Here is a 115,343-nt window from a genome sequence, read left to right on the forward strand (position 1 = left end):
CGAACCATGCAACCACTGCGCGATCGCCCGAAAACCTCTCCCGCCGAGAACCTCCCGGGAAAACATCTCCACGATCAACAACACCATCCGCGACTGCAACTCGTGCCGGACACGCACCAGATCCAGAACCTCACCCTTGAGGCCCTCACCATCCAGCTGCCACGCTCCCCGACTGTCCATACCGAAAGTTTAATCGAACACACTTTCGATAACCAGAGACAAACCGGACAACTTCGAGAACAGGAAGGCTCGAGACACGTTGATATGAAACTACTTTCAGCAACTCTCAAAACCGGATCATCGGCCGCCGAGCGGCAGAACTCCCCCGCCGACGGGATAGGGCGGCAGCGTTCCCACAAGCGTCGGTGTCAATGTGGTCGCAGACGGATCGGCACGACCGAGAGTGAATTTCCGAACTTCGGCACCCGTTCCGTCGCTGCCGCTGACGAGGAGATCCGCGCCGGTGGTCGTGCTCGTCGTGGCTACTCCGACACCCGTCCCTGGACCGGCGAACGGATCGAAGGATGCAACTTCCCGAAACACCACGTCCGTCGAATGATGATCTGGGCTCTCCAGGTACATCTCGGGCGCACCGTCGAGCCTCGATCCACTCGAGAAGACGCGGACGGATCCTTCGCCTCCGAGCATGCCTGCCACTATCGACTTTGCTCCGCCCTCGGCGCCGGCCACCCAACCCGTCGACAGAGACACCCCGTCGCGGTAGTCCTGATCGAATGCAAAGAACTGTGATGTCGTTGCCGGACCAGCCGTATGACCTGCGTGTTCATCGGAGCCGCCCTGCGCAGCCGCCGTCGGTTCGTACAGGTCGTAGCGGAACGTCTTGATCAACGGCTCCTCGCCCGCACCGGGTGCGGTCACGATGCTCGCTCGACCGGAGTGGCTGTCAACCATTCCGGTTGCGAACGTGACTCCGCTACTCGATCCCGGGTACGGCGAGAACGAACCGAATTCTGTGGGTGCGGACCTCTTGTCCGCCGGAAGGTCGGTGGAGTAGATCTTGACCTGCGACTCCATCCCTGGGCCTGATGCAACGATGATGTTGTCTGCCAGTGCATTTCCGTCGATGTCGACACCGCCGACGTTCACTCCACCGCGGAAACCCACATCGAAGGGGGCGAATCTTGCCAACTCGTCGGTGAACGGCACGCCGCCGACTGCGTTGTACGCCACCACTTCCGGAGCCGAGCCTGCACCTGTTCCAGCGACCAGATCAAGCACCATGTCTCCGTTCACGTCCGCCATCGCAACACTCGGGGTGCCTTCGAACGACGGGAAGGGCGTCACAGCAGTGATCAGTTTGTCGCCGTTGGCATCGAATATCTGCACCTTGGCGGGCACGCCGGCCGAACCAGGTATCGCGACGGCATATGTCGATACCTCGGGAATCACGTTGACAGTCGCCATCAAACCGTTGTCCTCGTGATTGAGTCGGTGGCAGTGAATCACAAAGGTTCCGGCGTACTCGGTGAACTTCGTTCGCAACGTCACTGACGCAGGCTCGAGAGCATTCTCATTCTCGTCAGTCACCGGAGCGGGCACGTTCACGTTGTCGATTCCCCAGGGCTGAACGCCCGTCGTGGTACCTGCGACGGGATCCACAACTTCCGTTACCTGGAAGTCGTTGACGTGAATATGCATCGGGTGTTCGTCGTTGTTGAGGTTCGTGATCTTCCATTCCTCAACGGAATTCAGTCGCGGTTGAATCAGCGGAATGTTGGGGAACGTGTTGTCGGCGAATTCGTAGGTGAAGGCCTTCGGATCGCTGTTGCTGGCCTTCTCGTTTCCGAACCCACCGGACACTGTGAGATTGCGGGTCACGTCGGGCGTCATCGCTGCGGTATCCACGAACGAGGTGTAGGTATCGAGCTTCTGTCCGAACTCGAAGGGAGTCGTCTTTCCTTCACCCTCGTCTGGCGTCGCACGGATCAACTGCTGAGTCGGGAACGTGAAGAATCCGTCCGCGTAACTGATCACCGACGGGTCGACGGTGACGGTTCCGAGTTCGGCGGGCGGATTGTCGGTACCGTTGTTGGTGTAGAGAATGCCTGGATTGCTCACCGGCTTCGCACCTTCGAGCGGTGGCATCTCCAGCACCAGATCGCCGGACTCCGGCATCGTCACTGCGATTGCGTATCGCGAGGCCGGCGGAATCACCAGCCTGGTTCCGTCCCCGTCCACGGATGGCCTGACCTCGTCGAACGGGTTTCCGTCCTGCCCTACGATGGCGAACTTCGGATGGGCGCCGGTTGCGGTTTCCGTCAACGTGACCGGCATGTAGGCAAAGTCGCTGATGTTGGCAAGCACCCAGATCTCGGTCTGCCCCGGCTTCAGTTTCAGCGACGGCTGGAACTGACCGTTCACGGTGTACTGCACATCGCGTTGGTTGTCCGGCAGTGAAGGATCGGCCGGTACAGTCGTCGATTCACCCGCGAAGCTCTGCAGATTGCCTGGAACGAATTGATTCTGTCCACGATGATTGGCCGGGGACAACGGTCCGGTGTACCAGTTGGTGAAATACTGCGCGCCCTCGGTGGTGTCCGAGAAATTCACCGGAGCAAGGCTCGGACGGTACGTCCCGTCGGCTAGTTCCGTACCGGCGGGTGGCGTCAACGTACTGACGAATTGGGGCCAGTTCGCGTCGTTGAGCTGTCGGCCCTTTCCTTTGCGGTCGAATACGAAGTTGTACTGCAGTGCCATATCGCGAATCGGAACGTCGTTTGCCGTCACGACAGGCAGATTGCCGTCCGGCCGGCCGATTTCCAGTAGCCCGGCCAGGCCCATGTACGTCTGCTGCGCAGTGAGGGTGTGCCGGTGACTGTGATACCAGTACAGACCGTTCGGCATCGTCGCCGGAATCGCGTAGTCGTACACGTTTCCCTGGCCGGCTGGAATGTTGAGCAACACGTTGTCCGCATTGCCGTCCGGACTCACGTGCACTCCGTGCGTGTGCAGATTCAGCGGAGCCGACGTCAGCGCCGGCGGATAGATCGGCACGCCCCCGCCCGCCGGTGTGAATGCCGGATCGTAGAAGTCCTGGATCGTGAGATCCTGCAAATCGTTGTCGTAATGAATGATCAATCGCTCTCCGGGATTGACGCGGAGAGTCGGCGCCGGATAGACGTCACTCGCCGAGGTCGATCCGTCCGACGCCGTACCGCGGATGACCTCGTACCCGAAGAGCAGAAAATTCGACACGGGCGCCGAAGCGGTATCGAGCGGAATCACTCCCTGATGAGCGGACAAGCGCACCTCGAGAACACCATCTCGGCTACTCAGTTTCACCGGCTCCCGATAGTCGACGGCGGTTCCGCCAGAGCCGTAATTGCCGCCCACCTCGGGCGCCGATTCACCGGAGGTACACGCGGCCAACGCCATCGTCATGGACACCACAACTGCTGCGGCTAACGACTTTCGTCGCAGTGCGATCACTGGTTTCCCCGTTCCATGGTGGCGTGAGGTACGTCCGATCAGCGCTCACCAGCCTATCGAGAAAACATCGGCTGAACAGGATATTCACGACAAATCGCCCACCTAAGGCCTGCGTGAGTGCTGCACCTTGCAAGCAGTCTCAGCAAACCGATCAGAAATCGAGAAGCACAGCCACGGGACCCGCAATTACGTTGAAACACATGAACACACCACAGAAGTCCACTTCCGACCACACGTCGCCAATCCACACATCAGCAGGGAGCGCCCAGATGACCACCGCGAAATCCGTGATACTCGACGTTCCCGACCTCGCGGCAGCCGAAGCCTTCTACAACGCTCTCGGCGTCGGAGATCGAATCCAGCTACGCGAATCGAACGAACCGACAACAGGGTTTCGTGGGTACACCCTTTCGCTCGTCGTCTCCCAACCGAACATCGTCGACGCCTTCGTCGGCGCAGCACTCGCAGCCGGTGCCACCGCCTTGAAGCCTGTGAAGAAATCCCTCTGGGGATACGGCGGAGTCGTCCAGGCTCCAGACGGTTCGATCTGGAAGATCGCCACGTCGTCGAAGAAGAACGACGGGCCGGCCACCCGCACGATCGACAGCCTCGTGCTGCTGCTCGGCGCCGAAGACGTCAAGGCCAGCAAGCAGTTCTACCTCGACCGCGGACTCGAGGTGTCCAAGAGCTTCGGTCGCAAGTACGTCGAATTCACCAGTGCAGCAAACAATGTGACACTCGCACTGTATGGTCGCCGCGCTTTGGCAAAGGATGCCGGGGTTGCTCCGGAAGGCACCGGATCACACCGTCTGACCGTTGCCGGCACGTCTGAAACCTTCACAGACCCAGACGGTTTCGCCTGGGAAGCCGCCTGCGCTTGACATCAAGCACAGATCACCGGGAAGGCGGCCGGTATCAGACTTCGGAGTTGGCCGCGTCATGCGCCGGGTACGCATGCACCAAGGCAGTAGCGAGTTTGGGCACCGCGTGAGTGAGCGAATGCTCGGCGCTGTGTGCAATCGCATGAGCTTCGGCAAGTGTTGCCCGGGGATCGATGTCGAGTTCTGCATCGGCATGCAGTCGGTGTCCGATCCACCGCATCTTCAGATCACGAACACCGAGGACTCCAGGTTCGTGCATCAATGCATGCTCTGCGTCGTCCACCAACTCAGGTTCGACGCCGTCCATCAACCTCCGGAAGACGTCTCGCGCTGCAGTCCTGAGCACCGCCACGATGGCAACGGTGATGACAAGGCCGATGATCGGATCTGCCAACGGGAAACCCAGCGCAACTCCCCCCGCCCCCAGAAGGACTGCGAGCGAAGTGAATCCGTCGGTCCGAGCATGCAATCCATCGGCCACCAGGGCCGCTGAACCGATTTGCCTGCCGACCCTGATCCGATACAACGCCACCAATTCGTTTCCGATGAAACCGATCAAACCTGCCGCCGCTACCCAACCGAGGTGCTCGATCTCGACCGGGTTGATCAATCGCCTCACCGCCTCGACACCGGCGATCACTGCCGACAGTGCGATCATGGCGAGCACGAACAGTCCGGCCAAATCCTCCGCACGCCCGAAACCATAGGTATAGCGCCTGGTCGCAGCGCGCCGACCGAGCGCGAAGGCAATCCAGAGTGGGACTGCCGTGAGCGCGTCGGAGAAGTTGTGAATGGTGTCCGCCAGCAGCGCCACCGAACCCGAGATCGCCACGATCGCAACCTGAGCAACTGCGGTGACTCCGAGCGCGACAAGACTGATCTTGACCGCCCGGATGCCGATTGCGCTCGATTCCAATGCGTCGTCGACACTGTCGGCAGCGTCGTGACTGTGCGGCGAGAACACTTCGCGGACTGCCGATCGAAATCCCTTCGGCCCGTGGCCATGGCGGTGGCCGTGGCCGTGGGACGTCTTGGGTTCGTGCGTCATGACGCACCTTCTTCTTGATCGGTCCGATCGACGTTCGCCGAGCGCTCCGGGTGTATCTCCCGAAGCTCACCTTCACTACGGTGATGCCCCGGCAATCCGGGTCCGGCATGCTCCGCATTGAAGACCGCGTCCGTAACCAGTTGGCGCACATGGTCGTTCTCCAGGCGATAGAACACCGTCGTACCATCGCGGCGGGTTCGTACCAACCTTGCCATGCGCAATTTCGCCAGGTGCTGCGACACCGAGGGCGCCGGCTTGCCGACGCGTTCCGCCAGTTCGTTCACCGAGCACTCGCGGTCTACCAATGCCCACAAAACCTGCACACGGGTTGCGTCGGCCAGCATGCGGAACACCTCGACGACGAGGTCGACTTGATCATCGGGAAGCTTACGGCGACAAACACCACTATCTGCGTTCATACGTAGATAGTAGATCATGCTGGACGCCGAAGATGACCTCTCGTCGATTCACCAGTTGTGCAAAGCTTGGCGGCAGAGCCCTTCGCCACTCGCAGACCGGGAGACAACGATGAGTACCGACGATTGGAACGCAGGAATCATTGCGGAATTTCGGGAGAACGAGGGCAAGGTAGGTGGCCCCTTCGAAGGTGCGCCCATGGTGTTGGTCCACCACACAGGACGCAAATCCGGACGCGATTTCGTGAGTCCCATGATGTATCTGGCAGACGAGCAGGATCCGAAGACCATCTACGTTTTTGCATCCAAGGCCGGTGCCCCGACCAATCCCGACTGGTACTACAACCTCGTTGCCACCGACCAGGCAGAGGTCGAGATCGGCACCGAAACATACCCGGTCTCCGTCAGCGAAGTAACCGGCGAGAAGCGTGACCGCATCTACGACGAGCAGGCCAGTCGATACCCGGGATTTGCCGAATACGCGGAGAAGACCGCTGGGATCCGCACAATCCCGGTGGTAGCCCTGACTCGCGCGTAAATCCTGGTAGCACCTCCCAGTCGTTTCCATTCGGAAACGGCTGGGATCGTTTGTACGGAATCAGGTCGCTGAAGGGGCTTTGACCTCACCCTTCGCATGCCGTCCGAGCAGCACGTATCCTACCCAGGATCCGACAACCACTGTCGCCGCGAGCGCCTGTACAAGGCCTTCGATACTCGCCGGATAGAACACGCCGGTGATGTAGTGCGAGATAAATCCGGTGGACGGCAACTCCGCGATCCCGGCCATCCGGCGGGCCCAGTTCTCGAGATTGGTCAGCGGGCAGTCATATCCGACCGCTATCGAACCGGCTCCCCAGACGACTGCAAGTAGGTGGAAACCGATGGTACGACGCCACTTCCACGCCACGAACCCACCCAGCACCACATAGAGGACAAACCCGAAGTGAACGAACACCGTTACTACTTCGATGAGCCGATACACCATCGTCGTCTCCGCTCGTGGCGCGGAAGTCCCGCAACAACCAGACTAATCCGATGTTAGTCCTCGTAGAGGTGATCTACCCGGTGTATGCAGCGGTCGTGCGAGCAGCGGCGGCTGCAGCCGCATCCGGGTCGTCGCCCGATGCGATCGCAGCTTCGGCCCACAGTTCACTGCTTCCCGCGATGAATGCCTTGGCCTCGTCGCTCGCCGACCACTCGGGTGTCTCGAGTGGCGTCGCAATCCCCAGTTCCACGTGTCGAGCCAGCCCGAGCAGTCCCATGTCCCACCCGACGCCGACGGCACCTGGACCGTACTCGGCCCACCGATCCGGCTCCACGTCCGCGGCATGTTCGAAATCGAACAGAATTGCACGACGGCGCTCCTTGGTTCGGGAAAACTTCAGCTCAGTCGCTGCTGTAGATGTACCGCTACCTCTTCTCCAGCGGCGCTCTTGCCGATCGCCTTGCACAGCGCCACGCGCAGCGGAAGCCAGTGCGGTCCGTCGCCGGAGGGCATCAGCGTCGCCTCGAAGGGATGCTCACCATCGAGGGTCCCGACCACCTTCACAGCGCGTCTGGTTCCCAGAATTTCCGCCGAGCCGGGCACGGTCAAGAACGTTGCGAACGCACCGTCTTTCTCGATGGGAGCGGTGAACGAGTAATCGAGCGGTTGTGGAGTCTTGTCAGTGGCCATCTCGCGTCACTGCTCAGCAGCGAGCAGGACGTCGGTGTCGAAACACGTGTGAGTGCCGGTGTGGCACGCGGCGCCCTCCTGATCGACGATCAGCAAGACGGAATCGCCGTCACAGTCGAGTCGCACCTCGTGGACGTACTGGGTGTGCCCCGACGTCTCACCCTTGACCCAGTACTGCTGCCGCGAGCGCGAATAGTACGTCCCCTTACGGGTTTCCAGTGTTCGCGCGAGCGCTTCGTCGTCCATCCACGCGACCATCAGCACATCACCGGTCGACTTCTCCTGCGCAACCGCGCTGAACAGTCCGGCGTCGTTTCGCTTCAGCTTCGCCGCGATTGCGGGATCAAGACTCATATGACGTTTATACCTTCCACCTGTGACTTCCGTGGAATTCCCCTGCACGGCCGCCCTAGAATGGAAGTTCCTTCGCTTCTCGCTCTGGAAGAAGATCCGACATGAACCATCAGCATCATGACGGTCCGCACCCGGAGTACATCTGCCATCTCGCGAACCCGAGTACCGATCGCGTCCGAACCCGCCACGTCGTTCTCGGCATCGGCCCAGGTGCTACCAGCAAGAATGTACTCAGCTACGCACTGACGCTTGCCGCCAAGGAGGATTCAGCCCTCCACGTCGTTCACTGCATCACGTCAGAGGACCTACCTGTCGAAACCGACTCACCAGAATTCGAAACGCGTCTGCACGACGAGATGGTGTCGCAACGCGAGCAGACAACCTCGGCACTTGCCTCGCACGCCGACACCTGGACGTACGACTGCACCTATGGAGACCCGGCCGGTGTCATTCTCGCAACCGCGGACAAATACGACGCATTTACCATCGTGATCGGATCTCCGCGAAAAGGCGCTGCCTCCGCGGTGAGCCGACTGATGCACATCTCGGTCACTTCCCGACTGAACCGGCAGAACCGTTATCCCGTGATATCGGTTCCGACCGGAGTCAGCTCGGCAAGATAGCCGAACGCGGGACAAGCCCGCCTAGATGATCGAATAGTCCTCGAGCGGAAAGCGTTTCGCTTCGACGAACGCATTCCGTGTAGACGTGGGCCGCAGAATCGCAGCCTCGCCGTGCTGATTGAAGTAATAGCTTCGTGCAGTCTGGCAACTACCGCCGTAGAAGACGGAGTCCGCCAGGTTCTCGGTCATCCGGTCGAGGAACTCGGCGTTGGCAGTTTCGGTGACCTCGAATGTTTCCGCGCCGCGCCGTTTCACCTCGCCGAACAGTCGATCCATGTGCTGCATCTGGGATTCGATCGTCGTGAAGTAGGACAACCCGCTGTACGAGTACGGACTGGCGAGCGTGAGGAAGTTGGGGAAATACGGAACCGCGACCCCTTCGTAGGCCTGGAAACGGTTGTCGCGCCACCACTTACCGAGGTTTCGTCCCTCGCGACCGATAACCTCGATGGCTGGAAAGTTCACATCCCAGAGGTTGAATCCCGTTGCCAGCACCAAGGTGTCGATCTCGGTCTTGCGACCGTCGGCGGTGACGATTCCGTCGGCAGCGATGTGGTCGATCGGCGTCGTTTCGAGATGCACGTTGTCCTTGGTGAACGTACGGAAGTAGTTGTTGGAAAATGTGGGACGCTTGCACCCGAAGTCGTAGTCCGGTGTGAGTTGTTTGCGAAGGCTGGCGTCGCTGACCTGGGACCGCAGAAACGCACGTGATGCGGCCGCCGCACCCTTGTTCAACAGTTTGACCTGCTTGTAGTGAAGGACCGCGCTGACCATGATCATTTCTAGGATCGACGAACTGACAGCGCGGGCGATTCGCTGGGTGAGCGGAATACGCGAGAACAGCTTCTGCACTGCATTCGGAATGGAGACGTCGATCTTGGGAACCACCCAGATCGGGGTGCGTTGGTAGACGGTCAACTCTGCGGCCTGCCGCGCCACCTCGGGGATCAACTGCACAGCGGTGGCGCCGGTTCCGATGATTGCGGTCTTGGTGCCGGACAGATCGTAGGAATCGTCCCAGGCCGTGGTGTGGATGATCTTGCCGGCGAAGTCGTCGATACCGGAGATGTCGGGCCGATGCGGTTGCGAGAGGAAACCCGTCGCAGTCAGGAGGTACTTGGCAGTGATGTCCGGCGCGCCTTCGACGGATACGACCCAGTGCGAGGAATCCTCGTCCCAGCGGGCTCCGTTGACCACGGCACCGAACGTCATGTGCTTCCGCAGATCGTACTTGTCCGCGACGTGATCGGCGTACTTCTTCAGTTCCGCGCCCGGTGCGAAAAGCCTGGACCAGTTCGGATTGGGCTCGAACGAATACGAGTAGGTGACCGACGCGATGTCGACAGCCAGACCGGGATAGCGGTTGACGTGCCAGGTTCCACCCAGATCGTCCTCGCGCTCGAGGATCGCCAGGTTGTTCAGGCCCAGCCGCTTGAGTTGAATGGCCGCACCCATTCCGCCGAAGCCCGCCCCCACCACAACTGCGTCGTACTGCACTGCCATCGGAGAATCCCTCTCGTGAACTGCACATCAGAAAAACTGCACATCAGAAACTGACACGTCATTCCGTTATTGAGAACGGTATCATTCCTGATGTGACGAAGGCCATGACCAGAGCGGAACGAAAAAAGGCGGAATTGCGCCGCGAGATCATCGACGCATCATTCGAGTGCTTCGCGGAACGCGGCTACCACGCGACCGGAATTGCCGATATCGCAACAACTCTCGGAATCGGTCACGGGACCTTCTACCGGTACTTCGAGAACAAGCGCGACATCATCGACCACGTCATCGACGATCTGATCGCAAAGATCATCAGCGCACTCGCCGTCGAAAATGCCCCTGACGCAGCAAATACATTGGACGAGTACCGCGCCCAGGTCGGTCGCATCGCCGAAGCGCTCCCCCGCATCTTCTTCGACGACCCGCGCATTCCGCGGGTTCTGCTCTTCGAGACGACAGGCGTCGACGCCGATCTCACTGGCCGGATGCTCGATCTACTCGACCAGTCGGCATCGTTGACCGCGGCGTACCTGCACCACGGAGTCGAATGCGGCTATCTACGCGCCGACCTCGATGTCGACAACACTGCCCACGCCGTCAACGGCATGATGCTGGCAAGTGCGATTCAAGGATTGCGAGCCGGTTCGTCCGTCGACTGCACGGCGTTGAACCAAGCCATCAGCCGCCTCATGTTCGACGGAATCCGCGCCGAGAACGCCTAGCGAACGACGATTCCCTCGGCACGCATCGCATCCTTGACCTCCGGGATGCTCAGATCGCCGAAGTGGAAGACACTTGCTGCGAGAACTGCGTCTGCGCCCGCTTCGACTGCAGGGGCAAAGTGCTCGACCAGGCCGGCACCGCCACTGGCGATCACCGGTACGTGGACTGCCGCCCGGACAGCGCGGATCATCAGAAGGTCGAAGCCCGCTTTGGTGCCGTCGGCATCCATCGAGTTGAGCAGGATCTCCCCCACTCCCAACTCTGCACCACGCTCGGCCCACTCGACAGCGTCGATCCCGGTGCCGCGCTTGCCCCCGTGCGTCGTGACCTCCCACCCCGACGGTGTGTCCGGCTGCCCCTGGGGAACGGTGCGGGCATCGACCGAGAGGACGATGCACTGCGAGCCGAAACGCTCACTCAGTTCCTTCAGCAGTTCCGGGCGCGCAATCGCCGCGGTGTTGACGCTGACCTTGTCGGCACCGGCACGCAGCAGACGATCGACATCCGCGACCGTGCGCACTCCACCGCCGACGGTCAGAGGAATGAAAACCTGCTCGGCAGTGCGACTTACGACGTCGAGCATCGTGCCGCGATCCGACGTGGAGGCGGTCACGTCCAGGAAGGTCAGTTCGTCGGCGCCCTGAGCGTCGTACGCTGCCGCGAGTTCCACCGGATCTCCGGCGTCGCGAAGATTCTCGAAATTGACACCCTTGACCACTCGCCCGGCGTCGACGTCGAGGCACGGAATCACACGAACTGCGAGGGTCATGACTGTGGTCCTCCTGAGGACGAAGCGCGCGGATCACCGAGCGCGTTGAGGATATCGAGAATCTCACCGTGGATGCCCGGAGCGGCAGCGAGCACCGACTCCGATTCTACGGTCCACGGGCGGCCGGCCAGGTCGGTGACCACCCCGCCCGCACCGCGAACGAGCGCGACCCCGGCCGCGTTGTCCCACGCGTTGCGGCCGTAGACGATCGCACCGCCCAGGATGCCGGCCGCGGTGAAGGCCAGATCGACTCCGGTTGAACCGTGTATCCGGATCCGCGAGGACACCTTGCTGATCTCGGCGAGGAGGTCGAGACGGAAACTGCCGGGGATCCGCCCTCGACTGTTGACGTTGAGCGCACCCAAGCCGACGATCGACGACGCCAGATCGGTTGGCTCCAGCGGCGGTACGGCGATTCCATTGACCAACAACGGACCGCCGGCGCGAGTCGCGTACGTGTGACCGATCAATGGAAGCCAGGTCAATCCGAGCACCGGGACACCGTCGTCGAGAAGCGCCAACAACGTTCCGGCAGTGGGCAATCCGGCCGAGTAGTTGAAAGTACCGTCAACGGGGTCGAGAACCCAGACGAGCCCGGAACCGACGTCGGGACCGCCGAATTCCTCGCCGTGCACCTCGATGCCGGTCTGCTCGAACAACTCCGCGGTCAACCGCTTCTCGAGCGCAAGATCGACCTCGGTGGCAAAATCACCCCAGCCCTTGCGGACCGCACTCGGGGCGCCGACACCGGAGACGAACTGATCGTGGACGCCGTCGAGAAGCCGACCCGCAATCGCGAGAAGTTCGTCGAGGTCACGCGTCGGAGTCATCTGGAAAATCTATCCGGAAACTGCTGCCAGTGCTTCGGGGAGAGTGAAGCGACCGGCATACAATGCCTTGCCCACGATCGCGCCCTCGACACCCTGATCAACCAGGCTGGAAATGGCGAGTAGATCCTCGATGGTCGACACACCACCGGAGGCGACGACGTGCGCGTCGGTGACCGCGCAGACCTGGCTGAGAAGTTCGAGATTGGGACCGGTGAGTGTGCCGTCCTTGGAGACGTCGGTGACGACGTAACGAGTGCAGCCGTCACGGTCCAGACGCGCGAGGGTCTCCCACAGATCGCCGCCGTCGGTGACCCAGCCGCGACCACGTGTGCGGTACTGACCGTCGACGAGACGAACATCGAGGCCGACAGCGATCTTGTCGCCGTACTTGGCCAATGCACGCGCACACCACTCGGGATCTTCGATAGCGGCAGTACCGAGATTCACGCGAGCACAGCCGGTGGCCAGTGCGGCTTCCAGGGAAGCGTCGTCGCGGATTCCACCGGACAGTTCCACCTTGACCGTCAGGTCGCCGATGACGCCGGCCAACAGTTCACTGTTGGACCCACGCCCGAAAGCAGCGTCGAGGTCGACAAGATGCACCCATTCGGCACCGTCGTTCTGCCACGCAAGAGCAGCGTCGCGGGGCGACCCGTAACCGGTCTCACTTCCCGCCTCTCCTTGCACGAGGCGAACAGCTTCACCGTTGACGACATCTACAGCAGGCAAAAGGACCAGGCTCACGTGCGGTAACCCTAGTAGGTCAGGACCTCGAACCGTCTTCCGGGTCACCGAACGCTTTTCGGGTCATCCGCTTGGATACGACGCCCATTGCCGCAATCGCAGCGGCGACCCCCACGAGACCGATCACGAGGCCGACGCCCGGCGATGGTTTGAGAACAACGATGACGACGGTTGCGACCGCCAGCGCAGCCACAGCGGCGCCGAGCGAGAACAACGCCAGACGGGCGAGGGAGAAATCGTCACCGCGGTTCGGTCCGGATCCCCCGGTCACAAACTCTGCACCCAGTTGCTCAGCAACTCGGCGCCTGCGTCACCGGATTTCTCGGGGTGGAACTGCGTTGCCGACAACGCACCGTTCTCGACGGCAGCGAGAAACTTTCCGCCGTGATCGGCCCATGTCAGCTTCGGGGGTGCAATGTGCTCGGACGGCGCGAGCTCCCAACTCTGCACACCGTAGGAGTGGACGAAGTAGAAGCGGGTATCGGCGTCTATGCCCTTGAACAGGGTGCTGGACTCCGGCGCCTCCACGGTGTTCCAGCCCATGTGCGGCAAAACCTCTGCTTGCAGCCTCTCGACGGTGCCGGGCCATTCGCCACAGCCCTCCGCCTCGACACCGAATTCGACTCCCCGGTCGAACAGAATCTGCATGCCGACGCAGATGCCCAGCACCGGTCGGCCACCGGCCAGGCGTCTGCCGATGATTCGGTCACCCTGCACTGCACGCAGACCTTCCATGCAGGCCGCGAACGCGCCGACGCCGGGCACCACGAGACCGTCGGCCGCCAGTGCAACCTTCATGTCGTTGGTCACCTCCACCTGCGCCCCGGTGCGCGCCAGTGCGCGAGTAGCCGAATGCAGGTTGCCGGAGCCGTAATCGAGTACAGCAATCGTGGAAGCGCTCATGCCCCAACTCTATCGGGCAACCCTGCTGCCGATCACTTTGCCGCCTGCGGCCAGTGCCGGGAGCAGAGCGACAACGACCGCAGAGACCGCGAAGACCCACGCATAGCCGGCAGTCGTGGCCACGAATCCCAACGCCAGTGCACCGATTCCGGTGCCGGCGTCGTAGCCGATGTTCCAGATCGCGCTGGCGGATCCGAGTTGCCTCGGGCCGGCAGCCTGAAACGCCATGACCAAGGACTCGTTCTGCACCGCCCCGAACCCCAGCCCGAAAAGGACCGCCGCGCAGAACAAGACCGGCGTCGACCCGCCGTCGACGTTGATCGCGAACAGCACCAATCCGATGGTCGACGACGCCAATGCCGGCGCGAGTGTCCGACCACTGCCGAGACGATCGGCGATCAGTCCCGCCGAGTACCGGCCGACCAACATCGACCCACTGGCGGTCGCCAACACCACTCCAGCAACGGCCGCACGCTCCGAGATTGCGATCGGCAGTAGAGACGACAATCCGCCGAACGAGGCGGACACACACGCCAGAGCGAGCACCGGAACCAAGACGGCGAACACACTCAGTCGAACGGATTCCCCGGTCGGCTGGGCGAAGATCTTCGGCAACCCGGCAATGGCCACCAGCGCGAGCGCCGGGATCAGCGCACCGAGGACGAACACCGGTGTCGCCGACCACCGTTCCATGATCGCAAGCCCCAGCGGAAGCCCCGCCATTTGTGACGCTGCGATCGCGATTCCCTGAGCACCGGTGGCACGGCCCAGAATTCGTTTGGGCGCCAACTCCGCCACCAGTGCACTGCCGGCCACCGTCAGCATGCCGAAACCGATACCACGCACCGCGGAAACCGCCAGGACAGGGCCGGCGTCGGCCGAGATCAACAGCACCAACGACGGTGGACCGAGGAGCAGACACCCGACCGCCAGCACGCGCCGGTAGCCCTGCGCCCGCAACAACCGAGGCACGAGCAGTTGCGTCAAGACCGTGGCCGCCATGAAGACACCGGTCACCGATCCGGCAAGCGCATCCGATCCGCCGGACTGCGCAACCAGCAACGGCACCACCGGCAACAGCAACGACCAGCCACCGAAAGCTGCTGCCGCCATGATCAGGACACCGATCATGCCCGGAGTGCGAAGCAACCCCGGCGATGGAGCAGGATCTCGCGTCACAGACGCAGTCACTTTTCGCGTCACAGACGCAGTGCGCCCGCTACTGCCGCCAGAACCGCCAACGCCAGAAGGATTCCCGACGCAAGCTTGTTGACCTTGAACATCGAGTAGGCGCCACCCACGGCAATTCCCGCACCGATGAACAGCAGATAGGTGAAGAGGACGCTCACAGTGTGCCCTTCGTCGACGGCACGCCGCTCACGCGCGGATCCGGCTCGACAGCCTCACGCAGAGCTCGCGCAACGGCCTTGTACTCCGCCTCGGTGATGTGGTGCTGATCGCGGCCGTACAGAACCCGAACGTGCAGTGCGATACGTGCATTCAATGCGATCGACTCGAACACGTGGCGGTTGATCACCGCGTGATACGGAACGCCCGGGTACCCGCCGATGACGGAATGCACCATGTAGTCGGGCTCACCGGTGTGCACGCAGTACGGGCGACCGGAGACGTCGACCGACGCGTGCGCCAGCGTTTCGTCCATCGGGATGAAAGCGTCGCCGAAACGACGGATGCCCTTCTTGTCGCCGAGAGCCTGGCCGAGCGCCTGGCCGAAAACGATCGCGGTGTCCTCGACGGTGTGGTGAGCGTCGATCTCGACGTCACCCTTCGCCTTGACGTCGAGATCGAAGCTGGCGTGCGTACCCAGGGCGTTGAGCATGTGGTCGAAGAACGGAACGCCGGTGGAGACGTCGACGATGCCGGTCCCGTCCAGATTCAGTTCGACGACGATGCTTGATTCCCGAGTTGTTCGTTCGATCCGCGCGATGCGATCGCTCATGCCGTCTCTCCTGAATTCGTGTCGACCAGCTGGGTGCCTGCGATTTCGTCACTGGCCTTGATGAACGCGTCGTTCTCGGCTTCGAGTCCCACGGTGGCCCGCAGATATCCGGGGATGCCGATGTCGCGGATGAGAACCCCGCGGTCGAGGTATTCCTTCCACGCCTGTGCACTGTCGGTGAACTGTCCGAACAAGATGAAGTTCGCGTCACTGGGAATCACTCGGAAACCGGTGTCCGCCAGCGCCTTCGACACGCGATCGCGCTCGGCGGACAAGGCGTGCACACTGCCGAGGGTCTCGTCGGCGTGACGCAGGGCGGCACGTGCCGCCGCCTGCGTGACCACCGAGAGGTGATACGGCAAGCGCACCAATAACAGTGCGTCGATGAACGCGGGAGCGGCGGCGAGGTAGCCGAGTCGGCCACCGGCAAACGCGAAAGCCTTGCTCATGGTGCGGGTCACAACCAGCTTGGCCGGGAACTCGTCGATCAGCGTCATCGCGCTCGGGGCAGCGGAGAACTCCGCGTACGCCTCGTCCACGATCACGATGCCCGGCGCCACGTCGAGGATGCGTCGCAGTTCTGCAATGCCGACGCTGTGTCCGGTCGGGTTGTTGGGGCTGGTCACGAACACGACGTCGGGTCGACGTTCCGCGATCACGGTGACGGCAGCATCCACGTCGAGTGCGAAGTCGTCCCGACGGAAGACCTCGACCCACTCGGTATCGGTACCGTCGGCGATGATCGGGTGCATCGAGTACGAAGGCACAAAACCCATCGCGCTACGTCCCGGACCTGCGAACGCCTGAAGAAGTTGCTGCAGAATCTCGTTCGATCCGTTTGCCGCCCACAGATTGTCGACGGTGACCGGTACACCTGTCTGCTTCGCCAGGTACGCCGCCAGATCCGTCCGCAACGCCACAGCGTCACGGTCGGGGTAGCGGTGCAGTTCCTTCGCGGCTTCGCGCACGGATTCGGCCACATCGTCGATGAGCGCCTGGGTCGGCGGATGCGGGTTCTCGTTCGTGTTGAGCTGAACCGGAACCGTCAACTGCGGTGCGCCGTACGCCGACTTTCCACGCAGGTTCTCGCGAATCGGCAGGGCGTCGACCGAAATCGACTCTCCAGGAGCACTACTCATCGCAGAGCCTCGAATCGCAGACGCACAGCCTCGCCGTGAGCCGGCAGATCCTCCGCATTGGCCAGCGTGATGACATGTCCGGCAACGTCTTTCAGTGCAGACTCGGAGTAGTCGATCACGTGGATTCCACGAAGGAACGTCTGCACACTCAGACCGGAGGAGTGGCGTGCACACCCGGCCGTCGGCAGAACGTGGTTGGAGCCGGCGCAGTAGTCGCCGAGACTGACCGGCGCCCACGGGCCGACGAACACGGCACCAGCGCTGGTGACCTGAGCTGCCACCCCGGTTGCATCCTCGGTCTGGATCTCGAGGTGCTCTGCCGCATACGCATTGACGACGCGCAGACCAGCGGAAACATCAGAAACGAGCACCGTGCCCGACTGGCTACCGGTCAGTGCCGTGGTGACGCGCTCGCGATGCTTGGTGATCTCGAGCTGCGCAGCCAGAGCCTTGTCGACCGCGTCGGCCAAGTCGACGCTGGTCGTGACAAGAACGCTGGCGGCCATCACGTCGTGCTCGGCCTGGCTGATGAGATCGGCGGCAACGTGGACCGGGTCAGCGGTGTGGTCGGCGAGGATCGCGATCTCGGTGGGACCGGCTTCCGCGTCGATGCCGACCAGTCCGCGGCACAGACGCTTGGCGGCAGTGACGTAGATGTTGCCGGGACCGGTGATGAGGTCGACCGGGACAAGCTCGGTTCCATCGGTGTCGGTTCCGCCGTAGGTAAGGAGGGCGACGCCCTGCCCGCCGCCGACGGCCCACACCTCGTCGACGCCGAGCATGGCTGCTGCGGCAAGGATGGTCGGGTGCGGCAATCCGCCGAAGTCGACTTGGGGCGGCGAGGCGACAACAAGCGATCCGACGCCGGCCGTCTGAGCCGGCACGACGTTCATGACAACGCTGGACGGGTACACGGCATTGCCGCCGGGCACGTACAGCCCGACGCGCTCGACCGGAACCCAACGCTCGGTGACCGTGCCACCCGGAACGACCTCGGTGACGGTGTCCTTGCGACGCTGATCGGCGTGCACCTTGCGGGTGCGCTCGATCGCAACCTCGAGGGCTTCCTTGACTGCGGGGTCGAGTTCACGAAGTGCGCGCTCGAGCTCGGCTGCTGGTACACGAACCGAAGCCGGACGAACGCCGTCGAACTTCTCGCCGAACTCGAGGGCGGCTTCTGCCCCGCGATCACGGACGGCTTCGACCATCGGGCGAACCTGATGCAGTACCGCGTCCACATCCACTCCACCTCGGGGAAGCGCGGCGCGAAGTTCGGCCGTGGATGGGGTACGACCACGCAGGTCGGTGCGGGCAAGCATGAGAGTTCCTCTCGTACGCAAACGGGGTGCCTGTGCAAGCGGCAGCAAACCGGTCCGGCATCACAGGCCCTGAACAGCGCGCCTGAAACACAGAACTGATGTCAATTATCCAGGATAGGCGCACCCCGTTTTTCACCGGTCCACCTGCAACGCTCACTGCAGGTCCGGCGCCCGCCGCCGGGCGAGTTCGATCAGCTCGTCCCTTCGAGGTGTTGCCACCGAGATTTCACGGCCGTCATGCAGACGAAAGCGGACCCCGTCGCCGGGTGACGCGAGAATTACCCGCATACCTGGGCCGGTCATTCGATAACCGATTCCGGAGCCCATCCCGATATGTACTGCAGTGGCAGACACAACTTCGTCCCACCTAAATACCTGACGCAGCCCCGGAGACAGCGCGATCGACACTCGTTCGACGTCTGTGGTGATGATCACGCGCACCTTCCACATGTACGCGGCCAACCCGAAGGACAGGACCGCGGACAACACGGCGCCGACGTAGCCCGCCGAGTCGCGATCCACGATTGCCGCGAACCCGCAGACAATTACCAGGACAATTCCGAGGACGACGCACAATGCGACCGCCGAACGCCGCAGTAGTGGGCTCAGGGGAATGGACTCGTGAAATTCGCGCACAGCACCCCCCGCCTCGATCGCCGACAACCCCACCCCGAGGAATGACACCGGGAACACGACCATCCCATTACTCGCGCTTTTATAACAAACACGTCACGCACAGCTAGGGTCCAAAGTCGTGACAGACAGTGACGTGGCCACGACCGCACCTCCGGCCTTGCCGACCCCTCAGCGATCCAGCGGACCGAACCGAGCACGGATCGTTGCGATTGTCGCATCGATCCTCGGCATAGTTTTGTGCGGATCAGTGCCGTTCCTGCCGATCGAGCAGGACACCGCCGTCGTCAACTGGCCGCAGGCCGGGTCGACGACAAGCGTCGAGGCGCCATTGGTCTCGTACACACCGTCGCGCATGGAGGCATCGATTCCGTGCGCGTCGATCAGCGAGTTGGCCGCCACCGGCGGAACACTCGTCTCGACTGCACCTCCGGGTGCCCCCGATGCGCGCCGCTACGGATTTGTTGCCACCGTCTCCCCCGAATCCGCCGACGCTCCCGCTCGGGTCGACGTTGTCCTGCGTGATCAAGTGTTGCTCTCGACACCCGTTGCTGATCTGCAGACTGGATGCGCGCTCACGCTCGCCGCCGAGCCGACCCGAACCACCTTCAGCGCCACCGGTTCCGAACCGCGCGTCATCGAGGGCGACAGCCGACCACAGGTAGTCGGCGTCTTCAGCGACCTCGATTCGGCGGCAGCCGGTTTGAACGTCTCGATCGAGGCGGACTCTCGCTTCACGTCGAGCCCGTCGGTGATCAAGACTCTCGCCATGATTCTCGGGGCACTCACGGCTCTCGTGTCCCTCTTCGCGCTGCACCGCCTCGACAACCGCGACGGCCGGGGCACACGCAAATTTCTGCCCGCCCGATGGTGGAAGTTCACCGTCCTCGACGGGGTCGTCGTCGGAACTCTGGTGCTGTGGCACTTCATCGGCGCTACCACCACCGACGACGGCTACCAGTTCACGATGGCAAGAGCCTCCGAGCAATCGGGCTACATGTCCAACTACTTCCGGTGGTTCGCGGTCCCCGAAACCCCGTTCGGAACGCCGTATTACAACATCCTCGGACTCCTGGCCCACGTCAGCACCGCAAGCCCCTGGGTCCGTCTGCCTGCTCTGTTGGCAGGCATCATCACCTGGCTCGTCGTCAGCCGGGAGGTTGCGCCTCGGCTGGGCGCCGCCATTCGCGGAAATCGACTCGCCCTCTGGACCGGCGCGCTTGTCTTCCTCGCTTTCTGGCTTCCGTTCAACAACGGACTGCGCCCCGAACCGATCGTTGCCCTCGGCGTGCTGCTGACCTGGTGCTCGATCGAACGCGCCGTCGCGACGAGACGACTTCTGCCGGTCGCAGTCGCGATCCTGATCGCCGGATTCACCTTGACTGCCGGCCCTTCCGGCCTCATCTGCTTTGCCGCACTCATCGCCGGAATACGCCCGATCATGCGCATCATCATCGAACGTGCGCGCACCACCGGTTACGTCGCGGCTGTCGGGCCACTGCTAGCTGCCGGACTCTCGATTCTCATCCCCGCGTTCGGCGATCAAAGTCTGGCCGCCGTCATCGAGATGCAACGCGTCCACTCGATCTCACCGAATCAGCCCTGGTTCGACGAGTACCTCCGCTATCAGTACCTCTTCAACATCTCCGTCGACGGTTCTCTGACTCGCAGATTCGGTGTGTTCGTCATGGTTCTGTGCCTTGGCGTCTGCACCGCGATGATGCTGCGCAGGGGGGGCCGGATTCCCGGTTTGGCCGCCGGCCCGTCACGCCGCGTCGTGGGGCTGACGATCGGCGCACTGCCACTGCTGATGTTCTCGCCGACCAAGTGGACGCACCACTTCGGAATCTTTGCCGGACTCACCGCCGTTCTGGCGATGATGACGGCCGTCGCCGTGGGAACAAAACTCCTGCGCTCGCCGCGCAATCGGGCCCTCTTCGCGGCGGCCGTCCTGTTCCTCCTCGCGGTGGCATTCACCGGCAGCAACAGCTACTACTACGTGTCCAGCTACAGCGTTCCGTGGTGGGACAAGCCTGTGTCCATCAGCGGACTCGGCGCGAGCACCGTCCTCCTCGGGCTGACGGTGCTGATGCTCGGCGTCGCCGCGTGGTACTTCTTCCGTGAGCCGTACACCGCGGGGAAGGAACCGTCCGCGAAGCACGCTCGACTGCTTGCCATCTCGCCACTGACGGTTGCCGCAGGTGCCATGGTCCTCTTTGAGGTGCTGTCCATGGCCAAGGGCGCGGTCACCCAGTACCCGGCCTATTCGGTGGGCCGTGCAAACGTCGACGCCGTTCTCGGCCAACACTGCGGACTCGCCAACGACGTTCTGCTCGAGACCGATCCGAACGCCTCGATGCTGACGCCCCTCTCGGGCAGCGTCGCCACAGGACTGTCCGCCGGTGGGGCTACGGGATTCGATCCGAATGGCGTCGCCTCCGACCTTCGAGCAGACAAGGAAGCCACGGCTACCGGCGGCGCGAACACCGTCGACACCTCCGAGGACACCGCCGGCAACTCGGCCGGAACCGGCGGTGGCGCCGGACAGACCGGAGTCAACGGCAGTTCGGTCGCGTTGCCGTTCGGTCTCGACCCGGCGACAACACCCGTCATGGGTAGTTACGGTCAGCCCTCCCCCGGCACTCTGACCAGTGACTGGTACCAACTCCCCGACGTGGGCGAGAACGCCACACGTGGCGACATCATCTCGATTGCCGCGGCTGGTCGTGTTCGGTCCGTCGACAAGGACGGAATCGTCACCTACGGCCAGAACGTCGAGGTCGAGTACGGCACAGCGCGTGGCGTCGACGATGCCGAAACAGACGCTGTCGAAACACTCGGAAAGATCGCGCCCCTCGACATCGGCCCGGCGCCGTCATGGCGGAACCTGCGTGTGCCGTTGGATCAGATTCCCGTCGAAGCCAACAGCATTCGACTGGTCGTCAGCGACTACGACAGCAAGCCCGACCAATGGGTGGCCGTCACCCCGCCGCGGGTTCCGAAGACCCAGAAGCTCAACGACGTCGTCGGTTCACAGGCGCCCGTCATGCTGGATTGGGCTGTCGGACTGGCATTCCCATGCCAACGCCCCTTCGATCATCGGGTCGGTGTCGCCGAGGTCCCCGAGTATCGGATCCTTCCCGACCATTCCGGCGCGCTCGTGACCAGTGCCTGGCAGGACCACTACGGTGGTGGACCGTTGGGGTGGATCGATCTGCTCCTGACCGCTCAGACCATTCCGTCGTATCTCGACAACGACTGGGCTCGCGACTGGGGTTCGATCGAGAAGTACACACCGATCGATCCGAGTGCAGTACCTGCCCAGGTCGACGAAACGACCGTTCAGCGCTCCGGGACGTGGAACCCGGGATCGATGACCATGGTTTTCTGAGCGGAATTTCTGAGCGGCTGGGTCACTGAGTGACACGGTCCTGCCGCGGGCGGATCGGACGAAACGCCTGCGACTGGACACTTGTATGACTTAGTCTCCCAGGCATGGGAGCCCTGTCACGGTCTATTGCGCCTGCGCTGATGGCACTGACGTGCCTGTTCGGGGTGCTGGCCCTTCCCGCTCACGCCTCGGCTGAGGTACCGGATGACTTCCTCTGGGGCGTTGCCACCTCCGGGTTCCAATCGGAAGGTTCGTCGCCGGACAGCAACTGGTCTCGATACTCCGATTCCGGACGAACCCACGACAAGATCGGTGACTCGGTCGACTTCCGTCATCGCTACGCCGAGGACATCGACCGGGCGGCCGATCTGGGATCGAAGGTTTTCCGATTCGGCGTCGAGTGGGCGCGAGTTCAGCCCGCCGCCGGGAGCTGGAACGAGACCGAATTCGCCTACTACGACGACGTGGTAGCTCACATCCGCGCGCGGGGCATGACTCCGATGATCACACTCGACCACTGGGTGTATCCGGGATGGGTTGTCGATCAAGGCGGCTGGACAAATCCGAAGACGGAAGCCGATTGGCTGGTCAACGCAGAGAAGGTAGTCGAGCGGTACTCCGGAATCGGGGCGCTCTGGATCACGATCAACGAGCCGACTGTGTACGTTCAGCGCGAATTGACCTACGGCGGAATCGCACTCACCCAGGCGCCGTCGATGTTCGACTCATTGGTCCGAGTCCACCGGGCGATCTACGACCGCATCCATGTTCTCGATCCCGGTGCCCGCGTAAGCAGTAATTTCTCCTTCATTCCCGGCGTGTCCGAGGCGATCGATTCGGTATTCACGGATCGAGTGCGCGACAAGCTCGACTTTCTCGGCATCGACTACTACTACGGTGTGGCCCTGAACAATCCGACTGCCGCGTACGCCGCACTCGACGAGTTCTACAACGTCACGCCGCAGCCCGAAGGCCTCTACGACGCATTGATGCGGTACTCGGGCAAGTATCCGGAACTCCCCCTCTACATCGTCGAGAACGGCATGCCCACCGACAACGGAGCGCCGCGCGCCGACGGTTACACACGCTCGAATCACCTACGCGATCACATCTATTGGATGGAACGCGCCCGAGAAGACGGTGCCGACGTGATCGGCTACAACTACTGGTCCATCACCGACAACTACGAATGGGGTTCGTACCGACCTCGATTCGGCCTCTACACGGTCGATGTTCTCGGCGATCCCACTGCAGCGCGAATCCCGACCGACGGCGTCGACACCTACCGCCGGATCATTCACGAGAACGGCGTCGGGGCCGACTACGTGCCCGTCATGGCCCCGGCTTTCTGCTCGCTCGTCGATCCTCCCCGCAGCTGTACGGCTACTCGATGACGGCCGTTTTCCGAAATTCCTCCACACCTCGTCGTTAGGATGTCCCATGCGAACACTGCGAAATATCGCCGGAACTGCCGCTGCCACGGCTGCCCTGATCCTGGTTGCCGGAGGCGCTGCGACAGCAGCCCCCAACCCGGCCGATTCACCCCGCGAGGCGCAAGCACGCGCCTACATCGACGCCCTGGTCTCCCATGACGTTTCCGATGTTCATTTCGCCCCGGATGCGACGCGCGTCGAAGCCGGACTCAAGACGGGTTTCTCCGGACCACAGATGTCCGCCGACCTCGAAAACGGTATCCAATACCGCGTTATCCAGGGCGTACGAGACCTAGAGATGTCGGAAGCCGGGGACATCGTCTCGACCACCTATCTGCTCGACGCGGGAATCGGTGGCACTCGCCTCATGACCGTGGAGATTCGTGAAACCTTCGAAGTCCGTGACGGTCTCATCCACGACGTCGTCGCCGACATCATCCCGGTGTCTGTGTCGTGACGCGCGCCCGATAGCTACTGGGCGGTGCACCCGAGACTCGGGTGCACATCGCTGCGAAGGCAGCCGGCGTCGAGTATCCGAGTTCAGACGCAACGGCCGTCACACTGGCCCCGGCAGAAAGTTTCGGAAGCGCGTGAAGAATGCAGGCACGCTGCATCCACGACGACGCGCTCATCCCCGTTTCCGAGATCAGCAAGCGGTGCAGTGTCCGTTCACTGACGTGGAGTCGGTCAGCCCACCGCGTGGGCGAGTCATGGATCGACGGGGCTGCGAGATACTGCGCGCACAACGCCCGCAATCCCGGGTGCCGAGGCAGCGGGAGTTCCACAGGTAGGGGCGCAAGATCGCGAAGTTCGTGCAGGATCAGCTGAAATACCGCGGCGCAGCGTCCGTGTGCGGGGAAGTCGTCCTCCACCTTCAGCTCGACATCCACGTCGACTGCAGCAACAAGTAACTCACGCAGGAGCGACGATACTGCGACGACTCGGCACCTGACCGGGAACCACGGCGCTGCGGACGGTTCGATGTAGAGGCTTCGCGTGCTGACGCCGTCCATTGTCACGGCATGAGCGACACCGGCGGGAATCATGACCGCATTGGACGGCAGAACAGTCCACTCACCGTCTTCGGTTTCGACGTTCATCGCGCCGTTCACAGCGAAGAGAAACTGGGCTCGTCGATGTTCGTGGGCGGCCAGCACGTGACCGGGTGGGTAGTCGGTTCCGATTGCGAGAACACCGCGGGGTGAGTGATCGACGTCGTTGATCGAGATGTTGCGCACCGGAGGAACCTACCGAGTCCGTGTCTGATTGACAATGGAACCTGGCGAACCTTCGAATGTGCGCCAGCGGAGAAATCTCTACCGTTCATCGAGTGCTTCACTACGCCCTCATCCTTCTCGCTTTCGGCGCCTTGACCGGAGTCACCACCGTTCTGTTCGGATTCGGTGGCGGGTTCGTCACTGTCCCAGTCGTTTACGCTGCATCGACGCTGCGGCCGGACGTCATCGATCCGATGCATGTCGCCGTAGCATCCTCGGCGGCCGTGATGGTGGTCAATTCACTCGGTGCCACAGTCGCATTCAGGAAGTCAGGACGGCTTCGGACGGAGTACATCAGACCTCTGATCGGCCCCGTCGCACTCGGAGCCGGGCTCGGAGCGGTTGCGGCGGGCCACGTAGACGACGGCGTCGTCCGGATTCTGTTTGTGCTCTACCTGCTGGTGACAATCTTGGACAGTCTTCTGCGACAAGGGTTTCTGACACCATCTGAACCTCGCGAACATCTTGACCGTCACGGCGTCCGCGCTGTCGGGATAGGCATCGGTGCCGTCGCAAGTTTCCTCGGAGTCGGCGGGAGCGTCATGACGGTTCCGATGATGCGACGCCGCGGAGTTCCGATGGCCGACGCCGCCGCGAGCGCCAACCCGTTGAGCTTGCCTGTCGCCGTCGTCGCGACTGCGGTGTATGCGGTCTCATCAGGGCACAGTTCAGCCTCGGATCTGTCGGCGGGCAGAGTCGGCGCTGTCGACCTTCTGGCCGTCTGTGCACTACTCGCCGGTTCCCTACCGGCGATCGCGCTGAGCCGACGAATCGTCGGTGCCATACCGGACCGAGTCCATGCCGCCGCCTACATCGCTCTACTCGGCGTCGTCACGGCAGTGATGGTGATTGCTTAGCGAACGGCGTATCGCAGATAGATGACGCCGCCGTCGAAGGTTTTCTCCTCGAGCAGTTGCAGATCAAGCCGGCTTTCCGGGAGAGCTCGCAATCCGCCACCGATATTGACCGGACACAGGAACAGTCTGACTTCATCGACCAAACCCGCCGCGAAAGCACTAACCGCAACCGTCGGTCCACCGATCGAGATATCTTGTACCGCTTCACTCTCGAGCAAACGGATGAAGTCTTCATCGAAGCTCGGGACAATCCTGGTACGTGCGGTCGACACCTCGTTCAGCGTCGTGGAGTACACGATCTTGTCGATTCCACGCCAGATCTGAGCGAACTCGGCGGTCGCCGCCTCGATACCGGCAAACTCGCCCGGAGCCGAAGGTCCTCCTGCCACCGAAGAACGCTCGAGATCCTCGGACGCCATTGTTTCCCAGGGAATCATCGTCTCGTACATCCGGCGCCCGAGCAGGTACGTGCCGACTCCCCTCTCTAGCTCGTTGACGAACGCGTGGACCTGCGCGTCGGGAACCGCCCAGTCGAAGTTCCCCTGCTCATCGGCCACATACCCGTCGATCGAGCAGATCGCCGAGTAGATCAGGCTCACCATCGGTCCACGTGCAGCACGTTGTCGACCGGTTCACGGGCGGCGGGTTTGAACGTCTCGCCGGTGAAGTACGCCGTCGGGATGAGCGCAGCCTGATGGAATCCGGCCGGAATGCCCAGCAGCTCGGCAACTTCCGCTTCACGCTGCAAATGCAATGTCGTCCACGCCGTACCGAGCCCACGTGCCCGCGCGGCCAGCGCGTAACTCCACGCAGCCGGGAGTAGCGAACCCCACAGGCCGGCTTGGTTCCCCTCCGGCAGCGTCTTGCCCGCCTTGATACACGGAATGAGAAGGACCGGCACCTCACCCATGTGCTCACCGAGCCACGCGACGCTGGTGCCCACGCGTTGTTGAATCGGCGCGCGATCGGGATCATCGGCGAAGAGTTTTGCCGCCGAACCGTGAGAGGCAAGGTACTCGTCGGTGACTTCCTTGTAGATCTGCCCGACTGCTGCACGCAGTGCCGGATCGGTCACCACCATCCACTGCCAGCCCTGGCGATTCGAACCGGAGGGCGCTTGCAGGGCGATCTGGAGGCATTCCTTCACCAGGTCCAACGGCACGGGACGGGTCAGATCCAGACGCTTTCGAACGGTCCGCGTTGTGGTCAGCAATTCGTCGGGTGTCAGGTCCAGTACGGGATACGACGTCATCTCCCGATCATTGCACTGTCGCGAGCAGTGAGCAGGACTGTCCGTCTACACTTTTCTGATCCCGTGCGTGCTCGTTGTCGGGAGTATTTCCCGATCAAAGGACTTTCGACATGAGTTGGCACGTCTGGTTGGCGTTCTTCGGAGCAAGTTGGGTGATCAGCCTGTCGCCGGGGGCCGGCGCCATTGCGTCGATGTCGTCGGGACTTGCCTACGGCTTGCGACGCGGATACTGGAACATCTTCGGGCTGCAGTTGGGATTGTTGCTGCAGATCGGAATTGTCGCGGCGGGGGTCGGTGCAATTCTCGCCAGTTCGACCGTGGCCTTTTCCTTGATCAAGTGGTTCGGTGTCGCATACCTCGTCTACCTGGGGATCAGGCAGTGGCGATCGGCGCCCACCGAGGTGGAGACCGACGAGGCAGCCGCGAGCAGCTCCGGTCCGATGATGATGCTTCGCGGATTTCTCGTGAACGCGAGCAATCCGAAGGCCGTCGTTTTCATGCTCGCAGTGCTCCCGCAGTTCCTGGACCCGTCGGCGCCGCTGCTGCCGCAGTATCTGATCATCGCCGCCACGATGTGCGCAGTCGACGTGATCGTGATGACCGGATACACCGGCCTGGCCGCCCGGGTACTCACCTTGATGCGCTCCCCCAAACAGCAGCGAACCACCAATCGAGTGTTCGCCGGTCTGTTCTTCGGAGCCGCCGGCTTCCTCTCGAGCATCGGGCGTGCAGCGGCTTGATCGGTAACACGGCTCGAGAGATCACAGGCCCGCAATCAAGTTGACGACGGACGCCACGATCACCGAACCGAACAGGTACGACAGCAATGCGTGGCCGAGTGCCATCGCGCGCATGTCCGACGACTTCAAGTTGGTGTCGGAAATCGCGAAGCTCATCCCGACCGTGTACGCCACGTAGGCGAAATCGCTGTACCTCGGCGGTTCTTCCTGATTGAAATCGATTCCGCCGTCGGGGCCGGAGTAGTACAGCCGTGCATATCCGAGGGCGAAGAGCGTGTGGACCGCCAGCCACGAGATCACGACGCTGCCGACTGCAACCGATGCCGCCACTACTTGGTAGTGATGTCCGTCGGGTGCCGCCAGGAGCAAGAACGCGATACCGACCAGGCTCGCGACGGCGGCACCGAGAATCAGCAGGTGCGCGACGTTTCGGGCCGGCTCTTCGCGCGTTGCGTGGCTTGCGGTGAGCGTCGCGTCGAAGGGCCAGACCAGAATCCACGTCCACACCGTGAACACCATCGCCGCCACATCCCAGCCGATCAGAAACGCGAATCGGGGATAGCCGACCAACGCCGTGACGACACCGGCGGCCACACCGAGCAGCAGACCCGTCGACACTCTCAGCGCCGGCCCGGCACCCAGGGCGCTCCGTGGAACCGGGTTGATCGGAAGGTCGTGCGGTCGATCGTTCACGGGCTCAGTCAACCACTGTTAGAAGTGAGACGGTGGTTACGTGACACGGCGACTCAGGCGTTGCACGCACCGACTATCGGCTTGCCGTTGAATCTGTCCAGCACGTACTGCAATCCGACGCCGAAATCCGCTACGGCCGGCGCGAGGTGGTTGTTGCCGCTCCCCGGATTCACCGCAGGCAAAGTGTCGGTGAACAACGTCGCCTCGGCCCCGCGCGCGCACCAGTCCTGAACCAGGCGCCGGGTTTGCTCGTACGGGATGAAATCGTCGTTGAGCGCTCCGTTGACCAGAATCGGCGAGGCCGGGGTTCGCCACCCGATGCGTTGTTCCTCGATCACCTGTTGGATCTCCGGTACCGATTCCACCACGTCGGCGAGTGGTCGTCCGTCTGTGGTCCACGACGCCGTCGACTGCTTCCCGTACTTGGTTCGGGAATCGATGAGGCATTGCCCGGCGACGTCGGCGAGCACGGACCGGCCGTAGTCGTTGAGTCGAGATTCGATCGGCTCTCGGGCGGCGGGATAGCGGTCGAGGACGCCGTTGATCGTGTAACCGATCGCGGCCATCAGGCCGGTACCGTCGATATGACGCAGAACGCTTGCCAAGTCTGCCGGGGGCGCGCTCGCGTAACTCCCGACCAGATTCAACTCAGGCGCGTATTCGGGTGCCAGTTCGGTTGCAGCGGCAGTGGCGCCGCCGCCCTGCGAATGGCCCCACAGCGCTATCGGATCGTCCTCTCCTGCCTGCGCGAGGGCTCGGGCAGCGCGTGCACCGTCCAACATCGCATGGGCTTCCTCGGCGCGATTGACGTAGGTATGGACGCCGGGTGTTCCGAGTCCGATGTAGTCGGTGACGAATACACGAACGCCCTGGGCGAGGAAAGCGAAAGCAAAAGCTGACTCGTAGTTGACACCGACACTGTCCACACCGGCACCGTAGTTCGACGGATTCCCAGGTTCCGCCAGGCGGAGCTGACCGGCAGTGGGAAACATCCTCGACGGCGCGCACTGATCACCTTGGCCCTGCGTACCCGGACCGATCACCACCGTCGGGCGGGGGCCCGCTCCTGACCACGGGGCAGCCGGCTCCAGGTACGAGCCCGACACAGCAACCTTGGATCCGTGGGCGTCGGTACTCGAATACAGGATCCGGGTCCCCACACCAGGCACTCCGCCGACGGCACCGGCCAGAGCCAGCGGTTCCGTCCGAATCACCGAACCCGGATCACCGACGTCGCCCGGAATCGCATCGTAGAAATCGTTCACAGGTTCGGCGTTCGACATCGGTGTGAACAGCAGCGAGGTCGGCAACAGCGCCGATACCGCAACGGCCGAAACCTTCAGTGCCGCGAGGACAACCTTCCGGGTGCTCATGGAAATCCAACGTATAGGCCTCAGTCGACGCGCGGACCGGTTTCGATCTGCGGGACTTCAATCGATCGATACCAACTGTCACGCGAGCGGGCCATGCCGCTGGCCCCCCGATCCCCTGGTTTCACGGCCAGAACCTGATGAATCGTAAGCCTGTGCGGCTCCTCGAAACCCAGGGCACTGGCAGCGAGATACAGCAACCAGGTACGCACCCGGGGAGCACCGACCTGTAAGACCGATGCGTCCCAGTTCTCGCGGAGGTTCTGCACCCATGCGCGCAGTGTCAGTGCGTAATGCTCGCGCAACGCTTCGCTGTCACGCGTCTCGAAACCCGAAAGTTCCAGCGCATCAATGGTTTTACTCAACGGAAGGATCTCACCGTCCGGGAAGATGTACCTGTCGATGAAGCTGGGACCGTCATCGACGTTGTCCGACAACGACTTCACCGCGGCGATGGCATGATTGAGCAGACGACCCCGCGGCACGAGCAGGTCGTAGAGTTTTGCCGTGTACACCGGCAAATTGACCAGGCCCACGTGCTCGGACATGCCGATGCTCGAAATCGCGTCGTAAGGGCCGTCGTCGACGTCGCGGTAGTCCTGCACCCGAATCTCGATGCGATCGGTCAAACCCGCGTCGGCAACTCGCCCCTTGGCGTATTCGACCTGCTCGTTGCTCAGCGAGACTCCGACGACGTCGACGCCGTAGTTCTGGGCGGCGTGCAATGCCATCGATCCCCAACCGCAGCCGACGTCGAGCAGTCGCATTCCCGGCTTCAGATCGAGCTTGCGGCAAATCAAGTCCAGCTTCGCGTACTGAGCAGCTTCGAGGGATTCGACACCTTCCGGCCAGTATCCGCACGAATAAACCATGCTCGGCCCGAGGAACAGTTCGTAGAAGCGATTCCCGACGTCGTAGTGATGGGAGACAGTCGCCGAATCGCGTGATCTACTGTGCCGCTTGCCTCGCTTACTACGCATCTCGATCGCCGGGGGTGACGGTGGTGGACCCACCGCTCCCAAGCCGGCGAAAGTACCGGCGGCGCGAACAATCGAGCGCAGCGGCAACGTCGACAAACGATTCTCACCGAGCCGCGTGACCAGTTCCGGGACGTCGAGGAGCGCGAAGATATCGCCGTCTACGTCCAGATCGCCGGAAACGTACGCCCTCGCCAGCCCTAATTCGTTGGGAGAGTAGAGGACCCGCCGTAGGGCACGCCGATTCCGGAAGTGAACCTGCGCAGCGGCGTCCGGTGGCCCTGCCTCCGAACCGTCCCAACATCGCACGCGAACCGGAAGCGGAACCCCGATCACTTCCTCGAACACCGTCAAAATCTTGGCCGCGGCACCAGTCACTGATCAACCCTCCGACAAAAGATGGTTAGCCGATGACAGAAAACTTACGCCCGATTCGCGAATCTTTCGCGCCATTTGTCCGAGTTTTGGACAGTGTTCATCGCGGTTTCGGTATTCATCGCCGAGTTCAGGGTTCCACCATTCCGGCGAGGAATTCCACCAGCAGTCTCTTCGTGACCTCACGTGGCAGCGATTCCACTGCCGCGAGGACGGCCGCCATGTCCAAGGGAGAATCGGAAGAGCCCCGAGGATCCAGCCCCGCCGACGTCAACGCTGCCGCGACGGCGTCACTGGGCAACGCAAGAACATCGGCGACGGTGACATCGCCACGTTCGAATGCTCCGGCCAACTCTGCCAGGGCCGGCGGCGCCTCGGCTGCCGCCGAGCCGCGAACGTCGTCGGCACCGAGGACGAGTGCGCTGGTCAACTCGCCGAGCACAGATTCCGTCACCGGGGTGACGGTGAGGTGGGTTGTTCGAGGCAACGTCGTCCCGTCAGGTTGCGTCGACGCCGGCTGCCCTTGAAGGACGAAGCCGCGAGCACCGACAGCGCTCACCCAGCGATGCGGATCCACTCGCCGTTCGAGCGGCACGGAATCGTCGGTAGCGACCGCGAACAGTGGTCCCACCGGCGAGCCCACGACGCGAAGACCCTCGATTGCCTCGACCGTGCCGATCAGTGCACGAGTGGCCCGCTGCGCCCGGGACACCAATTCGGCGTACCCGGATTGCCCGAGGACTTGCGAAATCGCCCAAGCACCGGCAAGAGCAGCAACGGATTTGGAACCGAGAAGCGTGGGATTGACCACCGGGTACCCCGGCCAGTCCGTGAGTCCGAAATACTGCTTGCGATGCAGATCTCGCCCTCGGTGCAGCAGGACCGAAACGCCTTTGGGCGAGTATCCGTACTTGTGGAAATCGACCGACATGCTGGTGACCCCGGGCACCCGGAAATCCCAGGGTGGCAGATCACCCCACCACGGCAACGCAAGCCCACCGATGCAGGCGTCGACATGCAGTGGAATCGAATGTGCACGAGCAACTTCCGCGACATCGGCGATTGGGTCGAGCGCCGCGAACGGGTAGCTGGGCGCGGAGACGACGATCAAGACCGTGTCTTTCCGAACTGCCGTCGCAATATCTTGTGCGCCGACGCGCCCCGACGTGGGATCTACTGGTACCAGGATCAGTTCCAGTCCGAGCAGGTGAGCTGCCTTGTGGAAAGCGGCATGCGCGGTGGTCGGAAGAACCAGCGAACCCTCACCCGGCGGGAGCCCACGGAAGTCGCGAGCTGCCTTGACGGCCAACACACAACTCTCCGTTCCGCCGCTGGTGACATTGCCGACGACTACGCCTCCGGCGTCTGTATCTGCGGCTGGGTCTGAAGCTCCATGGAGGAACTCGCGTGCGAACGCAACCAACTCACGCTCCATCACCGCGGTGGACGGGAACACCGTCGGGTCGAGACCGTTGACCGGCTGAACCAATCGAGCTGCGTCCGCTGCCAACTCGTCGAGCGCTGCGAGGCCGCTGTCGTACACGTACGACAGAACCCGGCCTCCGTGCGTCGGAGCGTCCTGCTCGCGAAGCGAACGCAACCGACTCAAGATGTCGGCCGCCCTCTTCTCGAGGTTTGCGCTCTCGACGATCTTGCCCTGAAGTTCCTCGGCCCGAGTGGAACTCATCGTTCACCTTTCGTTCTCGTGAGTGGATTCTTGTTCGGTGCGGTAATTCCGCAATACGACCAGGCTGATCGCAACCAGGATCGCCGGCACGACCGAGAAGCCGAGGGCAATTCCGGTCAGCGCCGATTCCGGTTGCACGACAGTCTCGCCCGCAGTTTTCGAGACGAAGCCGGTCACCGCGAGTACACCCAAGAACACCGCGGGTCCCAGGGCAAGGCCTGCGGTTTCCGCGGCGGTCCAGATGCCACTGAGCGAACCACCGCGTTGGCGCCCACCGATTCGCGCGTCGTCCTCGATGACGTCCGGAAGCATCGCCAGCGGGAACACCTGCATGCCGGCGTAGCCGACGCCGGCAAGCGCGACGGCACCGTAGATCCACGAACCCGCGTCGACAGCCGCAAGCGTCAACAACGCCGTGGCGACGACGAACAGAACCGAAGACACCACGTAACCGCGAAGCTTTCCGTACCGATGCGAGAACCGGTACCACAGCGGCATGACGACGAGAGCTGGTCCGACGAGTGCAACGAACAGACCGGTGAGCGCACCTTCGTTGCCCATCACATAGGTCGCCAGATATTGCGCACCCGCTAACATCACGGCGGTGGCAAGAGCTTGGAGCACGAAGACGCTGACCAGCATTCGGAACGCGCGGGTACGTTGTATCGCGTCGAACCCGTCCCGGTACTGCGAGAGCAACGAGCCGACCGGCGCGTCCGCGTGAGTCACCGTGTGGCGCGCGGCTCCGCGAACTGCCCAGATCATTGCCCCGCACATCAGCGCCGACACCCCGATCGCCATGACCAGATAACCGCGTGCTCCGCCTCCGGCAGCATCGCGGAGCTCGGGTCCGCCGGCGCCGATGACCAGAATTGTCAGGGCCAACACCGCAATTCGAACCGATACCAACCGAGTGCGCTCGTGGTAATCGCCGGTCAACTCGGTCGGCAACGCGATATATGGAACCTGAAAGAGGCTGTAGGCACTCGCCGCGAGCAGGAAGAAGACGAGCACCCACATCGCCCCGACTCCTGGGCCGGCCGACACCGGGGCCGAGAACGTGAGAATGAAGAGCAACGGCAGTCCCAGAGCGCCTGCGAGCATGAGTGGCACTCGCGTACCGGTTCGATGAGAGCTTCGGTCGCTGATCGACCCGATCAGCGGATCGATCAGGACGTCGGCGATTTTCGGGACAATGACCACAAGCGACGCGAGCGCCGCGGCAACGCCGAGCGTGTCGGTCAGGTAGTACGCCAGTACCAGACCTGGCAGAACACCGAATCCACCCGTACCGACACTTCCCGCTGCGTATCCGGCCACCACACCACGCGAAAGCCTGTCAGGCGATCTACCTTCACGAAGACGTACCGGTTTGTCTGTAGTCACCGTCCACACACTAATGTCACGACTCCGTACCGCGAGGGCAAAAGAATCCCGATGACCAGAAGTCGCTCACTCGGACGGGCCTGGCATGCCAGACTGTGACCCGATTCGCACACGAAACGAAGGTCTGAAGACGATGGTTGACCCACTGCGAGAGATCTGGCCTCCGTACGGAGTCACGATCACGTGTGGGCCCATCACCTTGCTCCCTGTGCGCGACGATCATTTCCCCGAACTCACTGCGCTGGTCCGAGCCGGCATTCACCCTGCCGAACAGATGCCGTTTCTCGTCCCCTGGACGGTGGGCACTCCCGACGAAGTGTCGCGAAGATTCATCCAATACCACTGGTCGGTCCGCGGAGCGATGACCATGACCGACTGGAAATTCGAAACAGCCATTGTCGTCGACGGAGAAATCGTCGGCTGCCAGGCGTTCGCCGCGACGGACTTTCCCAAAAGTCGTACCGGTGAAACCGGCTCGTGGATCGGACGCGGGTTCCAAGGCCGGGGTGTCGGCACTCTCGCCCGACAGGCAATCTGCGCATTCGCATTCGACTCTTTGGGTGCACGAAGCGTCGTGTCGTCGGCATTCACGGACAACCCCGCCTCGATCACGGTGTCCACCAAAGTCGGGTACCGCGCAGACGGCACAGTAGAGGAGTTGGCTGCCGACGGTCGCATGACCGTGCGTCGTCTCTTCACCCTCAGCCGCGAAGATTTTGTCGCACCGCCGTATCCCGTCGAAGTGACCGGCGTGCGCGCGTTCAAGACGATGCTCGGCATCGACTGAGCGAGCTCCCCGTGCACAGTGAGAACCGAGAGAGCAGCGACAACCGGAAGAACAGCGACAACCAGTAGAACAGTGACAACCGGTAGAACAGACACATGGAACCCTCCGACATGATGGCCGCAGTCACCTCGTCCATGCGCGACCGTACCGGGCGCACCCTCGAAGAATGGGTTGAGGCCGTACGGACGTCCGGGGTCGACCCGCTCGATCAGAACGAAGTGCGCAAGTGGCTGAAAGCAGAGCACGGTGTACCGCAGAATTCGCAGTGGGCAATTGCATTCGAGACTGCCGAACAGTCCGGATGGGTGGAGCCGACCGTCGAGCAATACATCGACCAGCAGTACAGCGGCCCGAAGGCAGCACTGCGGCCGATCTTCGATGAAGCCCGACGTCTGATCGAAGAACTCGGAACCGATGTTCGGGTCGAAGGCCGCGGAACCTACACGCCCTTCGTTCGCGCTCGCCAATTCGCCGCCATCGCAGCGGCCACCAAGGCCCGAGTCGACCTCGGACTACGTTTTGTCGAGGCCCCCGAATCCGAACTTCTTGTCCCGGCCAAAGCTCCCGGGCAGTCGACCCACAAGATCGGGCTCACCAGCACCGCAGACGTGAACGACGAAGTCGGATTGCTGACAGCGATCGCGTATCAACAGAACGGCCGGTAGGTCACTCACTCACCGCCACGCAAACGCTCACCGGCAGGCTGCACGAAAGTCCCTGTTCTCCTTGTCGGAGAACAGGGACTTTCTTCACCGCGGGGGAAGGTCGCTGCGACGTGTCAGCTCAGGCCGAAGAGCGCGCCGATGATGGTCCGAGCAGCCTCGAAGAGCGCGTCGACGGACGGAACACCGATTTCAGAGCTGATGGAAAAAAGGGAACCCAACATACGATCCTCCGGAGATAGTTTCTGAATGGCTTACTGCCACAAGGGAAATGCTACAGATTCTACTTGCGGAACTGAAGCAAGAGGACCACGGGAGTGACAATTCCGGACCAAAGTCCCGGCACGTTAGATCTACTGCACCCCAGTATGATTGCGATCCTTCGAATCCGAATCGACACCTTCGAGATAGCCGACGAGAACTTGGGCGACCTCCGCCAACACCTCAGTGCTCGACATTTCCGAGTGGGAGCAGTCGACCAGGTACGCCCGCAACGGCCCCACCAGTTCGGACCACCTTTCGACCAGGTGACGATGTTCAGGCAGATCATGCTGCGCCACAAACAGTTCCACTGACCCGAAATAGTGCCTCGGCGTGTGGTCCCGAACGATTCGCGACAGTTTTTCCACCCGACCCACTACGGATTCGAGTACCGTATCGGAAAGGAAATCCATACCGGTCTGCCTTCGGATCTCTGCCGCAACGTCTGTGAAAGTCAGTGCTGCAGTTTCAGTTTCAACCTCGGATAGCCCGATCTGCGCGAACAGTTCGGAAGGTTTCGGAGCCGCTTGTACCGATGGCATCATCTCCGGTAACAGCGCGTCGAGCATGAAAACCGAACCGACTAGATCGCCGGCCTCTTCGAGCTGGCTCGCCATCTCGAGCGCGATCGTTCCGCCGGCAGACCAACCCAGTAGATGGTATTCACCCGATGGCTGCACCGTCCGTACGGCATCGACGTACCCCGACGCCAACTCCGCCACCGTGCCTGGCAATTCACCTGCTCCCGTTGCCTGGATGCCGTACACCCGTCGACCCCGCAGCTGACCGACGAGTCCGGCGTAGCACCAGGCGATTCCGCTGACCGGATGCACACAGAACAACGGCGGCCGTTGGTCATCGGGGTCGCCGCCGAGCATGACGACCGTGTCCAGCGGATCCGAACGAAGCGAATCACCCTCGAAGACATCGGCATGAACGAGATCCATCCGAGAGGCAAGCTCCGCCACAGTTCGGTCGGTGAAGATCCATTGAACCGGGAATTCCCTGTTAAGGCTCTCACGCAAGCGCGTCGCCACTCGAACTGCACCCATCGATGTCCCGCCGAGCTCGAAGAAGTCGTCGTAGCGGCCGACCGATTTCGCGCCGGTCACGCCCTCGAATGCCTGTGCCACGTGACGTTCGGTATCCGAGATGGGTCGATCCACACTCGACCCTGGCTGCGGTGAAGGAGCAGGAAGTGCCGCTGCGTCTATCTTCCCCGAAGCGAGCAACGGTACCTCGCCCACTATCGTCACCGACGAAGGCAGCAGGTGCTTCGGCAGCAGGCCGGAGACGAACCCGCGAAGCTCCGATTCCGTCGCCGAACCGTTTTCCGCCAGCGTTACGTACGACCGGAGTTCAGCGGCTCCGTGCCCGTCGTCACAGACGACGGTTACCGAGAAGGCCACTGCTCCATGGCTTGACAGGGCCGCGTCGACCTCCGCCGGTTCCACGCGGACACCCCGCACCTTCACCTGCGCGTCGTTGCGACCCAGGTACTCGAGCGCTCGGTCGTGACGCCTACGACGCACGAGGTCACCCGTGCGATACATCCGAGTCCCCACCGCATGAGGATTGGCAACAAAGCGCTCGGACGTCAGAGCCGGGGAAGCGACGTACCCCCGTGCCACATTCTCACCGGCGAGGAACAGTTCTCCCGCAACGCCATCCGGAACCGGTCGGAGCCTCTGATCGAGAACAAATGCTGTCGTACCAGGGACTGGAGTGCCGACAGTGACGTCCGCGTCAGTGATCCGTGCGGAAATCGATGCCGCGATCGTTGATTCGGTCGGTCCGTATCCGTTGACGATGCGATGTCGGGGTGACCACGCCGACGCAAGGCGCGCAGAGAGCGGCTCCCCCATCGATTCGACGATCAACGGTTGCACTGCATCCGGATCGACTGTCGCCAGGACCGTCGGCGTCACGATCAGATGTGTTACGTCGGCGGCTATCAGCAGATTCGTGAGTTCTTCTCCCCCGTAGACGAAGTCGGGAGTCAGAATCAGCGTTCCACACCCTGCAGCCGCGAGAAGGATCTCGATCACCGACGCGTCGAAGGTCGACGACGCCAATTGCAGGACTCGGGGGCCACGCTCGAGCTCGGCGATCTCGGCGTGTGCGGTGCAGACGTTCATGATTCCGCGGTGTGAAACCTCCACGCCCTTGGGTCTTCCCGTGGAACCCGACGTGTAGATGACGTAGGCGAGGTTGTCGGGGTGAGCCGGCGTTGCCGATACCTCGGCAGCGCCACCAGCAGTGCAGGATTCGTCCATCGCCACCCACTCGACGCACTCGGGCAAACTCTCGGATGCACCTCCCGCTGTCAAACCGACAACCGAACCGCATTCCTCGACCATCGTCTGCCGGCGCGCTGTCGGCAGCGCCGGATCGAGCGACAGCCACGCTGCGCCTGCACGCGCTACTGCCCACAACGCAACGATCCACAGATGCCCGCGCCCGAGCGCAACGGCCACCACGTCGTCGGGTCCGATTCCTCGGACCACCAACTCGCGTGTCCAGTGCGACGACTCCTCGTGCAGGTCGCGGTAAGTCCAGCGTCTGCCGTTCTCTTCCAGCGCGACGCCGTCGGGCGCCTGACGCAGAGCGCGTTCGAAAATGTCGGCAATCGTCAGAGGTTCGACGTGGCGAGGATTCGCAGCAGTCAGCGCCGAGCGTTCGAGTCCGGACAGCAGTTCGATCTCCCCGATCACAATCTCGGGTTCCGCGGTCACTGATTCGGCGATACGTCTCACCCGCTGCATGAACAGTTCCGCGGTCGACTCGCGGAACTTGTCCGTCGCATACAGCAATCGAATAGTCAGACTGTCACCGGTGTCGACCAGGTCCCACGTCAAGTCGTAACCAGTCGACGCCCCTGAATTGTCGATGTCGAAGACGGTAATGCCGTCGATCTGCGGCAACTCCAGCGCTCGCCGGTACGCCAGCATGACCGTGAACAGCGGATGCTCGTTCATCCTGCGCGGCGGATCGACCTTCGCAACGACGTCGTCGAACGAGACGTCCGCGTTCGCCATTGCTTCCAGATCGACACGGCGAACCTCGTCCAGAACAGCAGCGAAGCGATCGGTGGAGTTGATCCTCGTGCGCAATGCAACAGTACCCACCATCATTCCGGCGACGCTCAGCAGCGCCGGATCGTTCCGCAGACTCACAGCTGCTCCCACCACGACGTCGTCCGTGACGCACTCGCGAGCGAGCAGCACGGCGATCACGCTGTGGACGACCATGAATACCGTGACGCCATGCGAACGAGCCAACGCCGACAACGCGTCGTAGCTGGCGCCATCGAGGACTTCCGTCACCATCTCCTCGGATCGTGAAGACACGGGACTCCGGGGGTTGTCGACGGGTAGAGCCAACACATCCTCGACGCCACAAAGTGCGTCCGACCAATAGTCGAGTTGCCGGTGAGCCATGCTGAGAGAATCCTCGGGGTCACCCAAGCTCTCTCTCGCCCAGTAACTGTAGTCGCCGTAGCTGATCTCCCCCGACGAGCGATCCCAGGGAAGACCTGCCGACCTGGCCTGGAAGGCTGCCACGAAATCGGTCAGGATCGGGCCCATCGACGCTCCGTCGATCGCGATGTGGTGAACAACGATGACCAGGACCGTCAGTCCTGCAGAGTCGACTCCTGCCTTTTCGGCGAACACACGCACACGGAACGGAACATCTCGTTCGAGATCGAACGGCACAGTCGCGAATGCCGAAGCGCTCGCACGGATATCGCCGACGTGTACCGCAGTGAGATCGAATGCAACAGAGTCCATTTCAAGTTGTTGCGGACCGAATTCACCCGGAACACAGACAGTTCGCAAAACGGCATGGTGATCGACGACGTCGCCGAGCGCGCTGCTCAAGACCGAACGATCGACGTCGTCTGCCAGGACCGCTGCAAACGTCAGGTTGTACGCAGTCGATTCCGGCTGAAGCTGATTGATCAGCCAGAGTCGTTGTTGCGAGGGCGCCAGCGGGGCCGGCTTGCCGGGATCACGTCGAGTCAGTTCGCGGCGTTTGCCATCGGACGCGCTCGCCGACAGCCACTGAGACATCGCTCGCGGCGACGGATTGTCGAAGACGGCGCGAACAGGCACATCTCGCGCGAAGATCGAGGCGAGTCGACCTGCCACCGCTGCCGCGGCCAACGAATCACCACCTGATTCGAACAGGTTGTGCAGAGCGCCGAAACTTCCGGACACGTGTTCCGACATGACAGCGGTGACGAGTTCCTCCGAAACCGTCACTGCTGCATCGGGCGCCTGGCTCTCGAACACATGGCGCCGCAACGCATCTGCGTCCAGTTTTCCGTTCGTCGTGAGCGGGATCAACTCCAATACGACCACGCGGCCGGGCATCAGATACGCAGGCAACATCGCGGCCAACTCGATTGTCAGCTGATCCGCCTCCACACCATCGCCGACCGCGCACGCAACGGCGATGTCGTCGACGAGGACAACCGCCGCAGCCTCGACGCCCGTGCACCGACGCAGAGCTGATTCGATTTCGGCGGGCTCGACGCGGATTCCTCGCACGCTCATCTGACGGTCGGAGCGTCCGACGAATCCGAGCCTGTCATCCGTGCGGCGATGAACCAGATCACCGGTCCGATAACGGCGGTGCCCACCGGGTGCTGCGATGAACGACGTGGCGGTGCCGGCAGGATCTCCGGCATAGCCCATCGCAAGCCCGGGCCCGCTGACGTACAACTCACCGATCCCGGCCCACGGCACCGGACGCAGTCGCGTATCGAGCACCTCTGCACCGATTCCGGCGAGCGGGACTCCGATGGTGACCCGATGATCCACCTCGGCGACAGTGGTGACCACCGTGCATTCCGTCGGTCCGTACGCATTGAGCATTCGCGCGCGGCGACTCCACGCACGCGCGGTGGAAGGTGAGAGCACATCGCCACCGACTGCCACCACCTCGAGCGAATCGAACCGCTCTGGAGCCATCGTGTCGAGTACGGCTGGAGTGGACAACATGTGAGTGACGCCGCGTTCTGCGACGAATTCTTCGAGTGCCCTTCCGCCGAAAGCCTCCCGAGGAGCGACCGCCAAGGTAGCCCCGGCGCCGATCGCCAACATCATCTCGAGGATTGCTGCATCGAACGTCGGTTTGTAACCGTGCAGCACAACCGAGTCCGAGGTCACGCCGTACTTGCGGACAGCATCGTCGGTCAGCAGGCCCAGTCCTCGGTGGGTGACTGCAACGCCTTTCGGTTCACCGGTCGACCCGGACGTGTGAACAACGTACGCGACTGAATCCGGATACTGCCGACCGGGAACAGGGCTGCGATCGGAGAGGACTGTGCGCAGCTGCTTCAGACGTGCCGGTGGCAGGTCGGGGTCGATCGGCACGAATGCCGCTCCCGTTTTCGAGATCGCCAACATTCGGACCAGGTACGCGATAGTCCGCACCGCCGGAATCTCGTACACGGCACCCGGTCCTGCTCCCCGAGCCACCAGTTCCCAGGCTTGGGCATCCGAGGCAGAGTCGAGTTCGGCATACGTCACCGTGCGGTGTCCGTCGTCGAGAGCAATGTTGTTCGGGAATCGCGCCGCGGTGGCGGCGAAGATCTCGGTCAGCGTGCGGGACGAATCGACCTCGGCAGCAGTCCAACTGGGCGCCGCGCCCACCGCGAGATCCGAAACGAGTACTGGCACATCCTCGGCAATCGAGGTGAGCACTCTCGACAGCTGTCGGGTAACGGCGTCGGCGCTCGAAGGATCGAATGCGCTCGCGGCATAGATGAGCGCTCCGGTCAATGAACCGTCGACAGCGGGTGCGAGCGAGACATGCATGGGGAACTTCGTTGTCGCGGTCTCGATTTCGCGAGCCTCGATCGTGAGACCGGAAACCTCCACGGCAGGGATCGCGAAGTTCTGCAGACCCAGCGCAATCTGGGGAGTTCGTCCACCGAGCAGCTCACCAACCAATTCGGCAGGAACAGAGCTGTTTTCGAACGCTGCCACATCAGCATCGAAAGCTGCACCCAACAGAAGATCGATCGGCACGTCCCCGTCGATCCGAAGGCGAAGAGGCACCGTATCCACGAACATGCCGACCACGCCGTCGAGCTGAGGCGCCCGCCGTCCGTCGACAGCTGTGGCGATCACGACGTCGGGATTTCCACTCAGCTTGGCAAGCACCACCGACAACGCCGCATGAACTACCGCGAACAGCGAGACCTTCAATCGGTCGGCTCGCGCCTGCAGTGCCGAGGTGATGACGGCTGGTATCACGAAGTTCACTCGCTGCGCTAGGGTATCCGGCCCGCCATCGGAGTGATCCACCGTCAGCGGAGACACAGATGTCACACCGTCGAGCGTTCGGCGCCAGAACTGCTCGACGCCAGGGGAAACGTCACGTGCTGCCTCCCACGCGGCAAAATCCCCGTACTGGATCGGCAACGGAGACCATTGCGAATCCAGTCCAGCTCGTCGCTTGCCGTACGCGGTCAGCAGGTCGCCGACCACCGTTCGCATCGACACCCCGTCGACTGCGATGTGATGAAAGCTCACTGCCAGAACGTGCCGGACCGGTGACACCTGGAGCAGCATCCAGCGCACCGGCAGGTCTGCCGCTACATCGAAACCGCGCGAGCCGAACTCTCGCAGCAGCACCTCGACCTCGATGTCGGCGACCAGCCGCGTTTCCATTGTCACAGAGGTCGGAGGTTCCACGACCTGAACCGGTGGAGTGCCCGGATACCGGGTTCTGAGGACGTCATGACGACCGACAAGATCCGTCGCTGCCTGACGCAGCGCGGCCGCGTCGAGTTCACCGTCGATCTCGATGCAGATCGGCAGGTTGTACGCACCGCTCGCTGTGTTCCGCTGATTCAGTACCCACATCGCACGCTGGTTTCGTGACAGGGGTGCGGGCGTGGGATCGCGGCGCGGTTCCAGTCGGACAAGATCGGTCACCGAGTCGTTCTGCTCGAGCGAATCGAGCCGGGCTGCCAACGCCGCAACTGTTGAATGCTCGAATACGGTCCTGAGCGGAACAACCAGCCCCAGAGTACTACTCAGGAGCGAGGTAACCTCCGCGGCCGACAGCGAGTTGCCCCCGAGCGAGAAGAAGTCTGCGTCGCGGTCGTCCTCATTCCCACCGAGGACGGAACCAAAAGCTCCGGCTACAACACGTTCGGTGGCGGTGGCCGGCCCCTCTGCACGGGAAGCATCCAGTGTCGGAGACGGGAGACGGGCGAAGTCGACCTTGCCGTTCCGCATCGGAAGCTCGCCCTCGATGTCGACGATGGCATGCGGAACCATGTACGTCGGAAGGACTTCTGCGACGGCAGCGCGAAGTTGACCAGTGTCAACTCTTTCGGCACCTGAACTTCTCACGTAGGCGACCAACAGAGGACTTCCACCTTCGGCCGACCGAACCCCGACGACACAGAAGTCGACGTTCGCGACAGACTGAATGACTGCCTCGATCTCACCCGGTTCGATCCGGACTCCGTTGACCTTCACCTGCACGTCAGTTCGCCCGAGATAATGCAGGCGATACGTATTTCCCTCGGATTTGGGGCTTTGCGGCTTCCACATCACCAGATCGCCCGTCCGGTACATCCGGGCGCCTGAACCGGTTGCCACGAATCGTTCCGCAGTTCGGGCCGGTTGGCCGGCGTAACCGCGAGCGAGCATTCGACCTGAGAGATACAGTTCGCCGGCGACTCCCGGCGGCACCGGTTCGAGTCGATCATCGAGCACGACGGCGTCGACCCCGGCCAGTGGATACCCGATCGATCCGTCGTGAGTGTCACCCGACAGTTGTTCGATCGACAGTGGTTCGGTAGCAAGCGAATACATCGTCGACTCGGCAGGTCCGTATCCGTTGATGACTCGGCGTCCGGCTTGCCAGCGCTTCGCCAACGCGCCGCCGAGTCGCTCGCCCCCGAACATCACCGTGGAAAGGTCCGGCAGCGAAGGATCGCCGATCGAGGCGACGACAGTAGGTGTGGCGCACAGATGAGTAATTCGCTCGCGCCTCAGTGCTGATGCGAGTCCCGAGCCGAACAGTTCTTCGTTCTTCGCCAGAACGAGCGTGGCCCCGGACGCACTCGCGATGAGCACCTCGAGCAACGTCATGTCGAATCCTGGCGCTCCGCGATGGAATACGCGACAACCTGGCCCAGCCGAGAATCGACCGGGCAGGTCTTCGGCGATCACACCGAGCCCGCCGTTGGTCACGACCACAGCCTTGGGGGTTCCGGTCGTTCCTGACGTGAAAACTACGTAGGCCGCCAGGTTCTCGGAATATTCGCGCACCGAGTCGGTGACTTTCTCACCACCAGCGTCTTCAGCACCAGCGTCTTCACCACCAGCGTTGCGGCCGCCGATCGCTCCGGTGCCCAGTGTTTCGAGGACATCGCGTACTCGCGCCTGCGGCTGTTCCGGGTCCGTCAATGCCGGAGCTGCACCGACCTTCGCGATTGCCCACAGTTGCACGATCGACGCAATCGACCGATCTGCAGTCCAAGCAGCGACCTGGTCGACTCCAACTCCCCGGGAGCGCAACTCGTCGGCTGCGACATCCGACTGGGCATCGAGTTCCCGGTAAGTCAGTGTGTTGCCCTCACCCTCGACCGCCACAGCGTCCGGGGCGGATTCGACGCCGAAGCGCAGCATGGAGGCAAGTGTCGCACCGGAAAGTCGAGATCGATCAGGCCTGTCGACCGCGCCGTGTGCGGGGACGAGAAGAGCTCGTTCCGCACTGTCCAACAGGTCGATTTGCCCTACGGTGACATTCGGGTCGACAGACACTTGATTCAGGAAGCGCTCGAACCGGCCCGCAAAGCTCGATACCGTCAGATCATCGAATAGATCAGCGTTGTAGACGAATTCGAGACCGAGTTCGCCCCCGACCCCCTCGTCCGTGACGTTGACCTGCAGATCGAAATTTGCGTGCCTGACTTCAGGAGCAATCTGTGTGATGTCCAGCCCTGGTATCGACCACGCGGCGGTCTCAGCAGTTCGGAACGAGAGCGCTACCTGGAACAACGGATGTCGCGAACGCGATCGCGATGGGTCGATCAGATCGACCAGCGATTCGAAGGGCATCTCTGCGTGCGCGAACGCCGCTACGTCACGCTGACGAACCTGCTCGACCAACCGGCCAAACGAGTTCGACGGATCGACTTCGGTTCGAAGAACAATCGTGCCGGCAAACATGCCGACCAGCTCGTCGAGTTCAGGTGTGACGCGTCCGGACACAACAGTGCCGACAGCTACGTCATTGCTACCGTTGTACCTCGCCAACAGCGCCGCGAGAGCGGCGTGGACAACCATGAACATGGTCGCGTTGTTCGATCGTGCGAGTGTCTGAAGGCCCGTTCGTACCGAACCTGAGATCTCCACCCGACAGCTCGACGCACGGGCGGACGTCGAACGTGGACGATCGAGGGGAAGCGTCACCTGCTCGGGAAGTCCTTCGAGAGCCTGCATCCAGTAGCTGCGTACCGTCTCGGGAATCCCCGATTCCCTTTGCCATGCACTGTAATCGGAGTATTCGAGCGCGAGCGGCGACCACTGCGGAGCGTGCTGCGCCGAGCGGGCGATGTACGCCGCAGTGAAGTCGCGGACCAACAATTCGAGCGATCGAGCGTCGGCGGCAATGTGATGGACGACGACAGCCAGGATGTGCTCGACGGGTGAAACCTGGAGAAGTGCCGCACGTACGGGCGGATCAACGGTGACATCGAAGCCCGAACCCACCAGTACTGCTACACAATTCTCGGCGTCGCCGCCGTCGAGTGCCTCGAGCTGAAAGGCCGGAAGCGCATCCTCGGCGTCGAGCACCGTCTGAACCGGGCCGCCGCCGACAACCGGATACACGGTCCGCAGAGTGCGATGGCGATTGATCACGTCACGAATTGCCAGTTCGGCCGCAACCACGTCCAGCTCGCCTGCCAAGCGCAGCACGATCGGGATGTTGTATCCGGCGGAGTCTGTATCCAACTGATTCAGAATCCACATTCGATGCTGGGAAGCTGACAGGTGCACTTCCGTGTTGTCCGAACGAGGCCCCAAGGACACGTCAGACGCGTGCTCCGCGCCGGTTCGCCCTACACCTATCCGCGCAGCAGCGATGTCTGCGAGCTGATCGACGGATGGGTGCTCGAACACATCGCGGACGTCGAGGTTGCAGCCCAGGGCGGAGTTCAGACGCGACGAAAGACGAGTGGCGATCAAGGAATTGGCGCCTTGATCGAAGAGGTTCCGGACCGGATCGACATGCGGAACTTCCATCAAATCGCTCAGAATAGCTGCGACTGTCTGCTCGAAGAAGTCTCGCGACTGCCGAGTCGGCTGCGTGAGAGACACCGGGGTCGGCAACGATGCTCGGTCGATTTTGCCGTTGATCGTGACCGGTAATGACGCGAGCGCCATCAAAGCCGACGGAACCATGTGCGCGGGCAGCAACGAACGAGCAGTCCGCAAGACGCCGTCGAGGTCGTGTCCGCTCCCCGGGGTGATGTAACCGACCAAAGTCGGCCCGCTGTCGAGTTCTCTCACCACTACCGCGGCCTGCTCCACCGACGTGTGAGCCAACAGCGCGGATTCGACCTCGCCCGGTTCGATGCGGTAACCGCGCAGTGCCATCTGACCGTCGGCGCGGCGAACATATTCGAGTCGGCCGGCTCGCCAACGGACCAGATCGCCGCTGCGGTACATCCGTGATCCATCGAATCCGGGTTCAGGCACGAATCGCGAAGACGTCATCGCGGGTCGACCCAAGTAGCCTTCGGCCACCTGCGGACCCGCAACATACAGTTCGCCGACAGATCCCGGAGGGACGGGCTTCAACGACGCGTCCAGTACGTAGCTGCGCAACCCTGGTAGTGGGGACCCGATCGGCGAGACAGTCTCGTCACCGGGGACAAGATCGAAACTGGTGACATGGACTGTGGTTTCGGTGATTCCGAACATGTTGACGCCCCGCACGTCCGGGTGCCGATCGAACCAAGCCTCCACGCGGCCGGCGTCGAGGCGATCACCGCCGAAAACAATCGTCCGGAGCGGAAGCAGCATTTCCTGCGTGACTTCCGCCAACGCATAGAAGGCGGCCGGGGTCTGATTGAGAACGGTCACTCGTTCCCGCACAATCAGATCCGCGAATCTTTCGGGTGAGCGCGCGACATCACCGTCCACGATCACGAGGGATCCGCCAGTGGTCAACGAACCCCACATCTCCCAGACCGAGAAGTCGAATGCGTACGAATGAAACATCGTCCATACATCTTCGGCGTTGAAGTCGAAGATCTCTCGGGTCGAGGCGAGCAGCGCCAACACGTTGTCCTGAGACACCACTACGCCTTTGGGAGCTCCGGTCGATCCGGAAGTGTAGATCACGTAGGCGGCGGACTCCGACTGTGCAACGGGCCAGTCGGCCGTAGCGTCCGTCGTCTCGTCCACGAAGATGACAAGTTGCTCGTACCCAACGAACCGCCCAGCAGATTCGTCCGTCGACAGAATCGCTTTCGGGCCTGCATCGGCAAGTACGTAGTGGATACGAGCGTCGGGATACTGCAAGTCGATCGGTACGTACGTCGCGCCCGCGCGAACGACAGCGATGATGGCTACGACGAGGTCGACCGATCGAGGCAGGGCGACCGCCACGCGATCACCGACTCGAATTCCTCGATCGATCAAGACAGCGGCAAGGCCCTCCGAACGAACTCGCACCTCTTCATAGGTGACGCGAGTATCGCCACTCGACACCGCGATTGCATTCGGATGCCGGGCTGCGACGGCCCCGAAGAGGTCAGGCAGCGACTGCGCGACAATCGACGGCGCCGGCACCCGAGCCGACAATTCTTCGCGTTCCGCAACACTGAGAACATCGATGTCACGCAGCATGATTGACGAGTTCTCGGTAATCGAGCCACACACTCGACGAAGCCGCTCGACCCAGCTCTGCACGGTGCCTGCATCGAACAGATCGGCGGCATATCGGAAAGTGCCGCGAACACCGCTCGCGTCGCCGTCAATCGTACGATCCTCGCGCACCGTCACTTCGAGGTCGAAGCGAGGGTGCACGGGGGGTAGCGGAGTGCCGTGCGCCGTCAGAGTTCCCATCGCGATCTCGGAGTCGGGCGCTACCGGATCGACAGCGAGAACAACTCGGAGGAAAGAATTCTTCTCACCTACGCCCCCATCGACCGCACGGTCGACCACCCAGTCGAACGGGACGTCGGCATTGGACAGGGCCGCCACATCAACCTCGCGCACCCGAGTCAAGAACTCACCGAACGTGTCTCCGCCGCGAAGGAGCGTTCGCAGCGCGACGGTCCCGACGAACATACCGACGACACCGTCGAACGAAGGATGCGTTCGTCCGGAGGTCGGGGTCCCGATGACCACATCGGACGCACCGGTGATCTTGCTCAGTGCGATCGCAAGGCAAGCGTGCAACACCATGAAGGTTGTGCAGTCGTGCGCGCGAGCGATCTCGTTCAGCGCCGCATGGATAGGTGAGGGCAACTCGAACGTCACGTCCCGAGCCGACGACGGTTGGTCCGGCCGGCGGGATCTGTCCACGGGAAGCACCAGAGTCGGATCAACACCGGCGAGTGTGTCGGACCAGAATTCCAGCTGGCGTCCTGCCAAGCTCTGTGGATCCGCGGGATCACCGAGAATGGTTCTGTGCCAAGCGGAATAGTCGCGGTAGTCGAGAGCGGGCGAAGGCCAGATCGGCGACCGTCCGTCGGCGCGAGCGTCGTACGCCGCGATGAGGTCCGAGACGATCGTCGCGAACGAAAGGCCGTCCAGGGCGATGTGATGGGCAACCACGGTCATGCGGTGGTCGGCATCGCTGCCGGAGGCGAGGATCAAGCGAAGAGGCGCATCGGTCGCCAGGTCGAAACCCGCCGCAACCAAATCCGCTGACGCAGCCTCGTAATCCTCGGACGCAACCTCGATCAGAGTCACCGGAGTCGCGGTCGCAACCTGGATCGGCCACGCGTCGTGATTCTGGTCGAACGAGAAAACAGTACGCAAGACGAGATGGCGATCGGTCAGGTCACCTACCGCCATCCTCATCGCCTCGATATCCAGAGCACCACTGAACGCGACCTCGAACGCAATGTTGTACGCCGACGACTGGGGATCCAAACGGTTCAGTAACCATAGGCGTTGTTGCGCCGGTGCGATTTCCACGACGAGGTCGTCCGAAATGCGCTGGGGTTCCTCCACCCACTCCGCCCGCCCCGCACGGATCACCCGGGCCAGGCGCGCCGGCGTCGGGGCACCGAACACATCCCTCACACCAACCCGTCTTCCGAGGGCGGAACTCACTCGCGCGGCGACATACACGGCGTCGAGTGAACTACCGCCCCAGGCGAACAAGTCGGAGTGCGGTCCGAGAACTCCGACGCCGAGGACCTCGGCCATCACCGAGGCAATCAATTCCTCGTCGTACTCGATCGGACGGTTGACCGCCGCGCGCTGCTCGGCCGGCGCGGACGACGCCAGTTCGGGGAGCGCTGAACGGTCAGTCTTTCCATGGCTCGTGACGGGCAATGCTGCCAAAATAGTCACCGAACTCGGCAGCATGGAACGAGGAAGTCGGGAAGCCAGATGATCGAGCACCATCGTCTGGCTCAACGGATGAGCTGCACCTTCGGCCACGGTCACATACGCCGCAAGCGACCCGGATCGCTCGACCACCGCTGCTTGCGCAACGCCGGGAGTCGACAGGAGCACAGCCTCGATCTCGCCCAGTTCGACGCGTACTCCACGGATCTTGACTTGTTGATCAGAGCGACCCAAGAACTCGAGTTGACCGGCATCGTTCCATCGCACGACATCCCCGGTGCGGTACATGCGCTCGCCGGCACCAGTGGCACCAAAGGGCGCAGCGACAAAATGCTCCGCGGTGAGCGTCGGAGAAAGGTACCCTCGCGCCAGTCCGTGTCCCATCACGTACAGCTCCCCCGCGGCGCCGACCGGAGTGGGCAGCAACGACGAATCCAACACCACAGCGGAAACGCCGTCGATCGGGCGCCCGATCGGAGTATCACCACCAGGCGCGAGCGGCTCGCTCATGAATGCCGCGACGGTTGCTTCACTGGGCCCGTACGAATTCACGATGTCGACGTGACTCGACCACGCATCCACGAGCGCCACCGGCGGTCGCTCGCCACCGACGTTCAACACTCGAAGATCCGGCAGTTTCCGAGGATCCATCGTCAGCGGAACCGATGGCGTCGAGTTCAGGTGCGTGACACCTTCGAGCCGCAAATAGTCTTCGAGGTCCACTCCGCCGATCAATCCGGGAGGAACGATCACTGCGGTCGCGCCGCAGCCGTGCGCAAGCAGAATCTCGAGGATCGCCACGTCGAACGATGTGTTTGCAAGGAGCGCGACGCGGGAGGAACTATCGATGTTCAGACGCCGTGCGTGAGAACGCAGCAACGGCACAATGCCTCGGTGCGTGACCGCGACACCCTTCGGTCGCCCGGTAGAACCAGAGGTGTAGACCACGTAGGCGGTGTCGTCCAGAGACAGGTCGGCGATAGATGAACCCGCCCCCACGCGTCGATCCACCGGCCCTTCGACGGTCTCGTCGCCACTGGGATCAACGACGCACACCCAAGCCGGCGCGTCCACGAGTTCGCCACCGACCACAACCGACACGTCGGCGTCGTCGAGAATGAAAGCGACACGCTCGGAGGGTGTTTGAGGATCCACGTAAAGAAGGACAGCACCAGCCCGCACTACCGCGTGGAATGCAACTACGGAATCGGTCGAGCGCTCGGTGAGGATCCCGACGACGTCGCCTCGTCCGACTCCGTTCTCCACGAGCAAGGCGCAGAGTGCATCCGCGCGAGCGCCGAGCTGGTCGTAAGTGACGTCCACACCTTGCTCGCGGATCGCGACAGCACTCCCCTGCCCTGCGCCGCCTCTGATGACCGAATCGAGCGTCGCGAATCCGTCCGTCCGCGGACCCAGCGCAGGGACCAGATCCTTCACTTCGTCCGTCGAGAGGATGCGGAGGTCACCGAGCGCACGGGTAGCCGAGTCGAGGAACCCCTCGAGTAGCCGAACGAACTGACGATGATGCATCGCCAGGTCACGTTCGCTGTAGAGGTGCGGATTGGCTTCGAAGGACAGGCGAACGTTCTCCCCCGCGATCGACGGATAGATGCTGAAGAACAGGTCTTCGGTGGGGCCGGATGTGAGGACGTGAAACTCGCCGACGACGTCGCCGAGCCGAATGGCTTCGTGAAACATCATGACGTTCACGGCCGGGCCCGCCGCCTCACGGGATCCGCCCTGACCCTCCTGGAAGCCCATGTCCTCGTAGCGGAATCGCTGGTGGCGTAGTGCACCGGTCATCTGAACCGAGATCTGACGCACCAGTTCTCGTGGCGACAGATCCCGTTCGAGTTGCGCACGAACAGGCACGATGTTGGACAGCATCCCACCTGAACGTTTCGACGTCGCCGTGGTGCGGCCGGACACCGGCAAGCTGAGGACTACGTCATCGGAATCAGTCATGCGACCGAGATAGGACGCGAATGCACCGACGAGGACCGCCACCTCGGAGGTAGTCCACTCGGTCGCGACATCCGAAAGCTGTTTTGCAAGAGTTGGATTCAGTGTCCGCACCATCATGCGCTGCGGCATGGACGTCAGGCCGGCGCCGTCGGCGAGGCGAACCGGGCGGGGCAGGCCTTCGGACATCTCCGTCCAGTACTGCTCGTCCGATCGATACCGCGACGAGGATCGGTAATCGACGTCGAGGTCATGCAGTGCACGTACCCCGAGACCACCGAAAGGAGTCAGCGTCTTGCCATGAACCAGATGCGAATAGCGCTCGGCCACCCGAGCGGTGAGTGTCATCGCCGCATGTCCGTCGAGCACGAGGTGATGGGCGTGCGAGTACCAGTAGTAGTGCTCATCTGCCAGGTGAAGCAAGGTTGCCGAGATCAGGCGGTCAGACATCACGTCAAGTGGCCGTGAGTATTCCGCTGTCATCCACTCGTTCGCGCGCTGAACCGGGTCGCGGTCGCTGCGTAAGTCGAGGTATGCGAGATCGTCGACGATCGAATGATCGACGACCTGTGCCGGCTCGGCATCGGTAGCGACGAGGCGAACGAACGGCGACTCCAATTCATGACATGCCGTGTTCGTTGCCTCGATCAGCGCGTCGACGTCAACCGGTCCGCGTAGTTCCACGTACTGAGCCACCACGAACGGAGTTGACGGACTCAATTGCTGCGCGAACCACAGCGCGAGCTGAGCCCGAGACAACGGAAAAGCACTCAACCCGTCACCTCACATTTCACCAGCCTTGTTTTTCACGAACGTTCGGTGGCTGATCACGTGAATCCATGGGAGCGAACACCACGAACGGCCGAACCGAACCCTACTGTCTCGTCTAAGTTTTCACCACTGGGCCAACACTGCTAGACATGTCGACGCAGCTTTCACGCACTCAAACGTCAGGAGCTTCAGCGGATGAACAACGACACGGTGGGACCAAAGTCCGACGACGATTCCGGGGCTGAACCGAGCGGCTCCAACACCATCCCACCGAGGGGCCCGGAGCGCGAAACCAAGGGGGCGGCCGCTTTTCTCCGAAGCCGTAGAACGGCAGTCGCGATCACCGCAACGACGCTGGTAGTGGGCGGTTTCGTGGCATGGCTCGGGTACACGGCATACGAAGCGAAAGACAACCTGGAGGCGGCTCGCGACCACGCACAGTCGGCGAAGAGCGCTCTCCTGGCCGGAGATACGGGAGTCGCAGAGTCTGCCGCGGCGGAAGCCGATCGCGAAGCATCGGCCGCATACGACAACACCCATTCACTCCCCTGGAACATCACCGCCGCAATTCCCGTCATCGGGTCGCCGTTCGAGTCGACGCGCCAGATGACCGAGGTCGTTCAGGGGCTTACGCGTGACGTTCTCGGCCCTGCCGTGACTACCGGAACTTCACTCGCACCAACGGAATTGGTGCAGCCCGGTGGGCGCTTGGCACTCACACCGTTACGCGAAGCGGAACCGAAACTGGCCGAAACAGCTATCGCCGCGGAATTGCTGTCGTCGCAGGCACAGGAAGTTCCCGAATCGAAGTACCTGGGCCGAGTTAACGATGCCAGAGCAGAATTACAGTCGCAGACAAGCGAACTGGCTACCCTCCTGACGAACACCGCCACCGCGGCGCGCATCGCACCGGCGATGCTCGGCACCGACGGACCGCGCAACTACTTCATCGGTTTCCAGACCAATGCGGAAGCGCGAGGAACCGGCGGCCTGTTGGGTGGATACGGCATCGTCCGAGTCGACAACGGCGCCGCTCGGGTGGACACACTCTCCCCCAACTCCGAACTAACACTGGACAATCAACCGATAGACCTTGGTCCTGACTTCAACCAGCTGTACGGAAACAGTCGACCGACCACCGATTTTCGCAACAGCAACCTCAGCTCGCACTTTCCCTACGCAGCGCAGATCTGGCAGTCCCTGTGGTCACAGGAGTCCGGGGGTGAGCTGGTCGACGGCGCGATAGCGACCGATCCGATAGCACTGAGTTACCTCCTCGAGGCGGTGGGACCAGTAGAGATGCCGGACGGAGAGTCGGTCACCGCCGACAACGTCGTTGAGTTGACCGAGTCGACCGCGTACGCACGCTTTCCCTCCGACAACAAGGCACGAAAGCAGTATCTGCAGACAATCGCGGCCCGTGTCGTGGCGAAGATGACCGGGAACATCAAGTCGCCGAGCGCATTACTGGAGGCTCTGGGCAGAGGTGTCAGCGAGGGCAGAATCGCAGTGTGGAGCTCTCACCCCGACGAACAATCGGTTCTTGCCGACACCGTCCTCGGGCACACCATTCCCGATGATGCGGCTCCGTATGCCGGTGTGGTGATCAACAACCAAGCCGGCAACAAGCTCGACTACTACCTCACACGAGAAATCGACTACACAGCCCAGACGTGCACCGGCGACACCCGAAAGACAACGGTCACCGTTCGACTGACCAACAACGCGCCCGACGCCGACCTGACCGAATATGTCAGCGGGATCGTCGACAACCCCGGACGACTGCCCAATGGCACCAATGTGGCTGCAGTCACTCTGCTTGCGACAGCCGGCGCCAAACTCGATGCCGTCTCCGTGGGTGGACAGATTTCGTTTGCCGTCAACGGAACCGAACAGGGTCACCCGGCCTACATGACCAGGGCCGTCATTCCGCGAGGCCAGACGGTTGAGCTGAAGTTCGATCTGACCGAGCCCACAGCCGAGGGCGAAGCTCGCGTACCGGTCCAGCCGCTTGTCGACGACCCGAAGATTACCGTCGACGTTCCTAGCTGCTGAGCTGACCGGCAAACGTCGACGAGGCCCCTGGCATGTCGCCGTTTGTCGGGCTCGTGAACTTTCAGCAGATTTGAAACTTTGGCAAAGGCTAGCCTATGCTTCCTGACGCGCCTGGAACCGGCCGTCGGCTGCGATCCGTCGGAGTCTCACTCCTCGGCGCATCGACAACGGAAGGTTCCCCATGCGATACGCCCGTGTGCGCTCACTTCGCCGAACTGTGGCGCTGAGTGGATTGGTCATTGCCGCCCTGGTAATCGGCGGATGCAGTAACAACGACACCGCAACCGAATCGAGCAGCAGCGACTTCGAAACCGTCACCATCGAAAGTGCGCTCGGAAACGCCGTCATCACCGAAAAGCCCGAGCGAATCGTGACTCTCGGCATGGGGTCGGCGGAGACCGTAATCGCGCTCGGCACGATCCCCGTCGGCGTCGAAAAGTACGCATGGGGCAGCGACGACACCGGGTATCTGCCGTGGGTCCACGAAGCGGTCACGAAGCAAGGTGGCGAACTGCCAGAGCAGTTCACCGGCGGAACCGATCTCAACATCGAGGCGATCATCGCTCTCGAACCCGACCTGATCCTCGCCCCCTGGTCCGGCATCACACAGCAGCAGTTCGACTCACTCAACGCGTTCGCGCCGACCGTCGCCTACGCCGAGAGCCCCTGGACCATCACGTGGGAAGACCAGATCAACGTCATCGGCAAAGCCATGGGTGAATCCGAGAAGGCAACGTCCGAAATCGACAAGATCAAGTCGCAGTTCGCGGAATCGACTGCAGCACATCCGAACTACGCCGACGTCAGCTTCTCCTTCATCTACAACACGGGCCCAGGAACCCTCGGCGTCTTTTTCGCCGAAGAGCAGCGTGTGGCCATGGTCCGCGCACTTGGCCTGCAGGTGGATCCCGTCGTCTACACCTTGACGGAATCTGAAGGAACAGACTCGGCCGTCATCGGCCTCGAGAACGCAAACCTCCTCGACAAGTCCGACCTGCTCTTCACCTTCTACTCGGACCCGGCCAACCGGGCCGAGATCGAAGCGCAGCCCGCTTACCAGGCAATCCCCGCTGTGGCTCGGGGAACTGTCATCGCTCCGACCGAACAGCCCTTCGTCACCGGTTCCTCGATGATCAACCCTCTGACCGTGCCCTGGTCGCTCGAGCGCTACGTGCCGATGATCGACGAGGCAATCGCGAAGCTGAACAAGTGATGTAGATCAGCATCGTGCGATCGAGAAACCCGCGTCCTATTCGGACGCGGGTTTCTTGCCGTCGCGTTCAGCTTTGAATCGCATCCACTCACTGCTCAGCATGCGATTGTCGATGATCCACCCCATGTAATCGCGCATGTTGAGCACGCGAATGTACGCGGGACCGTTGGGATTTGCGTACTGCAGGGCCTCGGTCGCAAGCTTGCGTTGATTCTCGAGATACACGTGCTCTGTTTCGAGGAATCCGCCCCACACGTCGGAATCCATGACGTAGTAGTGAGTCCGATCCCGAGGCTTGCGCGTGAGCTTGACGAACCCCCGGTCGATCAACCGACGAATGTAGGTGGACACCGATCCGCGACTTGCTCCGAGTGCCTGCGCCAACTCTTCGGCGCTGACCCCTGGCGACTCGCTGATCAACAGATAGCCCGCAATACGTCCTTCGATGCGGGCCCCACCGCCGGACTGCCAGTACACGGAGAACTGGTCGATGAACCAGGTGGAGAAATCGTCACCGCGAGCAGGGCTGGCATCGCCCATTCGTTGAGCCTCCGACGTCTCTGGGTACGAACAATTCGCCACTATTGTGCCAGCACCACCGTCACCGAGCCGAAATCACCAGCCCTGGAGTGGTTGCGATGAACTCGAGCTGTTCGATTGTCAAAGGCGACGCCGATGTGGAGCCAGCCGATGTCACGAACTGGGTCACCACTACTGTTTCGCCGGAGGGGTGAACAACCCGGACCGTGTCATCGCCCGAGCCATCGGGATCGACCAGGCGAGTCACGGTGGTGGAGCCTGGCAACGTCAGTGTGTCACCCGGTTCCGGCACAGCGGTACCAACTGATATTTCGACATCGCTGCTGCCGTCCGCTGTCGAGGCGACGATCCGCTCGCACACTCCTCCCTGTCCGTAATCATCTGGAACCAACGAACCGAGCGGGCGCTCCAAAGTGACGCCTGCCGCGCCGAGATCCTTCCAACGTGCATCGAGCAACTGATTCAGTCGGTCGATATCCATGCGCGACGCAGGTGGACCGGCATTCACAGAATCGGTGTAGCAGGATGCCATCGGCGGCGGCGTCGAGTCTGGAACCGGCGCAGTCACCGCAAGCCCCGGCGCGGTCGCTAACGCGATCAGTTCGTCCATCGTCAAGAGCGGGGAAGCATCCGACGAAGTTCCGGTCGACGTGTCGACGCTGGCAACAACCCGGGATCCATCACCGAGATACGCGACGACTCCGCGCTCGCCCCCGACTTCCGAACCGTCCGTGTCTTCGAAATCGGCTCTGTCCTCGAAATCGGCGATGTCGAGCACTGTTCCGTTTTCGAGATGCTCCCGCCGATCCACCAGACCCTCCAAGCACGGCGGCACCGGCTGATCCCATGCACGCACCTGAACCGAGATATCCGCAGTCCGCCCGACGCGAGTCAAGGTTCCCTTCGCCGACGTAGAACCGCTGAACTCGATCGGGTCGACCCCGTCAGGAAACGAGGCACCCCGGTAATTCTGGATCGGCGCAAACTCGAGCGATTTCGATGGACTCGCAAATGCAACGTCGACATCGGAAGGCAGCGATTCGAGTAGTGCGTCGCTCATGGCGGTGGCCTTCGGTCCCGAGAACCATGGATAGTCCGGGTCGTCATAGCCGGGCTCACCGGCAAAACCGTAGTTGATACGCACCGGCGGACCCGGCGATGCCACCGAATCGCAGCCGGGAATCGACGTGCCCGTGTCTTCGTTCGTCACCGCCGCGACAACAGTTCCCAAGGCGACGATCGAGACGATCACCAGCCCGTCACGCCAGGTCCATTGCTCGCGGCGACGGTTCGACTCGTGTGCGCTGCGCCCAGACATTTCTCGATCATTGCCTACCACAACAACTACGTCGCTATCCGACATACCCGCTGAGGTCGTAGATCGTGGAATTTCCCACCGTTGTCGACGTGAAATTCGCTTCGACCCATTCCTGGATGACACTCGAGGTGCTGCCCCCGCTTTGGCCCTCTCTCTGGCTTCCGCCCTGGCCACCGGCAATGTAGTAGTGAATTTTTCCGTCTGCCACGTACTGGATGAATTGATCCAATGTCGGTGCGGGATCGGAACTCCAACCGCCGATCGCCATCACCGCGGTATTGCTGGCCAACTCGTAGGTTGCTGCGCTTTGCGAGCCGTTGGTCGCGGCCGACCACGTGGTGCCCGCATTGACCAGCATTGCCGTCAACTCGGAAGTACTTTCACTGCCGCTACTCAGTTCTTGCCCGTTCGACGCCGGATTTACAGTCGCGTCAGAAGAATTCGGCGGAGCGTCACCGTTTTGCAGCTCTGGGCCCCCACCCATACCTCCTCCCCCGCCGATTCCGGAGTCGGACACGGCGCCGGTCGGTCCGGCCGTCGGGATGGACCCACCGTGCGCTGTTGCGGCAGTGGCAATCGCGTAAGACGCAGAACCGGTTATCCCTGCCAACGATCCAAGAATCAATCCAGCGACAGCGAGCTTGCGAAATCGATCCTTAGCTCCCACGAGAACCAGGATCGCGCCGACGACAGTGCCCGCCAACAGAATCCACTTCAGCATCGGCAGCCAGTCGGCATTGCGGTGCAACAACACCCAGCTCCAGATTCCTGCGGCCAGCATCGTCGCAGCCAACCCGCAACGTCCGATCCAACGGGCACGGACCAACCACAGAGCGTATCCACCGGTCCCGATCATCCCCGCGACGGCGGGCGCCAGCGCAACTGTGTAGTAGGGGTGGATCGTGCCGGACATGTAGCTGAAGATCAGGCCGGTAACGAGAAACCAGCCACCCCAAAGGATCAACGACGCACGGACAAGATCTGTGCGCGGTGCGCGCCCACAGGCGAGCAGGCCGAACACCAGCGCAATCAAAGCCGCAGGAATAAGCCAGGAAATCTGGATACCCATCTCGCTGCCGAACAGCCGTTCGAGTCCGGCACTTCCCCCGAAGCTCGAACCTGCACTGCCACCGGCCATTCCGCCACCGCCACCGGTGCTCCCGAAAAGTCGACCCAATCCGTTGTATCCCACTACCAAGTCCATGACGCTGTTGTTGGTCGATCCGCCGATGTACGGGCGAGAATCAGCGGGCCACAGCCACACTGCCAACACCCACCACCCAGCCGATATGACAACGGACGCAGCACCGATCACCAGGTGGACCAGGCGAGTCCGCAAGCGCACCTGTCCGGCGATCAAATACGCGGCACCAAATGCAGGCAACACCATCAGCCCTTGCAGCATCTTGGTGAGAAAGGCAAACCCCAGCGCTACTCCTGCGAGCGCCACCCACATAGCGGCTCGACGACCTATCGCCGTGCACATGGCGCGAATAACGAAGTAGCCGGCGAGAGTCATGAGCAGAACCAACAGTGCATCAGGATTGTCGAACTTGAACATCAGGGCGGCAGCGGGCGTAGCTGCCAAAACAGCTCCCGCCACCAAACCCGCAGCGGGCGACGCCACTCGTTTGACGGCCGCGTATACGAGCGCAACCGATCCGATGCCCATCAATGCCTGCGGAACTAGAAGGCTGGCACTCGAAAATCCGAAGATTCGCCCGGACACACCCATGACCCACAATGAAGCGGGCGGTTTGTCGACCGTGATGAAATTCGAGGTATCGAGGGACCCGAAGAACCACGCTTTCCAATTCTGGGAGCCGGCCTGCGCCGCTGCAGCGTAGAAGGTGTTGGCGTAGCCACTCGCGGTCAGATTCCACAAATACAGGACTGCCGTTGCTGCCAACAGGATCGTCAGCGCCAATCCCGTACTGCGCGTGCGGAACCACGACGGCGAGGGCTCCGCGCGATGGGCAGTTGGTGCCGGCCGCTGACGCGGGGCCGGATGCAGAACGGCGGTCATCAGGAAGTCCCTTCACGAGTTACTGTCCTGCCAACGATCGCGTCTCCAACCCTGGCGGCACTGGGAGCCGCCTGGAAAGTTGCTGTGAATGGATCAGGTCAGGGAGCGCTCGAACAGCACGACGCTGAACCACCCGTTGTCGGCATCGTCTCCGAAGTCACGACGCCCTACCTCGGCGAAACCCGCGTCTCGGTAATAGCGGCGCAACCGCACGTTGGTTTCTACACAATCGAGCCGCAGGTACTGCGCGTTCTCCTGCGCGGACCGTCGATGGGCCCAGACGAGTAAGCGTTCGCCCAACGAGGTGCCCGAGAATTCTCGATCGATAACTAATCCGTGCACGTAGCCGGCAGGATCGTTCGAATTGGGCCAGACCACGGGGTCTGACCAGATCAACCGCAGGGCACCGACAATCCTCGACTGTTCCCGGTCTCGCGCAACAAAGAACTCCCCTCTCGAAATCTGCTCCCCGACCTGCTCGACAGACACTTCACGCGGGCGCCACTGGATGATTCCGCGTTCTGCCAACCAGTCTTCTGCCGCGTGCCGCAGCGCCAGAATCTCCGGCCCATCGGTCTCGACCGCTTGCACAACGTCGACAACCATATGACCTCCCCCATATCTGCAGCCGTTCACAACAACACGGCCTCCAGGCCCCAACCCGGGTGTATCTCCGAGTTGAAGCCTATCGGCGTGAAGTTGTGCGCCTGAACGGGTGTCACCACTCAGTCAGGTTTTGAATGTGGTGTTGGCCGGTCGCGGGTGCTGGCCGGGGTCGATCGAGGGCGGCGGGATGAACCACGGTTTGTTGTCGGCGCCTATTCGGATCGCCCATTTCCCGACGAACCCTGATTTGCGGTGTATCAGTCGGTGATGTGAACGGCACAGCAGCACCAGGTTGTTCATCACCGTCGGGCCACCGTTCGCCCAGTGCCGGATGTGGTGCGCATCAGTCCAGGCGGGCACGCATGTGCAACCCGGGAACGCGCAGCCTCTGTCGCGGGCAATCAACGCAGTCCGTTGTTCGGCGGTGACCAACCTCTTTCCTGGTTTCGCATCCAAGGGCGCGCCGTGATCGTCGAGCAGAACGGTCGACAGGAAACAATCACACCCGAGAAGCCTGGTCTGCGACACCGACAGCGGGCCCAGCCAGGGCATGTGCCCGACATCAAGATCCGACACAGCCATTCCGTCATCAGAAGCAGCGGGTGCGGCGGCGCAATCCCGATGCTCCGCCAGATCCCGAGCGTTGATGTGCACGTTCACGTGCGGCCGCTGACCACCATCGGTGCCGGTCTTAGCGCAATCGAGATAGCGGCGAATCAGTTCCGTGAACCCATCCGCGGTCCGCTTCGCCGCCGACCGAGAATCCGGCGTCCCATCCGGTGCCGGGATCGGCATCGTCAGACTCGACAACGCCGACAACAACATTTCACCGGTGAGGGCGTCGAAATCACCGCGCACCACCACTCGACCGTTCAATGTCGACGCGATCCGCAGCTCGTTGAGGTCGGTATCCTCGGCGGGTGGAATCTCATCCGATTCGAACAACCGCTCCAACGTCGCGATCACGTTCCGCACCTTCGTCGTCGTCGCCTCCACACCCGACGCAGCCGCCAACAACAAATCGATGCACTTCGGTAATGCCTCCTCCGGCATCCCCTTCGGCGGTGACTCGCAGAACGCCACGATCAACACCGCATGCTCGAACGAGCAATCCCCGCCATCGAACCGAGCAGCCACCGCCGGAAACGGCCGCAAAGCCGCACCCAACGCGGCGATCTTCTTCCCGTCCCGAACCTGCAGCATCGTGTTAGCCGCCAACCAGGACCCCACACCGCGACTGGCAATCACCTGATCATCCGGGCGCAACGACAACTCGTCCACCACCGCCACACGCACAGCTTCGAGACGAAGAATCTCCGCACTCGCTTCGACAGCAGCAGCGCGCAACTCGGCAGCAGACAACCGCCACAGACGTCCGCGTAACCCCACCGCAGAACCAGACACCACATCCGACAACAAGACACTCATTGAATCCCCCGATCCCCTCCCCACACAATACTCGAACATGCGTTCGAGTCAAGAGTGGTAGACCTCGAGCGCCCGCGCTACCGATTCGTCACCCGCAGGTAGCAACGGCAGTCGCACATGGGGAGTCGGAATCTGTCCCAACGCATGCAATACGCCCTTGATCACAGTCGGGTTCGGTTCGGAAAACAGAGCTCCGGACAGCTTCGACAAACTCCGCCCGAGGTCACGGGCGCCGTCCACATCGCTACTGTCCCAAGCTTTTACCAAGCGGACGAACTCAGCGGTCGACACATGAGCGGACGCCAAGATGCCACCGGCCGCACCCAAGGCCAGAAGAGGCGCGAGAAATAGATCATCCCCCGCCAGTACGGCGAAGTCGCCTGGAAGATCCGCGAAGAGTTCGACGGCAGCTGCGTCGATACCGCCCGCGGCATACTTCACACCAACAACCCCGGGCAAAGTACCCACCTCCTGCAAAGTGCCGCTGTCCAGATCGCACGCAGTCCGGTACGGCACGTGATAGACGATCAGCGGCACTGGGCTCGACGACTGCAGATGCGCGAAATGCGCCACCACACCGGCTTTCGACGGCCTCGTAAAGGAGGGAACCGGCACCAACGCCGCTGAGACCTCAGGCCACCGAGCCAGCCTCCCGAGCGCCTGCGCACTGGCCGCCGTGTCGTTACTGCCCGCGCCGACGATCAACGTCGCGCCTCTCGCACGGCACACATTCGCACAGATATCCAGAACGGTCACTATCTCCTGTTCGGTGAGTGTTGCGGCTTCCGCTGTAGTCCCCAGCGCAACGAGTCCGACCGCACCCTCGGAGAGGACCTGGTGCGCAAGCTGTTCGAGTGCATCGGTTGCAATACGACCGTCGCTCTCGAAGGGCGTGATCAGTGGAACATGGATTCCGGCCAGGTCAACTCGAGTCGTAGTCATAGAACTCAGCCTCACCGAACAAACCTTGTAGGTCTAGTTCGCATTTCCATCGTCGAGCGTAAGCTGAGCTGATGCTCGATGTTCGCCGACTGAAGCTCTTGCGCGAACTAGCGCTGCGCGGAACCATCGTTGCCGTTGCCGAGGCGCTGTCGTTCAGTCCCTCCGCGGTGTCGCAGCAGTTGGCCGTCCTCGAACGTGAAGCCGGCGTGCCGCTGCTGGAACGAACAGGCCGTCGCGTCCGACTCACACCCGCCGGTGAGAACCTCGCACGTCATGCCGAAGCCATCCTGCAACGCCTGGAGCAGGCGTCAGGTGAATTGGTCGACGCACGTCGTGGACTGGCGGGGCCGCTGCGCATCGGAACGTTCCCGACCGCGGCACGGGCGATCCTCCCGGCGGCATTGATCGCCCTGTCTCGCGAGCATCCCGGGTTGGAACCGATGGTTTCGGAGATCGACCCGGCGGACGTCGCCGACGACCTACGAGCTGGGACTCTGGACTTGGCATTGATTCACGACTACGACTTCGTCCCTCGCCCCACCGAACCGGGCCTGACGACATTGCCGCTGTGCAGCGAAGCCGTGTACCTCGCTTCGAGTGACATCGAGTCAGATCCCCACGACGCTGTCGCATCACTGACCGACTGCGTAGAACGTCCCTGGATTACCGCAATTCCCGGAACTGCTTGTCATGCAATGACTATTCGCGCATGCCAGGCAGCTGGATTCACCCCGAAAGTGCGACACCACATCGACGAGTTCGCCACCGTTCTCGCCCTCGTCGCTGCGGGACAGGGTGTTTCGCTGGTTCCTGAACTCGGAGCAATCCATCCGCCGCTAGGTGTGCGCCTGACGCCGATGCACATTCGACGAAGGACGAAGATTGCACACCGAGCGGGCTCCGACGCTCACCCGGCGGTCGCAACCGTGACAAACGCGCTTCGCTCGGCCGTCCCGCAACTGCTCGACGCCGAGCAATAGCGACACCTACATGTCGAGCCCGAGGTCGAGGACCGTCACCGAGTGCGTCAAGGCACCGACAGCGAGGTAGTCGACGCCGGTTCGGGCGTACTCTGCGGCAACGTCGATGGTGAGACCACCGGATGACTCGAGTTTGGTTTCTGGAGCAACAGCGTCTCGGCGCTGGACCGCGATCTGCGTCTGCCACAGCGGGAAGTTGTCCAGCAGAACAAGTTCCACATTCTCCGCCAGCACCTGATCGAGCTGAGTGAGGTTGTCGACCTCAACTTCGCACTCGATGTCCGGGGCGAGCTCACGGACCGCACGAAGTGCTGCGACCACCGAACCGGCAGCAGCAACATGGTTGTCCTTGATCAACGCCGCGTCGCCCAATCCCATACGGTGGTTGACGCCTCCGCCCACGTGGACTGCATATTTCTGCAGAGAACGCAGTCCGGGCAGCGTCTTTCGGCTGTCCCGCACTTTGGCATGAGTGCCGGCGATGGCGTCGACCCACTGTGATGTCGCCGTGGCGATTCCCGAGAGATGGCAGACGAGGTTGAGCATCGTGCGCTCTGCCGTGAGAAGTCCGCGGGTGGGCGCGACAACGGTGAGCACCGATTGACCTGGCGCAACCCGAGTTCCGTCGGCCACCCGATCAACGACCTCGTAGTTACCCGCGCCGATCACCTCGTCGAGAACAAGCAGTCCGACGTCGATGCCGGCGACAGTACCCGAGGAGCGTGAGACGACCGACGCCTTCGCGACCGCATCGGCGGGAACCGTTGCGGTAGAAGTGATGTCGGGTCCATAGCGCAGATCCTCGTCCAGAGCGAGCCTGACCAATGTGAGCAGCTCGTCACGGTCGAGCGGCGCGGGCAGGATCTTCTGCTCGGTCATCAATGAACTCCTGTCAACAACATGTCGGGTATTTCGAGCGCTCCGTCGGCACCCATCTTGATCCGAGTGCTGCGACGCTGATTCGGATCTGTTTCAGGATAGTCGGTGCGGGTATGGCAGCCACGGCTCTCGGTTCGCGCCACGGCCACGTCGACCAATGCAGTCGCGGTCAACGTGAGCGCCGCGTCTTCGAGGTCCGGAGCAGCCACCGCCACTGTCTGTTCGGCGTCGGCAAGCGCGGCTCGCGCAATCTGGAGACCGCCTCCGTCGCGAACCACTGACGCGTGTGCCGTCATGACGGACTGCACGGTCTCTCGCGGCAGGATCGGCATCGGCTTGCGCACCACGTTGACCACTTCGGCATGAACCTCGCGACGCTCGGCAGCTGCGATTCCTGCACGCTCCCCGACTACCAAACCCTCGAGAAGGCTGTTGGACGCAAGACGATTCGCGCCGTGCAATCCCGTGCGAGCCACTTCGCCTGCTGCGTAGAGACCAGGCACTCCCGTTCGTCCATGGACGTCGGTGGCGACTCCGCCGCACGAATAGTGCGCGGCCGGGGCGACCGGAATTAATTGGGTGCGTGGATCGATGCCCGCTTCGAGGCAGGACGCCGTGATGGTCGGGAATCTCGAATCGAAACCGTCGAGCTTGCGAGCGTCGAGATAGACGTGATCAGTGCCGAGATCGCGTAGGCGTGCTGCGATTGCCCTCGAGACCACGTCACGCGGGGCGAGATCACCCAGCGGATGAACACCTGCGGTGACCGAATCACCGTTGGTGTCGACAAGAATCGCGCCCTCGCCGCGGACCGCCTCACTGATCAGGGGTCGGCGGCCTACCCCGCCCGGAGTGAAGAGCACCGTCGGATGGAACTGAACGAACTCCAGGTCCGCAATCGCCGCACCGGCTTCGAGTGCCAACGCGATTCCGTCGGCAGTCGCTCCGGGCGGATTTGTGCTGCAGGCATACAGCTGACCGAGTCCGCCGGTAGCGAGCAGCACCGCGGGCGCATGGATCACTCCGAGGCCTTCCGGCGAGGAGACGATGAGTCCGCACACCCCACGCCGGTTGGTCACCACCTGGACTGCCGCTGCACCGAACAGAACGGGGAGCCCGGCAGCATTGAGAGCCCGCTGCACTTCCGCGCCAGTGGCGTCGCCGCCGGCATGGATGATCCGACGCGTGCTGTGCCCACCCTCGCGGGTGCGCGACACCTCGCCGTCTCGCCCGCGATCGAAGACCGCTCCCAACGCGGCCAGCGCAGCAACAGCGTCGTGACCAGCTTCGACGATGGAATAGACGGCTTCCTCGTCGCACAAACCGACGCCGGCCTCACACGTATCCGAAACGTGCGACTCGACGGAATCGGTATTCAGATCGTCGACGACCGCGATGCCGCCCTGCGCGTACTGAGTCGCGGTGTCCGTCGGACCGCCCTTGCTGACCGTGAGTACTTTCAATCCCCGCAGAGAAGCGGTGCGCGCAGCGGTGAGGCCCGCGACACCGCCTCCCACGACGACCAGGTCGGCATGAGCCTCCCAGGCGAAACGCCCGGCAGGGCTGGTCACTCGCCGCCGCCCGGATTACCGATCTCGATCATGCGCTGCACCGACTTCTGTGCACGCTTGGCCATCTCGAGATCGACGTGGACCTCGTCCTTGCCCTCGAGAAGGCAGCGAAGCAACGCGGCAGGCGTGATCATCTTCATGTACGGGCACGACGCGCGGTCGTTGACGGCCTGGAAATCGACGTCGGGCGCTGCCTTGCGCAACTGGTGCAGCATCCCGATCTCGGTCGCGACCAGAACCTGCTTGCTCTTGGTGACGCGGGCAGCGTCGAGCATTCCGCCGGTGGAGAGAATCTTGACCTTGTCCGCGGGGACCGCGCCTTCACCTGCTAGGTACAGAGCCGAAGTAGCGCAACCACATTCAGGGTGCACGAACAGCTCGGCGTCCGGGTGCGACTTGGACTTGGCCGTCAGCTCGTCACCGTTGATGCCGGCGTGCACGTGGCACTCACCAGCCCAGATCTGCATGTTGGTACGGCCCGTCACGCGCTTGACGTGAGCTCCCAGGAACTGGTCCGGCAGGAACAGAACCTCGCGGTCGGGATCGATCGAGTTGACCACGTCGACCGCATTGGACGAGGTGCAGCAGATGTCGGTGAGACCCTTCACCTCTGCGGTTGTGTTCACGTACGACACCACCAGGGCGTTCGGGTTGTCGGCCTTCCACTCACGAAGCTGCTCGGCATTGATCGAGTCGGCCAGAGAGCAGCCGGCTCGCTCGTCCGGGATCAGCACGGTCTTGGACGGCGACAGGATCTTCGCGGTCTCGGCCATGAAGTGCACACCGCAGAAGACAATCGTGTCCTCGGGCGCCTCGGCAGCGATTCGCGACAGCGCCAGGGAGTCACCGACATGATCGGCGACGTCCTGAATCGCAGGCAGCTGGTAGTTGTGCGCAAGAATCGTCGCGCCGCGTTCGCGAGCCAGACGTTTGATCTCAGCGGCCCACTCGGGGGTCGCTTCGACTCCGTTGTATCCGCCGGGGCCGTCGTGAATCTGCGAGGCCGATCCCTCCCATAACGTCGTGGTCGTCATGGCGTTCTCCTTCACCGTGAACCCGGGCTCGTCACCCAGTTCAAATCCGGACGGGCTGGCCCGGATTTCCGTATTCGAGGTTTTCGACTTAGGATCGAAAACGTGCCCAATAGTAACACCACCCACGAAGTGCTTGCAGCGGTGTTCCAAGTTCGCACCTTCCCCGCAAGCATCGCCGCAGGTGACGGCGATCACTGCCCGCAAGGTCGTGAAGAGTTGGCCGTGCTGCTGTGGCAGCGTGCACTCAACCCACAGAAGGGCACGTGGTCCCTGCCCGGGGGCACTCTGCGCGACGACGAGGACCTGACGACCTCCGCTCGACGACTCCTCGCCGAGAAGGTCGACCTACGAAAGGTCGCCCACCTCGAACAGCTCTCCGTCTTCAGTGATCCACAGCGCGTGCCGGGTCCGCGCCGCATCGCGTCGACCTTCCTCGGACTCGTTCCCCTCAGCGCCGACCCACAACTGCCACCGGACACGGCCTGGCACCCCGTTTCGAAGTTGCCGGAGATGTCGTTCGACCACGGAACCGTCGTACGGCACGCGCGCAATCGACTTGCCGCGAAACTCTCGTACACCAACATCGCATTCGGGCTGGCCCCGGAAGAGTTCGCGATGTCGACACTGCGCGAAATCTACTGCGCTGCCCTCGGTTACCAGGTCGATGCCACCAATTTGCAACGCGTGCTGGGGCGTCGAGGCGTTCTGACTCCCACCGGCAACACCGCACCGTCCGGCAAGTCGGGTGGACGTCCACCCGCCCTGTACCGTTTCACCGACTCCACCTTGCGGGTCACCGACGAATTCGCCGCACTACGGCCGCCAAGCTGACACCGATCGCACTGTCAGGCAACAGCTTCGAGACTTCCGCGCTGCAACCACACCGAGGTCACGGCGCCGGCCGGATCGATGACCCGGTTGATTACACCGAACCGAGTCGTCACCCGATCGAGAATCCGATCGGCCTGCCAACGATCCGTCGGATCGGCGACAATCGCAAAGAAGCGATGGGCAGGTTTTCCCGCCATGACGCGAACCAATTCGGTGACCGTCCGCGCCGTGACTGCCACGCTCCAACCAGCGTCGAGAAACTCGGCGGCCGTGCGCGCACCGTGCTCGAATCCGATGTCCGTGACAAGTACAACTCCCCTGTTGGCGGCGTTCTCTGAAACACTCATTGCCGAACCTCCACTCGGAATCAATCTTCTTGACTCCTATGTAAGTCCGCAATCTTGTGCTTCCCTTGTGCTGGTTCTGTGAGAACTCTGGGGAATTGCGCGCCCCACCTCAGACAGCCCTGGAAAGGCCCGCCCAGAAGACCGTCGAGGCCGCGTTCACCACCTCGCCCACCGGCACGTCGCCCAACATTCCGCCCGCAGCAAGCGTCGCGACGCCGTGGAACGTCGCAAAGGCAACCAGCGCAATACTTTCCGGATCACCGGCGGCAATGTCACCTGCGGCCTGAGCTTCCGAAACGAGCCGGACGGTCAGGTCCATCGTCGCGTGCCCCGCGTTGACGACAGTTTCGGCGGCGCCCGGCGCATGCTTGTTGCTGTACATCAGAGAGAGCAGGCCCGGATGCTCCAGCGCAAAATCCACGTAGGCATTGGCGAGCGAGGAGAACCGGGCCCTCGCGGTCGGTGGAGCATCCGCGACTGCCCGCTCGAGCGCACCGGTCATCCGATGGAATCCACTTTCGGCCAAGGCATCGAGCAAAGCCTGGCGATCACGAAAGTGCTTGCCCGGAGCCGCGTGGCTCACGCCCGCCTCACGCGCGAGTTGCCTCAGCGACAACTTGTCGACGCCATCTCGTTCGAGTGTTGCTTCGGCCGACGCCAGGAGTTCCTGTCGCAGGCTGCCGTGATGATACGGCTGTTCGTGGGCGGGCATGGTGGCACCATATCAAAATGTTGTCATTGACAACTATGGTGTCAGTGCCTACATTTGGGATCACCCGAACCGAAGGAGCCACCATGGCCATCGACGTAGCCGGAACCACCGTCCTCATCACCGGAGCCAGCGCTGGGCTCGGAGTGGAATTCGCTCATCGCTTTGCCGCTCGCGGCGCAAACCTGGTTCTGGTCGCCAGGCGGGCCGACCGCCTCGAGGCACTCGCCACCGAACTCCGTGGCGCCCACGGCATCATCGTGACAGTCCTGCCCGCCGACCTGGCCGCACCCGGCGTCGGTGCATCGCTGCACCAGGAGCTGACAAACCGTGGCATCACCGTCGACTCGCTGATCAACAACGCCGGATTCGGAACACACGGGGCATTCGTGGACGAAGATCTCGAGCGCGTCACGTCCGAGATTCAGCTCAACATCGCCACGCTGGTCGAGCTGACACACACATTCCTGCCCGACCTTCTCACCGGCCGCGGAGCACTGGTCAACGTCGCCAGCACAGCGTCGTTCCAGCCGACACCGGGCATGGCCGTCTACGGCGCGTCCAAGGCGTTTGTACTCAACTTCACCGAAGCACTCTGGGCCGAAGCTCGCGGCAGCGGATTGACTGTATTGGCGGTGTGCCCCGGTCCGACGCGCACCGAGTTCTTCGACGTAGTCGGCTCCGAAGACGCGGCGGTCGGGCGAATGCAGACGGCAACTCAGGTGGTGGACACCGCTTTCCGAGCACTGGATCGACGCTACGCGCCGCCGACCGTCGTATCGGGACTGCCGAACTGGGTGTCCTCGATCAGCACTCGCTTCGCAACCCGCCGGTTGGGCGCGCTGATTTCCGGGCGACTGTTGGGTGACGTGCGAATGAAAGCCGAAACCAAGCGTTCGTCGACCTCGCCGGCGTAGCGACGCAACAGTTACGGAAGTTTCGGCTGGCTTTCGACTTCGGCCTGTTCGGTGTCGGTGGCCGGATCCCCAGATTCCGGATCCCCGGATTCCGGGTGGTCCCCCACCCCGAGGTCGTCGTACGGATTGAGCACTGCAAGAACCAATGTCACGACGCACGCCGCGAGCGGCTGAAACAGAAGCACGAGCAAAGTTCCGACGTTCGGGGCCCGCGCAATGATCTCCCCGACCGCCGGATTGTCGGCCGTGGGGAAACGCAGTTTTGTCACGCCCGAACCCACGAGTGCCATCAGTCCGGTACCTGCCACTGAACCGACTATCAACCCGCCCAGGGCATAAGGACCTCGACTCAGGCGTGCCAACCAGGCCGCCACCGCCGACAGCACACCGACGATCAGTGCCAGCCAGATGAACACGGCGCTCGCGTCGAACTGATGAAGGCTCTCACCCGTCAACGCGACGCCGCGCCCCTCGGACACCACCAACAGGTGCTCGGCCGGAGCCAAGAACGCCCACAGCACACCGACGAGCACGCTCACGCCCGCAATGGTTGCGGCGATCACGATCGCGGTGCGCAGACGAATCTGCCGAAGAGAGATCACACAGAGTGACGCTACCTGCGGGCGACGTCGATCGAGTCGACGACACCGTGTCGGGAGCATTTCGCCCACCATCCGTCAGGGCTGACCTGAACGATCATGCGGCGCCCGCACTGCTCGCAGAAGCGAGGAGGCTCGAGCCCCATCGACGCCGCAGGCGGCGTCGGATCGTCGACGCCGTCGACGATCCGACGCCCGGTGAACGGGTTGTACCGCTCCTCGGTCACCGGAGTGCTCACAGAGTGTCGTTCAGTGCTTTGATCGGCATCTGCAGATCCACCAACAAATCCAGATCCTTCTCGGCGGGACGTCCGAGGGTCGTCAGATAGTTGCCGACGATCACGGCGTTGATTCCGCCGAGGATGCCCTGCTTGGCACCCAGGTCGCCGAGAGTGATCTCGCGTCCACCCGCGAAGCGCAGGATCGTGCGAGGCAGCGCGAGACGGAATGCCGCCACGGACTTGAGCGCCTCGCTGGCGGGCAACACGTCCAGATCACCGAACGGGGTACCCGGACGCGGGTTGAGGAAGTTGAGCGGGACCTCGTCCGGCTCCAGTTCAGCCAGGTTGGCCGCGAATTCTGCGCGCTGCTCCAGCGATTCGCCCATGCCGAGGATTCCGCCGCAGCACACTTCCATGCCTGCTTCGCGAACCATCCGAAGCGTGTTCCACCGCTCTTCCCACGAGTGCGTGGTCACGACGTTCGGGAAATGCGACTTCGAAGTTTCCAAGTTGTGGTTGTACCGGTGCACACCCATGGCGGCCAGTTGGTCGACCTGCTCCTGGGTGAGCATGCCGAGCGAGCAGGCGATCTGGATGTCGACCTCGTTGCGGATCGCCTCGATGCCTGCGGCAACCTGAGCGAGCAACCGGGCGTCGGGTCCGCGGACGGCGGCCACGATGCAGAACTCGGTAGCGCCCGACTTCGCAGTCTGCTTGGCAGCTTCCACCAAGCTCGGGATGTCCAACCACGCCGCGCGAACCGGCGACTGGAAGAGTCCGGACTGCGAGCAGAAATGGCAGTCCTCAGGGCAGCCGCCCGTCTTCAGGCTGATGATGCCCTCGACCTCGACCTCCGGTCCACACCACTTCATACGCACATCGTGGGCGAGAGCCAGCAGGTCTTCGAGCCTGCCGTCGTCGAGTCGGAGTACGTCGAGCACCTGGCTTTCGGTCAGGCCAACTCCTCTTTCGAGAACTTGCTCGCGCGCCTGGTCGAGGATGTCGACCGTCGCAGGGGCCGTGCTAATCGGGGGCGGGGTCACAGACGTCTCCTTCGAAACCAGCAAAATTGAACACCGTACAAGTTGAACGGTGTTCACGTTAGAGACGTGGTGGAATACTGTCAAAGGCGGGTCCGATCGACATCCGATCGCGAGCGGTCCACAGCGGGACGAAACGAGGGGAACGACAAGTGCAGTTGCGACGCGGCGACGTGCTGGACGGCGCCATGGCGATACTCGACGAGTTCGGACTTGCCGACCTCACGATGCGCAGGCTCGCAACCTCACTAGGCGTCCAACCCGGCGCCCTGTACTGGCACTTCCCGAACAAGCAGACCTTGCTCGGCGCGGTCGTCGACAAGATCCTCGAAGACCTCGACGCCCCCGTCGACGCAGACACGTGGCAAGAAGCGTATTCCGAACTGGCACACAGACTTCGGTCTGCCCTACTGGCGCACCGCGACGGCGCCGAGTTGGTCAGCGCCACCTTCGCTTCGCGGATGACGAACAGCAAGGTGCGCGAGCATTTCGTACAAGCCGGGCAAGAATCCGGTCTCTCACGCGAGCACGCCCAACTCGCGGCGTACGCCCTGCTGTATTACGTACTCGGCCATACCGTGGACGAGCAGTCCCGAGCGCAGATGGAAGAAATGGGGGCACTGACCAGAGCACCCATTTCCCCCGACTCCCCCGAGGTGATCGGCGGCGGTTCCGACGAGGACCTCCTCGACGGCGATCCGACAGTGCGCTTCCAGTTCGGCCTGGACCTGTTCATCGACGGCATTCGCACTCGCCTGAATTCGATCCCCGATTCAACGCCCATCGAATCGGCTCTACGACACTCCTGACAGTCGGAGTACTGCAGTAGTGCCGGCCGCGACAATCACCACGACCACCAACGGCGCCTTGAACCAGGCGCAGATGCCTCCGGCCACCACGCCGAGCATCCGCGCCGGCCCCGCAACGTCATGCCCGGTGAAGACCGTCGATGTCACAACCACTGCGAGCAGCAGCACCACGACAGCACGATCGAGGGTTTTCTCGGCGAAGCCGGAGAGCTTCACCCGAGCGCGGAGCAGAACGCCACTTGCCCGCAAAGCGTAAGAACCGCAAGCGAACACGACGATACCGATCCAGACCGACGCGGTATTCATCGAACCTTCTCCCGGAACGGTATCGTCACCGCGATACTCAGCAGCGCTACGAGCGGCGCGGTACCGGGCGGCAGGAACGGCGACGTGGCCACCGCGACTGCTGCACCGATCAGGGCGGCAAGCAGCGTCACCTTCTCCTTCAGCGCAGGAAAGACAAGGGCCAGAATGACAACCGGAAACGCGGCATCCAATCCCAACGCGCCGGGGTCTCGGACGACGCTGCCGAGCAGCCCGCCCAGGAGAGCTCCGATCGGCCACGACACCGCGATCCCGATCCCACAGAACCAGAAGGCCGCACGCTTCTGCTTCACCGAGCCCTGCGCCATGGCAACCGCGACGCTTTCGTCGTTGACCAGGTGCGCGCCGACCAACTTGCGCCAGCCCGAGCCCCTGCGCCAGCCTGAATCCGTGTGGCGAGCCTCGCCGAGAAACGATCCCGCTGCCAATCCGTAGGCGAAGTTTCGGGAGTTGATCAGCAAGCCGGCTACAACTGCAGCGACGGCGCCGCCTCCGGCCGCGATGATTCCGATGAACAAGAACTCCGAAGACGCTCCCAGAACGAGTACAGCCAACGCCAAAAGCTGCCACAACGAGAATCCAGCCGATCCTGCCGTCACACCGTAGGACACACCGACGATGGCCACGGAGAGACAGATCAGCGCGCTCACCCGAACCGTGTCTCGATCAACTGTTCGCCATAAAGAACGCATGTATTCTATGTTGAACGAAGTGACACCGTTCGTCAAGTAGAACGATCGATCGGAGAATCGAACGATGCCCAGTAATGAAACGGATACAGCGGAGACTCCTCAGAAACTGGTCGCCGTCGCACTCAAACGCGAACGTGCCCGAGCAGGCTTGAGCCTTTCGGAGGTCGCCCGGCGCGCCGATATCGCCAAGTCCACACTCTCCCAACTCGAATCCGGACTCGGAAATCCGAGCCTCGAAACTCTGTGGGCACTCGGAAACGCATTGGGTGTGCCGTTCTCACAACTCGTCGACTCTCAGGCACAGACCGTTCAGTTGATTCGAGCCGGAGAAGGTCCCGCGATTGCGTCGGCGCACGCGTCGTACATCGCGACGCTCTTGGCGCCGAGCCCACCGAACGCACGACGCGATCTGTATCGGATAGTCGCCGAACCGGGCGAGCCGCGTATTTCCACTCCGCATGCACGCGGCACCACCGAACACGTCGTGATCGGCACCGGACGGGCGGAGGTCGGGCCCACTGCAAATCCGATCGAACTCGGACCGGGCGATTATCTTGCTTATCCCGGCGACGAGGAGCACATCTTTCGGGCGCTCGAACCAGGGACGACAGCGATCTTGGTGTCGGAACACACCTGAGCCGCGATGAGTTTCGCCGCTGCGGGAAGTCTGTATCTGGGAGGTGACGTGGCCAGAGCCTCGATTACCGACGACAGTAACGACCGACAGCAGGAGGACCCATGTCCGGATCCAGCATCAGCAGCATTTTGCTCTCGAGCACCGACCCCGAACGCTTGCGCGACTGGTACGCCGAGGCGTTCGCCCCGAAGGTCGACCGGACTCCCGGCGAACCCGGCTACGACGTGCTCGACTTCAACGGTTTCTACGTGATGCTCGACAGACGCGACGACGTCGGCGAGACCAACCCCCAGCCGGGTCGCATGTTCCTCAACGTCGAAACCGACGACGCCCGGTCGATCGCACAGCGCATCGATGCGCTCGGCGGAAAATGGCACGCTCCACTCGAAGACCGCGGGGGCAGTTTGTTCGCCACTGCGATCGACCCCGACGGAAACTACGTTCAGATCATCGAGTTCAGCGAGGAAGCCAGGGCCGAGATGGAATCCGGAATGACGGATTCCCAAACCACCTAGTCCGGCAACCGCTGGGAACGGAGATAGTCATGCTTACAGACACGAAAGCATTCAGCGGATTTTCGGTGACAGACATCGACTCTGCAAAGAAGTTCTACGGCGAAACACTCGGGTTGAAGGTAACCGACGGAGACATGGGACTGATTCGCCTACATCTTGCCGGCGGAACCGAGATCCTCGTTTATCCGAAGCCGAATCACGAAGCGGCGACCTACACGATTCTCAACTTCGTCGTCGACGACATCGACACAACCGTCGACCAACTGACCGCACGTGGCGTGGAGTTTCTCAAATACGACGGATTCCCCCAGGATGCGCGAGGCATCATGCGTGGCAACGGCCCCGACATCGCCTGGTTCACCGATCCCGCCGGCAATGTTCTGTCGGTGATCAAGGAGTCCTGACGCGCTTAACCGCTGAACAGCTGCGACTGCCGCTGTTCAGCGGTGTCGGTGTTGGAGCGTTCTGCTGCCGCAGTTTCACGCTCGGCAGCCAGTTGCTCGGCGCTTTTTGCGTCGACAACGGGCTCCGACGCGCTGAGGTCGGAAAACAAGCCACTGCTCGATTCGTTCACATGCCACCCTTTTGCCTGGTCATCGTTGCCGCGCGCAGATAAACCTGCGTTAGAGATCGGTCGATGGCTACTCAATTACTGCCGCCCGTACGGCGCCGACAAGACGCCGATGACTCAGCAGTTCTTCACCCAGTGTTGCACGCCTGTGTTTTCCACGAGAAATTCGGTCCAGACGGGTTGTCATCGCCCGCACGGCGGAGCAATGTGAAAGATGAGCGCGGAGCAGGTCGGCAGCACTTTCGTCGGACACCTGGCCCCTCAATTCACCGCACAATTTTTGGAGGAATCATGTTGGGAATTGCTTTGGGCCTCGGCAGCGCCGCTGTCGGAATCGGCCTCGGACTGCTCGGCGCAGGAGCGGGAATTCTGCTGAGCGACAAGACCGTCAAAACCGCACGACGTGAACTCACCGCCTGACGAGGGCGAGCGCACTGAATTTTTGGGCACTCGGGTCGGTATTCGGGTGAACGCCGCGATGCGACACCCCGCGCAGTGGGTGTTCGCACGGGCCGCGCATCGACGTGGCGTGCATACCGGCGTAGATGTTCCGACGAGCGCGCAGGACGTGCTCGACCGGTTGACGGCACTCCGAATAAGTACGTGGAGTTACGGATTCGACCACAAGTCGGTCCGTCACCTGGGTCCGATGGCGCAAGACTTTGCGGCGATTTTCGGCTTGGGATCCAACGCCCGCCGGATCTCCGCCGTCGACGCGAACGGCGTCTGCATGGCGAGCATCCAAGCGTTGAACCGCAAAATCAGTGCCCTCGAGACAGAAGTCAGCGCGCTCGAGAAGGACGTGAACAGACTGAGACGGGAAACGGGAGACACGAGCACGACTCGGAATGCATTGGAAACAAACAACAATCACATATCCACACCGCTCGACGAATTCGGTGGATCCACCGGTCTGTAGTTTGTTCGGTGTGACCGCCCCTGATTCAGACTCCGACTCAGCGCCCAACGTGATTGCCGCGCTGTTCGACGTGACGTCCGATGCAGTCGGCGACGAACATGTCGAACAGGTACTTGCCGAATTCGGCTTTGGCGCAACGGAGGTCGCGGAGACCGCGGCCCGCATCCGGGCCAGTCGGTCGGAATTTCGGCGACTTCGCCGTCGCGAGAACGAATTGGCGGTTCTCTATTCGAGTGCACGTGAGCTCGCGCAGGTTCGCGACGTGGACACACTGCTGCAGAGGCTGGTCAACCGCGCACACGACATCATGGGCACCGACGTCACGTACCTGTCCGAGTTCGACGTGATCACTCGTGACCTGAATGTTCGAAAGACGGCCGGCGCGGTCTCGCCGGAACTCCAGCATCTGCAAGTTCCTGCCGGCGCGGGACTGGTCAGCGCGATTGCCGAATCTCGAGCAGCCCAATGGGTTCAGAACTACAGCGACTACACGCAGTCGCGCCATGACGAAGTGGTCGATGCCGCGATCGTCGCCGAGGGTCTGGTGGCGATTCTCGGCGTGCCGATGCTCTCCGACGGCCAGATCCTCGGAGTCCTGTTTGCCGCCGACCGCCGGGAACGACGATTTACCGCAGATCAGATCGCCCTGCTCTCGGCGCTGGCTGATCACGCCTCGGTAGTCCTGCAAACCGCACGGGCGCTGGACCGCGCCGAGGAATCCGCCGCCGAGACCGGGCGAGCACTCGACGAGCTGCGCGAGCACGTGTCCGCGCGGGACAAATCGAACATCGTCCACCAGGATCTGATCCACGCCGTTCTCCGCGGCGGCGGATACGCCCAGGTTGCACGAACCCTCAGCAGCTCGCTCGAGCGCAGCACCGTCGTCGTCGACAGTGAGCTACGCCCTCTCGTGAAATCCTCTGGCGAGCAGATCACGACGGTGCCGTTGTCTCTTCCTCCCGCCGTGTCCGAGGCCATCGACCAGAGTCGCCGAAGCGGCCGATGCACGTTTGTCGCCGATGACAGTGAGACCGTGATCCAACTCGTCAGCGCCGTCACCGCCGGAGAATCGTTCCTCGGGGCCATCTTGCTGAATCGTTCGGACGCGCCGATCGGCCCCGTCGAACTCCGGACCGTGGAACGGGCAGCTCAGGTCACTGCCATCCTCGTGTTGCAACACTCGGCGGCAGCAGCAGCGGACCGGCGTGCACGTGACGAACTGGTCGCCGACTTGCTGAGCACTGCGCCCGAGCGCAGGCGCGATCTCGAACGTAGGACCCGCAACCTCGGCATCTCCCTCGGCGAACTGGACACCGTCCTCGTGGTGTCGGTCGCTCCGGAACTCCGCACCGCCGCGCTCCGCGCAATCGGGCAGTCTCTGCCGGTAGCGGGGTTGGCGGCGCAGCATGCCGGATTGATCGCGGTGGTCTCGCGCTCGGGAAACCCGGCAGCCGCGGCGACGGTCATTCACCGTCAGATCACCGGTTCGGTAGGACCGCACGCAGTAGTCATTGCGCCGACGACGGCGGAACGCCCCGAAGAGCTCCCGGCGCGCTTCACCTCGGCGCTGCGCACGGCCCGCCTACTCACGGCATTGGGCAAGACCGACGGCGCGGTCACGACGGCGTCATATCTGCCGTACACCGTTCTGTTCGGCGAGAATCCGGAATCACTTCATCAGTTCATCGACGAAGTAATCGGCCCGGTACGCGCGTACGACCGCGACAAGGACACCGATCTCACCGCGACCCTTCGTGCCCTGGTACGCAACGAAGGGAGCCCGACCAAGGCTGCCCGCGCACTCAACTATCACCCCAACACCGTCGTTCAGCGTCTCGACCGCATCCGTACGCTCCTCGGTCAATCGTGGCGCGAAGACGAGAACTTTTTCCGGGTGTCCATGGCGACGAGGCTCGACGAACTTCGGGACGTGGGAACCGAAGAGGCCGGAAGCGGCATCACCGACAGCGCCGATGGTGCATGACACTACAATTTCGACCGATCGATGTGTCGTGAGCACGTGGCCTGGCAAGCATCGACCTCCCTACTGTGAAGCGGAGCACAGAACCACTTCAGGAGGACGACCCCACGTGTCTATGAACAACCGGTCCATCAACAGCCGCATCGCCGATTTCCGGTCCTACGACGTCGCCGCACGACGCGCCGAGATCGTCCGCCAGACCGACCTGACCGAGGCAGACATCGCGGTCTACGACGCCGCCGACGGCCTCACCATCGACCAGGCCGATCGCATGGTCGAGAACGTCCTCGGCGTCATCGGCATCCCGGTCGGCGTGGCCACCAACTTCACGATCAACGGCACGGACTACCTGATCCCGCTCGCCACCGAGGAGCCGTCGGTGGTCGCAGCCGCAAGCAACGCTGCTCGCATCGCACGCGGACTCGGCGGCTTTCACGTCTCGAGTACCCCGCCGATCATGCAGGCCCAGATACAACTCGTCGACGTCGTGGATCCGGCAGCCGCCCGTATCCGACTCCTCGAGGCACGTGAAGAAATCATTGCACTCGCCAACGAACAGGACCCGAAACTGGTCAGCGTCGGCGGTGGCGTGAAGGACGTTTCGGTACGCATCGTTTCTTCGGACAAGGCCGCCTACGTCGTCCTCCACCTTCATGTCGACGTACGAGATGCGATGGGCGCCAACGCAGTCAACACGATGGCAGAGGCAATCGCGGATCGAGTAGCCGAGATCGGCGGCGGGCACGTCGTTCTTCGCATTCTCACCAACAAGGCAGATCTGCGGCTGACGCGCGTTCGTGCCGTGTTCGACGCCGAATTGATCGGCGGCGCAGAGGTTGTGGACAACCTGATCCATGCCGCACGCTTGGCAGAGCTGGATCCCTACCGCGCCGCGACACACAACAAGGGCATCATGAACGGCATCAGCGCCGTGGTGTTGGCAACCGGAAACGACACGCGCGCAGTCGAAGCCGGGTGCCATTCCCATGCAGTCAACGCCGACGGAATCTACTCCTCACTCTCGCATTTCGAGAAGAATGCCGACGGCAACATCGTCGGCACCCTCGAGCTACCCATGCCGGTCGGCCTCGTCGGCGGCGCCACCAAGGTGCACCCGGTAGCGCAGGCCGCAATCAAGATGCTCGGCGTCGAGAGCGCCGAAGAACTCGCCGGCATCATTCTGGCAGTCGGCCTGGCGCAGAACCTGGCTGCTGTCCGCGTTCTGGCCAGTGAGGGTGTCCAGCGCGGACACATGGGGCTGCACGCCCGCAACATCGCTGCCACCGCCGGAGCGCAGAAGAGCGAGATCGACGCCGTGGTGGCACGCCTGATCGCGGACAAGAGCATTCGCGTCGAGCATGCCGAGAAGGTTCTCGCCGAGATCCGCGGCGGAAACTGACGACAATGACCGAAACAGTTGCAGGATCACCGGTGTGGAAGCCGGCGCCTCATCGAGTGCCGGCACCGGGACTGCCGACCTCGGTCCGGATCTACGAAGTCGGGCCACGCGACGGACTTCAAGCGGAAACAGCGGTGATCCCGACCGAGACGAAAGCCCAGTTCATCGAACGCCTGGTCGCGGCCGGCTCCCGCACTGTCGAATTGACGAGTTTCGTCTCACCTCGATGGATCCCGCAACTTGCGGACGCGGAAGAATTGATGGGTCGGCTGCACCTGCCGGACTCGGTACGTACGGTCGTTCTTGTCCCGAACCGCAAGGGTCTCGAGCGGGCCGTCGCCGCCGGAGCGAGCGAGGTTGCAGTATTCGTCAGCGCCACAAAGGAATTCGCGAAACGCAACCTCAATTCCACGGTGGACGGCGCGATCGCCGCGGCTGCCGAGGTCACTACGGCCGCCCGAGCCCTGGGACTTCCCGTCCGCGGCTACATCTCCATGTGCTTCGGCGACCCCTGGGAAGGCTCCGTGCCCGTCGAGCGTGTCGCCGACATCGCAAAGACCCTGATCGACAGCGGTGTCACGTCACTCTCACTCGGCGACACCATCGGCGTCGGCACACCTGGCCATGTGCTCGCTTTGCTCGGCGCCCTCCGAGAACGTGGCATCCCCACATCGCAGATCGCCATGCACTTTCACGACACCTACGGCCAGGCGCTGTCGAACGTCTATGCGTCGTTGACCGCTGGGGTATCCGAATTCGACAGTTCCGCAGGTGGTCTCGGACGGTGCCCGTATGCCAAGGGCGCGACCGGAAATCTCGCCACCGAGGATCTGGTGTGGATGCTCCACGGCCTCGGGATCGACACCGGCATCGACCTGGATTCGCTCACCGATACAAGCAGCTGGATGGCCGAACAGATCGGCCACTCGAGCCCGTCCCGAGTTGTCACCGCCCTCCGCGCAGCACGCACCTGACACCCGCAACGCAAGCCCCTCATCTCGCAAGCCCCTCCCTGTACGACCCCGCCATGCATGACACTGGAGAAGACTGATGTCACCACCGCAGCCGGCAACGACGCCGACCACCACAACCGAGCCGACCGAGCAGCAGACATACCTCGAAGTCTGGGGTGACACCGTCAACGGTCGACACCTCGCGATCTCCGTTGCAGTCGGCAGTGTCGTCGGCGCCTCGGCCCTTCTCGCGGCCCAGGCACTGTTCGAACGGGTCGTCAGCGAACCGTCGTTGGCCCAGGCGTACAGCCTTCTGGTCGGCATCGCGGCCTGCCTGCTCGCCGGCGTGGTCTGCGGAATCTTCATCAAGCCGAAGCGGATAGTCGCCTTGGCCGCCGCCGACGCGGAGTCGATCGACGGTGTCATCACGACGATGAGTGAACAGCGCCAGGGTCTGGGCACTCTCGCCGACATTCCGGAGCAGAGCCGACAGGAACTTCGCGAGCTGGGTCTGTACGACCACTTCGCCGCTGCCGAGGCCGAGCACGCACGGGTCTCGAACACACCGAAGGACGGTGGGCGCGCATGAGTTCGGTTCTGACCAACGAAATTCTGATTGCCGTTCTCTTCGGCATCATCGGTGCGGTCGCGTTCACGTTCATCGGATTGATCTCCGGCACGGACGAGACCGCCACGATCGCACCGCTGACTCTGCTCGTGATTCTGCTCGGCGCTCCCCCGGCGGCGGTCTTCACGTTCTTCCTCTCGGGTGCGATCGCCAAACACATGACGCACGCGGTGCCGACGATGCTGCTGGGCATTCCCGGCGACACGATGGCGATTCCACTCTTGCCGGAAGCGCAGATGATGCGCTCACTCGGCATCCCGCACATCGCACTCCGCAAGGCGATCTCGGGAGCAGTGATCTCGGCGTTCGTCGCTGTGCCGGTTGCCGTTTTGTTCGCGACCATCCTCGCGCCGTTCGCGGACACCGTTCAGTCGATAGCACCGTGGCTGTTCCTGGTCGCCGCCATCGGCATCGCCTACGCCTCACCAGGCCGCTGGGCCGGGGTTGTCGCCCTCGTTCCCTTCGTCATCTTGATCCTCGGCGCCCGCGCGTTGACGTCGAATTACGATGTGTCGCTGAACATCAGCTACTTCCTTGCGATCGCAGTCGGGCCGCTGATCGCGGACCTCGCATTGACCTTGGGCCCGTCGAGCCGTAAGGACATGGAACGCAGTGAACCCAAAACCGTTGCATTGGCCCCGGACATCAAAGGATGGAAGGGATACTTCCCCAATCCTCTGAAGGTCCTCGATCGCAAGCAGATCGGTTACACCGCCGCCGCTTCCACGGTGTCGAGCGCAACCTTCGTCTTCAGCCCGGTCGCCATGACTGTTCTGATGGGTGAGCTGGTAGGTGCGCGGATCAAGAACGGCTATCACCGACTGACCACAATGGTCTCGGCGAAGAACGGTACGACGGAATCCACCTACATCGCGGAAACCCTCATCCCACTCGTCGCTTTCGGCCTTCCGCTCAGCCCGCTCGCGGCAGGCCCCGCAGCCCCTCTGTTCAACGCTCCACCGGTGTTCGAGACCAATCAGGAAACCGGAGTGATCAACAATCTCTCCACGTACCTGACGCAGTGGGAGTTCCTGCTCTACGGACTGCTCGCAGTGGTCACGGCAACGGTCATCGCATACCCGTTTGCCATGAACTACGCGTACCGCGCTGCGTCAGCGGTGGTCAAGCACATCAGTCACGAAGCTGTGATCGCGGTGTTCACGGGACTCGTCGTCGTCATCAGCATCTGGGAGGGCGGCATCCTCGGGCTTCTGATCACCGTGACGGTCGGCCTGGTCGGTGGTCTTCTCGGGCGCCTGTTCAAGATTCACGGCGGAGTTCTGTTCATGGGTTACTACGTAGCGCTGTTCAGTGTTCCTGCCCTGATCAATCTGTTCTGAATCGGTCGACTCCACCACCACGTGCGGACCCGCAACAAACTGCGGGTCCGCACGTATTTCTTCAGCTACCGACCGTGAGCGCCACGGTTCGATTGCGGTCCAACTTCTTCGCTCGATACAACGCCTCGTCAGCGCAATCGACCAATTGCGTCAGGTCTGCGTCGCCGTGGGGTGAACACGCGACACCGATGCTGACGGTCGGCCCGAATTCACCCAATACTGCCGACGAATTCTCCGCTTGCGCGCGTCGAATCATCTCGGCTGTTTCGGTCGCACCCTCGAGATCGACACCGGCCATCAGTACGACGAACTCCTCGCCGCCCAATCGGGCGAAGAGATGCTTGTCATCGAGGTGCCGCCGCACCTGATCGGCAAAACTCACCAACGCTGTATCGCCGGCACGATGACCGAGGTTGTCGTTCACCATCTTGAAGTGATCCAGATCCATCATCAGGACGCTGACCGGACGTCCAGAGGGGCGACGCGGATCGGTCGCACCCGTCACGCTGCCGCCTCGCCGCAGGAATTCGTCCCGGCGCAACGCACCGGTGAGATCGTCGTGGGTGACGGCCTGGGTGAGTGCCTCGAGCGCGCGGCGACGCTCGAGGATCACACAGGCCACCGCGATCGGCGCTACCGCCAGCAGCGACAATCCGATCTGGACCGACGCGCTGACCGGCGAGACGCCCTCGCTGGACAATCCGAGATGGCCGTCGGCCGTCAGTACCAACGTCCAGGCAGTTGACACAGCGGTGAGCACCGACGTGACAAATACATTGGTGAGCAAGGCTGCAGTCACCAGCGCCGGCATGGCAAACGCGATCGCTCCGGCACCGCCTACCACCCACTCCAAGATGATGCAGACGGCCAGCAGCGCCGTCGGAACGACTGATCGACGCACAAGCGTGGCAACAGCTTTCGGTTCTCGATCCACTCGTCGAAGCGAAGGGAATGTCAGCACCAAGGGGACGATGGTCATGTAGTTGACGAACTCACTCGAGAACCAGAGCAACCAGCCGTCCCACCACTGCCCGCCGAACAGCACGCGGTTCGCGATTCCGCCCACGAGCGCCGCCATCGACGCGGCGGCGACAGTCATCGACACGAGATAGCCGACGGACTGAATACTGGTCAGTCGACGGTCCTCACTGTCGACCCAGCGAAAGGCGTAGAAGCCGCTCGCAACCCCGACGATGTTGGCCGCGTTGAGCCACACCGTGGACTCCCATGCCCCACCGGTGATCAGGTCGGCTCCGACATAACCGACTACGACGCAGATCCAGGTGAGCAGTGTGGCGGAACGCGGCGACCGAAAGAGGATCCCGAGTAGCAGCGCGTTCGCCGGCCAGAAGACTGCAAGCGTGCCCGGCAGACGGCTCAGAATTCCGACCAGGCACGAGACGAAGACGACTACGCCGATAAGCAGTGCGCGACGAACGGCCGATGACGACAACGACTTTTCGACCGTGCTCACCACCTACATTCGACTGACCTACTCACAATTCGACAACCACTGTCGGTGACCAAGGCGCCCCGGATGCAGGGTCGCCGCAAGACACCCGTCGAAATATACCGACCGGAATCGTACGCGAGGGACGTCGAAACCCAAGGCGCCCCACTGTGCCTTGGCTATCGATGCGGACAAATCGGATGCTACGTCGTCAGTTGGTCAAATGAAGTTCACCGAGCGTGATCGAAGCGGTGCGAGCAAACTCTCGGACACTCGCGCCCCCACTTCCGGCAGGCATTACCCCGAGAAGGGGAACACCGCTGACCGAGACCAGATCCTCGCGATTGCATCTCTCGGCGAGGTCCGGTTCCTGCGGCCACGAACCGATCACCAACCCGGCGCAGTCCACGCCGGATGCACGTAGGGCTTCCACGGTCAGTGCCGTGTGATTGAGCGTGCCCAGGCCGGACGCAACCACCAGCACCACTGGCGCTGCCAGAGCCGCGGCAAGATCGCGAGCGGTGAACCCGTCGACGCCCAAGCGGACCAGCAAGCCGCCGGCGCCTTCGATCAGGGTCAAGTCGTGGGTGGTGTCCAGGTCGGAGGCGACCCGAACCACGTCGTCGAGCGCCAACAACGGGAGACCACTTCGACGTGCAGCAGTATCCGGCGCCAAAGGTTCGGGGTACCGCGCCAACTCGACCAGCGTCGCACCGCCGCCGGTCAGACGCTCGATCTCGGCCAGATCACCCGCACCGTCCACGTCGACGCCGGTCTGGGCCGGTTTGAGCACTGCAACCGACTTTCCCGACTGCAAGGCCACCGATGCCAATGCGGCTGTCACCACTGTTTTTCCGACGTCGGTCGACGTTCCGGTCACCAGGAAAATGCTCATGCTCGGGCTCCGGCCAATACTTCGCGCAGTACGAGAGCGATCTGCTCCATCTCGGATGCGGACAGCGTCGCTCGTGCGGTCAGACGCAGCCGTGACGTTCCTTCCGGAACCGACGGCGGGCGGAAGCAACCGACATGCAACCCCTGATCCCGGCACGCCGACGCGGCATCGAACGCCCGCTGCGGATCACCGAGAACGACTGAGACGACAGCAGATTCAGGCGACGGAGCACCGGTGACGTCCGCCAACTCGGATGCCCGGGCCAGGACGTCGAGCGCTCGCGTCGGCTCACGCTGGAGTACGGCGAGTGCAGCCCTGGCCGCGCCTACGGCGGCCGGTGCGAGACCGGTGTCGAAGATGAACGTTCTTGCCGCGTCGATGAGATGCGCGCGGATCTTGTTGTCACCGAGCACAACTCCGCCCTGGCTGGCGAGCGACTTGGACAGTGTTGCCGTCACGACGACGTCGGGTTCACCGGCCAGGCCCGACTCGTGGACGAGTCCACGTCCACCGGCACCGCGCACACCGATGCCATGCGCCTCGTCGACCAACAGGATCGCCCCGTACTCGCGGCACACCTGATGCATCTGCCGCAGTGGCGCGAGGTCTCCGTCGGCACTGAAGACCGAATCGGTGACGACCAGCGCTCGCTCTTCCACTCTGCTGCGCAACGTGTCGGCGAGAAAGCCCACGTCCGAATGCGGAGCAACGGCGACCCGAGCACGTGACAGGCGGCAGGCATCCACCAGCGAGGCATGCGATCCCGCATCGGAGACGATCAACGACCCTGGACCCGAGAGCGCCGTCACCGCGCCGAGATTGGCTGTGTAACCGGAGGAGAAGACAAGTCCGGAGTCCGCCCCGACGAACTCGGCCAGTTCGACTTCGAGCAGTTCGTGTTCGGTGGTGGTGCCGGTGACCAGACGAGAGCCCGTGGCGCCCGCGCCCCAACGGCGCAGAGCCGCCGCGGCACCCTCGATCACATCGGGGTGCCGCACGAGTCCGAGGTAATCGTTCGACGCCAGGTCGATCAACGGGGAGTCGACCGTGCGAGGACGGAGTTCGCGACGCAGTCCAGCGGCCCTGCGGTCCGCTTCGACGGCCGTCAGCCAATTCAGCGAGGTGTTCACTTTTCCGACCATACTTGAACACCGTTCAACTCAATGGTTAGGGTGCATCCGTGCTCACAACCGGACTTGATCCCCATGACGTCTCCGCCATCGATGCCGATGTCCTCTGGCATCCGTACGGATCGTTTCCCGCGTCGACTCGTCCGCTGATCGTCGACTCTGCGCAGGGGGCTACCCTGACGCTCTCCGACGGCCGCCGATTGGTCGACGGGATGAGCTCGTGGTGGGCCGCCATTCACGGCTACCGCAATCCCGTGCTCGACACCGCCGCCGCACGGCAGCTCGGCAAAATGAGCCATGTCATGTTCGGCGGACTGACGCACGAACCCGCCGCTCGCCTCGGGCGACTGCTCGTCGACATCACACCACCTCACCTCGACAAGGTGTTCCTCTCCGACTCCGGTTCGGTGGCCGTCGAAGTCGCAGTGAAGATGTGCCTGCAGTACTGGCGGAGCCTCGGAAAGCCGTCGAAGAATCGTTTGATGACCTGGCGCGGCGGATACCACGGTGACACCTTCACCCCCATGAGCGTCTGCGATCCCGACGGCGGCATGCATTCTCTCTGGACCGACGTCCTGCGCCCTCAGGTCTTCGCGCAGGCTCCCCCGGCGGGCTATCTCCCCGAATACGTGCAGGAGTTGGAATCGCTCTTGGCCGAGCATCACGAGGACCTCGCAGCGGTGATCGTGGAACCGGTGGTCCAAGGCGCCGGCGGAATGCGTTTCCACGATCCCGCGTACCTGATCGACCTGCGTAACCTCTGCGACAAGTACCAAGTCCTCCTGGTCTTCGACGAGATCGCGACCGGATTCGGACGCACCGGAGAATTGTTCGCCGCCGATCACGCCGGCGTCAGTCCCGACGTCATGTGCGTCGGCAAGGCACTGACCGGCGGGTACATGAGTCTGGCGGCAACGCTGTGCACCACGGAGATCGCGGAGACCATCACTGCCGGTGAGGGCGGCGGGCTGATGCACGGCCCCACCTTCATGGGCAATCCACTCGCGTGCGCCGTCGCGGTGGCGTCGACCGAACTTCTGCTTGCGATGGACTGGCGGCGTGACGTCGCAACCCTCGAACGTGGCCTCGCTCGAGGCCTCGCCGAAGCCGTCACAATTCCCGGGGTCGTCGACGTCCGCGTCAAAGGCGGAATCGGAGTGATCGAACTCGAACAGCCGGTCGACATGCAGAGCGCGACCGATGCAGCCGTCGACGCCGGCGTCTGGCTCCGGCCGTTCCGCAACCTCGTATACGCGATGCCTCCGTACCTGTGTTCGGAGGCAGAGGTGGAACAGATCACAGCCGGAATGCTTGCAACCGCCCGCAGCCAGGCGAAACGGTGATCGGCACCGTAGACAGTCGACGAGATTCGATCGGCTGCACCCGATAGGGTCTGATTCATGGATCAACCGCCGAGCGAGACCTCAGCCACTCCCATCCCGGTATGGCCTGGCAGTGCGTACCCACTCGGTGCCACCTACGACGGCGCTGGGACCAATTTCTCGCTCTTCTCCGAGGTCGCCGAGGCCGTCGAGCTGTGCCTGATCGCCAAGGACGGAACCGAAACCCGCATTCGGATGGACGAGGTCGACGGTTACGTCTGGCATGCGTACCTTCCGTCGGTATCCCCCGGCCAGCGATACGGCTACCGCGTACACGGGCCGTACGATCCGGCTGCGGGTCTGCGATGCGATCCGAGCAAGCTCCTGCTGGACCCGTACGGAAAAGCGTTCGACGGAGACTTCGACGGAGACCGTTCGCTGTTCTCGTACGACGTCGAATCGGCGGCGGACCCCGAACCTTCAGGAGACGACGAATCTCCCGCCGTGGAGCCGCAAGAGGCTACCGACGAAACGAGTTCGGAAGCCGAATCGGACGAGGTGGGCCTCGAAGACGACTCGCCCACGGGCGATCAGGAATCGGACGAGATCCTCGAGCCCGAACCCTTCGAGCCGGAACCACTCGTCGACGAACCCGCCACCATCCCTTTCCCCCAACATGATTCGCTCGGCCATACGATGTCGACCGTCGTCATCAACCCGTTCTTCGATTGGGCGTCCGACCACTCGCCGAAGCGTCCATATCACGAGACGGTCATCTACGAAGCGCACGTCAAGGGTATGACCGCGACGCATCCCGGAGTTCCGGAGGAATTGCGCGGCACGTACGCGGGGCTCGCTCATCCGGTGATCATCGAGCACCTCACCGATCTGGGTGTCACGGCGATCGAACTGATGCCGGTCCACCAGTTCATGCACGATCAGGTGCTTCTCGACCAAGGTCTGCGAAACTACTGGGGTTACAACACCTTCGGCTTTCTCGCTCCACACACCGACTACTCCTCGGCCACGAAACCCGATGCGGCCGTAGCGGAATTCAAAGCCATGGTGCGCAGCTTCCACCAGGCGGGTATCGAAGTGATCCTCGACGTGGTCTACAACCACACCGCCGAGGGCAATCACATGGGGCCGACCATCAGCTTCCGCGGAATCGACAATGCCGCCTACTACCGCCTGGTCGACGGCGACGAAGAGCACTACATGGACTACACCGGAACGGGCAACAGCCTCAACGCCCGTCATCCGCATACGCTGCAATTGATCATGGACTCTCTGCGGTACTGGGTCACGGAGATGCACGTCGACGGTTTCCGCTTCGACCTCGCCTCGACACTCGCCCGTGAACTGCACGACGTGGACCGCCTTTCGGCCTTCTTCGATCTCGTGCAACAGGATCCGATCGTCAGTCAGGTGAAGCTGATCGCCGAACCGTGGGACGTCGGCGAAGGCGGTTACCAGGTCGGCAACTTCCCCGGCCTGTGGACCGAATGGAACGGCAAATACCGCGACACCGTCCGCGACTACTGGCGTGGTGAGCCGGCAACGCTGGGGGAGTTCGCCTCCCGTCTCACCGGATCCTCTGATCTCTACGAGGCCACCGGACGTCGCCCTGGCGCGAGCATCAACTTCGTCATCGCCCACGACGGTTTCACCCTGCACGACCTCGTCTCGTACAACGAGAAGCACAACGAAGCCAACGGTGAGAACAACAACGACGGCGAATCGCACAACCGATCGTGGAACTGCGGAGTCGAAGGCCCCACCGACGACCCGGAAATCCTCGAACTGCGTGGCCGTCAGAGCCGGAACATACTGGCTACGCTGATGCTCAGCCAGGGCACCCCGATGCTTGCTCACGGCGACGAGATGGGCCGAACTCAGCAGGGTAACAACAACGTTTACTGCCAGGATTCGGAACTGTCATGGATGGATTGGACTCTCGCGGAAACCAACGCCGACCTCGTCGAGTTCACCAAGCGCGCAATTGCCTTGCGCGCCAAGAACCCGGTCTTCCGGCGTCGTCGATTCTTCGAGGGGCGACCTATTCGAAGCGGCGATCAGAGTCGCGACATCGCCTGGCTCACGCCGTCTGGCGAAGAGATGACTCCGGCCGACTGGGACAGCGGTTTCGGCAAGTCGTTGGCTGTCTTTCTCAACGGTGACGCGATCCCGGAACCGAACTACCGTGGCGAGCGCGTCACCGGAGATTCGTTCCTTCTCTGCTTCAACGCCCACTACGAAGATCTCGAATTCTCCACCCCCAACGCGGACTACGCCTCGGAGTGGACCGTCGTACTCGACACCTCGGTCCCCACCGGTGAGAGCGATACCGTGATCAAAGCCGGAACAACATTGGATGTAAAAGCGCGAGCATTGACGGTACTTCGCAGAACCGCTTGAGGGAGACGTGCACATGGCCCCGATAACCAGCACCTACAGACTGCAGTTGCGACCGGATGCATTCACTCTTCGTGATGCGGCCGCACAGGTGGACTACTTCGAGGCATTGGGGGTCTCACATCTCTATCTCTCCCCCATCCTCACTGCGACGTCCGGATCGACGCACGGCTACGACGTCACCGATCCGACAACCGTGTCCGAAGGACTTGGTGGCCGCGAGGCCCTGGTGGAGCTCTCGCGCGCCGTTCGATCACGTGGGATGGGCCTGATCGTCGATCTGGTCCCCAACCACGTCGGTGTCGCCAAACCTCGCGAAAATGCTTGGTGGTGGGACGTTCTCACGCACGGGCAGTCGTCGGAGTACGCGCATTTCTTCGACATCGATTGGGCCGAGGACAACGGAGCCAACGGCGCCGACGGCAAACTCTCACTCCCGGTACTGGGTAGCCCGGACGATCTCGACGCACTGACTGTCGAGAAAGATGGCGAGGAAACACTTCTCGCGTTCTACGAGCACCGCTTCCCCATCGCTGCCGGTACTGAATTCGGATCTCCACAGGAGGTGCACTCCAGGCAGTCGTACCGACTCGTACCGTGGAACGCCGGGATCGTCAACTACCGACGGTTCTTTGCCGTCAACGAACTCGCTGCGCTGCGCCAGGAGGACCCCCACGTCTTCGAACTCTGCCATCGGCAAGTGAAGTCGTGGGTCGACGAAGGACTGATCGACGGCGTTCGCATCGATCATCCGGACGGACTCGCGAATCCGGCGGAATATCTCGGGCGCCTGCGAGAACTGATCGGACCAGATCAGTGGCTCGTGATCGAAAAGATCCTCGGCCATACGGAACCACTCGATCCGATGCTCCCGATCGACGGCACCACCGGATACGACGCCCTCAATCAGCTGGGCGGCATTTTCGTCGATCCCGCCGCCGAACTCGAATTGACCGAACTCTCGGCAGATCTGACCGGCGACGACGGGGACAGTACGTGGTTGCATCACACCGAACGTCAGTTCAAACGCGACACCGGGCGCGGTGACCTGGCACCGGAGGTTCGCAGGCTCGTACGTGCAATCCGACGCGAAACCGGAAGTCGTTGCAGTGAGACCGAACTGAACGACGCAGTTGTCGTCGCGATCGCTCGGATGCCGGTGTACCGATCCGACTACAGTCCCCTCGCCGGTTTGGCCGCTCGGATCGTCGGCGACATGCACGAATTGGCTCCCGGACATGAACCATCGTTCAACGTGTTGGCGCAATCCCTGGTGAACAGCGGTGAAGCCTCAGTTCGCTTCCAGCAGGTGTGTGGCGCTGTCATGGCCAAGTCCGTCGAAGATCGACTCTTCTATCGGACGGCGCGCCTGGTCTCACGTCAGGAAGTCGGCGGCAACCCGGCATCGCTTGCCGTCTCCGTCGCCGAATTCCATCTCCACAACGCGGACCGAGCGAAGCGGTGGCCGCGCGCGATGACGAGTCTGTCCACTCACGACACCAAACGCGGCGAGGACGTGCGGGCACGGATCGGTGTTGTGTCTCAGGTGCCGACGCTGTGGGCCCGGCTGATTCGCGAGTGGGAAGACGTGTGCCCCAGCCCTGATCCGCTTACCGGATTGTTCTTGTGGCAGAACATCATCGGTGTGTGGCCGGCGGACGGCCGCTCGGCAGCCTCGGTTCCAGAGCTGCGCGAGCGTTTGCACGCCTATGCGGAGAAAGCCGTCCGCGAGTCCGGCGCCAGAACTTCCTGGAACGATCCGGACGTCGACTTCGAGTCGGCAGTGCACCGCTGGATCGACGAGGTGATCGACGGCCCAGTCGGTGATTCGGTCAGCGAATTCGTCGGCAGGATCGCGCGTCACGGCTGGTCGGACTCTCTGGGCCAAAAGCTGCTCCAACTTCTCGGGCCCGGCGTTCCCGACGTCTACCAGGGCACTGAGCTGTGGGAGGACTCGTTGGTCGATCCGGACAACCGGCGGCTTGTCGACTACGGAACGAGGCGATCACTGCTCGATTCCGGCGCCGCGCCGATCGACGCAACAGGAACCGCAAAGTTGCACCTCGTTCGCACGGCACTGACACTGCGGCGGGAGAACCCCTCGTGGTTCGATCACGGTGAGTACCGGCCGGTCTTCGCTTCAGGTTCCGGATCCGGTCATCTGGTCGGCTTCTCGCGCGGCCCGGCAGGTGATCCGCCCATGGTCGTCGCTCTGGCGACGCGACATTCGCTCGGACTCTCGTCGCACGGTTGGAGAGATACGCGAGTGGACCTGCCAGATGGCGAATGGGTCGACGCACTGAGCGGACAACCCGTCTTGTCTTCGGATGCGCGGGACATCTTCGCTGCCGGGCCATGTGCCCTGTTGACCAGGGTGCGCTGAGCGGTTTCCGCTGACTGGGCATTCACCCCCGAAAAGAACTTCGTCGCGCTAACTTCCGAAGAGCAGATCATCACCACTAGTCGGAGGTTTGAGCATGGCCGCCAGTCGATTCACCGGAAAAGTTGCCTTCATCACCGGAGCCGCCCGTGGTCAGGGGCGCGCCGAAGCTGTCCGGCTGGCAGAAGAGGGCGCAGACATCATCGCCGTCGACGCGTGTGTTCAATTCGAATCCACCTCGTATGCCGGCGCCACCGACGACGACCTGGCCGAGACAGTCGAACTGGTCAAGGCCCTGGACCGTCGAATTGTCGCTACCAAGACCGACGTTCGCGACTTCTCTGCGCTGTCCGCGGCGCTCGCGGCCGGCATCGACGAATTGGGGCGACTTGACGTCGTCGTCGCGAACGCCGGAATCTGTTCTGCCAACATGTCCTGGGAAATCACGCCCGAGCAGTGGCAGGAAACGCTCGACGTCAACCTGACCGGCGTCTTCCACACCGCCAAGGCAGCGATCCCGCACCTGATCAAGCAAGGCACCGGTGGCTCGATCATCTTCACCAGCTCCGTCGCCGGCCTGCGCGGCCTCCCCTTCCTCGGCCATTACGTCGCGAGCAAACACGGCATCACCGGTCTGGCCAAGACGATGGCCTCGGAGTTGGGGCAGTACAACATTCGGGTCAACACCATCCACCCACACGGCGTGGAAACCGGAATGCAGATGACGGACATGCGGCCGCTCATCGACGCCAACGCCCACACACTCGGTCCGATCTTCATGCAGACCTTGCCCGACCCGGTCAGCCAGCCGGAGGACATCGCCGCCGCCGTCGCGTTCCTCGGTTCCGACGAGGCCCATCACATCACCGGCATCGCGATGCCGCTCGATCTGGGCACCCTGATCCGCTGATCGAATCTTCTCGAGTTTTTCCCGTCCTCGGGGAATATCGCTTCCCCGAGGACGGTTGCGCGAGACATGACCAAAACTGTTGTAGCGCGGACGTACGGCACGCCCGAGGTCCTGAAGCTGGTGGACGTCGATTTACCGTCACCGAAATCAGGTGAAGTCCTGGTCGACGTGAAGGCGATCGGCGTCAATCCCTTCGACTTCAAGCTCTACAGCGGCGCTTTCGGCACCGACCCCGAGAAACTTCCCATCCGCCTCGGCGGCGAGGCAGCGGGCGTCGTCTCGGCTGTCGGCGACGGCGTCACAAATGTGAACGTCGGCGACGAAGTGATCGTCAGCCCCGGCAACGGCCTCTACTCCGAACAAGTAGTCGTGCCGGTCTCCTCTGTCACCGCGAAGCCCGCAGGCATCAGCTGGGAACAGGCAGCCGGCCTCCTTCTGGTCGGCGGAACTGCAGTCGACGCCCTCGACACCATTCGGGTCGGTTCCGGCGACACCGTTCTCATCCACGGCGCGTCCGGCGGCGTCGGCGCGATCGCTGTTCAGTTGGCAGTTGGTCGCGGAGCTACGGTGATCGGCACTGCGGGAGCCTCGAATCAGGATTACGTGCGCTCGCTCGGCGCCACGCCTGTGCTCTACGGCCACGGCCTCGAAGCGCGTGTCCGTGAACTCGCGCCGAACGGCGTCGATGCGGCGTTCGACACCGCCGGAACGGACGAAGCCGTCGATGCATCTCTGGCTTTGGTCACCGACAAGAGTCGCATCGTCACCATCGTCGCGTTCGGACGCGCCCAGACCGACGGCTTCGCGTCTGTCGGCGGAGGCAATCCGGCAAGTGCCGAAGCACGTTTGAAGGCTCGATCCGAGCTGGTCGAACAAGCCGGTTCCGGACATCTCACCGTGAAGATCGCCAAGACTTTCCCACTAACGGACGTCGCGCTCGCTCACACCGAGTTGCAGAGCTCCCATCCCGCCGGGAAGTTCATCCTCATTCCCTGACGTTGCTTGCGGTTCCCTGTGTCTGAGGGGCGAGTGGAACCAACAGGGTGGTGCCGAACGCGACGAGCACCGATTCGCCTTCGCGTTCGGCATGTACCTCGGCAGTGACGAACACCTGCTTGCGCCCGGCCTTGACCGAGCGCGCCGTAGCGACAAATGCGGTTCCGACGCCCGGACTCACGAAATTGACCGCGCAGTTGGACGCCGCCACGACACCTACCTGGGTGAAAGCAGCAAATCCGCACGCGGTGTCGACGAGTCCCGCCACGAGCGCAGCGTGCAGGTGTCCCGAGTACTGGCCCAGATCCTCACGCCATTCGAGCCGCAGACAAACGCGACCCGGTTCGGCCTCCGTGACTTCGAATCCGGCCCACCGGTTGAAGGCCGCCGAGGCGTTGACCGCCCGCAACTGTTCGAGCATTTCAGAATTTCCCATGTAGACCAGTCTACATAGATTGTGGTGGATCGCTGGGGTGTTTAAGCTCCAACTCGTGGCGACTCCCCCGAAACACCGCGAAGCACTCGTACGAGCTGCGGCCGATCTGTTTCGCCGCCAGGGGTATGCGGCAACGGGCCTCAACGAGATCCTCAAGTCGAGCGGGGCGCCGAAAGGTTCGCTGTACCACTACTTTCCCGGCGGCAAAGAGCAGATCGGCGAAGAGGTCGTCCGCGTCGGCGGGCAGTTGGTCACCGACACCCTGACCGAACTCGCCGACAGCCAATCGGACGCCGGGTCGCTGCTGCGCGAGTACGCGCGGTTGCTCGCCGGATGGGTGAGCGATTCGGATTTCCACGAAGGCTCGCCGATCACGACGGTGTTGTTGGAACTTGCCCCCGATTCGGAGAGCGTGACAGCCGCCGGACAGGCGGTGTATCGACAGTGGACTTCGCTACTGCGCGACACACTGATCGCGTCCGGGGTCGGACGTGCGCGAGCGGAACGGCTTGCCGTCCTGGCAGTGTCCGCGCTCGAGGGCTCGCTGGTGCGGGCTCGCGTCGAACGATCCGGTCAGCCGATTCTCGATTCCCTCGGCGAGGTCGCCGACGTGTTCGACGGAGCAATCGCCGCGGCGCACTCGCACTGAGCGAACGCGACCTGAGCGAACGCGACCTGAGCGAACGGCACTCTCGGTCTCATGAAGGCGCCGAAAGGTACGTTCGCTCGGAATCGGAGGGTGGCTCAGTCGGCTTCCGGGCGCCATCCCGAGCACCATCCCGAGCACCACCGCGGGCCGCCCCGATCCCTGCGACGACGACGCACGCGATACCTGCCACGGCCAGAACACTCGGAACCTGTTGCAGCACAACCAGACCGATAAGCTGCGCGAAAGCAGGCTCGAGACTCATCAGCGTGCCGAACGCCGCCGTGGACAGCCTTCGCAACGAGACCATCTCCAGAACGAACGGCACGACGGGCAGCAAGATCGCGAGTCCGAGGCCCACGAGAATCAGATGCGGAGTCAGCCGCCCGATAGCCGAGTGGCCTACGGCAATTGTCGCGGCCAACCCGGCTACCGCCATCGACACCGCCAGCCCGTTGATACCGGCAACCTCGTCGCCGACGCGCTGGGTGAGCACTATGTACATCGCCCAGCAGAGCGCCGCACCGAGTGCGTACGCCACACCGACCAGATCGACTGTCCCTGCCCATGGTTCGGTGAGAAGCACGACGCCCACGCCTGCCAGAACCGGCCACAGAACGCGGCCACGCCCCCGGAGCAATGCAACCGTCAGCGGACCCAAGAATTCCAATGCGCTTGCTGTTCCCAGCGGAAGGCGCTCCACCGCTGCCATGAACAGGAGCGTCATGCCTGCGGTGACCACACCCAGAACCACGCAAGCCAGAAACGCCTTGCGAGTGAACGCCGAAGGTCGGGGCCTGACGATGATCAGAAGAATGATGCCTGCCCAGGCGAGTCGTAGCCACGCCGCTCCGTCTGCGCCGAGCTGATCGATCAGGCCCACCGACACAGCGAGCCCGAGCTGCACGCACAACATCGCCAAAACAGCCAGGCCCACTCCGGCCCGCGCTTTCGTATCCATAGCTGAATTGAACGGGAGGCCAACCGTTCGTGTCCACGCGATTTTGACCTACATTATGTTCACGATTAGTGAATGATCGAAGAATAGAAACCCGTCGACTCCATCTCCTCCTCGAACTCTCCCGCTTGGGTTCGATGCGTGCGGTCGCCGAAGCGCACAACCTCACGACGTCGACAGTGTCCCAACAACTCGCGGCCTTGACCGCGGAGACCGGTACCGCACTGATCGAGCCCGACGGTCGCCGGGTGCGGCTGACGCCGGCCGGTCAACGGCTGGCCGAACATGCCGTCACCATCCTGGCAGCCGTCGATGCAGCTCGCCTGGACCTCGATCCGGACGCGGAACCGGTGGGGACCCTGCGAGTCGGCGGATTCGCAACTGCGATCAGAACCGCGATGCTCCCCGTCGCTCGAAGCCTGCAACGCAGTCACCCGCAGGTGGACGTGATGATCTACGAATACGAACCCGTCGAGGCTTTTGCACTCCTCGAACGCGACGATCTAGACCTCGCACTGACGTACGACTACAACCTTGCCCCCGCGTCGCCGAGCCCACTACTCGAAGCAATTCCGCTCTGGTCGACGCCATGGGGACTGTGTGTTCCCGACGACGCCAAAGCTCCCGACAAGTCCACAGAATCCGGAATCGATCTCCGCGCCTTCGCCGACACGTCATGGATAGTGAACTCACGCAACACGGCAGACGAGCGCGCTGTGCGAACCCTCGCGTCGCTGGCCGGGTTCACCCCTCGGATCACTCACCAGATCGACAGTCTCGACTTGGTCGAACTCTTGATCCTCAGTGGTTACGGCGTGGGGCTGATGCCGCTCGAACGCAAGACTCGCGAAGGCGTGCGCGTCGAACCACTCGTCGATCCGCCCGTCATCCTCACTGCCTATGCGGTGACGCGTCGCGGCCGATCGTCGTGGCCGCCGCTTCGGCTCGTGTTGGACCGACTCACGGCCTACCGATAACTCACATCCGATCAGCGTCGCCGTCGCGGCGCTGCTGCTTGGCAATTCGACGCTGCTCTTCCGCCCGCTCGCGGCACTGACGCAAGAAGGCTTCGTCCGCCGCCGGATCCTGCGCAACGGCACGTCCCGGGCGCTCGTATTCGCCGTAACCGGTTGGGCCGACGTAACCGCGGGGCGCGTTCTGTCCGCGCCCGACCACCAGCCACAGAACCGATCCCAAAGTAGGAAGGAAGATGATGATCAGAATCCAGACGACCTTGGGTAGGTACTGGATGTAGGCGTCATCTCTCGTGATGGCGTCGACGATGCAGAAAATCCACAGCAACATCGTGATGAGGCCGAACAAGGCATAGGGCACGCTGGCGATTCCTCCCGAGAATAAAAACCCTCGCCATGCTAACGAAAACAGACCAATTAGTACATTAGATTCTGGCGAATGTTGAACTCGAGCCATCCTCGGTACGCATCGACGTCCCATCCACTGACCCGACGCAATTGCTGATGAAGCTGAGGCGAGACGAAAGCGGCAAGTATGCCCGCGGCTTTCTCGAGCGAAATCTCAGGCCTCAACAAGCCATGCTCGGAGAGACCCTCGGCTATCGACATCGCATTGATGGCCGACTGATCCGACGACTCCTCGGATAGTCGACGCATGTCGGCATCCGCACCCGAGGATTCGACCGCGACCATCATCAGAGCGCCGGCACGTTCGAGCAGTCCGATGCCCTGAGCCACGATCTGGGAGACGATCCGGCGAACGTCATCGGGGTCCGAGGCCAGGTTCGGCGCGCCGAGTGGAACCTCTTCGGCATCGAGCGCCGCAGCGAGGGCCGCTTCGAAGATCTCGAGTTTCCCGCCGGGGAAGGCTGTGAACACCGTCCGATCGGCGACGCCGGCCGAGGCGGCAATCTGCTTGACGGTGGCTTTGACATACCCGTCTCGAATAAACAAGGCCGTCGCCGCATCACGAATGAGTTCACGCGTTCGCTGCGCGGAAGCTTCACGCACGCGGGAGTGGTACTGGCGTCTGCCCTCCATTGCGCACACTTTAGCCGCATTCGATGCAACGACCATGCATGGAAAGAATCGTGCAGCTCAGGAGCCTTTTCCGGGGTGATCTATCCAGCCGTCGCTACCGGGAAACACCAACGCCTCGTGGCCGTTGTCGTACCTGACCAGATACGGAGGACCGCCGTCCTCGCCGTGCACCTCGAGAACCTCGGCAGTTACCTCCGCCTGCCCCACCACGCGCCCCTGGACGTGGAGACGGTCACCCACTTCGGCATGCATCACTCCTCCTCGCTGCCCGCTCGCGCAGGCGCAGACCAACCACTGACGTTGTTCCCGCCATGCCGACTCGGAAACCCCGGGGCGAGTTGCCGTCGTGAGAAATCGCATATTCACCGAAGGTGACACCGACGGGTGAACAGTGGTTCACTCAGGGTGAATTCCCGTTCACCATCGCCGCGTGAAGGACCGTCTCTTGGCATTGCACTCGTCTCCGACCACTCGCCGTTCAAGTCGGCTCATTACCGCAATTCTCTGTCTTTCCGGCACCGTGGTCGCGCTGCAACAAACGATGGTCATTCCGTTGTTGCCCGATTTCCCGAAGATCCTCGGCGTCAGCGCTGACGACGCCTCCTGGCTCGTCACCGTCACGCTCCTCACGAGTGCCGTCGCCACTCCGATCGTCTCCCGCCTGGCAGACATGTTCGGAAAACGACGCATGATGCTGATCTCGATGACGATGATCGTGGTCGGATCACTGGTCGCGGCGATCGGCGGCAACTTTGTCGCCCTGCTGATCGGACGTGGTCTCCAGGGCTTCGCGATCTCGATGATCCCCGTCGGAATCAGCATCATGCGCGACGAACTACCCAAGGAGAAGGTGGCGTCGGCAACAGCGTTGATGAGTGCCACTCTCGGAATCGGCAGCGCACTCGGGCTCCCGCTGTCCGGGTTGATCTTCGAGCATCTGGGCTGGCCCGCCATCTTCTGGCTCTCGGCGATCGTGGGCGTCCTGCTGATCATCGCGGTAGCCGTCGTCGTCCCGGAATCGAGTGTTCGTACCCGCGGCAAATTCGACTTCCTGGGCGCGGTCATGCTCTCGACAGCACTCACGGCGATCCTCCTCGCCATCTCCAAGGGCGCCAGTTGGGGGTGGACGAGCGAACTGACATTGCTGATGTTCGTCATCGGAATCGTGACTCTCGCATTGTGGTTCCCTTACGAACTCCGCGTTACCCAGCCGATGGTCGATCTTCGAACGTCGGCCAAGCGGCCTGTTCTGCTGACCAACGTCGCCTCGATCCTCGTCGGCTTCTCGATGTACGCGAACAACCTCTCCACCACCCAACAACTTCAGATGCCGAAGATCTCCGGCTACGGCTTCGAACTGGGCGTGATGGCGGCCGGACTGTGCATGATTCCGGCAGGCCTCGCGATGGTCTTCTTCGCGCCCGTCTCCGCGAACATCACGAAGCGATTCGGAGCCAAGATCACCCTGATCGTCGGCGGCACGGTGCTCGCGCTCGCCTACATCGCGCGAGTGTTCCTGACCGGTTCGATAGCACTGATCATCATCAGCGCGGCGGTGGTCAGCATCGGAACCGCAATTGCCTACTCCGCGATGCCGATGCTGATCATGCGATCGGTTCCGATTACCGAAACCGCGTCGGCAAACGGCCTCAATTCGCTGCTCCGCTCAGTCGGTACTTCCACGTCCAGCGCGGTGGTTGCCGCCATGCTCACGTCGATGGTCATCCCGTCCGGGCCGGGCGAGGGCCTTCCGTCGATCGACGCCTTCAAGAACATCTTCTGGCTGGCCGCCCTCGCCGCCGTGGCTGCTGCCGCTGCCGCTGCGTTCATTCCTCGCCGCGGCGCAAAACCGGAAGCGGCACTTCGCCCGGTGACCCCGGAAGGGTTCGAGCTTCCCGACGCCGCCGTGTCCGAAACGGAAATTGTGGTTGCCGGTCGTGTGATCCGGGCCGACAGCCGACCGATCCGGCAGGCAGTTGTCACCGTGATGGATATGGAGGGTCGACCGATCGATTGGAGTCGCGCCGACAACGAGGGCAACTTTTCCCTCGCCCTACCCCGGCCCGGACGGTATTTGGTAGTGACGAGTGCCGACGGCTGGTCCCCTCGGTCGCAGGTGATCGCTTTCGACAGCGCGCAATCGACGCACACCGTCGAACTCGGTGACCGCCTCACCATCTCCGGCAAGGTCGGAGTCGGCGGCCGAACAACCTCGGGAACCGTCGTCACGCTCACGAAACCGACCGGCGAATTCGTCGCATCCACCGTCACCGACGGAACCGGGCACTACGGAATCGCGCTCCCGACATCCGGCCGGTACATCCTGACCGCGCTGACCGAGAGCGGACACGGCACATTGGCTCGTCAGATAGCGGTCATCGCGCAGTCCACCGTCGTCGACTTCGACGTACCCGTCGATGCCGAGCCGTTGACGACAGTATGAACGCCAGTACGAGCAACCGAACGCATGGCGATCGGGTATCGAGGCGGAGGCGAGCGACATGAGCAGCGGCGAAGCCAGCATCCTCACAGCAGCGAAAGCCTTGTTCGCGGAACGAGGTTACGCATCGACGACCATCAAGGACATCGCGGTCGCAGCCGGCTACTCCCCTGCCCTGGTCATGAAGATCTACGGCAGCAAAGCTCGGCTGTACTCGGCTGCGATCCCGTCCGCACCTCCGATGGACGAGGATCCGAATGCCGACGCCACCGGAGACATCGGCTGTCAACTGGTCGAGAAACTTGTCGCTCGTAGAGAATCCGACGAAACCGATCCGTGGGCAATGCTCGCAGTACACGTTCACGAGGCGCCAGATCCGGCCGCCGCTCGGGCCGAGATCAAGCAACGATACGTTCACGGGATCGCGCGCCGCATCGGCGACACGGAGCCCGGTTTGGTACGCAGCCAGATCGTCGTCTCACTGCTGCTCGGACTGGCCACCGGCATGCGGACGCTCGAACTCCTCGGTGAGGATTCACTGTCGTCGGAGGATCTGATCCGGCGCTACGGAAGGCTGATTCAAATAGCCGTCGACGAAATCGAACCGGTATCCGAGCACGAATCGTTCATCAGTGACACGGTGGAGGAATGACTACTTACCGATACCTCGACGCCGACCGGAATCTCCTCGAAGAGAAAGATTTCGAAACCGAGCAGGACGCACAGGAATACCGACTCTCCGTCCTCGGTGCCGAACACATCGAGCCCACCGACGAATGACGCCTCCGCAAAGGAAGCCGAAGCAAGGCATTCTGTAGCGTCGAGACCATGCCTGTAGCTTGCTTGGGATCGATCACCCTCGATTGCAGTGATCCACAACGCCTTGCGGAATTCTGGCGAAATATGCTGGGCGGCGAAATCACGTACAACACTGAGAAGTTTGCGACCGTCAGCACAGGCGGTGGCCAGATCACCGCAATCCGCATCGACGAACACCGCCCGAGCACGTGGCCGATGGCTGCAATACCGAAGCAGATTCATCTGGATTTAGTGGTCGATGATCTGGACATCGCACAGGAGCAAGCTGTCAGCCTCGGTGCTCAAATCGGTAGCCGGCAGAACGCGCCGGAGCGTTGCCGGGTTCTACTCGATCCCGCTGGTCATCCGTTCTGTTTGTGTCTGGCGGGTCCGAATCTGTCGCCGTGGTCAATGCCTGGCGAATCTGCGTGAGTTCGTCGATCAGAGCTTGAACGCGCCGCTCGATTTCGTCACGGATCGGGCGAACTGCTTCAAGGCCCTGTCCGGCCGGGTCGTCGAGAACCCAGTCTCGGTAACTCTTGCCGGGGAAGATCGGGCACGTGTCGCCGCAGCCCATGGTGATGACGACATCCGAATCCTGGACGGCGTCGACAGTGAGGATCTTCGGAGACTGCGCTGAGATGTCGATACCGCGCTCTGCCATCGCCTCGACCGCTGCCGAATTGACGGTCTCGGCGGGTGCGGATCCGGCGGAACGGACCTCGATGGCGTCGCCTGCGAGATGGCTCAGGAATCCCGCGGCCATCTGAGATCGACCGGCATTGTGGACGCAGACGAACAACACCGATGGTTTGCTCATGACCTCGCTCTTTCTCGACTGGATGAAACCTCTTCGACTGCAAAGCGTTTGCGTAGTGCAAGGGAGACATAGACCAGCCCGACGAGCACCGGTACCTCGATCAGCGGGCCGACGACACCGGCAAGAGCTTGCCCCGAGGTGGCGCCGTAGGTGGCGATGGCTACCGCGATCGCGAGTTCGAAGTTGTTGCCCGCGGCGGTGAACGCCAGGGTCGTGGTGCGTTCATAGCCCAATCCGATTGCGGCGCCGAGGATGTAGCCTCCGCCCCACATGAGCGCGAAGTACGCGAGCAGGGGCAGCGCGATCCGGACGACATCCCAAGGCTGGGAGGTGATCTGTTCGCCCTGCATCGAGAAGAGCACGACGATGGTGAACAGCAGACCGTAGAGCGCCCAGGGGCTGATCTTGGGGATGAACTTGTTGTCGTACCAGTCGCGGCCTTTGGCGCGTTCGCCGAAGAAGCGGGACAGAAAACCTGCCAGCAGCGGGATACCGAGGAAGATCAGAACGGATTTGGCGATCTGCCAGGGCGAGGTGTCGATGGTGGTCTGTTCGAGGCCGAGCCACCCGGGCAGGACCGAGAGGTAGAACCAACCGAGCACGGCGAACATGATCACCTGGAACACCGAATTGATGGCGACCAGCACCGCGGCGGCTTCGCGGTCTCCGCAGGCCAGGTCGTTCCAGATGATCACCATCGCGATGCAGCGAGCGAGACCGACGATGATCAAACCGGTTCGGTATTCCGGCAGGTCAGGCAGAAACAGCCAGGCGAGGGCGAACATCAGCGCCGGGCCGAGAACCCAGTTCAGGAACAGGGAGCCGGCGAGGAGTTTCTTGTCCCCGGTGACTGTGTCGAGGCGGTCGTAGCGGACCTTCGCCAGGACCGGGTACATCATGATCAGCAGACCGAGGGCGATCGGTAGCGAGATGCCGTCGATCTGCACCTTGTCCAGGGCAGTGTTCACACCGGGGATCCAGCGTCCAACCAGCAGGCCGACGACCATGGCCACGCCGATCCAGACCGCCAGATAGCGGTCGAGGGTGGAGAGTTTTCCGACGACTTCGGGGTGTTCGGTGGTGGCAGCGGTGTTGCTCATGCGGTGACCTCAGCGCAAGCGTCTGCGGCACTCACGCTCGCACCTTCTACCAGCAGAACGGCGGAAAGCTGTTGCAGCGCAGCCGGAATAACCCAGTAGTACACCCAGGTCCCGCGTCGTTCACAATCGAGCAGCCCGGCCTGGCGCAACACCTTCAGGTGATGCGAGATAGTCGGCTGAGACAAGTCGAACGAGTCGGAGATGTCGCAGACGCAGGCTTCACCACCCTCGTGACTTGCCACCAAGCTGAGCAAGCGGAGACGAACCGGATCGCCGAGGGCCTTGAACATCCGAGACAAGTCTCCGGCCCAATCCTCAGTCAACGGTTCACGAACGAGCGGGGTGCAGCAAGCCTCGGAGTCCGGCAGCTCTTGATTCGACATTCTTCGATATTGACAGATATCGAATCAACGCGCAATCGGGCATCCGGTCAGCCGGATCCCGGACTCATCCCTCGGCGATCGCCGTTCGACGCTCGAGCAGAACAGTGTCGCGCCACACGCCGTCGAGTTCGGCGATCTTCTCGCGAAGGCCGACCGTTCGAAACCCGGCCGAATGATGGAGCGAGATGGAGGCACGGTTCTCCGGGAACATCGACGTCTGCAGAGTCCAGAGTCCGTCGGCGTCGGCGGCCATGACTTGCTTGCGCAACAACGCCTTTCCGACGCCACGACCACGCATGCCGTCCGCAACGTACACGGAGTTCTCGGCAACCCCGCGGTAGCAGTCACGCTCGGAAACCGGACTCAACGCAGCCCATCCGACAACAACACCCCCGATAGTCGCCACCCATCGATGCTGCGGCAGCCACCGTTCGTGGAGATGCTCACGCGAGGGGACCTCAGCGGCAAAGGTGGCATTTCGGGTGTCGATACCCTCGCCGTAAATACGGCGAACCGCATCCCAGTCGTCGTCGATCATGGCCCGGACAGAGACATCGTCGGGCAGATCACTCGGGCAGCACGGACGCGGAGCAAGGACTCCCATCACCACATCCGCCGCCTGCGGCAAGGCAACGCAACACGTCGGACTCATCGCGACGACCGTGCTCGTCCCTTCCTTACGCATGGTCACAAAACCCACATCGGCGAGCTTGCGCAGGTGGTGCGACACCGTCGGTTGCCCGATCCCCAACGCCTCGGCGAGCGCTCCGACGGTAATACCACCGACCGCGCTCGCTACCCGGTGAAGCAATCGGACGCGCATCGGCTCGGCAAGGCAGGCGAACCACTGCGCGTAGGTATCGGCATCGCCCTGCGCGAGGACGGAAGAACGGATCTGATCCGGGTCCGAATCGCCGACTCGCACCGTCGGAGTCTGCAGCGAAGTCATCTCTCCACTATATCGACAGCTGTCGATGGTTGCCTACATTGATGATCGTCGATACAGTTCTCCGTAGATCGATAATCGTCGATGAAAGGCACGAAAATGAACCCCCTACCCGTTGTCGTGATCGGGGCCGGCCCGATCGGCCTGGCAGCCGCAGCAGAACTGCGCGAGCGCGGACTCACACCCCTTGTATTCGAGCGCGGAACCACAGCCGGTGCTGCGATCTCCGAGTGGAATCACGTTCGACTGTTCTCCCGGTGGTCCGAACTCGTCTCCCCCGCCGCGCGGCGACTCCTCGACCAGAATGGATGGAGCTCACCCGACGGGCAGACCTATCCGACCGGCCGGCAATGGCGCGAGCTCTACCTCGAACCACTCGCCTCGGCCCTCGCCGACCTGGTCCAGTTCGACACCGAGGTGATCGGCGTCGCTCGACGCGGACGTGACCTGGTCGTCGACGCCGGACGCGACAGCGAACCCCTCTCGATTCACCTGCGGCGCCGGGACGGAACCGAGGATCGGATGTTCGCCCAGGCCATTGTGGATGCGTCCGGCACCTGGGGCACCCCGAACCCGCTCGGTGGTGAAGGTCTTCCTGCACTCGGCGAAGGCGCGGTGGGTACTGCGATCCGGTACCGGGTTCCTGATCTCGACGATCCGGCAGTGCGGGCACAGTTCGCCGGAACGCACACCGTCATCGCAGGTAGTGGCCACTCCGCGCTGACGGCGATCGTTGCGCTGTCAGGGTTGGCGGAGCAGGCTCCGAGCACCCGCATCACCTGGGCGGTCCGCCGAGGAAACATCGGCTCTGCATTCGGAGGCGGCGACGCTGACGAACTGCCCACGCGCGGCGCCCTGGGCTTGCGTGCAAAGAAGGCCGTCGAGGATGGCCTGTTGAGAGTCGTCACCGGCTTCCGCACCGCAGAGGTGACAACTACCCCTTCGGGACAACTCATACTCGCCTCCGATGCGGGTGATCGCATCGAGAACGTGGACAACGTCATAACGCTGACCGGCTTCCGCCCCGATCTGTCCTGGCTCTCGGAAATTCGACTCGGCCTCGACCCGGTCTTACAAGCACCGGTCGAGCTTGCTCCGCTGATCGACCCGAACGTCCACTCGTGCGGCACCGTTTACCCGCATGGCGCGAAGGAGCTTCGCCATCCGGAGCCGGGGGTGTACTTGGCTGGAATGAAAAGCTACGGCCGAGCACCCACCTTCCTGGCGATGACCGGCTACGAGCAGGTTCGCAGCATCGCAGCCGAGCTCGCCGGCGATCACGAAGCAGCGGCCCGTGTCGAGTTGATCCTTCCGGAGACCGGAGTCTGCGGCGGCGCAGGCATTTTCGACGAACCTGACACAGCAGAAACCGACACAGGGAAAGCCGAGGGCGGATGCTGCAGCGCCCCCGCTCCGAAACTGATCACGCTGTCTGCACCGTCCGGCAACACCTGCGGATAGAAACAGTCCTTGACGACGGAACCAGCCCGCCGGGCTGCCACATCCGGCCGAACAAGGCATGCTGATCGTGTGCATACATTCGAGGTCTGGGCGCCAACACCGGAATCGGTCCGGGTCGAAGTCGACGGCATCACGCACGAGATGGACCGGACCGACGACGGGTGGTGGCGCGCCGAGGTCGACTGCGACAACCGCGCTCGCTACGGCTTTGTCGTCGACGGTGAAACACTCCCGGATCCGCGTTCACCACGCCAGCCCGAAGGCGTGCATCTCCGCTCCCAACTGCACCAACTCGACGAGGCGTCCTGGACCGACTCTCAGTGGACCGGACGACAACTCCCAGGATCATCGGTCTACGAACTGCACATCGGAACGTTCACCCCCGAAGGAACATTCGACGCCGCGATCGAACGTCTCGATCACCTGGTAGACCTCGGCGTCGGCTTCGTGGAAATCATGCCGGTCAACGGCTTCAACGGAACTCACAACTGGGGCTACGACGGTGTGCTCTGGTACACGGTCCACGAGATCTACGGTGGCCCGGACGGATTGCAACGCTTGGTGAATGCGGCCCACGAACGCGGACTCGGCCTGATTCTTGACGTGGTCTACAACCACCTGGGCCCGTCGGGCAACTACCTCGAAAAGTTCGGCCCCTACATTGCCGATGGAGCGAACACCTGGGGCCGAACGATCAACATCGGAGGCCCGCAGTCGGGCGAGGTTCGCGAGTACATCATCGGCAATGCCCTGCGATGGATGCGTGATTTCCACATCGACGGTCTACGCCTCGACGCCGTCCACGCGTTGGTCGATCACACCGGAACGCACATCCTCGAGGAACTCGCCGTCCGAACGGAAACACTGTCGGCCCATCTGGGCCGACCGCTCACGTTGATTGCCGAAAGTGATCTCAACGACGCCACTCTGATCACACCACGAGCGGCCGGCGGGTTCGGCTTGGACGCGCAGTGGGACGACGACATCCACCACACGATTCACACGGCCGTGTCCGGCGAACGCCAGGGTTATTACGCCGACTTCGGATCCTTGGAATCCCTTGCAAATACATTGCGGCGCGGTTTCTTCCACGCCGGAACGTATTCCTCGTTCCGTGGACGGGTTCACGGCCGGCCGATCGACATCACGCATCAGCCCGCCAGCGCCCTGCTCGCATACACGTGCACCCACGATCAGATCGGCAACCGCGCGATCGGGGACCGCCCGAGCGCCTATCTGACGCCAGGACAATTGGCGATCAAGGCGGCGCTGGTCCTGCTATCGCCGTACACACCGATGCTGTTCATGGGCGAGGAATGGGGAGCGACCACTCCGTTCCAGTTCTTCACCTCGCATCCGGAACCGGAACTCGGCGAGGCCACTGCCAAAGGCCGCAAAGCGGAGTTCGCGGCGCACGGCTGGAACAGTGACGACATTCCGGATCCGCAAGACCCACAGACATTTCTGCGATCGAAACTGGACTGGGACGAGCGAGACGACGAGACACGCGCTCGCGTCCTGGCCTGCTATCGCGATCTACTTGCCCTGCGCAGGAAGCGAATCGAGATCACCGACCCTTGGCTGGGGAACCTGCACGTCGACTACGACGAGGACGACCAGTGGATCACCTTGCGCCGCGGCGCATTACAGATCGTGTGCAATCTGGGAACGGACGCGGCCTCGGTTCCGGTCGGCGGAACCCCCATCCTCTGGTGGGATCCGCCGACACAGGACGAGACCGCGTCCGCAACAGTGGTGCCGGGGCACTCGTTCGTCGTACTCGAAAGCTGACTAACTCTCGAGATTCCGGTATTAACGCTTCGCGTTCTCTGGTGTACTCCGCAGCATCCGCAACACCAATGCGGCACTGACGAACAGAACCAAAGCTGTTGCACCGGCAGCAACGTGCATACCGTCGACAAACGCCGACTTCGCGGAATCGGCAAGCACCGAACCGAGTTCACCAGGTAGGTACGTTGCTTCCTGCAGGGCACCGCCGAGCGTGCCCTGTGCAGCGTGCGCCTGATCTGCTTCGAGCATCGAGGTGTCGATTCCCTTGCGGAAGATCGCCATCACCACGCTGCCCAGGATCGCCACGCCGAGCGCGATGCCGAGTTCGTACGCGGTCTCCGACACAGCGGACGCAGCGCCGGCGCGTTCGGGTTCCACCGAGCTGACCACGAGATCCGATGTCAACGTCAACGCGACACCGACACCAGCACCGGCCAGACCGAAGCCGATCACGAACATCAACGGGCCGCTGTCGACGCCGAGCGCGAGCAGCATCGCAGCACCGATACCGGCAACCGCGAGGCCCGCGCTGAGCACGTGAGACACCGACCACCGGCGAATCAACCAGGCCGCCGCAACCGCGGTGAATGCGCTGAGCAACATACCCGGGAGCATCAGCAGGCCGGCGTCGAGCGCCGAGTTACCGAGCACCAACTGCAGGTACTGCGAGCCGAAGAACAGGACACCTGCCAGCGCGAAGATCGAGAGCAGGTTGGTGATGACGGCGGTGGAGAACGACGCGTTGGCAAACAGCTTCAGATCCAACATCGGATCCTTCAGCATCCGCTGACGACGCACGAACACGTAACCCGCCGCGAGACCAACAAGGCCGATCACCAGCAACGTGATGCTGACGCCGTGCACCACGGATTCCTTGACCGCGTACACCAGCGGCAACATGGTCGCCATCGACAGACCAGCGCTGATGAGGTCGAATCGACCCGGATTGGGGTCTTTCGACTCCGGGATCAGGATCGGGCCGAGTACAACCAGCGCGATCATGACCGGAATGTTGATCAAGAAGACCGAACCCCACCAGAAGTGCTCGAGCAACCAACCACCGACCAAAGGGCCTGCCGCTGTACCGCCACCGGCCATCGCGCCCCAGACACCGATTGCCTCGGTGCGCTGACGCGGGTTGACGAAGATCGTGCGGATCAGACCGAGGGTGGCAGGCATCAGCGTTGCGCCGGAAATACCCTGCAGCACGCGGGCGGCAATGAGCATCTCGGGACTGACAGCGAGAGCGGCGATGATCGAGGCGAGACCGAAGCCGACTGCGCCGATCAGGAGCAGTTTTCGCCTACCGATCCGGTCACCGAGCGTACCCATGGTGATGAGCAGACCGGCGAGCACGAACGAATAGACGTCGATGATCCACAGCAACTGCGTGCTGCTCGGCTCGAGGTCGGCGCTGATGAACGGAAGCGCAAGATCGAGCACCGTGCCGTCGACTGCGATGAGCAACACAGCAAAGGCAAGGACTATCAAGCCCGCCCAGTCACGCTTTGTCGCCCGAACCTCGTCGGGATTGATTGCAGACGTCTGATCTGCCGACACTGACATTGCTCCCCTGCGACTTTCTCTGAGTTCTTTCGAAAAGATTTCACTGAACCGTCCAGCCGGTACAGTAGGTCTACGGTAACAGTGAACCGTCCAAGCGGTAAAGTTATTTCCGGGTAGGGTCACATCACATGGCTGCCGACACTCGCGATCGAATTCTCGACGCACTGGAGAAGCTGCTGCTGGTCAGCGGCGTTGCTCAAGTCACGCTCGAAGGCGTTGCCGCCGAAGCCGGGGTTTCCAAGGGCGGACTTCTCTATCACTTCCCCAGCAAGGAAGCCCTCCTCGCGGCGATGGTCCGCAGACTCGGGGAACGCTCGGATCAGCAACTCGACGACGCCGTAGCCGGCGGTACGACGGTCACCGAGTTCTATCTGCAGATCCCCGATGCGAACGAAAGCGAAGAACTCTCACTCTTCCGGTCGATCATCGCGGCACTGAGAACAGTCGACGGACAACACGACGAAATCCAGAAAGCCGTCACACATGTGATGCGGAGCTGGGACAAGGGCCTTCAGACCGAGATCGCCGACCCTGTGCAGGCCGAGATCATCCGACTCGTCGGCGACGGCCTGTATCTGGCGGCCATGCTCGGACTCCCCCAGCCGGATCCCGAACTGCATCGACAGGTAGTCGAGCGACTGCGGCCCTGACCGGGGGGCGTCCCTTACGTCAGATAGCGGTACGCCGGGCTTCCCGGCTCGAGCCTCTCGGACTGCATCGGCGCGCGCTCCATCCGCTCGAGTAACGCCGCCAACCCGTCGGCGGAACCGAGTTCGATACCCACCAACGCGGCACCCGTCTCGCGATTGTTTCGCTTGACGTACTCGAACAGCGCGATGTCGTCGTCCGGCCCCAGCACGTCCGAAAGGAAGCGACGCAACGCTCCCGGTTCCTGCGGAAAGTCCACCAGGAAGTAGTGCTTGAGCCCGAGGTGAACGAGCGAACGCTCGAGAATTTCGCCGTAACGGGAGACGTCGTTGTTGCCACCGGAGATCAGGCACACGACGGTCGAACCCGGCTCGAACGTCAAATTCTGAAGTGCCGCAACGGAAAGCGCACCCGCAGGTTCGGCGATGATGCCCTCGCTCTGATACAGCTCGAGCATCGCCGTGCAGATAGCGCCCTCGTCGATCTGATTGACGACAAACGATCCCGAACCGGACCGCGTCTGAAGTTGACGAGCCACGAGCGGCAACGACGCGTGCGACACGACGGCGGCACCCAGACGTGAGACGACCTCGTAGGGAACATCGCCGATCCGCTTGACCGCTGCTCCGTCGACAAATGGATCGACGTCGGGAAGAGTCACCGGGCCCCCGGCAACAAGAGCGGCCGTCATGGACGCCGCGCCGGACGGCTCGATCCCGACGATCGACGTCTTCGGCGACCGCTCGTGCAGGTAGGTGGCGATGCCCGCAATGCAACCGCCACCGCCGACCGGCACGACGATCGTGTCGAGAGGGGCGTCCAATTGCGTGAGAATCTCCGCTGCAATGGTTCCTTGCCCCGCAGCGGTGCGCACGTCGTCGAACGGCGGAACCATGGTTGCGCCGGTTTCGGCTACGTCCTCCGCGGCCGCAGCAGCGGCGGCGTCATAGGTCTCACCGATCATGAACAGTTCGACAAATGCTCCACCGTGCGCGCGGATGCGATCACGCTTCTGCTTGGGGGTATTGGCCGGAACGTAGATCCGACCCTTGATCTGCATCGTTCGGCACGCGAAAGCAACACCCTGCGCATGGTTACCGGCACTGGCAGTCACCACGCCGGCACCGCGTTCGGCCTCGTTGAGCTGAGCGATCAGGTTGTAAGCGCCACGAATCTTGTACGAACGAACGCCCTGGAGGTCCTCACGCTTGAGATACACGTGTGCCCCGGTCAACGCCGAAAGACGATCGCTGTACTGCAGGGGTGTCGCCGCAATGACATGCTGAATTCGCTCGATGGCCGCGTCGATCTCCTGCGCGTCGAGCGCGGGGACGGTGGACTTCGTTACTACGACATCGGGCGAGTTAGACACCCCGCCATTTTCGCACGTCGGAGATCAACCTTCCCACCACCCCGCCCCGCATGGTCTGGGAGGCAGGGTGGCGGTAGGTCAGCCGCGCGGATCCAACTGTGAGGGACGTGGCACGTTCCGCAGATTCGACTTGGCCATCTGTACTGCCTCGCCGACGCCGCCGTTCATCACCATCTTCGACATCGCCAAAGCGAAGCCCTTCATCTGACCACCGGTGATATTGGGCGGCAACGACAATGCCAACGGATCGGTCACCAGATCCACCAAGGCCGGACCGTCATGATCGAGCGCGGCGCGTAGGCCCGCTTCGATGTCCGCGGGATTCTCGATTCGGCGCGAGAAGATACCGAGCGCAGCAGCAACCGCCGCGTAGTCGACCGCGGGCACGTCGACCCCGAAATCCGGAAGGCCGTCGACCAGCATCTCGAGCTTGACCATTCCGAGCGTCGAGTTGTTGAACACCACGATCTTGACCGGCAACTTGTACATCGCGACGGTGACCAACTCACCGAGCAGCATCGACAATCCACCGTCGCCCGACACCGAGATGACCTGACGCCCCGGACTCGACCATGCAACACCCATCGCGTGTGGGAGCGCATTGGACATCGATCCGTGCAGCGCCGAGGAGATGAAGCGTCTCGATCCGTTCGGATTGAGATAGCGCGCCGTCCACACGTTGCACATCCCGGTGTCGGCGGTGAAGATTGCGTCGCCGGCTGCCAGATCGTCCAAGATCGAGGCCGCATACTCGGGGTGAATCGGCGTGCGCTGCTTGACCGGATCCGTGTATGCACCAACCACTTTGGTCATCAGAGTGTTGTGCTTGGCGAGCGTGTCCTCCAGGAACCCGCGGTCGGTCTTTCGATCGAGCTGCGGAATCAGTGCATTCAAGGTGCTCGCGACGTCGCCGTGCACAGCCAGGTCCAGGCTGGTTCGACGCCCCAACCGCTCGGCCGCGATGTCGATCTGAGCGGTACGAACGTCGTCGGGCAAGAACTGATCGTAGGGAAAGTCCGTACCGATCAGGAGCAGGAGATCGGCGCCGTGGATACCGTCGTGCGCCGCACCGTAACCGAGCAATCCGGTCATCCCGACGTCGTATGGATTGTCGTACTGGATCCATTCCTTGCCACGCAGTGAATGCCCGATGGGAGCGCCGACGGTTTCGGCCAACGCCAGAACCTCCGCGCGCGCATCTCGCACGCCCGCGCCGGCAAAGATCGCAACCTTACGCGAGCCGTTGATCACATCTGCCAACGCCTTGACGTCACCGGCATCCGGAACGACTGTCGGCCTTCGGGTTTCGACGAGCGTCGGCGGGGTGCCTTCTGCCGGGCAGTCGGCGATGTCCCCGGGAAGCACGATCACCGAGACGCCGTTTCGAGCCACCGAATGCTGAATCGCCGACTGCACCACGCGTGGTGATTGCACTGGGGTGCTGACGAGTTCGGTGTAACTCGAACATTCGATGAAGATCCGCTCGGGATGCGTTTCCTGAAAGTAGCCCATTCCGATCTGGGCGCTGGGGATGTGCGAGGCGATCGCGAGGACCGGCGCGCCCGAACGATGAGCGTCGTACAGGCCGTTGATCAGGTGAAGGTTTCCGGGACCGCAGGATCCGGCACACACTGCGAGTTTTCCGGTGATCTGGGCATCCGCTGCGGCCGCAAAGGCGGCTGCTTCCTCATGCCGGACGTGTATCCAATCGATTCCGCCCTTCTCGGAACCACCGGTGCGACGAACCGCATCGACGATGGGATTGAGACTGTCACCGACAATGCCGTAGATCCGACTGACACCCGCGTCAACGAGCTGCTGAACCAATTGATCTGCAACGGTTTTCGGACTCATCAGACCTCCATGACACACTCACGGGAGTCGGGATCGCCGACCCCCGGGAGTGACGATTTACTTGTGATTGATGCAGCGCTTCTTGTGGAATGCGGGGTTACTTGGGTTCGAGCACGAACACCGGAATCTCACGATCGGTCTTCGTCTGATAATCGGCGTAGTCGGGGTACGCAGCGACAGCGCGCTCCCACCAGACCGCCTTCTCGTCGCCGGTGACTTCCCGAGCAACCAGGTCGAAGACCTGCGTCGCGTCACGCAGCGTGACGTGCGGGTCGGCTTTGACGTTGTAGTACCAGACCGGATTCTTCGGGGCGCCACCGAGCGAAGCCACAACGGCATACGAACCGTCGTGCTCGACCCGCATCAGCGGCGTCTTCCTGACCTTGCCGGACTTTGCGCCGATGGTCGTGAGAACGACGACGGGCATGCCGTTCATGTCGTTTCCCTCGGTGCCACCGGAGTTCTCGATGCGTGCGACCTGATCGGCGGCCCACGACGCTGGACTGGGTTCGTACTCACCTGTGATTGGCATGTGTACCAGTGAACACCCACTCGAGCACCTTGGCCACCGAACCACGCCGACCAGGCCTGTCGCCCGCGCACTCCCCTGGTTGATCGATTAAGTGAGCTGCCGATCAATAAAGTTCGCTTGCCCGAACTCTCATCTCTGGCTACGCTGAAACCACAGCTTCGAACTGCCGTATCGGAAAGGGACGAGATGACCACCGCAGATATCTCCACTCGCGAATCACGCCCCTCCCCCGACTATTGCGTCGATCTGGCCGGAACTCGGTGGCCGCTGTACAAGATCGAAGCTCTCGTGGTCGGGTTCGTGCTGTTCGTCGTCGCCGGTGCCGTCACGCAGTCGATGCAGGTGGCCGTACTGACTGCCGCAACGGCCGCTGTAGTCACGTGGTGGGTACGGCGCGTGCACTACTCACGCACCACCTGATCACCGCACTCCCCCGAACTCCCGCGAACCGAACGAAGGGACCTTGCTGCATCAGCAGCAAGGTCCCTTCGTTCGGTTCAGGTCCGCTCGGCGGTCAGACCGTCAGGCAACTCGGTCCGAGCAATGCCTTCAGGTCGCCCATCAGTGCCGAGGACGGTTCGACCCGAAGGACGTCGTCGACCTTCCACAAGCTGATTTCGGTTCCGCCGATCAGTCGGACATGGACATCGGACGTCCCCGGATGCCTGGTCAACACCTGCTTGAGAGCACTGAGCTTGTCCTTGGTGCATTGCCGAAGCGGCAGCGAGACCGACAGCGGACGCGCAACCCCGATCGCCGAAATATCAGGTACCGCAAGGTCGTTGCCGATCAGTGACATCCGATCGTCTCGGATCGAGACGCGAGCCTTGACCAACACGATGGCATCCTCGGCGATGTCCATTCCGTACACGGCGTACGCCTGCGGGAAGAACAGCACCTCGATTCCACCCACGAGATCTTCGAGCTGCACGATGCACCAGGTCAGACCGTTCTTGTTGACCCGGCGGTCCACCGAGGCGATGATGCCGCCGAGAGTTACCTGGGCACCGTCCTGAACGCCGCCTTCCAGTATCGCGGCGATGGACGTGTCGGACTGCTGCCGAAGAATGTGCTCGACGCCGTTGAGCGGGTGACCGGAGACATACAGCCCCAGCATCTCTCGTTCGAGCGCCAGGCGATGCTTGGAATCCCACTCTTCGTCAGGAATCTTGACGTCGAACACCGAGGTGATCGACTCGTCCGCCTCGGCACCACCGAAGAGGTCGAACTGTCCGATCGCCTCCGCCTTCTTGGTGCTCATCACGGAATCGATGGCGTCGGCATGAACCAACATCAGGCCCTTGCGCGGATGACCCAACGAGTCGAAAGCACCGGCCTTGATGAGCGATTCGGTGACCTTCTTGTTGCAAGCCATCGCGTCGATCTTGCCGAGATAGTCGGAGAAATCTGTGAACTTCGACTTCTCGGTGCGCGCCTTGATGATCGAGGCGACGACGTTGGCGCCGACGTTGCGCACCGACCCCATACCGAAACGGATGTCGTCGCCGACGGTCGCGAAGTCGACGCGTGACTCGTTGACGTCCGGCGGGAGAACGGTGATGCCCAACTTGCGGCAGTCGGCGAGATAGATCGCGGACTTGTCCTTGTCGTCACCGACGGAGGTCAGCAGACCCGC

At 62.5% G+C, this 115,343-nt stretch carries 103 protein-coding genes and 2 pseudogenes (1 of these 105 running past the window's edge); 42 read left to right on the top strand and 63 right to left on the bottom strand.

What is annotated here, in order from left to right:
• Positions 1-180 (bottom strand): annotated as a pseudogene (locus PCS43_RS26390) (HNH endonuclease signature motif containing protein); the annotation flags it as partial.
• 117 nt (positions 181-297) lie between these two features.
• On the bottom strand, positions 298-3,450 hold the full coding sequence (locus tag PCS43_RS26395; protein ID WP_209908843.1) for a multicopper oxidase family protein: 3,153 nt from the start codon (positions 3,448-3,450) through the stop codon (positions 298-300).
• A gap of 269 nt (positions 3,451-3,719) precedes the next feature.
• Between PCS43_RS26395 and PCS43_RS26400 the strand changes: the two genes are divergently transcribed.
• A complete protein-coding gene (locus PCS43_RS26400; RefSeq protein ID WP_007732226.1) occupies positions 3,720-4,331 on the top strand; it encodes a hypothetical protein in 612 nt (203 codons plus the stop codon).
• A 34-nt stretch (positions 4,332-4,365) separates the two neighbouring features.
• On the opposite strand, the gene PCS43_RS26405 is transcribed toward PCS43_RS26400, so the two are convergent.
• Together PCS43_RS26405 and PCS43_RS26410 are read right to left on the bottom strand one after the other, a co-directional pair.
• Positions 4,366-5,379 carry a cation diffusion facilitator family transporter gene (locus PCS43_RS26405; RefSeq protein WP_204856041.1) on the bottom strand — a complete coding sequence of 338 codons (1,014 nt, stop codon included), beginning with the start codon at positions 5,377-5,379 and terminating at the stop codon, positions 4,366-4,368.
• Complete coding sequence (locus tag PCS43_RS26410; RefSeq protein WP_003942406.1) at positions 5,376-5,798, bottom strand: ArsR/SmtB family transcription factor; 423 nt, start codon at positions 5,796-5,798, stop codon at positions 5,376-5,378. The genes PCS43_RS26405 and PCS43_RS26410 overlap by 4 nt, the downstream gene beginning before the upstream one ends.
• Positions 5,799-5,907: 109 nt before the next feature.
• Between PCS43_RS26410 and PCS43_RS26415 the strand changes: the two genes are divergently transcribed.
• Entirely contained in the window at positions 5,908-6,333 is a 426-nt protein-coding gene (locus tag PCS43_RS26415) for a nitroreductase/quinone reductase family protein (protein WP_029255500.1), read from the top strand.
• 60 nt (positions 6,334-6,393) lie between these two features.
• Here PCS43_RS26415 and PCS43_RS26420 read toward each other — a convergent pair whose 3' ends face one another.
• From PCS43_RS26420 to hisI, 4 genes are all read right to left on the bottom strand, one after another.
• Positions 6,394-6,780 (bottom strand): DUF2784 domain-containing protein, encoded by a 387-nt coding sequence (locus PCS43_RS26420; RefSeq protein ID WP_042449546.1) that lies wholly within the window; start codon positions 6,778-6,780, stop codon positions 6,394-6,396.
• A 73-nt stretch (positions 6,781-6,853) separates the two neighbouring features.
• Positions 6,854-7,114 (bottom strand): hypothetical protein, encoded by a 261-nt coding sequence (locus PCS43_RS26425; RefSeq protein WP_223304508.1) that lies wholly within the window; start codon positions 7,112-7,114, stop codon positions 6,854-6,856.
• A 62-nt stretch (positions 7,115-7,176) separates the two neighbouring features.
• The gene (locus PCS43_RS26430; protein ID WP_054828037.1) at positions 7,177-7,470 is read right to left on the bottom strand and encodes a DUF1905 domain-containing protein; all 294 of its coding nucleotides are present in this window, start codon (positions 7,468-7,470) and stop codon (positions 7,177-7,179) included.
• Positions 7,471-7,476: 6 nt separating this feature from the next.
• Positions 7,477-7,824 carry a phosphoribosyl-AMP cyclohydrolase gene (gene hisI / locus PCS43_RS26435; protein WP_003942390.1) on the bottom strand — a complete coding sequence of 116 codons (348 nt, stop codon included), beginning with the start codon at positions 7,822-7,824 and terminating at the stop codon, positions 7,477-7,479.
• A gap of 101 nt (positions 7,825-7,925) precedes the next feature.
• Between hisI and PCS43_RS26440 the strand changes: the two genes are divergently transcribed.
• Complete coding sequence (locus PCS43_RS26440; protein ID WP_054187191.1) at positions 7,926-8,447, top strand: universal stress protein; 522 nt, start codon at positions 7,926-7,928, stop codon at positions 8,445-8,447.
• Between the two features lie 21 nt (positions 8,448-8,468).
• Here PCS43_RS26440 and PCS43_RS26445 read toward each other — a convergent pair whose 3' ends face one another.
• The gene (locus tag PCS43_RS26445; RefSeq protein ID WP_058226986.1) at positions 8,469-9,950 is read right to left on the bottom strand and encodes a flavin-containing monooxygenase; all 1,482 of its coding nucleotides are present in this window, start codon (positions 9,948-9,950) and stop codon (positions 8,469-8,471) included.
• Between the two features lie 104 nt (positions 9,951-10,054).
• Here PCS43_RS26445 and PCS43_RS26450 point away from each other — a divergent pair, with 104 nt between their 5' ends.
• Positions 10,055-10,672, top strand: coding sequence for a TetR/AcrR family transcriptional regulator (locus PCS43_RS26450; RefSeq protein ID WP_174519500.1), 618 nt, complete (start codon positions 10,055-10,057; stop codon positions 10,670-10,672).
• On the opposite strand, the gene hisF is transcribed toward PCS43_RS26450, so the two are convergent.
• From hisF to PCS43_RS26505, 11 genes are all read right to left on the bottom strand, one after another.
• Entirely contained in the window at positions 10,669-11,442 is a 774-nt protein-coding gene (hisF, locus tag PCS43_RS26455; RefSeq protein WP_003942380.1) for an imidazole glycerol phosphate synthase subunit HisF, read from the bottom strand. The two genes, PCS43_RS26450 and hisF, sit on opposite strands and share 4 nt — an antisense overlap.
• Positions 11,439-12,272 carry an inositol monophosphatase family protein gene (locus tag PCS43_RS26460; protein WP_003942414.1) on the bottom strand — a complete coding sequence of 278 codons (834 nt, stop codon included), beginning with the start codon at positions 12,270-12,272 and terminating at the stop codon, positions 11,439-11,441. The genes hisF and PCS43_RS26460 overlap by 4 nt, the downstream gene beginning before the upstream one ends.
• 9 nt (positions 12,273-12,281) lie before the next feature.
• The gene (gene priA / locus PCS43_RS26465) at positions 12,282-13,016 is read right to left on the bottom strand and encodes a bifunctional 1-(5-phosphoribosyl)-5-((5-phosphoribosylamino)methylideneamino)imidazole-4-carboxamide isomerase/phosphoribosylanthranilate isomerase PriA (protein ID WP_003942371.1); all 735 of its coding nucleotides are present in this window, start codon (positions 13,014-13,016) and stop codon (positions 12,282-12,284) included.
• Positions 13,017-13,035: 19 nt separating this feature from the next.
• A complete protein-coding gene (locus PCS43_RS26470) occupies positions 13,036-13,287 on the bottom strand; it encodes a hypothetical protein (RefSeq protein WP_050655347.1) in 252 nt (83 codons plus the stop codon).
• On the bottom strand, positions 13,284-13,919 hold the full coding sequence (gene hisH / locus PCS43_RS26475) for an imidazole glycerol phosphate synthase subunit HisH (RefSeq protein ID WP_003942389.1): 636 nt from the start codon (positions 13,917-13,919) through the stop codon (positions 13,284-13,286). The genes PCS43_RS26470 and hisH overlap by 4 nt, the downstream gene beginning before the upstream one ends.
• Positions 13,920-13,928: 9 nt before the next feature.
• Complete coding sequence (locus PCS43_RS26480) at positions 13,929-15,050, bottom strand: MFS transporter (RefSeq protein WP_073513061.1); 1,122 nt, start codon at positions 15,048-15,050, stop codon at positions 13,929-13,931.
• A 68-nt stretch (positions 15,051-15,118) separates the two neighbouring features.
• Positions 15,119-15,268, bottom strand: a complete 150-nt coding sequence (locus PCS43_RS26485) for a hypothetical protein (RefSeq protein WP_007732248.1) — start codon at positions 15,266-15,268, stop codon at positions 15,119-15,121.
• Positions 15,265-15,879 (bottom strand): imidazoleglycerol-phosphate dehydratase HisB, encoded by a 615-nt coding sequence (hisB, locus tag PCS43_RS26490; protein WP_003942383.1) that lies wholly within the window; start codon positions 15,877-15,879, stop codon positions 15,265-15,267. The genes PCS43_RS26485 and hisB overlap by 4 nt, the downstream gene beginning before the upstream one ends.
• Positions 15,876-17,018, bottom strand: a complete 1,143-nt coding sequence (locus PCS43_RS26495; RefSeq protein WP_042449556.1) for a histidinol-phosphate transaminase — start codon at positions 17,016-17,018, stop codon at positions 15,876-15,878. Before PCS43_RS26495 ends, hisB begins: the two co-directional genes overlap by 4 nt.
• Entirely contained in the window at positions 17,015-18,337 is a 1,323-nt protein-coding gene (gene hisD / locus PCS43_RS26500) for a histidinol dehydrogenase (protein WP_209908846.1), read from the bottom strand. Before hisD ends, PCS43_RS26495 begins: the two co-directional genes overlap by 4 nt.
• Positions 18,338-18,490: 153 nt before the next feature.
• The gene (locus PCS43_RS26505) at positions 18,491-18,973 is read right to left on the bottom strand and encodes a hypothetical protein (RefSeq protein WP_231917356.1); all 483 of its coding nucleotides are present in this window, start codon (positions 18,971-18,973) and stop codon (positions 18,491-18,493) included.
• Positions 18,974-19,091: 118 nt separating this feature from the next.
• Between PCS43_RS26505 and PCS43_RS26510 the strand changes: the two genes are divergently transcribed.
• The 3 genes from PCS43_RS26510 to PCS43_RS26520 all read left to right on the top strand — a co-directional run bounded on the left by PCS43_RS26510 (position 19,092) and on the right by PCS43_RS26520 (position 24,251).
• Entirely contained in the window at positions 19,092-22,361 is a 3,270-nt protein-coding gene (locus PCS43_RS26510) for an arabinosyltransferase domain-containing protein (protein ID WP_374192579.1), read from the top strand.
• Positions 22,362-22,501: 140 nt separating this feature from the next.
• Positions 22,502-23,755: a glycoside hydrolase family 1 protein gene (locus PCS43_RS26515; protein ID WP_209448737.1), complete on the top strand. Its 1,254-nt coding sequence runs from the start codon at positions 22,502-22,504 to the stop codon at positions 23,753-23,755.
• Between the two features lie 46 nt (positions 23,756-23,801).
• A complete protein-coding gene (locus PCS43_RS26520) occupies positions 23,802-24,251 on the top strand; it encodes a hypothetical protein (protein ID WP_003942394.1) in 450 nt (149 codons plus the stop codon).
• Here PCS43_RS26520 and PCS43_RS26525 read toward each other — a convergent pair.
• On the bottom strand, positions 24,229-25,032 hold the full coding sequence (locus tag PCS43_RS26525) for an AraC family transcriptional regulator (protein ID WP_209908849.1): 804 nt from the start codon (positions 25,030-25,032) through the stop codon (positions 24,229-24,231). The genes PCS43_RS26520 and PCS43_RS26525 overlap by 23 nt on opposite strands.
• A gap of 92 nt (positions 25,033-25,124) precedes the next feature.
• On the opposite strand from PCS43_RS26525, the gene PCS43_RS26530 reads away from it, so the two are divergent.
• Positions 25,125-25,928, top strand: a complete 804-nt coding sequence (locus PCS43_RS26530; protein ID WP_197492815.1) for a sulfite exporter TauE/SafE family protein — start codon at positions 25,125-25,127, stop codon at positions 25,926-25,928.
• Here PCS43_RS26530 and PCS43_RS26535 read toward each other — a convergent pair.
• Together PCS43_RS26535 and PCS43_RS26540 are read right to left on the bottom strand one after the other, a co-directional pair.
• A complete protein-coding gene (locus PCS43_RS26535; RefSeq protein WP_030537073.1) occupies positions 25,925-26,530 on the bottom strand; it encodes a dihydrofolate reductase family protein in 606 nt (201 codons plus the stop codon). The two genes, PCS43_RS26530 and PCS43_RS26535, sit on opposite strands and share 4 nt — an antisense overlap.
• A complete protein-coding gene (locus PCS43_RS26540) occupies positions 26,524-27,180 on the bottom strand; it encodes a nitroreductase family protein (RefSeq protein ID WP_003942413.1) in 657 nt (218 codons plus the stop codon). The genes PCS43_RS26535 and PCS43_RS26540 overlap by 7 nt, the downstream gene beginning before the upstream one ends.
• Before the next feature lie 110 nt (positions 27,181-27,290).
• On the opposite strand from PCS43_RS26540, the gene PCS43_RS26545 reads away from it, so the two are divergent.
• Complete coding sequence (locus PCS43_RS26545) at positions 27,291-27,920, top strand: LysE family transporter (RefSeq protein ID WP_037130153.1); 630 nt, start codon at positions 27,291-27,293, stop codon at positions 27,918-27,920.
• A gap of 21 nt (positions 27,921-27,941) precedes the next feature.
• Here PCS43_RS26545 and PCS43_RS26550 read toward each other — a convergent pair whose 3' ends face one another.
• The 5 genes from PCS43_RS26550 to PCS43_RS26570 form a co-directional block, all read right to left on the bottom strand.
• Positions 27,942-28,613, bottom strand: coding sequence for a DUF1345 domain-containing protein (locus PCS43_RS26550; protein ID WP_030537075.1), 672 nt, complete (start codon positions 28,611-28,613; stop codon positions 27,942-27,944).
• A 53-nt stretch (positions 28,614-28,666) separates the two neighbouring features.
• Positions 28,667-29,986 carry a lipase family protein gene (locus tag PCS43_RS26555; protein WP_063316113.1) on the bottom strand — a complete coding sequence of 440 codons (1,320 nt, stop codon included), beginning with the start codon at positions 29,984-29,986 and terminating at the stop codon, positions 28,667-28,669.
• Positions 29,987-30,006: 20 nt separating this feature from the next.
• Positions 30,007-31,338 (bottom strand): SAM-dependent methyltransferase, encoded by a 1,332-nt coding sequence (locus PCS43_RS26560; RefSeq protein ID WP_007732273.1) that lies wholly within the window; start codon positions 31,336-31,338, stop codon positions 30,007-30,009.
• 127 nt (positions 31,339-31,465) lie between these two features.
• The gene (locus tag PCS43_RS26565; protein ID WP_176742016.1) at positions 31,466-33,022 is read right to left on the bottom strand and encodes a pyridoxal phosphate-dependent decarboxylase family protein; all 1,557 of its coding nucleotides are present in this window, start codon (positions 33,020-33,022) and stop codon (positions 31,466-31,468) included.
• A 3-nt stretch (positions 33,023-33,025) separates the two neighbouring features.
• Positions 33,026-34,417, bottom strand: a complete 1,392-nt coding sequence (locus tag PCS43_RS26570; protein ID WP_209908855.1) for an MFS transporter — start codon at positions 34,415-34,417, stop codon at positions 33,026-33,028.
• 124 nt (positions 34,418-34,541) lie between these two features.
• On the opposite strand from PCS43_RS26570, the gene PCS43_RS26575 reads away from it, so the two are divergent.
• Both PCS43_RS26575 and PCS43_RS26580 read left to right on the top strand, forming a co-directional pair.
• Entirely contained in the window at positions 34,542-35,195 is a 654-nt protein-coding gene (locus PCS43_RS26575) for a GNAT family N-acetyltransferase (protein WP_175280132.1), read from the top strand.
• A gap of 95 nt (positions 35,196-35,290) precedes the next feature.
• Positions 35,291-35,860 (top strand): DUF5655 domain-containing protein, encoded by a 570-nt coding sequence (locus PCS43_RS26580; RefSeq protein ID WP_073513049.1) that lies wholly within the window; start codon positions 35,291-35,293, stop codon positions 35,858-35,860.
• A gap of 350 nt (positions 35,861-36,210) precedes the next feature.
• Here the strand turns inward: PCS43_RS26580 and PCS43_RS26585 are convergent, their stop codons facing one another.
• Positions 36,211-52,422 carry a non-ribosomal peptide synthetase gene (locus PCS43_RS26585; RefSeq protein WP_209908858.1) on the bottom strand — a complete coding sequence of 5,404 codons (16,212 nt, stop codon included), beginning with the start codon at positions 52,420-52,422 and terminating at the stop codon, positions 36,211-36,213.
• Between the two features lie 192 nt (positions 52,423-52,614).
• Here PCS43_RS26585 and PCS43_RS26590 point away from each other — a divergent pair, with 192 nt between their 5' ends.
• Together PCS43_RS26590 and PCS43_RS26595 are read left to right on the top strand one after the other, a co-directional pair.
• Positions 52,615-54,474, top strand: coding sequence for a DUF4012 domain-containing protein (locus PCS43_RS26590; protein ID WP_073513045.1), 1,860 nt, complete (start codon positions 52,615-52,617; stop codon positions 54,472-54,474).
• 181 nt (positions 54,475-54,655) lie between these two features.
• On the top strand, positions 54,656-55,687 hold the full coding sequence (locus PCS43_RS26595; protein WP_020969805.1) for an iron-siderophore ABC transporter substrate-binding protein: 1,032 nt from the start codon (positions 54,656-54,658) through the stop codon (positions 55,685-55,687).
• A 36-nt stretch (positions 55,688-55,723) separates the two neighbouring features.
• Here PCS43_RS26595 and PCS43_RS26600 read toward each other — a convergent pair whose 3' ends face one another.
• The 6 genes from PCS43_RS26600 to PCS43_RS26625 form a co-directional block, all read right to left on the bottom strand.
• The gene (locus PCS43_RS26600) at positions 55,724-56,227 is read right to left on the bottom strand and encodes a GbsR/MarR family transcriptional regulator (RefSeq protein ID WP_003942377.1); all 504 of its coding nucleotides are present in this window, start codon (positions 56,225-56,227) and stop codon (positions 55,724-55,726) included.
• Between the two features lie 61 nt (positions 56,228-56,288).
• Complete coding sequence (locus tag PCS43_RS26605) at positions 56,289-57,545, bottom strand: hypothetical protein (RefSeq protein WP_065456570.1); 1,257 nt, start codon at positions 57,543-57,545, stop codon at positions 56,289-56,291.
• 34 nt (positions 57,546-57,579) lie between these two features.
• On the bottom strand, positions 57,580-59,571 hold the full coding sequence (locus PCS43_RS26610) for a glycosyltransferase family 39 protein (RefSeq protein WP_081305501.1): 1,992 nt from the start codon (positions 59,569-59,571) through the stop codon (positions 57,580-57,582).
• Between the two features lie 93 nt (positions 59,572-59,664).
• The gene (locus tag PCS43_RS26615; protein ID WP_054801584.1) at positions 59,665-60,177 is read right to left on the bottom strand and encodes a GNAT family N-acetyltransferase; all 513 of its coding nucleotides are present in this window, start codon (positions 60,175-60,177) and stop codon (positions 59,665-59,667) included.
• 123 nt (positions 60,178-60,300) lie between these two features.
• The gene (locus tag PCS43_RS26620) at positions 60,301-61,605 is read right to left on the bottom strand and encodes an HNH endonuclease signature motif containing protein (RefSeq protein ID WP_073513041.1); all 1,305 of its coding nucleotides are present in this window, start codon (positions 61,603-61,605) and stop codon (positions 60,301-60,303) included.
• Positions 61,606-61,653: 48 nt separating this feature from the next.
• On the bottom strand, positions 61,654-62,547 hold the full coding sequence (locus PCS43_RS26625; RefSeq protein ID WP_270923134.1) for a dihydrodipicolinate synthase family protein: 894 nt from the start codon (positions 62,545-62,547) through the stop codon (positions 61,654-61,656).
• A 71-nt stretch (positions 62,548-62,618) separates the two neighbouring features.
• Between PCS43_RS26625 and PCS43_RS26630 the strand changes: the two genes are divergently transcribed.
• Positions 62,619-63,527, top strand: a complete 909-nt coding sequence (locus tag PCS43_RS26630) for a LysR substrate-binding domain-containing protein (protein ID WP_070160579.1) — start codon at positions 62,619-62,621, stop codon at positions 63,525-63,527.
• A 6-nt stretch (positions 63,528-63,533) separates the two neighbouring features.
• Here the strand turns inward: PCS43_RS26630 and nadC are convergent, their stop codons facing one another.
• From nadC to nadA, 3 genes are read right to left on the bottom strand one after another with little or no spacing between them, the layout of a single operon-like run.
• Complete coding sequence (gene nadC, locus PCS43_RS26635) at positions 63,534-64,406, bottom strand: carboxylating nicotinate-nucleotide diphosphorylase (protein ID WP_003941805.1); 873 nt, start codon at positions 64,404-64,406, stop codon at positions 63,534-63,536.
• Positions 64,406-65,977 (bottom strand): L-aspartate oxidase, encoded by a 1,572-nt coding sequence (locus PCS43_RS26640; protein ID WP_003941771.1) that lies wholly within the window; start codon positions 65,975-65,977, stop codon positions 64,406-64,408. Before PCS43_RS26640 ends, nadC begins: the two co-directional genes overlap by 1 nt.
• A complete protein-coding gene (nadA, locus tag PCS43_RS26645; RefSeq protein WP_003941702.1) occupies positions 65,974-67,011 on the bottom strand; it encodes a quinolinate synthase NadA in 1,038 nt (345 codons plus the stop codon). Before nadA ends, PCS43_RS26640 begins: the two co-directional genes overlap by 4 nt.
• A gap of 102 nt (positions 67,012-67,113) precedes the next feature.
• Between nadA and PCS43_RS26650 the strand changes: the two genes are divergently transcribed.
• A complete protein-coding gene (locus PCS43_RS26650) occupies positions 67,114-67,842 on the top strand; it encodes an NUDIX hydrolase (protein WP_007733069.1) in 729 nt (242 codons plus the stop codon).
• 14 nt (positions 67,843-67,856) lie between these two features.
• Here the strand turns inward: PCS43_RS26650 and PCS43_RS26655 are convergent, their stop codons facing one another.
• Entirely contained in the window at positions 67,857-68,189 is a 333-nt protein-coding gene (locus PCS43_RS26655) for a short-chain dehydrogenase (protein WP_030537093.1), read from the bottom strand.
• Positions 68,190-68,298: 109 nt separating this feature from the next.
• A complete protein-coding gene (locus PCS43_RS26660) occupies positions 68,299-68,901 on the bottom strand; it encodes a TetR/AcrR family transcriptional regulator (protein ID WP_007733070.1) in 603 nt (200 codons plus the stop codon).
• Positions 68,902-68,984: 83 nt separating this feature from the next.
• Between PCS43_RS26660 and PCS43_RS26665 the strand changes: the two genes are divergently transcribed.
• Positions 68,985-69,815, top strand: a complete 831-nt coding sequence (locus PCS43_RS26665; protein ID WP_037126834.1) for an SDR family NAD(P)-dependent oxidoreductase — start codon at positions 68,985-68,987, stop codon at positions 69,813-69,815.
• A gap of 11 nt (positions 69,816-69,826) precedes the next feature.
• Here PCS43_RS26665 and PCS43_RS26670 read toward each other — a convergent pair whose 3' ends face one another.
• Genes PCS43_RS26670 through bioB form a run of 3 tightly spaced genes read right to left on the bottom strand, consistent with a single transcriptional unit; the run spans position 69,827 to position 71,663 of the window.
• The gene (locus PCS43_RS26670) at positions 69,827-70,417 is read right to left on the bottom strand and encodes a DUF2567 domain-containing protein (RefSeq protein ID WP_007733080.1); all 591 of its coding nucleotides are present in this window, start codon (positions 70,415-70,417) and stop codon (positions 69,827-69,829) included.
• An 11-nt stretch (positions 70,418-70,428) separates the two neighbouring features.
• Positions 70,429-70,653, bottom strand: a complete 225-nt coding sequence (bsaP, locus tag PCS43_RS26675; protein ID WP_030537095.1) for a biotin synthase auxiliary protein BsaP — start codon at positions 70,651-70,653, stop codon at positions 70,429-70,431.
• A complete protein-coding gene (bioB, locus tag PCS43_RS26680; RefSeq protein WP_209911610.1) occupies positions 70,650-71,663 on the bottom strand; it encodes a biotin synthase BioB in 1,014 nt (337 codons plus the stop codon). The genes bsaP and bioB overlap by 4 nt, the downstream gene beginning before the upstream one ends.
• Positions 71,664-71,827: 164 nt before the next feature.
• On the opposite strand from bioB, the gene PCS43_RS26685 reads away from it, so the two are divergent.
• Positions 71,828-72,484, top strand: a complete 657-nt coding sequence (locus PCS43_RS26685) for a TetR/AcrR family transcriptional regulator C-terminal domain-containing protein (RefSeq protein ID WP_007733086.1) — start codon at positions 71,828-71,830, stop codon at positions 72,482-72,484.
• On the opposite strand, the gene PCS43_RS26690 is transcribed toward PCS43_RS26685, so the two are convergent.
• Both PCS43_RS26690 and PCS43_RS26695 read right to left on the bottom strand, forming a co-directional pair.
• A complete protein-coding gene (locus tag PCS43_RS26690; RefSeq protein WP_007733089.1) occupies positions 72,470-72,790 on the bottom strand; it encodes an AzlD domain-containing protein in 321 nt (106 codons plus the stop codon). The genes PCS43_RS26685 and PCS43_RS26690 overlap by 15 nt on opposite strands.
• Positions 72,787-73,500: an AzlC family ABC transporter permease gene (locus PCS43_RS26695; RefSeq protein ID WP_209908861.1), complete on the bottom strand. Its 714-nt coding sequence runs from the start codon at positions 73,498-73,500 to the stop codon at positions 72,787-72,789. Before PCS43_RS26695 ends, PCS43_RS26690 begins: the two co-directional genes overlap by 4 nt.
• A 64-nt stretch (positions 73,501-73,564) precedes the next feature.
• Between PCS43_RS26695 and PCS43_RS26700 the strand changes: the two genes are divergently transcribed.
• The 3 genes from PCS43_RS26700 to PCS43_RS26710 all read left to right on the top strand — a co-directional run bounded on the left by PCS43_RS26700 (position 73,565) and on the right by PCS43_RS26710 (position 75,056).
• Complete coding sequence (locus PCS43_RS26700) at positions 73,565-74,137, top strand: helix-turn-helix domain-containing protein (protein ID WP_209908865.1); 573 nt, start codon at positions 73,565-73,567, stop codon at positions 74,135-74,137.
• Between the two features lie 101 nt (positions 74,138-74,238).
• Complete coding sequence (locus PCS43_RS26705; protein ID WP_030537099.1) at positions 74,239-74,652, top strand: VOC family protein; 414 nt, start codon at positions 74,239-74,241, stop codon at positions 74,650-74,652.
• A gap of 29 nt (positions 74,653-74,681) precedes the next feature.
• Positions 74,682-75,056 (top strand): VOC family protein, encoded by a 375-nt coding sequence (locus PCS43_RS26710; RefSeq protein WP_030537100.1) that lies wholly within the window; start codon positions 74,682-74,684, stop codon positions 75,054-75,056.
• A 5-nt stretch (positions 75,057-75,061) separates the two neighbouring features.
• On the opposite strand, the gene PCS43_RS26715 is transcribed toward PCS43_RS26710, so the two are convergent.
• Entirely contained in the window at positions 75,062-75,226 is a 165-nt protein-coding gene (locus PCS43_RS26715; protein WP_003941708.1) for a hypothetical protein, read from the bottom strand.
• Positions 75,227-75,514: 288 nt separating this feature from the next.
• On the opposite strand from PCS43_RS26715, the gene PCS43_RS26720 reads away from it, so the two are divergent.
• From PCS43_RS26720 to PCS43_RS26750, 7 genes are all read left to right on the top strand, one after another.
• Complete coding sequence (locus PCS43_RS26720) at positions 75,515-75,643, top strand: hypothetical protein (protein WP_003941742.1); 129 nt, start codon at positions 75,515-75,517, stop codon at positions 75,641-75,643.
• A complete protein-coding gene (locus PCS43_RS26725) occupies positions 75,627-76,142 on the top strand; it encodes a tail fiber domain-containing protein (RefSeq protein WP_030537101.1) in 516 nt (171 codons plus the stop codon). The genes PCS43_RS26720 and PCS43_RS26725 overlap by 17 nt, the downstream gene beginning before the upstream one ends.
• 10 nt (positions 76,143-76,152) lie before the next feature.
• Positions 76,153-78,126 (top strand): helix-turn-helix domain-containing protein, encoded by a 1,974-nt coding sequence (locus tag PCS43_RS26730; RefSeq protein ID WP_270923135.1) that lies wholly within the window; start codon positions 76,153-76,155, stop codon positions 78,124-78,126.
• A 112-nt stretch (positions 78,127-78,238) separates the two neighbouring features.
• On the top strand, positions 78,239-79,522 hold the full coding sequence (locus tag PCS43_RS26735; RefSeq protein WP_054827941.1) for a hydroxymethylglutaryl-CoA reductase, degradative: 1,284 nt from the start codon (positions 78,239-78,241) through the stop codon (positions 79,520-79,522).
• Positions 79,523-79,527: 5 nt separating this feature from the next.
• Positions 79,528-80,496 (top strand): hydroxymethylglutaryl-CoA lyase, encoded by a 969-nt coding sequence (locus tag PCS43_RS26740; protein WP_080712772.1) that lies wholly within the window; start codon positions 79,528-79,530, stop codon positions 80,494-80,496.
• A gap of 76 nt (positions 80,497-80,572) precedes the next feature.
• A complete protein-coding gene (locus tag PCS43_RS26745) occupies positions 80,573-81,064 on the top strand; it encodes a hypothetical protein (RefSeq protein WP_003941716.1) in 492 nt (163 codons plus the stop codon).
• Positions 81,061-82,443: a tripartite tricarboxylate transporter permease gene (locus PCS43_RS26750; protein WP_003941745.1), complete on the top strand. Its 1,383-nt coding sequence runs from the start codon at positions 81,061-81,063 to the stop codon at positions 82,441-82,443. Before PCS43_RS26745 ends, PCS43_RS26750 begins: the two co-directional genes overlap by 4 nt.
• A gap of 61 nt (positions 82,444-82,504) precedes the next feature.
• Here PCS43_RS26750 and PCS43_RS26755 read toward each other — a convergent pair whose 3' ends face one another.
• From PCS43_RS26755 to PCS43_RS26765, 3 genes are all read right to left on the bottom strand, one after another.
• On the bottom strand, positions 82,505-83,917 hold the full coding sequence (locus PCS43_RS26755) for a GGDEF domain-containing protein (protein WP_223304505.1): 1,413 nt from the start codon (positions 83,915-83,917) through the stop codon (positions 82,505-82,507).
• A 187-nt stretch (positions 83,918-84,104) separates the two neighbouring features.
• Complete coding sequence (gene bioD, locus PCS43_RS26760; protein ID WP_030537106.1) at positions 84,105-84,788, bottom strand: dethiobiotin synthase; 684 nt, start codon at positions 84,786-84,788, stop codon at positions 84,105-84,107.
• Positions 84,785-85,930: an 8-amino-7-oxononanoate synthase gene (locus tag PCS43_RS26765; protein ID WP_007733119.1), complete on the bottom strand. Its 1,146-nt coding sequence runs from the start codon at positions 85,928-85,930 to the stop codon at positions 84,785-84,787. The genes bioD and PCS43_RS26765 overlap by 4 nt, the downstream gene beginning before the upstream one ends.
• Before the next feature lie 38 nt (positions 85,931-85,968).
• Between PCS43_RS26765 and PCS43_RS26770 the strand changes: the two genes are divergently transcribed.
• The 5 genes from PCS43_RS26770 to PCS43_RS26790 all read left to right on the top strand — a co-directional run bounded on the left by PCS43_RS26770 (position 85,969) and on the right by PCS43_RS26790 (position 93,941).
• Positions 85,969-87,261: an adenosylmethionine--8-amino-7-oxononanoate transaminase gene (locus tag PCS43_RS26770; protein ID WP_030537108.1), complete on the top strand. Its 1,293-nt coding sequence runs from the start codon at positions 85,969-85,971 to the stop codon at positions 87,259-87,261.
• 57 nt (positions 87,262-87,318) lie between these two features.
• Positions 87,319-89,658, top strand: coding sequence for a glycogen debranching protein GlgX (gene glgX / locus PCS43_RS26775; protein WP_003941662.1), 2,340 nt, complete (start codon positions 87,319-87,321; stop codon positions 89,656-89,658).
• A 13-nt stretch (positions 89,659-89,671) separates the two neighbouring features.
• Positions 89,672-92,038 carry a malto-oligosyltrehalose synthase gene (treY, locus tag PCS43_RS26780; RefSeq protein WP_209908872.1) on the top strand — a complete coding sequence of 789 codons (2,367 nt, stop codon included), beginning with the start codon at positions 89,672-89,674 and terminating at the stop codon, positions 92,036-92,038.
• Between the two features lie 94 nt (positions 92,039-92,132).
• On the top strand, positions 92,133-92,945 hold the full coding sequence (locus PCS43_RS26785) for a mycofactocin-coupled SDR family oxidoreductase (protein WP_007733124.1): 813 nt from the start codon (positions 92,133-92,135) through the stop codon (positions 92,943-92,945).
• Between the two features lie 66 nt (positions 92,946-93,011).
• On the top strand, positions 93,012-93,941 hold the full coding sequence (locus PCS43_RS26790; RefSeq protein ID WP_209908875.1) for an NADP-dependent oxidoreductase: 930 nt from the start codon (positions 93,012-93,014) through the stop codon (positions 93,939-93,941).
• Here the strand turns inward: PCS43_RS26790 and PCS43_RS26795 are convergent.
• Positions 93,931-94,377 carry a PaaI family thioesterase gene (locus tag PCS43_RS26795; RefSeq protein ID WP_223304504.1) on the bottom strand — a complete coding sequence of 149 codons (447 nt, stop codon included), beginning with the start codon at positions 94,375-94,377 and terminating at the stop codon, positions 93,931-93,933. The two genes, PCS43_RS26790 and PCS43_RS26795, sit on opposite strands and share 11 nt — an antisense overlap.
• 55 nt (positions 94,378-94,432) lie before the next feature.
• Between PCS43_RS26795 and PCS43_RS26800 the strand changes: the two genes are divergently transcribed.
• Positions 94,433-95,026, top strand: coding sequence for a TetR/AcrR family transcriptional regulator (locus PCS43_RS26800; protein WP_003941729.1), 594 nt, complete (start codon positions 94,433-94,435; stop codon positions 95,024-95,026).
• 49 nt (positions 95,027-95,075) lie between these two features.
• Here the strand turns inward: PCS43_RS26800 and PCS43_RS26805 are convergent, their stop codons facing one another.
• Positions 95,076-95,984, bottom strand: a complete 909-nt coding sequence (locus PCS43_RS26805; protein ID WP_209908878.1) for an EamA family transporter — start codon at positions 95,982-95,984, stop codon at positions 95,076-95,078.
• An 83-nt stretch (positions 95,985-96,067) separates the two neighbouring features.
• Here PCS43_RS26805 and PCS43_RS26810 point away from each other — a divergent pair, with 83 nt between their 5' ends.
• Positions 96,068-96,958 carry a LysR family transcriptional regulator gene (locus PCS43_RS26810; RefSeq protein WP_042450139.1) on the top strand — a complete coding sequence of 297 codons (891 nt, stop codon included), beginning with the start codon at positions 96,068-96,070 and terminating at the stop codon, positions 96,956-96,958.
• A 1-nt stretch (position 96,959) separates the two neighbouring features.
• Here the strand turns inward: PCS43_RS26810 and PCS43_RS26815 are convergent, their stop codons facing one another.
• The 3 genes from PCS43_RS26815 to PCS43_RS26825 are packed head-to-tail and all read right to left on the bottom strand — an operon-like array spanning position 96,960 to position 98,248.
• Entirely contained in the window at positions 96,960-97,316 is a 357-nt protein-coding gene (locus tag PCS43_RS26815) for a PLD nuclease N-terminal domain-containing protein (RefSeq protein WP_003941757.1), read from the bottom strand.
• A gap of 56 nt (positions 97,317-97,372) precedes the next feature.
• Entirely contained in the window at positions 97,373-97,996 is a 624-nt protein-coding gene (locus PCS43_RS26820; RefSeq protein ID WP_270923136.1) for a TetR/AcrR family transcriptional regulator, read from the bottom strand.
• A 57-nt stretch (positions 97,997-98,053) separates the two neighbouring features.
• Positions 98,054-98,248, bottom strand: coding sequence for a DUF1918 domain-containing protein (locus PCS43_RS26825; RefSeq protein ID WP_003941743.1), 195 nt, complete (start codon positions 98,246-98,248; stop codon positions 98,054-98,056).
• Between the two features lie 178 nt (positions 98,249-98,426).
• Between PCS43_RS26825 and PCS43_RS26830 the strand changes: the two genes are divergently transcribed.
• The 4 genes from PCS43_RS26830 (at position 98,427) to PCS43_RS26845 (ending at position 101,666) form a co-directional block, all read left to right on the top strand.
• Positions 98,427-100,439, top strand: coding sequence for an MFS transporter (locus PCS43_RS26830; protein WP_209908882.1), 2,013 nt, complete (start codon positions 98,427-98,429; stop codon positions 100,437-100,439).
• A gap of 58 nt (positions 100,440-100,497) precedes the next feature.
• Positions 100,498-101,088: a TetR/AcrR family transcriptional regulator gene (locus PCS43_RS26835; protein WP_003941800.1), complete on the top strand. Its 591-nt coding sequence runs from the start codon at positions 100,498-100,500 to the stop codon at positions 101,086-101,088.
• Entirely contained in the window at positions 101,085-101,216 is a 132-nt protein-coding gene (locus PCS43_RS26840) for a hypothetical protein (RefSeq protein ID WP_256082667.1), read from the top strand. The genes PCS43_RS26835 and PCS43_RS26840 overlap by 4 nt, the downstream gene beginning before the upstream one ends.
• 123 nt (positions 101,217-101,339) lie before the next feature.
• Entirely contained in the window at positions 101,340-101,666 is a 327-nt protein-coding gene (locus PCS43_RS26845) for a VOC family protein (RefSeq protein ID WP_230691664.1), read from the top strand.
• On the opposite strand, the pseudogene PCS43_RS26850 reads toward PCS43_RS26845, so the two are convergent.
• The 4 genes and pseudogenes from PCS43_RS26850 to PCS43_RS26865 form a co-directional block, all read right to left on the bottom strand.
• Positions 101,665-102,054: pseudogene (locus tag PCS43_RS26850) on the bottom strand (arsenate reductase ArsC); the annotation flags it as partial. The gene PCS43_RS26845 and the pseudogene PCS43_RS26850 overlap by 2 nt on opposite strands.
• Positions 102,051-103,154 carry an ACR3 family arsenite efflux transporter gene (gene arsB / locus PCS43_RS26855; protein ID WP_003941673.1) on the bottom strand — a complete coding sequence of 368 codons (1,104 nt, stop codon included), beginning with the start codon at positions 103,152-103,154 and terminating at the stop codon, positions 102,051-102,053. The gene arsB and the pseudogene PCS43_RS26850, both read right to left, overlap by 4 nt.
• Positions 103,151-103,537 carry an ArsR/SmtB family transcription factor gene (locus tag PCS43_RS26860; protein WP_003941739.1) on the bottom strand — a complete coding sequence of 129 codons (387 nt, stop codon included), beginning with the start codon at positions 103,535-103,537 and terminating at the stop codon, positions 103,151-103,153. Before PCS43_RS26860 ends, arsB begins: the two co-directional genes overlap by 4 nt.
• A 64-nt stretch (positions 103,538-103,601) precedes the next feature.
• Positions 103,602-104,486 (bottom strand): helix-turn-helix domain-containing GNAT family N-acetyltransferase, encoded by an 885-nt coding sequence (locus PCS43_RS26865; protein WP_058039465.1) that lies wholly within the window; start codon positions 104,484-104,486, stop codon positions 103,602-103,604.
• Positions 104,487-104,582: 96 nt separating this feature from the next.
• Here PCS43_RS26865 and PCS43_RS26870 point away from each other — a divergent pair, with 96 nt between their 5' ends.
• Both PCS43_RS26870 and treZ read left to right on the top strand, forming a co-directional pair.
• Positions 104,583-105,944 carry an NAD(P)-binding domain-containing protein gene (locus tag PCS43_RS26870; protein ID WP_007733143.1) on the top strand — a complete coding sequence of 454 codons (1,362 nt, stop codon included), beginning with the start codon at positions 104,583-104,585 and terminating at the stop codon, positions 105,942-105,944.
• 69 nt (positions 105,945-106,013) lie between these two features.
• On the top strand, positions 106,014-107,735 hold the full coding sequence (treZ, locus tag PCS43_RS26875; protein ID WP_007733144.1) for a malto-oligosyltrehalose trehalohydrolase: 1,722 nt from the start codon (positions 106,014-106,016) through the stop codon (positions 107,733-107,735).
• Between the two features lie 21 nt (positions 107,736-107,756).
• Here the strand turns inward: treZ and PCS43_RS26880 are convergent, their stop codons facing one another.
• Entirely contained in the window at positions 107,757-109,301 is a 1,545-nt protein-coding gene (locus PCS43_RS26880; RefSeq protein ID WP_054781564.1) for an MFS transporter, read from the bottom strand.
• Between the two features lie 128 nt (positions 109,302-109,429).
• On the opposite strand from PCS43_RS26880, the gene PCS43_RS26885 reads away from it, so the two are divergent.
• On the top strand, positions 109,430-109,951 hold the full coding sequence (locus PCS43_RS26885) for a TetR/AcrR family transcriptional regulator (protein WP_003941685.1): 522 nt from the start codon (positions 109,430-109,432) through the stop codon (positions 109,949-109,951).
• A 14-nt stretch (positions 109,952-109,965) separates the two neighbouring features.
• Here PCS43_RS26885 and ilvA read toward each other — a convergent pair whose 3' ends face one another.
• From ilvA to PCS43_RS26900, 3 genes are all read right to left on the bottom strand, one after another.
• Complete coding sequence (ilvA, locus tag PCS43_RS26890) at positions 109,966-111,321, bottom strand: threonine ammonia-lyase IlvA (RefSeq protein WP_007733150.1); 1,356 nt, start codon at positions 111,319-111,321, stop codon at positions 109,966-109,968.
• A gap of 78 nt (positions 111,322-111,399) precedes the next feature.
• Complete coding sequence (locus PCS43_RS26895; protein WP_209908885.1) at positions 111,400-113,175, bottom strand: pyruvate dehydrogenase; 1,776 nt, start codon at positions 113,173-113,175, stop codon at positions 111,400-111,402.
• A 97-nt stretch (positions 113,176-113,272) separates the two neighbouring features.
• Complete coding sequence (locus tag PCS43_RS26900; RefSeq protein WP_003941666.1) at positions 113,273-113,707, bottom strand: nitroreductase family deazaflavin-dependent oxidoreductase; 435 nt, start codon at positions 113,705-113,707, stop codon at positions 113,273-113,275.
• Positions 113,708-113,893: 186 nt separating this feature from the next.
• On the opposite strand from PCS43_RS26900, the gene PCS43_RS26905 reads away from it, so the two are divergent.
• On the top strand, positions 113,894-114,127 hold the full coding sequence (locus PCS43_RS26905) for a hypothetical protein (RefSeq protein WP_003941759.1): 234 nt from the start codon (positions 113,894-113,896) through the stop codon (positions 114,125-114,127).
• Positions 114,128-114,221: 94 nt separating this feature from the next.
• Here the strand turns inward: PCS43_RS26905 and dnaE are convergent, their stop codons facing one another.
• Positions 114,222-115,343, bottom strand: the 3' portion of a protein-coding gene (gene dnaE / locus PCS43_RS26910; RefSeq protein WP_003941755.1) for a DNA polymerase III subunit alpha. It continues 2,415 nt past the right edge of the window; 1,122 of the gene's 3,537 nt are visible here — the last part of the coding sequence; its start codon lies off the right edge, out of view; its stop codon occupies positions 114,222-114,224.

It is taken from the genome of Rhodococcus sp. C-2, from assembly GCF_027854095.1.
GTDB lineage: Bacteria > Actinomycetota > Actinomycetes > Mycobacteriales > Mycobacteriaceae > Rhodococcus_F > Rhodococcus_F qingshengii.

Coding starts and splice junctions, on each gene's coding strand:
- PCS43_RS26400 (WP_007732226.1), top strand. CDS start 3,720: ATGACCACCGCGAAATCCGTGATACTCGACGTTCCCGACCTCGCGGCA.
- PCS43_RS26405 (WP_204856041.1), bottom strand. CDS start 5,379: ATGACGCACGAACCCAAGACGTCCCACGGCCACGGCCACCGCCATGGC.
- PCS43_RS26410 (WP_003942406.1), bottom strand. CDS start 5,798: ATGAACGCAGATAGTGGTGTTTGTCGCCGTAAGCTTCCCGATGATCAA.
- PCS43_RS26415 (WP_029255500.1), top strand. CDS start 5,908: ATGAGTACCGACGATTGGAACGCAGGAATCATTGCGGAATTTCGGGAG.
- PCS43_RS26420 (WP_042449546.1), bottom strand. CDS start 6,780: ATGGTGTATCGGCTCATCGAAGTAGTAACGGTGTTCGTTCACTTCGGG.
- PCS43_RS26430 (WP_054828037.1), bottom strand. CDS start 7,470: ATGGCCACTGACAAGACTCCACAACCGCTCGATTACTCGTTCACCGCT.
- hisI (WP_003942390.1), bottom strand. CDS start 7,824: ATGAGTCTTGATCCCGCAATCGCGGCGAAGCTGAAGCGAAACGACGCC.
- PCS43_RS26440 (WP_054187191.1), top strand. CDS start 7,926: ATGAACCATCAGCATCATGACGGTCCGCACCCGGAGTACATCTGCCAT.
- PCS43_RS26445 (WP_058226986.1), bottom strand. CDS start 9,950: ATGGCAGTGCAGTACGACGCAGTTGTGGTGGGGGCGGGCTTCGGCGGA.
- PCS43_RS26450 (WP_174519500.1), top strand. CDS start 10,055: ATGACCAGAGCGGAACGAAAAAAGGCGGAATTGCGCCGCGAGATCATC.
- hisF (WP_003942380.1), bottom strand. CDS start 11,442: ATGACCCTCGCAGTTCGTGTGATTCCGTGCCTCGACGTCGACGCCGGG.
- PCS43_RS26460 (WP_003942414.1), bottom strand. CDS start 12,272: ATGACTCCGACGCGTGACCTCGACGAACTTCTCGCGATTGCGGGTCGG.
- hisH (WP_003942389.1), bottom strand. CDS start 13,919: ATGAGCGCTTCCACGATTGCTGTACTCGATTACGGCTCCGGCAACCTG.
- PCS43_RS26480 (WP_073513061.1), bottom strand. CDS start 15,050: ATGATCGGTGTCCTGATCATGGCGGCAGCAGCTTTCGGTGGCTGGTCG.
- hisB (WP_003942383.1), bottom strand. CDS start 15,879: ATGAGCGATCGCATCGCGCGGATCGAACGAACAACTCGGGAATCAAGC.
- PCS43_RS26495 (WP_042449556.1), bottom strand. CDS start 17,018: ATGAGTAGTGCTCCTGGAGAGTCGATTTCGGTCGACGCCCTGCCGATT.
- hisD (WP_209908846.1), bottom strand. CDS start 18,337: ATGCTTGCCCGCACCGACCTGCGTGGTCGTACCCCATCCACGGCCGAA.
- PCS43_RS26515 (WP_209448737.1), top strand. CDS start 22,502: ATGGCACTGACGTGCCTGTTCGGGGTGCTGGCCCTTCCCGCTCACGCC.
- PCS43_RS26520 (WP_003942394.1), top strand. CDS start 23,802: ATGCGAACACTGCGAAATATCGCCGGAACTGCCGCTGCCACGGCTGCC.
- PCS43_RS26535 (WP_030537073.1), bottom strand. CDS start 26,530: ATGGTGAGCCTGATCTACTCGGCGATCTGCTCGATCGACGGGTATGTG.
- PCS43_RS26540 (WP_003942413.1), bottom strand. CDS start 27,180: ATGACGTCGTATCCCGTACTGGACCTGACACCCGACGAATTGCTGACC.
- PCS43_RS26545 (WP_037130153.1), top strand. CDS start 27,291: ATGAGTTGGCACGTCTGGTTGGCGTTCTTCGGAGCAAGTTGGGTGATC.
- PCS43_RS26555 (WP_063316113.1), bottom strand. CDS start 29,986: ATGAGCACCCGGAAGGTTGTCCTCGCGGCACTGAAGGTTTCGGCCGTT.
- PCS43_RS26565 (WP_176742016.1), bottom strand. CDS start 33,022: ATGAGTTCCACTCGGGCCGAGGAACTTCAGGGCAAGATCGTCGAGAGC.
- PCS43_RS26575 (WP_175280132.1), top strand. CDS start 34,542: ATGGTTGACCCACTGCGAGAGATCTGGCCTCCGTACGGAGTCACGATC.
- PCS43_RS26580 (WP_073513049.1), top strand. CDS start 35,291: ATGGAACCCTCCGACATGATGGCCGCAGTCACCTCGTCCATGCGCGAC.
- PCS43_RS26590 (WP_073513045.1), top strand. CDS start 52,615: ATGAACAACGACACGGTGGGACCAAAGTCCGACGACGATTCCGGGGCT.
- PCS43_RS26595 (WP_020969805.1), top strand. CDS start 54,656: ATGCGATACGCCCGTGTGCGCTCACTTCGCCGAACTGTGGCGCTGAGT.
- PCS43_RS26600 (WP_003942377.1), bottom strand. CDS start 56,227: ATGGGCGATGCCAGCCCTGCTCGCGGTGACGATTTCTCCACCTGGTTC.
- PCS43_RS26605 (WP_065456570.1), bottom strand. CDS start 57,545: ATGTCTGGGCGCAGCGCACACGAGTCGAACCGTCGCCGCGAGCAATGG.
- PCS43_RS26610 (WP_081305501.1), bottom strand. CDS start 59,571: ATGACCGCCGTTCTGCATCCGGCCCCGCGTCAGCGGCCGGCACCAACT.
- PCS43_RS26615 (WP_054801584.1), bottom strand. CDS start 60,177: ATGGTTGTCGACGTTGTGCAAGCGGTCGAGACCGATGGGCCGGAGATT.
- PCS43_RS26620 (WP_073513041.1), bottom strand. CDS start 61,605: ATGAGTGTCTTGTTGTCGGATGTGGTGTCTGGTTCTGCGGTGGGGTTA.
- PCS43_RS26625 (WP_270923134.1), bottom strand. CDS start 62,547: ATGACTACGACTCGAGTTGACCTGGCCGGAATCCATGTTCCACTGATC.
- PCS43_RS26630 (WP_070160579.1), top strand. CDS start 62,619: ATGCTCGATGTTCGCCGACTGAAGCTCTTGCGCGAACTAGCGCTGCGC.
- nadC (WP_003941805.1), bottom strand. CDS start 64,406: ATGACCGAGCAGAAGATCCTGCCCGCGCCGCTCGACCGTGACGAGCTG.
- nadA (WP_003941702.1), bottom strand. CDS start 67,011: ATGACGACCACGACGTTATGGGAGGGATCGGCCTCGCAGATTCACGAC.
- PCS43_RS26655 (WP_030537093.1), bottom strand. CDS start 68,189: ATGAGTGTTTCAGAGAACGCCGCCAACAGGGGAGTTGTACTTGTCACG.
- PCS43_RS26660 (WP_007733070.1), bottom strand. CDS start 68,901: ATGCCCGCCCACGAACAGCCGTATCATCACGGCAGCCTGCGACAGGAA.
- PCS43_RS26665 (WP_037126834.1), top strand. CDS start 68,985: ATGGCCATCGACGTAGCCGGAACCACCGTCCTCATCACCGGAGCCAGC.
- PCS43_RS26690 (WP_007733089.1), bottom strand. CDS start 72,790: ATGAATACCGCGTCGGTCTGGATCGGTATCGTCGTGTTCGCTTGCGGT.
- PCS43_RS26695 (WP_209908861.1), bottom strand. CDS start 73,500: ATGCGTTCTTTATGGCGAACAGTTGATCGAGACACGGTTCGGGTGAGC.
- PCS43_RS26700 (WP_209908865.1), top strand. CDS start 73,565: ATGCCCAGTAATGAAACGGATACAGCGGAGACTCCTCAGAAACTGGTC.
- PCS43_RS26705 (WP_030537099.1), top strand. CDS start 74,239: ATGTCCGGATCCAGCATCAGCAGCATTTTGCTCTCGAGCACCGACCCC.
- PCS43_RS26710 (WP_030537100.1), top strand. CDS start 74,682: ATGCTTACAGACACGAAAGCATTCAGCGGATTTTCGGTGACAGACATC.
- PCS43_RS26720 (WP_003941742.1), top strand. CDS start 75,515: ATGTTGGGAATTGCTTTGGGCCTCGGCAGCGCCGCTGTCGGAATCGGC.
- PCS43_RS26735 (WP_054827941.1), top strand. CDS start 78,239: ATGAACAACCGGTCCATCAACAGCCGCATCGCCGATTTCCGGTCCTAC.
- PCS43_RS26740 (WP_080712772.1), top strand. CDS start 79,528: ATGACCGAAACAGTTGCAGGATCACCGGTGTGGAAGCCGGCGCCTCAT.
- PCS43_RS26745 (WP_003941716.1), top strand. CDS start 80,573: ATGTCACCACCGCAGCCGGCAACGACGCCGACCACCACAACCGAGCCG.
- PCS43_RS26750 (WP_003941745.1), top strand. CDS start 81,061: ATGAGTTCGGTTCTGACCAACGAAATTCTGATTGCCGTTCTCTTCGGC.
- bioD (WP_030537106.1), bottom strand. CDS start 84,788: ATGAGCATTTTCCTGGTGACCGGAACGTCGACCGACGTCGGAAAAACA.
- PCS43_RS26765 (WP_007733119.1), bottom strand. CDS start 85,930: ATGGTCGGAAAAGTGAACACCTCGCTGAATTGGCTGACGGCCGTCGAA.
- glgX (WP_003941662.1), top strand. CDS start 87,319: ATGGATCAACCGCCGAGCGAGACCTCAGCCACTCCCATCCCGGTATGG.
- treY (WP_209908872.1), top strand. CDS start 89,672: ATGGCCCCGATAACCAGCACCTACAGACTGCAGTTGCGACCGGATGCA.
- PCS43_RS26785 (WP_007733124.1), top strand. CDS start 92,133: ATGGCCGCCAGTCGATTCACCGGAAAAGTTGCCTTCATCACCGGAGCC.
- PCS43_RS26790 (WP_209908875.1), top strand. CDS start 93,012: ATGACCAAAACTGTTGTAGCGCGGACGTACGGCACGCCCGAGGTCCTG.
- PCS43_RS26795 (WP_223304504.1), bottom strand. CDS start 94,377: ATGGGAAATTCTGAAATGCTCGAACAGTTGCGGGCGGTCAACGCCTCG.
- PCS43_RS26805 (WP_209908878.1), bottom strand. CDS start 95,984: ATGGATACGAAAGCGCGGGCCGGAGTGGGCCTGGCTGTTTTGGCGATG.
- PCS43_RS26820 (WP_270923136.1), bottom strand. CDS start 97,996: ATGGAGGGCAGACGCCAGTACCACTCCCGCGTGCGTGAAGCTTCCGCG.
- PCS43_RS26825 (WP_003941743.1), bottom strand. CDS start 98,248: ATGCATGCCGAAGTGGGTGACCGTCTCCACGTCCAGGGGCGCGTGGTG.
- PCS43_RS26835 (WP_003941800.1), top strand. CDS start 100,498: ATGAGCAGCGGCGAAGCCAGCATCCTCACAGCAGCGAAAGCCTTGTTC.
- PCS43_RS26840 (WP_256082667.1), top strand. CDS start 101,085: ATGACTACTTACCGATACCTCGACGCCGACCGGAATCTCCTCGAAGAG.
- PCS43_RS26845 (WP_230691664.1), top strand. CDS start 101,340: ATGCTGGGCGGCGAAATCACGTACAACACTGAGAAGTTTGCGACCGTC.
- arsB (WP_003941673.1), bottom strand. CDS start 103,154: ATGAGCAACACCGCTGCCACCACCGAACACCCCGAAGTCGTCGGAAAA.
- PCS43_RS26860 (WP_003941739.1), bottom strand. CDS start 103,537: ATGTCGAATCAAGAGCTGCCGGACTCCGAGGCTTGCTGCACCCCGCTC.
- PCS43_RS26865 (WP_058039465.1), bottom strand. CDS start 104,486: ATGACTTCGCTGCAGACTCCGACGGTGCGAGTCGGCGATTCGGACCCG.
- PCS43_RS26870 (WP_007733143.1), top strand. CDS start 104,583: ATGAACCCCCTACCCGTTGTCGTGATCGGGGCCGGCCCGATCGGCCTG.
- PCS43_RS26880 (WP_054781564.1), bottom strand. CDS start 109,301: ATGTCAGTGTCGGCAGATCAGACGTCTGCAATCAATCCCGACGAGGTT.
- PCS43_RS26885 (WP_003941685.1), top strand. CDS start 109,430: ATGGCTGCCGACACTCGCGATCGAATTCTCGACGCACTGGAGAAGCTG.
- PCS43_RS26895 (WP_209908885.1), bottom strand. CDS start 113,175: ATGAGTCCGAAAACCGTTGCAGATCAATTGGTTCAGCAGCTCGTTGAC.
- PCS43_RS26900 (WP_003941666.1), bottom strand. CDS start 113,707: ATGCCAATCACAGGTGAGTACGAACCCAGTCCAGCGTCGTGGGCCGCC.
- PCS43_RS26905 (WP_003941759.1), top strand. CDS start 113,894: ATGACCACCGCAGATATCTCCACTCGCGAATCACGCCCCTCCCCCGAC.